The following is a 115,343-nucleotide window of genomic DNA, read 5'->3' as shown; positions in this document are numbered from 1 at the left end:
AAAATCTTTTTGAGTATCAAAAATTAGTATATATTTGCACTCGCAAAAGAGAAAAACAACTCTCTATTTGTATAAATATATTCCTCCTTAGCTCAGTTGGTTAGAGCATTTGACTGTTAATCAAAGGGTCCTTGGTTCGAGCCCAAGAGGGGGAGCAAAATGAAGCCTTAACTTACTAAAGTTGAGGCTTTTTTGTTTGCACAAGAAATACTGATTGTATTTGGATCAAGTCGGATCAAGTCCAAAAGTTGTGGGATTAAGTATTTAGGGATCAACACAAAAAGTTCTAGTTTCTGTAAACGAAAGCGATATTTTTGAATATATAATTAAAGATACTATACTGACCATTACAGACTAAGAAATAAAACGGAAAAAGTTTTGAAGCCATAAAAGTATCGTTTGAGCTATTTTTAGAAAGTTATTATACCTATTTTTAGATATTCATAACAAATAATGTGGTGTTTCAAAGTCGTTTTTTATCTATAATATTGTGTGTCCTAATCAGCGGATGCGCTAAAAGTCAAATTAAAATAAAGCCTGTTTCCCATAGTTTCGGAATCGATAATAAACGTAAAATTATTGTTTGGCATTGTTCTGATCGTGATTCTATTCCCGAAGATGTCTCTACTGTTTTGGTTTCCTTTGCTAATTCGTTAACATTTAAGGTTCCTGCGGATGCTACAAAGTATAAATCCACATATCAGCAAAAAGCGTACACCCTTTACATCACAAAGCTCCCTTTGATCCATATCAATACTACAGATACTATTGCAGATGAACCGAAAAAACCTACACAATTCATTTTCTATGAGAAACAAAAGGCAATTCAAAAAACAGCCGGAATAGAATTGCGAGGGAACATTTCGCAGAAATTTCCTAAAAAAACCTATGATATTGAATTCTGGAAAGATACCAGTGGTAAAGAAAATATCAATGTCAAGTTCAAAAAAATGAGAAATGACGATGATTGGATACTCGACGGATTATATAATGAACCTCTTAGACTACGATCTTATTTAGCTTCAAAATTATGGTTATCTATTCATAAACCTACGTATAGAAAGAATCCCAAAGCCAACAGTGGTATCGATGTATGTTATACAGAAGTGTTTTTTAATTCTGAATACAAAGGTATATTCACCTTAAGCGAACAAGTAGACGAGAAATTACTTCGACTTAAAGACCCTGATACCATAAGCAACAAGATTACCGGCGCATTGTATAAAGCCTCTGGTTATGAAGGTGCGACCATGTTTAAAAAACTTCCGGATTTTAACAATATTTTTCCACATTGGGGCGGTTATGAAATGGAATTCCCTGTAATCGAATATACATATTATTGGGATGAGCTATATGCATTTACAGATTTTGTACTAAGCGCCTCTGCTGAAGATTTTAAGAATACGATTGATCAAAAGATCAATATTAACAATACCATAGATTATTTTTTATTAATGAATCTGCTAAGAGCTACGGATAACTTAGGCAAGAATTTTTATATCGCCAAAGCAGATATTGACGCCCCCTTTTTTCTAGTCCCTTGGGATTTGGATGGAGTACTGGGAACTATCATTGATGGAAGACATATCGCCACCACAGATGACATACTCAGCAACGGATTATTTGACAGACTTATTAAAGAGAATCCAAACAATTATAAAGCTCATTTGTCAGCGCGGTGGCAAAGTTTAAGGGAAAATGAATTTAGTAACCAAAAGCTTCATGCTAAGATCGATACGTGGTTTACTTTATTCAAAGATCATAGGATCTACGAACGTGAGGAAAAAGTATGGCAACCTAAAATCTCAAAAGAGGAAGAGTTATCGTATCTAAAGGACTGGCTAAAAAAACGGCTACTATTTCTGGATGGTTATTTTAGAGAAATGAGATAAAGGGTTGTTCCTTCAACTAAAAAATTTTATGATCTTATAAATGAGAAGTTTAACACTTCAGCATCCATAAGAATTTGAAAAAAAATCTAAAGACAACGGATGTCTTAATGACAACCTTCTTTTCTAATTCACGCTTACTTTTTTTATTTTACGCAGTAGTTTTAAGAATATTTAAAACTCTCCTCCATAGAATATCTGAGAACACCTCAGTATCTTTTAGCCCTTCCATAATTGGAGCAAGCTTTGCGTAAGTAATATCGCCCAACGAGCCTTCAACGTTTTGATTATCTTCTTCGGTCAAAAAAGCCAAAGACCAATCATTAAATATACGCTTTGTCTTCACACCTTGCCATATTAATTCTACATCATAATGTCTATGATCTTCTAACAGTTTTCGATAAAGCTCAAGAATGTTAGGTTTAGGGCCTTCAATAATCTGAAAAAATGTATTGGCATAATAAACCAAAGCCCCTGTTATCGCGTTACCTGGATTATTTAATAAAGATTCTGACACTATATTCTCTACACTCGAAGTAGAAAGTCCTTCTGATGCTTTTGACTTATAACAAAGTTCAAAAATCATTGCTCCATTCTCAATAGACATCTTAAATTCTGAAGGTAACATCCCAAAATGTTCTCCAAAAACTTTGGAAAAGTAACTCCTGCTTGAAAAACCTACTTTATAACAAACTTCTGACACTGAAAACTCAGTGTTTTGGAGTAATTGTCTCGCTCTTTCTACTCTTAATCTCTGAATTAGATTACCAACAGACTCCCCATAGAGATAATTACAGCCTTTTTGTAATTTATGAGGACGTAAACCAGAAATATTTGTAAGTTCTTCTATATTTATTTTTCGATCAATGTTTTCTTTAATATAAACTCCTAAATCAATAATTTTTTTTAGATCTGATTTGGAAATAGTCTTAAGTTTAATTCGCTCATTATGCTTTTCGTGATTGATCAATTGAGATGCTAGCGTATTTAATATCGAACCCTCTGTTATGAGCTTGCCTATGGTATCAATTCGCTCATTTCCTATGAGTACCTCTGCAAACTGAGAAGTCTCTGGGTTTATCTCTCCAAAATATTTTCTTTTCTCATCCAGCCTAAAATTTTCTGCAAGTTCTTTTAAGGCACTTTCAAACCGTTTTGCTTTTCGATTCTCCAGCTTCTCGAATTTACTTACGTTTAACGATAAAATACTAATCTCCAAATCTGTATTACTGGGTAAAATAATTTCATGCCCTTCGAGTTCGCTTCCAGAAAGAATGACATTTTGATTTTTAGAAATTTTCTCTAATGTTGCTTCGTTTTTAAACTTATGAAAGTAATACCCTTTTACGCAATAAATAAAATAAATCGGATGATCGTCTTGTTCATTTCTTATGAACTTTAGTTCTTTGGCAAACCTAATATTGTAGGTCTTGGCTACCAGGCCAGGAAAAACCTGATACGTAGCTATATAGCCCTCACCGTGAACATTATCCAAAACTAACTTTCCAGAATTATCGTATTCACTAAAATCTGCATTAAACTGGTTGGCTATCTGACGCAATTGTTCTATATCATCGTTTCTTTCAATATGAAGCATGCCGAAATAATTTTTGAGCAATTTTATATTTTTACACAAATAAAGTTGATAAAATAGAAATTAAAACTAACAAAATTGGTCTGTTTAGCTACTATCATAATTTTAGGTAACTATCTAGACCGATTAGAATTAAGTTTCCAATAGATATAGATTATCAAAAGAAAAGCTATTATCACAGCATATTCTCTAGAACATAATATATACATCTTGTGTTCTATCGATACATATTTTATGCTATTTTATTAGGTTTAGCACAACAATTTTAGTCTTTAAACCCAGTAATTTGATACGTATAATCTGCCCTTAAGAACCTAATACTCCTTAGGCTATCAGTCATATAGCTTTTACGTTCGGCGTTAAGGAATAATCCAGTTCTATTCTCATATTTTGTGTTTTTAATAAAACTGTATGTCGATCCATGGTGTACCATATTGCCAACTAACTTATTAGTTTTCTGATCAAAATAATACCACCATGTATTTGCCGGTGATCCGTCAATATTACTGTAGGAAGCTGTTACAACGTTCACAGGGTTTCCGTCTATGATATCCTTTCCTATATAAGAAAGTGTAGTATCATCATCTAATAATTTAAAAGGCTGCCAGATTACGTAGTTAGCAGCAATCATTGATCTGTGTAACGTTTCCTGGAGCTTACTATCCTTCTGGAGTATATCATTAAAATAAACAGAAGTTCTACCATTTTCTAGTATTACTTTTTTACGAATGGTATCTTCTACCCATTCGATTGTTGCTAAAAACTTAGGCTTAAATCTGTTTTTATGTGTTTGAGTGATTTTCTTTTCAATAGTACCCAGACTATCGTATAAAATGGTAGTTTTTATATAAGTAAGCTCTTTAGCATTTTTCCACTTCTCTATTCCTCCGTGAGCTTCTAAGGATTTCAGAACAATTTCAGTAGCTTTATGTTGGTCTTTACAGGAGATAGTGCATACAGTAACAAGACACCCCATCACTAACACTTGCAGGTATTTACTACTTCGAGTATTCATAAGAACATTACATTGTTTGTCGAAAATTATATACTACGATTGAAGTAGGTTCATGACACCTTGTTCTTAAATTTTCTAATTCCCCATTCGACCTTATAGGTTCTATAGAGCAAATCGTAAATCACCATTTCGTGTAACCGGTTTTTTGATCGAAACAATCGATTCATCAACATATGGATATAACTACCCATCATATCGTTTAATTCGGCTTTGCTAACAGCTAATACTAAATCTTTAATTAGCGTTCTGCTATTACTACTTTTCTCTTGTAACACATCGATGATCGGAGCATAATCAGCATCCATTTCTCTATTAAAATTTAAAAAATTCTTAATCTTATCATGTTCATTCCTGAATTTTTTATCCATTTGTTTCTTGAGGTTTTTATTCATTCCGAACTCAACACCAAAACTTGTTTTTAATCGTTCCATCAATGCCAGTTTTTGATCCGCATCATAACCAAAATCTTTAAGTTTTTGATCTATTGCTCTAGCTCCAAATAACCATCTTAATTCTTCTCCCTCATCTCCGTCGATCAGGTCTAAAAAATCAACGATCATTTTGCTGTCTAAAAAGAAAAGTTCCTCTGCCAGATCCATGGTTTTTGTTCCGTAGCGTTCTATCTCTCTTTGGTAGGTGTCCAGTTGTATTTTCCAAATCAAATCTTCATCAGAAAACTCCTTGAGCGATGTGTACAACGAATTTATGATCCCCGCTACGTTCTCAGGGTTTTGATAATGAAATCTAACTCTAATATGGTGTTTTGGATCGTTATACCGGATAAAAAACCACTTATCAATGATTTTGTTTTCCAACAAATAGAGTGTAACAGGTTTTATAATATTTGTCAGAATCAAGTCTGAAGTTTTGGGACCGGTGTATATTTTATAATACAACCACTCACTACCTACGATAAAAGATCTTTGTGCCTTGCCCATTAACTCTGTATATTTTTTAATTTCTTTTCGTTGTAAAACGACACAATAATTTGGTTTGTAAATGCTTTTACCCCTTCTTTTACAACACTTTCTTCAGCGTGTAAAAATTCTTTTAATTTGAACTTACTTCTCTTCTTAACTGTATTCAATAACATCTTCATAGATGTGTTATTTTTGGTATTGATCAACAATTCATTATCTCCATCGACCAAAAGCATAAACTTTGGAAAATTTTTACGTTCTGCAAATTCCTTTAATTCGTTTGTAAAAATATTTTCATCGTTCAAATTCTTTAATAAAGGTTCAATCTCTGATGAAGAAATATTCCAAATAGCATTAGAAAATATGATATCCTTATACGTTACTCTAGGTAAAAAATCATATTCTTCGGTAAACGGCCCCCAATCAAAACCAACACCTCCTCGTAGGTTTTGCGTTTGCATATTGGCTAAAAATTGATAAATAGGTAATGCATTGCTAGAGAAATTATGAGCATTGGTTAGATGTGGGATTACTTCCTTATTTAGTTTTTTAGATCGTAACTTTATACCACCTCGAGAAGTAGCTGAAATCATTAGATCGTCTAACAAAAGTTGGTTTTCATCGTTCAATATAGATTTTGCCAAATAAGGAATTTCATGTTTTCTGAAAGCAGGTCTCATCAAAATATTTCCTACTCTGGATTCTGGAAGATGTACAATTTCTGCAAGAATCTTATCTGGATTTATTTTTGTCTCTACATCAATTATTTCTTTGGTATATACATTTAATGCTTCATCTCCATGACAAAAACGACCTAAAAGATTTGCTGCACTTGATCCTCCGCAACTAGACATTACTATTTTTTCAGAGTTATTTATCTGTACCAACTCAATCATAGAAGAGATCGTGTCTGGTAAGTCTTCCCAGTTCTCTTCTAATCCTTGAAAATCTTTGTCCTCAAGAATCATGGTTTGCCGCTTATTTTTTATAGATTCAATCAGTTTCTTGTGAAGAAGCGCATGTATTGGAGACCACTTTATATCTCTTACACTTACTTTTTCTTGTTGAAACGGCAAAACAAGATCATCTACAATTTGATTTACGTCTCCCGAATCCTTATCCTGTAAAAAACCGATCCCTAATTCTACATCCAGCGCTTTTGATAATGATACTTCTCTAGTTTCATATCGCTCGTAGAAAGCATTTTTAAATCGAGAAATAAATGTTTCTTTTGGTGGTAATGTCAATTTATTAAGAACTGTAAGTCCTTTTTTTATTTTCCTTAAAGTATCATACGAGACCGTATTGGTTTCTAACGACAACTTCATATCGGTCTGAAACATATACTTTAATTCAAAACCGGTCCCTAGTTTTTTTAATGATTCACTCAACGTTATATACTGACTGGCAGCATTTCCTATTTTCTTATCGATATTATGAAGTACTTGCTTTACATCTTCAAGCTCTGAGATTATTTGCTCGGTTCCAGCTAGTTTTTTCAGGACAGGAATTATCTGATCTAAAAATTCTGGTCCAGAAACGGAAGGTTCTAATTCGCTAATCAACAATTGACTTTCTACTAATTGATCGATAAACCCACTTGCCTCTTCATTGGTAATTTCATCATCTACCAGTGTTGTGACTAAATCACTAAGAAGTGATCCTGTTCTTGCTTTTGATAATATTTTCTGCAAATATTCTGAGTTCTCAACAGCGACAATATGGTGTACTCTTCTACTTTCTACGTAGGTATACTCTACATATCGAAGTTGCTTTCCTGCTCTATATATACTGGTATTAGGATGAAATAAAAGCTGATTTCTTATCTTTTTATCTTTAACGAGATCCTGGGACAACGCTACGAGGTAGTTCATATCTAATCGTGTATGACGATCATTTGTTGATTTGTTCGAAAGCTCAATAGTTGTAGTATCCGAAAAGTGTCCTACTGCAGTTCCTGCAAAAATACCAAATGGCGTGCATCGTGATGACATCCTGCTAATATATTTTAATACAGAATACATCATCCGGTCAGAAGCTGCTTTTTCTTTAATATCACCTCTTAACCATTTTTCAAATTCCTGATACAAAGAAGGTGATGCCAGAAATATAGCTTCTTTGATGATTTTATCATCACAAATTTGCTTTAGCTTATCTTCATTTATTGTGCTACTTCTGGTTAATTCTTTATAAAACGAAAATGAAAATAATGGACTGCGTAAAACGTATTTTGGAAAATTTTTATAACTCATGGGTTTTTCACTATTGAAAAGATTAGCTAATCATTAAACATTCAGTCCATTTGTTTTCTGAAGGCATTAAATAGAAAATAATTGACAATCCTATTCCGGCAATACCTTCTAATAAATTAGTTTCATTTTTCCATTGTTCCAAATCGCCTTTCCATTGTTTATAACCCGCATATCCGTCTTGATGTATATCCATTTTTAGTGCTTCATTCATCCAAAAATCTGCTGCTTCTTTAAATATAACTTCCTTTGTTTCTTTGTATATATAATCGAAAATAGTAATAACCCCAAACATCCCGTGGCACAATCCCGTATCGTGTAATTTTGCTTCTTCGGCATTTTTTCGTTTTGCAGCATGTTTTAAGGAATGTATTGCCAAATCGCAATATTCCTGATTATTCAGAGCTTTACCAACCTTCCAAAGAGAGATCCCTATTCCTAAATCTCCATAACACCAAGCTAATCGACTGCCAGTATATGCTTCCATTTCTGGATATACCCAACTTGGAAATAGTGAACTTTGATTTTCATCCGGATATTTACAATGAATAATAAACGTTGTTGCCCCGATTAGTATATCAATTACAGATTCCTGGAAATCCTCATATCGATACAATCTACTCAAAAAATTAATGACACTCGCCATTCCGTGTGATAAACTGAGGTTAGTGCCGTGTAGTCCATCTTTTTTATGTAACTCGTATTTCCAAAAAACACCTCTTTGATCTCTTATGGAACTGTTTTCTAATGCTTTTACAAGATGTAAAAGATACTCCTTATATTGTTTTTTTAATGATGTAGAGGCTGTGTTTTCATATCGTTTAAAAAAATAATAACCATACCCCAATGCCCCGTGTAAATAATCGAAATATTCACGTTTGATATCTGATTCCATAGATTCAAAAAGAAACCCATCAAGTTCTGATAAAAGCTGATCTCCATCAACATCGATAAACTCTTCCTCATTTAGCAATTCTAGTACCCATCCAGCTCCGGCGATACCCGTACAAAAAGTCGGAAAAGAATACCCGTCATTCATGCGTTGTATGGTTTCCGAAATGGTATCGACTCCAATGTCTGCAATTACTTCATCTTCTAAAAAACGCGCATAATAAAACTGAAATAGCGAAATACCAGAAACCCCAGACAACACTCCGATATGTTCTGTTTTAATATAGTTTTCTTTTAAAACATTATGTATGTCCTTTAATTTATGCTTTAGTATTTCGATGTTATTCATTGAGGATTGGTTACTATTATCTAAATGGTGGTCTAATGTAGCACCTAATAGTAGAAATGAAAAATTATCTGCCATTATATTGACAAAATGAGGGAAAATTGGTTAAAACGAATCTCTTCTTTTTCATTCTATTATAGTTAATAGAATCATTTTTTCTAAAGCAAAAACGGGAAAATGAAAAAAGCTGTTCAAATTTGAACAGCTTTTATATTCTATCTTTTTTTTGAAGAAATTATTAATAACAATATGCGTGCCCCCCATTAGGTAAGTCTACACAAGTAAGACAAATTTCTGGATCCGATAATAATCTTGTATCTATTCCTCCTTTTACTTTGCCAAGATTTAGGTCGCTAATTGTTTGTTTTTTAAGCTCCAATTTTTTCAATGATTTTTTCATGATATGTGATTTAAATTTCGCTTACTCTATTTGAAGGTTTTCAGCTTCTCCTTATCAAAAAAGCCCCTAAACATTACGCTATCTTCGACATCAACACTGATAACTATGACAGAGAATAAAATTGTTTAGTAAAAAACGTTTTGGAATCCCCCCAAGAATTACCTCTTAAGGAAAGTAATGAATACTATTTTACTTAGCGTGGCATCCAATTCCTCCTTGCGCTACTGGAACAGAATTTCCACAAAAATTAACTGAAGCATTACCTCCGTAACAACCAATAATAGTGTCGCTTCCACCCTTTATTTTATTAAGGTTGAAATTACTAATCGTCTCTTTTTTAAGCTCTAAATTTTTCAATGATTTTTTCATAATACTAACAATATTAATAATTACCTACTCTATCGAAGGTTTTCGGTTTCCCCTCATCCAAATCAATTGGTAATGATATCTGGATTTTTCACTAAAGTAAAAAGGAGAATACGAGAACAAAAACAAAGCTCCCGCAGATTAGACAAAATAAGGAGTGAAAAAAGCCTTGTGCACTGACATGTTGATAATTCACTAGTGTCTTATCAGAAGCTGTCTTGTGTAGGTTCACAAACGATCTGAGAATTTCGATTATACAGGTCATCATAATGCTCTGTTGGTAAACAATCCCCGCCTTGAATTTGTCTCAATCCATTTGTATTAATTCTAGCAATAGTAAGCTTTTTCAGGCCAATAGTTTTCTTTGTTTGTTTTTTCATTTGTGTGATAATTTAATTGTATAATTACTCTTTTTTATTTTAAAAAAAGTATTGCGTTATATAATTGAAATATACTTTTTATAAGGGCTAAATCATAATACATAAACCGCATTTTGAACAAAATGCGGTAATCTATTTATTGATTTCAAACATCTTGAGATTGTTTGTTCAACTTTTCGATGTTTTTAATGTAATATGAAGGATTAAGCCCTGTTTTAGCTTTAAAATGTTTTGTAAAAGAATTATCACTTTTATATCCAATTTCAGAAGCAATCGATGTAATTGAAAATGATCTGAATTTTTTATCATTCTTTAATTTTTTTAATACATATTCAATTCTTAAATCATTAATATAGTCATGAAAACTTTTCCCTTTATACGTGTTTATAATTCTGGAAAGGTATGTGGCATTTGTTTTTACTTTTTTTGCAATCGATCTTAAATTACAGTCTAAACTTAAGAAATATTCTTGCTGTTCTATCTTATCCAAGCCTTTTAGAACTTTATGTATTTTTTCATCATCAATGACTATTTCTTTAACCGCATCTTTTACCGCTACATTGGTTGTCGTATCCTTCGATTCTAACTTGGATATTTTTGTGACTAAATCATTAAAAATTATTCTATTCGCTTTTTGTTTTCTTAGATGTACAATCAAAATGACGACCATTGCAACTAAAACCGACAGAAAAGCTGCCAAAATATACCCTTTATATTTTTGATACTTTTTTTGTTTACTTTCCAGTTTTTTAATTTTACTATCTAATTTTTGGGTATTCTGATCATATATTTTATAAATTGTTTCGTCTTTGTTTTTTTGAAACCGATCTTGTAGTTTTTGATGTTTTGAGAACCAATATATGGACGCATCTCCATCTCCAATTTCTTTATAGCTTTTTGCAAGCAGTATATGAGCATCTATCACTCTGTTCTTTCTGAGGTCATTTTCTTTTAATACATCTACTGTTTCCAGCAAATATTCGATGGCTTGCTCATACATTTTTTTTTCGTAAAAATAGCTGGCCAAAAAATAATTGACATTTATGGATTGATTCGACCTTTTACTGACACCCGACTTAGTTAAAATATCTTCGGCTTTGTATAAGAAGTTTAATGCCTGGTTGTAGTTTTTTCTTTGGTAGAAAACGGTTCCCTTTTTTATATACAGATCCGCAATTCCTATATGATAATCTAGCGATTTACTGATGTTTATTCCAATATCAGCATATTTCAAAACTGAGTCAAATTTTTCCAAGTCCAGATATACCTCACTAATAATCGTTAATACATTAACATGGTTTTTACCATATTTAAAGGATGTTTTATCAATAAAGGTTAGTAATTCATTACAGTCTTCCAACGCTTTATTTAGTTGGTTCATTCTTCTAAGTACAATTACTATATTGGATTTGGCAATAATCTCATTTTTAAGATCGCCTTTTTCTTGTGCCATTTCCAAAACATTATGGTAAGAATCTAACGCTTTTTGATTTTTCCAATCTTGCAGATATGCATTTCCCTGTCTTAAATAGGCTTTACACAAGATCATCTCATCACCGTTCTGCTTAGCAATTTCGATGGCTTCATTCAAATACGTAATACTTCGACCGAATTCTTCTTTTTTATAAAAGTGATATCCGATTTCAGAATATACTAGAGCAAGATTTTCGCTTGGATTTTGATGTTTTTTAAGAGCATTTTCATAGACAATGCTCTTGTCGGATTTAGAATTTTTGATTAGCTCGGTTAATTCTTCGACAGTCTTATTTTGCAGCGTATCTGATATTGTGATTGGACCTTGTTGCCCATAACTTTTTGCTGTTAAAAAAACAGACACGTATATGTAAAACAGTAAATGCTTGGATATACAACTGTTAACAAAAAAAATCATTCGGATCGATATTGTGTGATGATCCAAATGTAATGATTACTTTTCTAAAATGATTTTGGAAGATTTTGTGTAAAATTGTATTACTTAACATTTTAAAATTGCTAAAAAAAATCCCTGAGAACATTTTCTCAGGGAAAACCTAATAATTATTAGCGCTCTTCACATAAAGGTTTCGTGTCTAGCCCTACAATTCCAGTATTATCACAATGAATAACTGTTGTCCCTGCTCCACCTTTTACTTTAGTAAGATTTAGATTACTAATAGTTTGTTTTTTTAACTCTAAATTTCTCAATGATTTTTTCATGGTATCGTATTTTTAATGGATTATTGCAATAAAAAAATTAATGTAAAATTTGATAGCAATAGCCCCCTAAACAGTTTCCGCTACAGAGAGACAGGCAGTCATTTCCTAAGTAATCTATTCCTGCCTTAATCGATTGTTGTTGACTTTTGTTTAGCTTTGATACTCCTTCTAAATTTAAAATGTTATTAAGCATAATTGTATGTTTTATTTACCTACTCTATATATATAAGGTTTTCGGTTTCCCCTTATCAAAATCAATTGTCGACATTGCTTTGATGGTGACACTAAACTAGATCGAAAAAAAGAGGATAAAAAACAAAACAACCCTGTTTTGGATAAAACAGGGTCATAAAAAACCCCGCAAAATGTGCAGGATTTTTCATACGATTTTAGTCTGTATTCATCAATGCTCCATAATACAATAAAAATAATCTGGATCACCACTTGTAGGTATACTGGTACCTCCATTTATTTTACGCATACCATTTGTATTGATCCTAGCAATCGTTAGCTTTTTTAGACTGATGTTGTTTTTTTGTTTTTGCTTCATAAACAAGATAATTAAATTAATAGGCTGTTTCTTTTTTAAAGGTATTTTTTATTGAATGGTAATCACAATACAACTACCCTGTTTTGGACAAAAACGGGTTGTCTTTTTACACTTTTTTAGCAATGTTATTCTTTTGCTGAAGTTTCTTTATGTTTTTAATATAGTATGATGGGTTTAAACCTGTTTTAGCTTTAAACCGTTTGGCAAAAGCATCATCACTTTTATACCCCACTTCTGCAGCAATAGATTTTACAGAATAAGCTCTAAACTTTTTATCATTTTTTAATCGATGTAGTGTATATTCAATTCTTAAATCAGTGATGTATTCATTAAAATTCTTTGCTTTATGTTCGTGAATAATCTTGGTAAGATAGGTTGTATTGGTCTTTACCTTTTTAGCCATGAGCCCTAAACCACACTCTGGTTTCAAAAAATACTCCTCGCGTTCCAGCTTTTCCAAACCTTTCAGTACTTCGCCAACTATTTTATCATCAATTACAATTATTGAACTACTATTTTTTGCAGTTTCTTTACTTTTTTCTATCTCTAGAAGCTTTATTTTTTCGAGTAATTCTGAGAACACTAATTTATTGGACTGCTGTTTTTTATAATATCTAAATACTATAAGCAGTACTACCATAGTGATTGTTACTGAACCTATCAATAGATAATTTGAGATGTTTTCTTTACTTTTTAACTGTGCTATTTCTTCCTCGTACTTTTCTGTTTCTTTCTCATAAATTGTATCTACTGTTTTATCCTTTTCTTCCTGATAGTTCTTATTTAGTTTTACATATAAACTCTCCCAATAATGGCCTTGTTCGTAATCCTTCTTCTTAAAATAACAATTGGCCAATAGTAAGTGTGATTGGATTACAGGTAGCTTGCTTCTATCTTTTTCTTCTATAAAATCCATGGTATTGTATAAATAAGAAATTGCAGTATCGTATTGTTGTTGTTCATAATAACAAGCTGCCATATAGTAATTAACCTTTACTGTGGGAAAAAACTTGTTACCGATCTCATAATGTTCCAAAATATCTTTGGCTTTCTGTAAGTTATCAAATGCCTGATCAAACTCTTTTTTGTTATAGTAAACAATCCCTTTTTTAATATACAAATCCACCAAACCTTCTTTATAGTTAAGCGATTTACTCATTTCAATTCCTACATTGGCATAGTGTAGCACAGAGTCATATTCTTCCTTGTCTAAATACACTTCATTGATATTGGTGAGTATGGCTACATGACTTCTACCATTTTTGAATGAAGTTTTATCAATAGCTTGTAGCATTTCTTTAGAAATTTCTAAAGCTTTCTCTAGCCTATTCATTTTATGTAACACCAATATTCTTCCAGAATTTGCAATAATTATGTTTTCAAGATTTTCTTGCTGTTGGGCAATTTGTAATGCGTTATGGTAACTATCATAGGATTTTTGATGTTTTCCTTGCCTCAAAAAACTTGATCCTTTGATTAAAGAACCATCAAACAAAAATTCTTTGTTTTCTAATCTCTCCCCAATTTCAAAAAGTTTATTAGCATATTTGGTACTCCTTTTAAAATCTTCTTTTCGATAAAAGAAGCGACCCAATTGATAGTATCTTTTAGCCGTAGCACTATCAGTTTTATAAGAACTCTCTAATATTTCTTCATAAAGCACTATGCGCTTTGGATCAGAAGATGTAATTAAGCCTACTAATTCTTTGGGCGTCTTATTCTTTAAGCTATCTGGCACAATAAGTGCTGTTTCCTGGGCACTAATCTTAAAAGAGATTGAATATAAAATTAAAATAAAGAAAGATATTCGTCTATTTAAAAAAGTCATTACAATGATTAAGAGTGTGCTCCCAAATGTAACAATTCTTTTTAAGCTGTTTTTTTGGTTGAAAGTCTGAAATAAAAAGCTTATCTAAAATTAATAGTACAGCTTTGGGATTGTCCAAACCACTTTACTCGATTACGTGAAGCCAGTTTGTATATTCCATCACGAATCATTCTGGGCACAAATGCCAATAGCGCAGCCACTCGTTTCCATTTGGGAATTTTGGCTATAATTTTTAAGAAACCATCAGAATGAGTATGCACTCCATTTTTATCGATCAAAATGACAGTATCTAATTGCTTTATAGGGAATCCTTGTTTTTTTAGAAACTCCTGCCCTTTGGGAGATTGAAAAGGAACAAAATGAAAAAGATCTTTTGGAGCAAATTTCAGGAGCCAACCCACAACACCATTACATAAATTGCACTCTCCGTCGAATATGATGACGCTTTTGCTTAATGAAATTTCCATTTTATTAATTTTAAGTTTTTGTAATTTTATAGTCGTATGGATCCATCGATCATTTCAATAGTGCGGTGAGAATTATGATAAATTTTTGGATTATGTGTAGCAATAACCACGGCTTTGTTTCTGGATTCGGTAATCCCTTTTAACAGTTCAAAAACTAAGTCTGAGTTTTTTCGATCTAAATTTCCTGTTGGTTCATCTGCAATAATCAAAGAAGGATCATTAATTAATGCCCGAGCAATCGCTACCCGCTGTTGTTGTCCTCCTGAAAGTTGATATGATGGTCTTTTTGCAAAATCCTTCATGCTTACTTCTTCTAATAAAATCAATGCATCGTTTTTAATCTCTTCTTTACTCTTTTGGGACAATTTCATTGCAGGAAGCATCACATTTTGCAATACATTAAACTCTGGTAACAAATAATGAAATTGATACACAAATCCGATATGTTTATTTCTGAAATCTGTTCGGGATACAGATGTTAGATTTTTAATATTCTGATAATATATATGTAAGTTCCCCTCAAAATCAGTATCCAATGTTGATAGAATATATAATAATGTCGATTTTCCGCTGCCAGATTCTCCATATATAGAAACCAGTTCTCTTTCAAAAATTGACAAAGAAACATCTCTTAATACATGATGCTTTTTCGGTTCAAGAAAATATTTATTAATATGTTCTGCTTTCAAGATCATATACCTCTAATTATGGTTACGGGATCTACCATGCTAGCTTTTCTAGAAGGAAAATAACCAGCAAAAACTGTTGTAAAAATGCCAAATAAAAGTCCCAGAGTATAATAGGATCCCTTAAAATTGATAGGGTACGTATCCACAATAATAAAATCAGAAGTATCTAAAGGTGTTGTTGAAATCAGGTAGCTAATTATATATCCTAAAATTCCTCCAAAAACTGCTCCTAAAATTCCTATAATCAATGATTGTATAAGAAAAATGAAGATAATATCGTTACTACCATATCCGATAGTTTTTAATACTGCAATATCTTTTCTTTTTTGAACTACGGTAATATTTAGAATGTTATAAATTCCAAATCCTGCTACCAGCAGTAACGCAAATGAGACTGACCAAGTAAGAATATCGCGTACTTTATTCCCAATCACAATAGTCTTGTTATTGTCTTTCCAGTCTTCTGTTGTGATACCATTAATTTTTGTAGCCAGATCACTTTTAATACTAATATCATCTCTGTTTCTTAGCTTAATATGAATGCTAGTAATGCCGTCTCTTTGTCCTAGAAGATTTTGTATCGTATGACCAGAAACATAAGTTCTAACATTATCAATAGTTGTAATTCCAAAACTAAATATGCCCGATACCGTAAGCGTGGTGTTTTTTCCATTTGGAAGTATTATGATTAATGGATCTCCCACAGAAACTTGTAATCTTTTGGCTAAACTAACTCCTAAAAGAATTGTGTTTTTATATTTCAAACTCTCAAAACCTTCTCCTTTTATCAACCGTCTATCCAGATCCACCATACGGCGTTCCTGAGAAGGAAATACTCCATTGATACTCCCGGGAAATTGCTTGGCGTCACTACTCATAATTGCTGGTGAAATGATTTGATACGCAAAGTTTTGAATATTTTTATGAGTGGTCAAATACCGATTAATTTGTGCACTACTATCTATATAATTGGCAGCGCTAAGTGGAACATTAGCCGTTTGTTTTTTTGCTTTTGCACCAATGATTAGATCAGGACTTCCATTAAACACCGCATCATCCAGAAAATCATTAACGCCTGTCATAAAATTAATCATAACTATAAAGGTAGTTACGCCAAGCAGGACTCCGATGGTTGCTAAAAAACTTTGCTTTTTTCTGGCAGATAAGTATTGTATCGCAATAAATATGTTTGTTTTATTGAAAACTCGCTTAGACATATTTTATAGGTCGGGAAAGCAAGCGAGAGATTACAAGGTCAAGATAGTAGTATGAAATTTAACCTAGCTTAAAGTCTCCTATTTCTTCAAGTCATTTTCTTTTTTTACTGCTTTTTGCAATAGGATTAAAATCTATACATAGTTGTATCCAATATTCTAAATCTTCATCCAGATCAAATCCTTCTGGTGTTACAAAAACATATCCTCTCATGGGCCTACCGGTAAAATCCATTGGGTGACACCCTTTTCTTTTAATAGCCTCAGTGTAAGCTTCTTCTCCAATACGTGCCATCAAAAGATCAGTCTCCCTCTTTTTATCATAGTGGATACTACAACACATCTTATCTTCTACCATAAAACAAAGTCCTCCCATCATTTTTTTAGCATAAAAAAAAGCCTTTTTTTCCTTAAGAATCTGATGAATACGATCCGAAATAAATTCGCTATACGCCATAAATTATTGTTTTGCTTGTAATAAATAATCGGTAATAGGTTGCATTGTTTTCCAATAACTCATCAGTTTTGGAATTAAATTCACGCTGGTAATAAGATCAGTGGTTTCTTCTTCCACGAAATAAAATTGTTTATTAGCTATCAATGGTTCCCTTTCATAAGCTTCTTTCCATTCTTTTGGAATCCGCTTTAAAGCTCTCCTTTTAATCCCTCCAAATTTTTGAACATAATCGTTGTCATCTAACAATTTTCTCAATTCTGAGGAATTCTGAGGAATTCTGATAAATTTTAGTTCTTATACTATGTAATTGCTCCTTCGAAACACCAAAACATCCTCCCATAACACCTACCATCTCGGGAGAAAAACGTAAAAAGGTTTCTTGACGCTTGCTTCATATCGCTTTTTATTAGGATGAAACCATTCTTTATTATTATTCTTTGCTAATTCTTTAAAAAATTCGACAAAATCTTCGGTGAAATATTGCATAAGACAATTACTGATATTTAAATATAATCAAACTCTCAGTTAGAGCCTCTCGGTGGCAGACAGGCTCTAACTGAGAGCTAACAACATGCTAAGCCATAGAGTGAAAAGCAACTCTATTTCATTCGGTATCCAGAAATATAGCCATAAAACCATTTTCTCCAAGTGAAGCTTTGGACATAAGAACTTTACCCCCTGCTTTTTCTACGCGTGCCAATGGAATCGCTAAATCTTCACCTCCATTGAGATAAGCAAAGGTTCCTTCTTCACAAGGTTTATTACCATTTCCGTGGGTTACACAGCCTCCTACCCCACCTTCTTTATATGGAAAAAAGGCCATTTTAAACTCCATTTCCATAGGTTGTAGTTCTGTGTCCAAAAGTTTATTGTAAAACTTTACTGCGCTTTCAAAATTGGTACTTGGTATTTCAAACCAGCTAATTGCATTTGGCATAATGATATATATTGATTAAGAATATCTCAAAGGTATACGATAGAAATGATTCGAAAAAACATTACTTTTGAAAAAACATAGGTTTCTAAAATGAAAAAAAACGAAGAATTGTTCTTTTTGATCAAGTCATTAACCAAAAGCGAAAAGCGTTATTTTAAGCTCAGTACTAAAGGAAATGAAAATACAGAATACCTACTACTTTTTGATGCAATAGAAGCACAAAATGCATACGACGAGACCTTGATTAAAGAAACTTTCATGGACAAGGCTTTTGTGAATCAATTAACCACTATCAAAAATTATTTAAAACAAAGGATTTTACAATCTCTTAGAAATTATCACACTAAAATTTCCAGAAATGCTGAACTCATAGATATCATCCGAAATGTGGAGATCTTATTCCATAAAGGACAATATACAATTTGTATTAGTGAATTGAAACGCGCAGAAAAAAAAGCCAAAAACTTTCAAAATGACTTATTATTATTTCATGTTCAGGATTGGAGACGAAAAGTACATCAAGCCACATATCCTCAAGATTTCGGCACCTTAAGAACAATTATTCAAAAACAAAGGAACACCTTACAAGCTACGAATGAATATATTGACCTTTTATTAGCAAATACAGATCCAACTAAATTTTCAATTTCTCACAAAAAAGGAGTTTCCCTTCAAAACAAAACTTTGAAAACCCTTCACAAATATAGAAAAATGCTGATCTCTGAAGATCATGATAAAGCAAGACAATCTATTGAAGCATTAATTAAAGAATGGGAACTATATCCAGAATTATTGAAAGAATTTTTTCCTATGTATTTTTCGGTAAATAATAATCTTATTGGTTTTTTAGTTTTCAAAAAGCAATACAGAGAAGCATTTGTAAGGATCTTACTTATCAAACAAAAATCAAAAGCTATTTTAACTATTTCGGCTGCATTTATTAAGGAAAAGTTACGTCTTTATAATATTGAGCTTGAAATTCACAGAAGCCTCAAAAAACTCCATACTACTCACGAAGTTATCGATGAGATCCAAACTTTTATCGATACTCATAAAGTATTGGTGCCTGATAACTATTGGCTTTCATTCAGGTTTCAGTTTTCTACTATTTACTTTGCTAAAAAGAATTATAAAAAAGCACTACATTGGATAAATGATATCTTGAATTATCCGACAAAAAAAGACAGGAAAGATCTTGTTTTATACACACACTGGCTTAACCTGTTAGTGCATTATGAACTTGGTAATGATTTTATCTTACGCCATCAAATCAACGCTATGAAAAAATTGATTAAAAAGCATAAAAACATAGAATCCTATGAAAACAAACTATTAAAATTTTTATCTAAAACAGTTGCATTGAAAGAACTCGAACAAAAGACCTCTTTTAGAGACTTGCAAGACCAATTGTCAGAAGATCCTATTCCTGATGAAGTGTTGGGGTACGTTAATTTTATAGAATGGATCGAACGAAAATAAGAATACTCATTATTATATTTACTTATTTTTTGCGAGACATCCTGGTAAAAAAACGATCCCTATAAGTATTCCCTATTGATAGTTGTTTGTCTAATACTTCAATATAGTCATTTCCATATGCTTTAATTTTGTCCAAAGCGATAATATACGATTTATGAATACGCACAAACTGACATCCCGGTAATTGCTTTTCCAGATCGATTAATTTATGATATACTACTAGCTGGCTGTTTTTCAAATGAATCTTCACATAATTACTTAGACCTTCTATATATATAATGTCTGCATAATCTACCCTGATATTCTTTCTATCTGCTTTAAAATATTCAAAGGTTTTAGCAGGGGTTTCTGATTTTGTAGACGCCCCATTTTTTGCTTCTATCACTTTGTTTATGGCTTTTAAAAATCTTTCAAAAGAAAAAGGTTTTAACAAATAATCTATGGCATTGAGTTCAAATCCTTCTAGAGCAAACTCTCTATAGGCTGTCGTAATAATTGTAGCTGGAGGATGTGATAGAGTTTTTAAAAAACTTAACCCACTAATTTTTGGCATTTCGATATCTAAAAAAAGTATATCTATTGTATCTTCCCGAAGTATTTTTAATGCTTCCATGGCATTATCACATACTTCGAACACCTCAATATTAGGAGTATCAGCAATAAAACCTTTTACAATTTTTTGTGCTATAGGCTCGTCATCTACTATGAGACATTTAAGATTCATCTGACACTGATTTAATTAATAGACTAACGATAAATGTTTCATTAGTATCTTTGATTTGTAGCTCTTTGCGATTACCATATAATAAATCAAGTCTTCGGGATATATTCTGAAGTCCTAGTCCCCCATTATGATTTTTGTTGTCTTGCTTACAGCTAGAAATGCTATTCTCAATCTTGAAAAACAACGTGTTTTTTGATACTTTAATATAAATATTAATCCAACCTTTTTTGACTTCGTTTTTTAATCCATGTTTAAAAGCATTTTCGATAAAAGGCACTAAAATCAGCGGAGGTATTCGGATTTTCTCAACATCTCCTTCTACCTTAAAATGGATGGCTACACGTTTTTCATAACGCTCTTTTTCTAATGCTATGATATTTTCAATCAACGTGAGTTCTTTGCTTAGCGGTACTTTTTTGACATTGGATTCATACAGTGTATAACTTAGAATATCCGAAAGCTTTAGAATGAGTGAGGGTGTTTTTTCAGATTTTTCGAGCGCCAAACCATAAATACTATTTAGGGTATTAAACAAGAAATGAGGGTTTGTTTGAGATTTTAAAAATTTTAACTCTGCATTCATTTTCTCTTGTTTCAAAATCTCGGTTTCGTTACGTTGTTTAAACCAATCACTATACAATTTAAATCCTGTTGTAAAGGCAACTGGAGTAGCTATAAGCATAATACATTGTACCAGTCTAAAAAAATTCAATGGATCTAAAGGTTTACCATCTATCCATTGAGGAAAAAACAAGGGGTACCCCCAATACAACACAAAATATCGGTGTATGATTGCAGTAACCACCAAAACAGCGATAAGTAAAATGAAGTAAGATCCAAAATAGTTTCTATACAAAAACCTGGGTATTAATGTAAGCCAATTTATATATACAGCAATCATTCTGGTTGGCAAGTATAACAGTTCAAAGATCACCGCATCCTTAAAAGATTGACCGTGTCCCCATTCTGAAATAGCCAATAGCACCATAATGGCTAGCCAAAACAACAAGTGGTATGCAATGTCTTTTATATTCAAAACTTTTAACTCTAGATTATTTGTAAAATTAATAGGTAAGCTTACGTTTTCCATTATTTTATGCAAACCAAGACAAAACTTATGTGAAATTACAGTTCACTGTTCACATCATGATGATACTGGTTTGCAGAAAAGAATTTGTCATCCACATAAAAATATTACTATCATTTATTAATACTATTATTTTTAAAAAAACAATCAATAAAATTGCCCATAAATCATCAAAAAACAATAGTTAACTAAGATAAATACATCATGGATAGAAAACAATTTTTAAGAAAGAGTATAGTGACTACTGGAATTTGTACGTTTCTTCCGTATACTATATTGGCTAAAAAACAAGAGCAACCACAACTAGATAAGAAAGTAGTTCAAGAATTTGTAGTTGCGAGCCATAGCAAATTAAATAAAGTAAAAGAACTTTTAGAAGAATATCCAACTCTCATTAATGCAGCACATGATTGGAAATTGGGTGATTTTGAAACCGCATTAGGCGCTGCCAGTCACGTAGGCTATAAAGAATCAGCACAATACCTTATTGATCAGGGCGCGCAAGCTAATATATTTACAGCTGCTCTTTTTGGAAGAATAGACATTATAAAAGCTATGTTGGATTATTTTCCAAACACACTACACGCAAAAGGTCCTCATGGATTTACTCTTTTGCATCACGCAAAACGTGGTGAAGAAGATGCTAAAGAGGTAACAGAATATCTAATTTCACTTGGCGCAAAAGAGACAAAAATTAAATTATATTAAAACAAATGCAAACAGTAAAGGCTTGATTATACTAAACCAAAGTTTATAACTAATATAACAAGGCTCTTAAATTTTTAATTGTAACGATATTGTCTATTTTTGGTCTCTTATTGAAAAACTTATGATGAGATCGTTTTTACTTATACTATTTATAGCCACTACCATATGTTTTGGATGCAAAAAAGAAAATACATCTGTTGCTAAAGAAGAAACGCAACTGGTACAGCTGGATAGTTTATCAAAAGAACAAGCAGATCTGGAAGTATTAAGATTATCTCCACAAGCTTCTAAAGACTTGGAAAGCTTTGAAGATTTTCAAAACCTTAAGAATCTTATGTTCTCGATGCGTGAATACAATCCTTTTCATATCAAAAAATATGCTGATAGTGTAAATTTATTAGTACAACGTTTTGAAGAGAACTTATCTGTAGATTTAAAAGTTAACAACATAACGTCTAGAGTTTCTGTAATCGCTACAGAATCCGGGTTGTTATTACAACTCACTGAAAAAAAAAATCAAGACCCTCAGAAACTTATAGATGCTAATATCAGATTATTAACGGCGTTTAATAGTTTAGTGATTCAATTAAATGAATTGTCATTGGCAATACCCGAAGATATTGAAAGAGAATTGCTCAGAGAGCGAGATATTTTAAGGGATTCTATTATTGATCCGGAAGAAGACAATATTGAAATTAAAGAGTAATTCATATATGAAAAAAGTTACTGTTTTACTATGCTTCGTAATTACGACTATCTGTACTGCTCAGACCGGTGGTGCACCAATTACAACAGTAAAAAAACAAATTAATCAGGTTTTAGAACAATGGCATAAAGCTGCTGCCGACGCATCCTTTGAACCTTATTTTGGGCTCATGACAAAAGATGCTATCTTTATTGGGACTGATGCCACTGAAAATTGGAATTTACAAGACTTTAAAGCTTTTTCTAAACCATATTTTGATAAAGGTAAAGCTTGGAGTTTTAGTACACTTAAAAGAAACATCTTCACACAACCCAACACGAATTTAGCTTGGTTTGACGAGTTGCTGGACACACAAATGGGAATATGTAGAGGAAGCGGTGTATTAGAAAAGACTGAAGAAGGGTGGAAAGTAAAACATTATGTGTTATCTATTGCTATTCCTAATGAAAATGTAAAAGAAATCACTAAACTAAAAGAAACATTTGATATCGATTTAATGAAAAAACTAAAAAGTAAACAACATTAAAATAAGGTTTTTCTAAATTCTTCCATATCGGTAAAGCATTTGTCGGTTCCATTTGCTATTAATTGTTTTCTGTTCTTATCACCAATGCCCACAAAATCTAAGGATAAGCTCTGAGCCGTTCTAAGATCCCAGAGGCCGTCTCCCACAGAAATAATAGATTTGAAATTTGATCTTGCATAGTACTGTTTTGCTCTTTCTATGGCCTGCAGTACAAAGCCCTCTCGTGATTCATGGGTTTTTGAAGTTGCCAACAATAACGGATCATACCAAATACCACATTGTTCTAATTTTGCTATAGCTGGCTTTGGTAATGCTCCGGTAGCAAAACAAAACGGAATTGATTTTTCGCGGAAAAATTGGATTAAAGACTGAGCCCCACGAATCTCTTTTACGGGATCAAATGTGAGCATCTGTTCTACTAAAACATTCTCGAAATTTTCGATGAGATCATTAGAAAACCCTTTATCAAAATTACGTTCATAATTATATCGTAGCGCATAACTATCGGTATGGTGCTTGTAGTTGTTATAATCAGTGTCTATGTTCTCAATTCCAAGCTTCATAAGAGTCTGATTAACAACCATTAAATACATAGGTACACTGTCTGTTAATGTCCCATCTATATCAAAAATGTATAATATATCTTTTTCCAAGAATGCTTGAGTTTAAAGAGAGTATTTCAGGGATAAAATAAAGTTTCTTCCGGCTCCTGCGATACCAGAAGAGTATGGTCTGTAACGTTGATCTGTTATATTTTCGATAGTGAGGGTAGTTTCCAAATTTTTAGTAAATCGATACCTAGACCTTATATTAACAGTATACCATGAAGGTGAATAAGGATTCCCGTTTTCATCAAGTGCATACAAAAAATCATTGTTTTGCTGTGATGGTGACAAATCTTCAAAATCAAACTGTCCGTTATATATTGCAGAGAGATTAATCATCCACTTTTTATTAGTATAAGTTACATTGGTACTACCAAACTGAGGAGCTACATGTCTTGATGGAGAAACAGATCCATCATCTAGCTCTTCTTCTCCACCAGTAAATGTATATTGTGAAGAAAGGTTCCAGTTTTTAATAAAATCATAACTAATTCCAGCCTCGAAACCATAAATTTGAGCATTCGCTGCATTCTGAATAGCTTGTACATTACTCAATTCTCCTCCAAAAAGAACCTCTGTTTCACCATTCAATGTAAAATCTCTACGCACTAATGCGTTATCCAATTGGGTATAGTATGTAGCTAAATCAATCTTAAAATTTTCACCCACATTTGCGGTTACTCCAATCTCACCGTTATAGGCATATTCTGGTTCTAAATCAGGATTTGGCACTACTACAGAACCAGGCTCTGAATCGAAAATTTTACCTACATCATCGATATTCGGAGCTCTAAACGCTGTAGAAAAATTAAGTTTCCATTGTAGAATGTCATTGGGTAACCAACTAATTCCTGCTGTGCCCGTAAATGCTTCAGTATCTAAATTAGCTTCCGTAAAAGGAAAATCAAAAAAAGTATCATCAAACTCTGAGTATAATATAATTCTATTATATCGTATCCCTCCCTGAAATCTTAATTCTTCACTTAATTTACTTTTTATACTTGTATAAGCTGCTATTGATTGCCAAGTAGATCCATCTGGATATCTGGAGGGCGCGTCTGTGATATCATTACTAGAAACACGTACTTCAGAGCCATCAGAAGATACTTGATTTAGGATATATTCCAATCCATAATATATTGTTGTTTTTTTATCCAAATTTTTCTCGAAGTCAAGATTCGCAGAATATGCATCTACATCTTCTTTTGTTTTCGATAAGATATCTCCACCAAAATCACGGTCATTCCTACTTTCTTGGAAATTTTGGTAGGCTGCTGTAAATTTTACTTTATTATAAAGAAGATTTTTCCATTTGTTGGTCAACTGAATATTTGCCATTAACCATTTTTGAGGTCCGTAATACCATTTGGCAGATCTTAAATTTCCGCCTCTACGGCGAATCAAACGGTCATATCTGGGATAATCAGAAGTTTTAGTATACATAAAACCTGCGTTAACATCCCATCGCTCATTTGGAATAAAATGTATTTTTTGCAAAAAATTAAACTGATCATATCCGGTAAACACCTGATTTTCTGGATCATCATTTTCAATCACTGTATCTACACCATCTATCGTTTCCACAAATTCATTTCTCAAATAATCATCCGGGCCGTGGCTTCCCATTTTTAGATCATCAAAATCAGTAAAGCTTACACTAGTCAAAAACGCCCATTTTTCTAGTCCTACATTAAGATCAATATGACCTGTTTTTTCGTTACTTGCACTTGCATATCTTGCAATTGCATTTCCACTTAATTTGTTTTTACCGCTTATGGCAAATTTAGGTTGTGCTGTATAAAAATTCATTACACCTCCTATGGCATCACTTCCGTACACCACAGATCCGGGACCAAGGATTACTTCAGTTCTGTCGATAGTAAAAGGGTCGATAGATATTACATTTTGTACGTTTCCTCCTCTAAAAATTGCATTGTTCATTCGGACTCCATCTACAGTCAGTAACAATCTATTTGTAGAAAAACCTCGAATGATTGGGCTTCCTCCTCCTAATTGACTTTTTTGTATAAATACCTGACCACTACTTTGTAGAAGATCAGCAGAAGTTTGTGGTGTTGAAAAAGCAATCTCGTCAGAGGTGATACTTACAATTTTTTGAGTAACGTCTTTTTTATCTTGCTCCCATTTGGACACAGATATAATAACCTCTGACAATTGATTTTCATCAATTTCCAGATATACCTTGTTTCCTGAGGCAATAATCTGAGATTTAGTAAACATAGCTGTACTATGAGAAATGTGTTTAAAATAAAGGGTATCAGACTCTAAAAAAACAGAGATGTCAACCACTCCATCAAAATCAGTAAGAACTGAACGTGATTTTTTTTCGTTATGTATGGTAACACTTGGCACGGGTTGATTATTTGATCTACTGAAAACTGTTACGATTTGTGCAGCAGTATCAGTGGTAAAAAATAAAATGGATACAACAATTATAAATAAGCGCATTACCTAGTTAAAAATTTCGTTCAAAATCGAAAATGACTTCGGTTTTTTAAAACCGTGCAAATGTAGCTCAAAATATGCTAATAACATGTTAAGTATATCATTTCTTAGTGTTCTGGACATTTTGATATTCATACTATCCTCAAATGTTGTGCCTAAAAATTCTTTGAAGACTGAAACATTAGACCCTTCTACACAGTACCTATGAGAAACGTCATTCTGAAAACAACCATCCTGCATATTAAAAACCGATGAAGAGATATCGGATACATCTGGATAGAAACCTAAATACTGTGTAAGTTTAATTAAAAATGAAATATGGAAATTACTAATAGCTTGATGTGAATCTAACCATAAAAATGTAGTTTCTAAATAATGAAAAAGCTCTTCATTTGTTTCTTCTTCTTGGATGGTATTTTTTAATACCTCTGACAGGAAAAAAACTAATGAACTTTTTACAAAATCAGTATGTAAGGATTGATAAGGAATCAGAACTTTGGCTTCATTAATTCTTTCTAAAGTGCCTTTATTTTTATGATTTGCCTCAATTTCCAGTAACGTCAAAGGCTGGAATAAAGATGCTCTTATTTTTCCTCGTTTAGATTTTAACACCCCTTTTAACAAATAACTGCGTAATCCGCTAGTTTCTGTAAACAATGAAACTATCAGGTCACTTTCTCCATAACGCAAAGAGTGAATCACTATTGCAGAAGTACAAATAATCATTATCTTACAATCAATAACTTAGAAACAGTCGTTTCGGCTTGATCTTCTCCGGTTACGAGAATCAGGTACACTCCCGAAGCCACTTTGTGCCTTCCAAAAGCAGTTGTATCCCACTGAATACTTCCCCCTTCAGTAATCTCTTCATATACTAAGTTGCCTTCGATGTCTGTAATCTTAACATTGGCTCTGCTTGTTAGTCCTTTTATAGTAACCCTACCATTAAATCCAGGTCTCACTGGATTAGGAAACGCCACAACATTATCTAGATTACTTTCAGGTCCGGTTGCGGTTCCTTTAAACTCCAGTATTCCTTTACTCGTAGCAAAATAAACAGAACCTGTAGCATCATCGACAGAAACATCCCTGATATTGTTTATGGGTAATGGCGAATTATCAGTGGTAAAATGCTCCAACGTTTCCTGTCCATCTGGAGAGAAATAAAACACTCCTGATGATTGAGTAGCTACCCATTTGTTATTAGAACCATCAACCTCTATATCGTTGATTACCTGTTCAAAAAGAAGTTCCTGAGGAACACCCTCATCATCGAGAATAATTATCTGGCTTGTTTGAGGATTGTTTTGTTGAAATACCCCCGAAGTGTTAAACAAGACTCTAATGCCCCTAAACGTACCTATCCAAAGTTGATTATTCCTATCTATTTCTAACGCCGTAATATAATCATTAGGAAGATTAGCCTCTGTTTCTCCAACTAGCTGAATTAAATTTCCTGTATTGGAATTATACCCAAGTATACCCTGATTAAAACTTCCTAAGAATAAATTTCCATTACTATCAATGACGGTATCGGAAAACCCAAGATTCCCTAAAGGAGTGGATATCAGACTACTAAAATTCACATCAAAAGTTTGAGTTGATCCGGGAGTAAATCGCTTTAGCCCATTGTCAACTCTAGCATTACTTATCCATAAATTTCCCTGATTATCAAACACTGAGCCGTTAAGAAACACAATTCGATCACCTTCAACAAACGTTTCAAAACCGCTATTAAAATTATCATATAAGTTTGTTACTGTATTATCATTAACCTCTAATAAACCATCTTTTAAACTGCTTATAAAAACCTGACTTTCATTATCGGGATTTACAGTAATATGAGATAATGAAGTTGCCCCTAATACCTCATCTTTAGAAATATTGAACCATCCATCCTGAGTCAATTTGCTAATTCCTCGTTGTCTAAGTGGGAATGGGTTGAAGTTTACATCATACTCACCAAAAACTACCCATAAATTATTGTTAAGCGCCTCTACTCTAAATGCAAAATTATTCAAAGGTCCTTCTGGAGATATTGTTGTTTTTGTATTGGTGTTCCCTAAATCAACCTCTAACAAACCTCTACTCTCTGTTCCTAAATATGCACGACTGTCAAATATAGAAGCTGCGTGAAGTACAAATGGATCTTCTGCACTGCTTAATACTGAATTTACCTCCTGAAACGTTGCATCAAAAATAGAGACTCTGTCTAAAGTAACAACGGTTAAACCCTCTGAGCTCACAGAAGCATCTATTATATTAGAAGGTGACGTGATGACTGTAGATAACACTGTACCATCCAATCTTCGGATCAAATTATTATTTTCCCACACTAATATTTGATCATTAAAACGTGTAATTCCATTAAATCCGCCTGTTACAACAGTACTCCATTGGTTGAAATCAACCAAATTCGGATTATCGACCTCTGCACGTAAAATACCGTTACCTGTAGTAGTTGCATAAATAAAATTGCCAGAGACGATAGTTCCAGTGATATTTACCTGTGATCCAGCGGGACCAACAAAAAAAGTATCTCCAAATTCTACTCTTTCTAAATTAAACTCTACAATTCCAAATCCAGTCGAAACGTATAAGATATCTTCATTCTCAAAAAAATGATTTATTCTTTTTTGAGCAGGGGAAATAGTTGGCTTTTCTTCAATATCAATAAATGTTCTCACCTCATCATCTATTATCAACTCTAATAATCCATTTTCATAGCCAATAACTGTGATATCATATATTGAGCTGTGATAAATGGTAGATATAGTTTCTCCTGCTAATCCATTAACTGTTGAAAAAGGTTCTGAAGTTCTTGTGTCTATATCGTAAATAAAAACTGCATTTTCAGAAGCAGTATAGACTTTATTTTCGATTGCATAGGTATCGCTAATCTTAAAATAGGAATAATGCCCTCTCCATTGATTACTAAAATCCTGTGAAAATAGAGATAGTGGAAAAAAAAGAAGTAATAATAATCTGAAGTTTTGCATAATTCTTTGAGTGGTATTAAGGCTGCTTTGATAACATGCTAAAATACTAATTATTGCTTTTAAACAACGAAAAAAGCCGTTCTAATATAGTCAGAACGGCTTTTCTAATAAAGACTTTTTATTCTACACGACTCCTTGTGCTAGCATAGCATCAGCAACTTTTACGAAGCCGGCAATGTTAGCTCCTTTAACATAATCAACATACCCGTCGTCATCCGTTCCATATTCAACACATTTTTCATGGATATCATTCATAATTTGCTTCAACTTCTCATCAACTTCTTTTCTAGTCCACTTAAAACGTAAAGAGTTTTGGGTCATCTCTAATCCTGAAGTAGCTACACCTCCAGCATTTGATGCTTTCCCAGGGGCAAAGAGTATCTTGGCTTTGTGAAAAGCTGCTACTGCATCCGAATCACAAGGCATATTTGCTCCCTCACTAACACAGATACAACCGTTATCAATCAACGTATTAGCATCATCGCCATTTAATTCATTCTGTGTCGCGCAAGGCAGTGCGATGTCACATTTTTCACTCCAAGGTGTTTTTCCTTTATGAAACTTTGCAGCGCTGTATTTATCTACATACTCACTAATACGGCCTCTTTTCTCATTTTTAAGTTCCATAACAAATTTGAGTTTGTCCATATCGATTCCATCTTCGTCATAGATATATCCAGAAGAATCTGACAAGGTAACCACTTTAGCGCCTAATTGAATTGCTTTCTCAGTAGCATATTGCGCTACATTTCCCGATCCCGAAACTAAGACTGTTTTGCCTTCAAAAGAATCCTCTTTGGTCTTTAGCATATTTTCTGCAAAATACACGGTACCATAACCTGTTGCTTCTGGACGAATCTCGGATCCACCCCAGCTCAATCCTTTTCCTGTTAGAACCCCTGTAAATTCATTACGCATTTTTCGATACATACCAAATAAGAAACCTATTTCACGAGCACCTACTCCGATATCCCCAGCCGGAACGTCTGTATTAGGCCCAATATGTCTAAAAAGCTCACCCATAAAGTTATGGCAAAAACGCATAATTTCATCATCAGATTTTCCTTTTGGATCAAAATCAGATCCTCCTTTACCACCTCCCATCGGAAGCGTAGTCAGACTATTTTTGAAGACTTGCTCAAAAGCAAGAAACTTCAGGATACTTATATTTACTGATGGGTGAAAACGCAATCCTCCTTTGTAAGGGCCAATTGCAGAGTTCATCTGGATTCTATATCCTCTATTTACGTGTATTTCTCCTTTATCATCTACCCAAGGCACACGAAACATGATGGCCCTCTCTGGTTCCACCATTCGCAACAAAATGTTTTTTCCATTATATATTTCTTGCGTGGCTATGTAAGGAATTACAGTTTCTGCAACTTCCTGTACAGCCTGTAAGAACTCTGGCTCGTGGGCGTTACGAGCTCTTACTTCTTCCATAAATGCATCTATCTTTGCTTGCATATGTTAATAGGATTAAAAGATTCTTATCTAAAGGTAAATTTACCTTGTCAAATATATGATATTATCAAAAAAAACTGTCTATTTTTTTGAATTTAATAACGCTTATCCTATCGCCTGTTCTAAATCCTTTATCAAGTCATCAATATCCTCAATACCAACACTTAATCTAATCAAGGAATCAACTACCCCAATTCTCTCACGCTCTTCCTTGGGGATCGATGCATGTGTCATACTTGCCGGGTGGCCAGCTAAACTTTCAACACCTCCTAATGACTCTGCCAAAGTGAAGACTTTCAGGTTTTCCACTATTTTAATTGCTTCTTCAAAATTATTCCCTTTGGTTACAAAAGATATCATACCTCCAAACCCATCCATTTGCTCTTTGGCAATAGTATGATTAGGATGATCCCCAAACCCTGGCCAATAAACCTTTTCAATCTTTGGATGATTTTTCAAGTATTTGGCGATTGCCTCACCATTTTCGCAATGTCGTTGCATACGAACATGCAACGTTTTAATACCTCTTAACGCCAAAAAACTATCCTGAGGACCGCAAACCGCTCCACTAGCATTCTGAATAAAATACAATCGTTGCGCAACGATATCATCATTTACAATTAAAGCTCCCATAACTAGATCGCTATGCCCACCTATATATTTTGTAGCACTATGCATCACAATATCTGCTCCCAGATCTAATGGTCTTTGCAAATATGGAGTTGCAAAAGTGTTATCAACAGCTAATAAGAGATTATGCTTTTTCGATACCTTTGCTATCGACTTGATATCAATAATATTCATCATTGGGTTTGTTGGAGTTTCTACCCAAATTAATTTAGTTTTTTTATTAATATATGATTCAACTTTATTAACTTTTTCCATACTAATAAAATGAAACTTGATACCAAAGCCTTCAAATATTTTAGTGAATAATCGATATGTCCCGCCGTATAAATCACTTGTAGAAATAACTTCATCACCTGGTTTTAGTAACTTAATTACTGCATCAATAGCAGCCAGCCCAGACCCAAAAGCTAATCCATATTTCCCATTTTCTATACTAACAAAAGCATTTTCCAATGCTTCCCTTGTTGGGTTATGTGTCCTGCTATATTCAAATCCTTTATGTCCTCCTGGTGTGGTTTGTGCATAAGTAGAGGTCTGATATATAGGTGTCATTACTGCTCCATAAGCAGGGTCGGGTTTCTGTCCCCCATGTATTGTCTTTGTATTAAACTTCACTATCTTCAACTTTTACAATAATTCTTGATTTTTTGACGTTCTTTTAACCAAATTTCAAAGTTTCAAAGTTGAAAAAAATCAACTTAATTGTATTGTTAAAAAACTGAACAAATGTATGGTTTAATTATTTCTAATCATATAACAATGAATACCTTTAGTAGATGATTAACACAAAACCTAACACCCGACAGAATTTTATTTTTTTGCTATTACTATTGGGATGTTTTTATGGCTGTCAGAAAAAAGAACCTTTAATCTTTCAGAAACGTATTATAGCTATCGATGATCTTTTTGATTGCCAAAATGTAGATTGTGCTATCACAGAAATTTTTCTCATCGAATGTATAGGTGAAAATGACATTTCAAAAAACATCAACAGAGAAATCGAAAAAGCTGCTTGTGCAACTCTGACTATAGAGGATTATACCACCTTGAATACGATAGAAGAAGCTATTAAAAGTTTTAACAAATCATATCAAGAAATAAAAGAGCAATTTCCTGATGAAATCATTCCTTATGAGGCGAGCATACGCTGTGATATCAATTTCATAAATGACGATATACTATCTGTGTTAGTAGATTCTTATATTTTTACTGGAGGTGCTCATGGAAGTGGTAATTCGAACTTCGTGAACATAGCGTTAAAAACAGGTATGATTATAAATCCAGAAAATCTTATGAAAGATTTTAACGATTTTTCAAGTTTTGTAGAAAAATCATTTAAGGCAAAGTATTCCATCCCCGAAAATGAATCTATTAATAGTACTGGATTCTTTTTTGAAAATAATACTTTTAGTCTTCCTTCCAATATTGGATTTACTGACACACATGTTGTACTGATATACAATCAGTACGAAATCAGCTCTTATGCCGAGGGCCCCATTGAATTAAAATTCAAAAAACAGGAGGTTTCAGAATATTTTACGGTAAATATATTATAGTGATTTTCTAAGTGCTAAAATGTAACCCAGATGAATCCCTTCGTGAAAATTATTGAAGTTGATCGCGTCCTTTATCGATTTTAAAGTAAAACCGGTACTTGTAGGATATTCTTGATACTTCTTAAAAATTTTTGCTTCTATATCTTTTTCAGTTTTATCGACAGAACTAAAAAGAAGCTCTTTGATATTTTCTACTTCTTCATTACTTGTCAATCCTTCGGCTTTTGTTCCCTTACGATACGTATTGACCATATCGTCATCTATCATCATGGATAACCCGCTTAATTTATAAACAAGCAGCTGTTGTGTGACAATCACATGAGCAATATTCCAAATCAAATTGTTACTAAATCCTTCAGGAACTTTATTGAGGTCTTCCAATGAATAATTATCCAAAATTTGGGCGAGTAGTTTTCTGTTTGTTCTAGTAATTTCCAATTGATCTTTCATATCTTGGTTGGTAATGTTCTTAATTTTTAGCCAAAAATATGAGTTTTCATTGTGAAATGAATTTTCTTTGTGTGGAATTTGACATTTTAAATACGCATACGTGAAAAAAATATACTATCTATCTACCTGCGATACTTGTAAAAGAATTTTGAATGAACTAGAACCATCTTCAGATTTTGTTTTGCAAGACATTAAAAATGAAGCAATAACGTTGGGGCAAATTGAGGAAATGAAATCATTGGCAGGTAGTTATGAATCCCTTTTCAGTAAAAGAGCAAGGCTTTATAAAGAACGAGATTTAAAAAATAAAGCTTTAACAGAAAACGATTATAAGAATTTAATACTAGAGCATTATACCTTCTTGAAACGTCCGGTATTTCTATACGACAATCAGATATTCATCGGGAATAGCAAAAAAGTAATAGCAGCTGCAAACACAGCTATTAATGGATAAAAGAAAAGTAGCATTATTAGCAGCTTTTGGTGCCAGTTTGATTTACGCAATCAATCATACACTGGCAAAAGGAGTAATGCCTACTTATATCAAACCTTTTGGTTTTATTCTTCTTAGGGTTATTGGAGCAGCAGTTCTTTTTTGGCTTGCCTCTATGTGGGCTCCTAAGCAAAAAATTGATCGTAGTGACTGGCTAAGGATATTTGGGTGTGCCATTTTTGGAATGGTGATAAATATGTTAATGTTCTTTAAAGGACTTCAATTATCGACTCCTATAAATAGTTCGGTCATGATTACCATATCTCCAATATTGGTATTTGTTTTATCCGCCATTTTTTTGAGTGAGAAGATCACTATTTTGAGAACGCTTGGTATTATACTTGGTTTTTCTGGTGCATTGGGGCTTATTCTTTTTGGATCAGAGGTAAGACAAGATGCGCCCAATATTCCTGCAGGAAACATTCTATTTATTATCAATGCTGCTTCTTACGCCATTTATCTGGTATTGGTAAAACCGCTAACAGCAAAATATCATTCTTTTACTTTAATGAAATGGTTTTTTCTAATCGGCGTTATTATTAATTTTCCTATTACAATTTCAGAATTTAGTGAAGTGCAATGGACAACACTTCCTTATGATGTCATATGGAAAATGGTATTTGTTGTTGTGGGAACCACTTTCTTTACCTATCTATTGAATATATTTGCATTAAAAACCTTAAAGGCTTCTACAATTGGAGCATTTATTTATCTCCAACCACTATTAGCGATTAGTTTTGCTATGATCATGGGGGTTGACTCATTAAATCTGGTCAAAATTATATCTGCTATATTGGTGTTTTTAGGCGTTTATCTAGTGACTAAAAAACCAAAGAAACTAACCTAAATCCTTAGGCACTTTAGAAAATTTTCTAGTATCTTTACTCGTAAGAATCTTAAAATCTTCAGGGCGCTCTACTTTATCCATAAATTGAAGCATTACTTCTGGAAGTGGTATTAATTTTCGAGTTTTTAAATCTAACCAAGCTCCCATCATTTCGCAACGAGCAAAATTCCTCCCGTTATGATCATAAAAATTATGTACAAATTCAAAAAACTTTCCATCTTCGCTCATTCCGGCTAATTCTAATGAAACTTTTACAGGCCTACCATAAAAGACTTCTTTAAAATAATAGATGTGTTCATAAAAAACTACAGGTCCAATATTGAATTTACCTAATAGTCGCTGGTCGAAACCTAACTCAGACAAGAAAGTCATTCTCGTATGCGCTGCATATTCGATATAGGCTTTGTTTGCTAAATGACGATTGGCATCAATATCATTCCATCTAATCTCAAATTCTTTTAAATACATATCTATTGATTTTATGCATCAAAAATACAAAAACACTTGTTATACCTGCTCAACAAACTTCTGTTTAAAACCATACCTCTCATCTAATTTATAAAAAGATTTTCTACCATAAAATCCTACTTTAAGCTATTAAAAGTATATGATCAAGAAGGTACAAGAAGAAGTGTTCATAGAATAGTCTATTTAATAACAGTGAAAACCCCCGATGGATTCATAGTCAACAGATAGAAACTTCTGGATGGATTATTATAACTGTTACATATCAAAAAATAAGACCACGCACACTTTGAAAACCTCTATGGTCTTCTTATTTTAGAACAAAAATTAACTTATGTATATTAAAAGAAATATTAGTTGGGGAATTATTCTTCGATATGCCTGGAAAAACCTGATCTTCTTTACTTTATATACTTCTATTATTTTTTCATTGTATCACTTTTTAGAATTCAAATTTATAGATATTCCTTTTCAGCCACTATCTGTTATTGGTATAGCTGTTGCATTTTATATTGGATTTAAAAACAGCCAGAGTTATGATCGTTTTTGGGAAGGAAGAAAAATTTGGGGTGGTATTGTCAACTACAGTAGAACCTGGGCAAATCAAATCTTAAGCCTAGTTGACGATGATCACGAAACTAAAAAGATATTGATTCACAGACATATCGCCTGGATCAATGCACTTCGTATCCAATTAAGGCAACCTACTTCCTTTTCTATTCGGGAAAACTCATCTGTAGAACGTCTGTTTACTAAACATGGGGAACGTAATCCAGCATGTGATGCTGCCAAAGCTTTTGTCTCAGATACAGAGTATACTGACTTACTTAAACGAAAAAACCCAGCTACTCATTTAGTTAAAAATCAAGGGTTGGCCATTAAAGAGTTGCTGAAAACTGAAAAAATTACAGAATTCGACAAGCAATTGTTGCACACAGTTTTAGAAGAGTTATACAACCTTCAGGGAAAATGTGAACGCATAAAAAACACTCCTTTCCCCAGGCAGTATGCTTATTTCAGCACTGTTTTTACTTGGATATTTGTACTACTACTCCCCTTTGGTTTATTGAGTGTTTTTGAAAGTGAGTTAAGTGATATGTCTCAGCATCTGCGTCCTTGGTTTATTATTGTGATGATTCCTTTATCGGTATTAATCTCGTGGATATTTACCACTATGGAAAAGATCGGAAGCAATAGCGAAGATCCTTTTGAGGGCAGAATAAACGATGTTCCAATGACTGCATTATGTAGAACTATTGAAATAGACCTGAGAGATATGTTAGATGAAAAAGATCTTCCTGAAAAAGTAAAACCCAAAGATAATATACTGTATTAATGCCCATTGTTGAATCCAAATATACACCGCCTTTTTTTTTTAGAAATGGTCACTTTTCCACCATATACCCTAATTTACTTCGAAAAGTAAAAGGTATTCATCAAACAAGAGAAAGAGTAGAGCTACAAGATGGTGATTTCATAGATATAGATTGGAGCTATCCTTTGAAAAACAGACCGTTACGAAGCGTTGCAATATTAATTCACGGATTGGAAGGAAATGCGCAACGGCAATATATTATGGGACTTGCCAAGCATTTGAACAACAATCATTGGGATGTTGCCGCGGTTAATCTTAGAAATTGTAGTGGAGAAGTAAATCGGTTGTACAGATCATACAATGCTGGAGTCAGTGATGATCTAAGCACTATTATTGCTCATGTAACCGAAAAAGGTTATGACACTATCTCTATCTGCGGATTTAGTCTTGGAGGAAATATCACGTTAAAATATTTAGGCGAAAGAACAACACCAAAGCAAGTTAAGTCTGCTGTGGCAGTATCCGTTCCTTGCGACCTTTATGACTCTTTATCCGAAATCAACAAGCCTAAAAATTTTATTTATCAGCAACGTTTTATTAAAAGTTTAAAAGAAAAACTACAGCAAAGACATAAGATTTTTCCTAATGAGATAAGCAAATCAGACATCAATATGTGCAAATCTCTTATAGATATTGACGACTTGTATACAAGCAAAGCACATGGATATATTGATGCTATTGATTATTACACTAGGTGCAGTAGCAAGCAATTCTTAAAAGGTATTCAAGTACCAACGCTTATTATTAATGCTAAGAACGATACATTTCTTGGAAATTCTTGTTATCCAATTAAAGAAGCTCAAGAAAATACTAATTTATACTTAGAAACTCCTGAATTTGGTGGCCACGTTGGGTTTTATCTTTTTGGTGAAGCTTATTACAACGAACAGAAAACCGTAGCATTTATACAGAAATGGTAAGATCATGCAATGTGTTAACCGTACTTTGTAGTACTCTACCTACATACATCCGTCTTTGAAACAAATGTTAACTCAATGTTAAGGTTTTGTACAGTGATTTTTAACCTCTTCATCGAAAATCTTTTTTTAATTAGGAATATTTTAAGAGTTTTGGTCGTTTCCTTAACGAATCGTCAAGGAAATTAAATTACCACTAACTCAAACTCAATAAAAATGAAAAAAAGTTACAAAAACCTTATTAGGAAAAGGTTTGAAAAACTACCCATGCTAGTTTTTTCTACTATGCTACTTCTTTCGGCCGGAGTATTTGCTCAAAGTGCAGCACAAAAGTCAAAAATAATTCAGAATAGTAATCTTTATAAACTTAATCAACTACAAGAACAAAGTGCTAAAAAAGCAGTTATTCAGAAAAAAGAAGCTATACAAGCAGCTCAAAAAAATGGATGGCCTATTAAAACCACACTCAAAGATGGGACTTTTTCAGAGCTACAAAAACTTTCAGTAGATGGAAAGCCAATTTATTATACTACTTTTAATGTAGATGCTGCACGATCAACCAGGACAAATCATCTTAATTCAGGAGGGTCATTAGGGCTTAATCTAGATGGCCAAAACATGACGGCTCACGTTTGGGATGGTGGTCACGCCAGAGCATCTCACCAAGAATATGATGGCGCTGGAGGTACTAATCGTGTAACTATTCAGGATGTGTCATCAGAAGGTGGAGTACAACTTAATTTTCACGCAGGTCATGTAACTGGAACAATTATGGCCTCTGGTGTACAAGCGGATGCAAAGGGGATGGCTTCTCAGGCTAAAGTAAATGGATATATGTGGAATAATGATGTAGCCGAGGCAACAGCTGCCGCTGCAAATGGTATGCTGGTATCTAACCACTCTTATGGATTCCGAAGTGACTTGGTTCCTGATCAATATTTTGGAGCTTATATAGACGAATCTGAAGCTTGGGATGAAGTAATGTTCAATGCACCTTATTATCTAATGGTAGTTGCCGCAGGTAATGACGGTAACCAAAACAACTACAATGGTCAACCACTGGGTGGAAACTCATCATATGATAAGTTAACCGGGCACTCTACTTCAAAAAACAATATGGTGGTTGCGAATGCACAAGATGCAAGTATAAATGCAGATGGATCATTAAGCAGTGTAACAATCAATAGTTCTAGTAGTGAAGGACCAACTGATGATTTTAGAATCAAGCCGGATATTACCGGAAACGGGACTGGTGTCTATTCAACATATGCTAGCAGTGATACTGCCTATAATAGTATTACAGGAACGTCAATGGCCTCTCCAAATGTTACCGGATCTTTATTATTATTACAACAGCATTATGATAATCTAAATGGAAGTTTTATGAGAGCAGCTACTTTAAAAGGAGTTGCACTTCATACTGCTGATGATGCAGGACCTTCTGGACCTGATGCGGTATATGGATGGGGGTTAATGAATGCGAAAGCTGCTGCAGAGGTTATTTCTGCTAACGGAAATGAAACGAAAATTGAGGAACTTACTTTGAATAGTGGTCAAACGTACTCAATTACTGTAGATTCTGACGGAGTGAACCCTTTGTTAGCTTCTATTTCTTGGACAGATCGTGCAGGTACAGCTACTACAGCCACCAACTCTTCGACTGCTATTTTAGTAAATGATTTAGACATTAGAGTTACACAAAATTCTACAACTTATACTCCTTATAGATTAACCAGTATTACTACCAACGGAACAGGAGATAATACAGTCGATCCCTACGAGAGAATTGATATAGCAAATGCTTCTGGTTCTTACACAATTACAGTAACCAATAAAGGTTCTTTAGTTGGCGGAAGTCAGAATTTTTCTCTTATTGTAACTGGATTAACAGGCACACCTGTTGTTTGTAATGCTACAGTCCCTGCAGGAGTAGGGTCAACTAACATAGGCTCTGATACAGCGACCATCAACTGGACTGCAATTCCTGGAGCATCTTTTGATGTAAGATATCGCCAAACTGGTACTTCAACGTGGACCACACAAACAGCTAGCGGAACTTCTGCCACAATTCCTGGTTTAGCTGCCACTACATCATACGAAGTACAAGTAAGAAGTAACTGTTCTGATGGTTCAACTTCTTCTTATAGTGCATCTACTACTTTTACTACTACCGAAATTCAACTAAACTATTGCGCATCAAATGGGAATAGTATAGCAGATGAATATATTGGGAATGTACAACTAGGAACAATTAACAATGCTTCTGGCGCAGGAAGTGGTGGTTATACCGATTTTACCTCTGTTTCCACGTCAATTTCAAAAGGAGAAACCTATACCATTACTGTAACACCAACCTGGACAGGAACGGTTTATAGCGAAGGGTACAGTGTATGGATTGACTACAACCAAAATGGTAGTTTTACCGACGCAGGAGAACAAGTGTGGACTCAAGCAGCTACACAAACCACACCTGTTAGTGGAGCCTTTACAGTACCTGCAAGTGCAACCAATGGAAACACAAGAATGCGTGTTTCTATGAAATATAACGGTGTACCAACTTCTTGTGAATCATTCCAGTATGGAGAGGTAGAAGATTATTCGGTGACTATTGGAGCTTCTACTGGTGATACACAAACACCAACAGCACCCACAGGATTAGCTGCTTCTGATGTCAAAGAAACTACGGTCACTTTATCTTGGAATCCAGCCACAGATAATGTAGGTGTAACAGCATATGATGTATATCAAGGTAGCTCTATTCTTGGTGAAGTAACAACAACTACGGCAAACGTTACCGGACTAACAGCAAGCACAGCTTATCAATTTAGCGTAAAAGCAAAAGATGCTGCTGGAAATGAATCAGCATTTAGTAATACAGTGAATGTTACTACTGCAGCAGCACCTGACACGCAAGCGCCAACAGTACCAACAGGATTAACAGCATCAAATGTTGCAGAAACTACAGTAACTTTATCCTGGAATCCAGCTACAGATAATGTAGGTGTAACGGCATACGATGTATACCAGGGCAGCACTAATCTTGGAGAAGTTACAGATACAACTACAAACGTAACTGGATTAACCGCTGATACAGCATATCAGTTTAGCATAAAAGCAAAAGATGCTGCCGGAAATGAATCAGCATTTAGTAATATAATAACGGTAACTACATCGGGAGGATCTACCGGAAGTGGTTGTACATCAGGTATTTCTTCTTTCCCTTATGATGAGGGATTTGAAAATACGCTTGGATCATGGACACAGTCTAACACTGATGATATTAACTGGTCAGTTGATGCTAGTGGAACACCTTCTAGCGGCACAGGACCGTCTTCTGCAGCACAAGGCTCTTACTACATTTTTGTGGAAGCTTCTGGTAACGGAACAGGGTATCCTAACAAACAAGCAATCTTAAACTCACCTTGTTTTGATTTATCCAGTCTTTCTGAAGCTAGTATATCTTTTAGCTACCATATGTATGGTGCAACAGATATGGGAAGTATTGCCTTGGATGCCAGTACCGATAACGGGGTTACATGGACAAATCTTTGGAGTGAATCAGGAAACAAAGGAAACTCTTGGTTAACAGCCAGTATTGATCTCGCTGCATATGCAGGAGGAAGTGTTCAACTTAGGCTAAATAGAATTACCGGATCTACGTGGCAAGCTGATATTGCAATTGATAACCTATCATTATCCAATACCTCTGGTGGCGGCGGATCAACTGATATTTGCGAAGGAGTATCAGAATGGTCAAGTTCTCAATCATACCAACCTGGAGATCGAGTTACGTACCAAGGAAATTTATTTGAAAGAACTACTACAGGGTGGACTAATCTAGGAGCTTGTGGAACTACCGTATCATTTACGACAATTTCTGAAGATCCTCTAGGACCACCAACAGCATTATTATCTGTATACCCTAATCCGTTAAAAGGAGCAATTCTTAATGTACGTGCAGGAAATTCAGGAACCGAACAATACTCTATATACAATATGTTAGGGCAAACTGTTCTTAAAGGAACTTTCTCTAACACTATCAATGTTCAGAGTCTAGAAGCTGGAGTGTATATGCTAAAAATAAATAATCAGACTGCTCGCTTTATAAAAGAATAAAATTATAGATAGATAACCTTAATTTTATAAAAGCCCTGAAGCAAGTTGTTTCAGGGCTTTTTGTTTACTGACACCCTCTGAAATAAATTGACATAAGTCGACCGTTATCAAAACCCAATCCAAAGTTTATTCATCAAATAAGAATTAAAAAGCAATTTATTCTAGATATTTGTCATCAACATAGCATATTTGAGTATTAAGCCTAAAACACCTAATTTTACACAAATAAAAAATCATTAGGAAATAACATTCACCAAGTAAAAGTAATCTGTTACAAATCACCACCAGGTTTCTGGACAGCTCAAACCATTTAAAATATTGAAAAGCTTTTTTTATAAAATATTTTCTAAACAAAACCAAAAAACTCAAGAAGAAACTCAGGAAGATCTTATGAAAAAATTTCTTGTAGTAGGTCTCGGTAATATTGGACCTAAATATCATAACACTCGTCATAATATTGGCTTTAAGATTCTAGATTCACTGGCAAAAGAAGAAAGTCTAACTTTTGAAACCGCAAAACTTGGTGATCTAACAACTTATAAGCATAAAGGACGTACGATTCTTTTGTTAAAACCAAATACCTTTATGAATCTTAGTGGAAAGGCAGTTAAATATTGGTTGACTAAAGAAAAGGTTCCTGTGGAAAACCTATTAATCATTACAGATGACATTAATCTTTCCTTCGGAACTATTCGGCTAAAGGCAAAAGGTAGCGCAGGAGGTCATAATGGACTGAAAGATATAGAAGCCCAACTAAACACCTCTAAATACTGCAGGTTCCGGTTTGGTGTTGGAGCAGAATTTAATAAAGGAAGACAGGTTGATTATGTTTTGGGAGAATGGGGAACCGAAGAAGAAATTGCTATGCCCGAACGTTTAGACAAAGCAGTTGCTTTAATAAAATCCTTTGCAACGGCTGGACTAGCAAATACTATGAATGCCTTTAACGGAAAATAAATAGTACATCTCACAACATTTGTTTAATTTTATAGCTCATAATTACTACTTGACAACCACTGTAGCAAATGTTATGCAAACTTGGATTACAAAGCATGATTTTACTAAAATTAATCTTTTTGGAACAAAAAACCACTTCAGAATTGACATTAATTTCTTCGCCTCTTATCATATTTCACCAAGCACTAAAAACCAATAAAAACCTAGGATGAAACGCTATACAGATGCCAAGACATATGACAACCAAACACCATCAGTAGTAACTATTGGAACTTTTGATGGAGTACATATTGGGCACAAAAAAATAATTGAACGGTTAGTAGAGGCTGCTAAACGAAATAACCTTGAATCTGTTATTCTTACCTTTTTTCCTCATCCGAGAATGGTGTTACAAAAAGATACAAACATCAAATTGATCAACACCATCGACGAACGAATTCAGATTCTAGAAAAAACAGGGTTAGACAGCTTGGTAATCCATCCATTTACTAAAGAGTTTTCCAGACTTTCTGCAAAAGAATATGTAGAAGAAATGTTGATTAAAAAACTAAGCGTACGTCACGTTATTATCGGGTATGACCATCGTTTCGGAAGAAATCGAAATTCTAATATTACGGATCTTGCTTCTTTTGGAATTAAAAATGATTTTACCGTTGAAGAAATTTCCAAACAGGATATTGATGACGTAGCTGTAAGTTCTACTAAAATTCGAGAAGCTCTACTTGATGGAAATATTGCTAAAGCCAATAAGTATTTGGGATATAATTTTATGCTTACTGGTAAGATCATCAAAGGAAAAGAACTTGGCCGCAAACTAGAATACCCTACTGCCAATCTTCATATAGAAGAAGAATATAAGCTCATCCCAAAAAAAGGTGTATATATTGTAAAGTCTCAGATCAACAATAAAACATATTTTGGAATGATGAATATTGGTTTTAATCCTACTGTAGATGGAAAACATCAAACTATTGAAACTCATTTTTTTGATGCTTCCTTTAACTTATATGAAAAAAAGATTCAGATAGAAATGCTAAAACGAATTAGAGATGAGAAAAAATTTGACTCTATTGAAGCGTTAAAAACTGCGATGCAGGATGATGAAGACTTTTCCAGAGATTTTATAAACTCTATGGTATGATTAATCGTTGGCTATTTACACAAATAGATAACAGTGCTTTAATAATATTTAGAGTTTTTTTTGGATTTCTGATTGCCGCAGAATCTTTTGGAGCTATTCTTACCGGATGGGTAAAACGAACGCTCGTAGAACCCCAATTCACATTTAACTTTATAGGATTAGATTTTTTACAGCCTCTTTCTGGCAACGGTATGTATTACTACTTTGCATTGATGGGGATACTTGGTGTTTTTATAATGATTGGTTTTAAGTACCGATGGAGCATGATTGGATATACATTTCTTTGGGCAGGAGTCTATTATATGCAAAAGTCATCCTATAATAATCACTATTATCTATTATTACTACTGTGTATTCTGATGAGCACACTTCCTGCTAGCGGTTATTTTTCTATGGATGTGAGACGAAATCCGTCATTAAAAAAAATAGCAATGCCCCAATGGTGTGTATTACTCATTATAATACAGCTCTGGATTGTATACACATACGCTTCAGTCGCAAAATTATATCCGGACTGGTTAGATTATACAGTGGCAAAAAACCTAATGCTTTCCCGGGCTAATTATCCGATTATTGGAACGCTCCTACAACAACATTGGACACACGTTAGTATTACCTATTTTGGAATTTTATTTGACCTTCTTATCATTCCTTTGTTATTATGGAGAAAAACTCGTCTTTCTGCATTTATCATTAGTATCTTTTTTCACTTATTTAATTCAATTGTATTTCAGATAGGGATATTTCCATACCTATCCTTAGCCTTTAGTGTATTTTTCTTTTCTAAAGAATGGATCCATAGCATTTTTATGTTTAAAAAAGAGTTCTACACTGCGAACGAGGTGATCGTTCCAACATACAAAAAACTTTTAATTCCAGCATTAGTCATTTGGTTTATCATCCAACTTGCTTTACCTGTTCGCCATTGGTTCATCCCTGGAGACGTATTATGGACAGAAGAAGGACACAAATTAAGCTGGAGAATGATGCTTCGGGGCCGATCGGGTTATACTAATTTCTATGTTGAATTTAAGGATGATAAATCCCGTAAAGTGAAAATTGACAAAAATCAATATCTAACCATAAAACAACGCCGTCTGGTAAATACTAAACCCGACGCCATATGGCAATTTGCTCAATTCCTTAAAAAAGAATACCTGAAAGAAGGACAAGATATAGCTGTTTATGCTAACAGTAAGGTTTCTGTAAATGGCAAAAAGCTAAAAGTATTAATTGATCCAGATATTGATTTGACAAGTGTAGAATGGAATTATTTTACTACCAATCCTTGGGTTATTAAATATAATAAAGAATAAACATATCTAAACTACCAAGATGTATAGAACTGTATCCATATGCGTATAATTTCTCTTGCCTTTTTTTATGTTTTCATAATAGTTTTTTCATTTTCTGTTAAATCTCAGGAAAAGAAGGATCAGTATTCCTTTTTTGGTCAAACGCCTAACACCGTAGACCAACACTTTTATAGAGACCTAAAGGCCTCAAAAAACCTTCTAAAGAGAATAAAAATAATAGATACTATTGCAACAATTCATCTTCAGGCAGGTAATACGGATTCTATTATATATTATGGAAACCTATTACAACAAGAAATTGGTAACAGAAACAACAAACTTTTAGCGTATGATTTCTATCTTTCTAGATCCTACGATATTCTGGGTAAAGGTAAATTAGAGAAAGGGCTTTTTGATGACGCTATGAAGCATCGTCTCCAAGGTATCGCTATTTCGCCTGTTTCCAAAATGAGCAAAATGTACTACACGCATCAAATAGGATTAGGTGTAGTATACCTTTATCAAAAAGAATATGACACCGCTTTATCAATATTTCAAACCTGTTTAGAAAATGCAGTAGATACTGAAGTATTAATTTTGGCAAAAAAACACCTGGCAGATACCTATTTTTTTAAAAAAGACGTTTCAAAAGCAAAATCTAAGTATCTAGAAGTTTTAGAGAACCTGCGTCTTTATGAAAATAATAAAATCAGATTAGAAACTCAACTAAAACTTGGAAGGATAGATATGTTCGAAAATAACCTTAGCCATGCCCTAGAATATTTTCGATCTGTAAAGGAAATTTCCTTACAAAATAAATTTTACGACCTCTATATCAATGCTGTCATACAGATGGGTATTGTATACTATAATCAAGAACGTATACAAGATGCAGAAATAATATTATCATCTGCCTATGTAAATACAGTACAATGGAATAAACTAGAACTACAAAGAGATGTTATCATGGTTCTTAGAAATCTAAAAGTGGCAGAAAAAGATTATGAAAACGCTTATAACTTAATGACCCAATACCTCGGTGTTTCTAATAAAATCCTGACAAATCAGAACAAGGAGATCGTAAAGGAAATGGAAGTAAAATACCAAACTCTTCAAAAAGAAAAGGAAATATTAGCGCTTAAAGAAGAACAGCTATTAAAAGAAAGTGAAATTGAAAGACAACGCACGATCAAAAAAGCATTTCTCATAGGTTTTCTTGTGGTATTACTTCCGATAATAGCACTGTTGTTGGTATACTTCCAGAAATTAAAAACACAAGTTGAACTCAATAAATCTCAAAAAGAAGTAAACTCTCAAAAAGTGCATGGATTGATGAAAGATCAGGAGCTTAACCTAGTGAAAGCAACAATGGACGGACAAAATAACGAACGTATGCGCCTTGCCAGAGAATTACACGATAGCATTGGAGGAAATCTTGCAAGTATAAAACTACAACTTTCTAATGCGAATTATACTGAAAATCCACAAACAAAAATCATGAAACAGGTTGATGAAACGTATCAACAGGTGCGTAATATATCACATAATCTAGCCTCTAAAAAATTTCAAAATAATGGTATTTCTACATTGGTGAAAGAATACGTAAATAATATACAGCAAGGCAGTGATCAAATGATTTCTTTTAATCCCTATCCCGAGGGAACACTCAACGAAATAGAAAACCCTTTAAAAGAAGAATTATTCAAAATTATTCAGGAGCTCCTAACAAATACCTTAAAACACGCAAAAGCCGACCAAATTGATATTTACCTTAATGGACACGAAACCTCCTTACAACTTCTTTTTGAGGATAACGGAATTGGCTTTGACACAGCTAATGTAGCAGATGGTATTGGTTTTAAGAATATCAAAAATCGATTAAACCCTTTATCAGGAAATATGATTATTGATTCTGCATCTAACAGAGGAACCGTTGTAAATATTGAAATTCCGATAGCTGATTCAATATAAAAAATGGTAAGAAAGGTATTTCTGTTGTCATTATTTTTTTACTATTTCATTTTTGTTAAAAATTACTCTTTCCATAGTATTACAGAATGAAGGATTTATTAAATTTGCTCCTTTAATGCGAAAAAGATCACGGTTCTTTGACAAGCTCAAGAACAACTTATATTCTTTCGCCCAAAACAAAAATCATGTTACTTGTACAACAAATCATAGCAAACAAAGAGGAGTATATCAAGGCATTCGCTAAAAGAAATTTTGATGCTGCTCCTATACTGGAAAAAGTAATTCATCTGGACGAAGAAAGACGTGCTACGCAGGCAAAACTTGACAACACCCTTGCCGACTCCAATAAATTATCGAAAGAAATTGGAATGCTATTTAAAAATGGCGAAGCCCAAAAAGCTACTATTTTAAAAGAAAAAACAAGTCAACTGAAAGAGAGCTCTAAAAGTTTATCTATAAGATTAACAGAAATACAGGAAGAGCTTACAGAGCTTCTTTACACGATTCCCAACGTTCCCCACACTTCTGTTCCTGACGGACAAACTGATGAAGATAATGAAGAAATATTTAGAGAAGGAAATATACCGGTTCTAGTAGATGGAGCTATACCACATTGGGAATTGGCAAAAAAATACGACATCATTGATTTTGAACTTGGTGTTAAGATTTCAGGAGCCGGATTCCCAGTCTATAAAGGGAAAGGAGCAAAACTTCAGCGTGCTTTGATCAGTTACTTTCTGGATAAAAATACAGAAGCTGGATATAAAGAGTATCAAGTTCCGTATCTGGTTAATGAGGCTTCGGGTTATGGCACAGGACAATTGCCCGATAAAGAAGGACAAATGTACCACGTTACCACAGATGATTTATATCTGATTCCTACTGCAGAAGTACCAGTAACTAATATGTTTAGAGATGATTTAGTCAATGAAAATGATCTCCCAATCTGTTGTACTGGATACACTCCTTGTTTCAGGAGGGAAGCTGGATCTTATGGAGCACATGTGCGTGGATTAAATCGTCTGCACCAATTTGATAAAGTAGAAATTGTACGGATAGAAAAACCAGAAAATTCATACGAGGCCCTCGACGGAATGGTAGCTCATATAAAAGAAATTCTAAAAGAATTAAAGTTGCCATATCGTATCCTTCGTCTGTGTGGAGGTGATATTGGATTTACATCTGCGCTCACATATGATTTTGAAGTGTTTTCTACCGCACAGGATCGCTGGTTAGAAATAAGCTCTGTCTCTAATTTTGAATCTTATCAGGCAAATCGCCTTAAATTGAGATACAAAGATGCTAACGGAAAAAACCAACTGGCGCACACGCTTAATGGAAGTTCCCTTGCACTGCCGAGAGTGTTAGCAGGTATTTTGGAAAACTACCAAACTTCAGAAGGAATAAAAATACCGGATGTTCTAGTTCCATACTGTGGCTTTGATATGATAAAGTAGGGTTTTAGAGTTTTAAAATAATCGAATTTACGAAAGGCAAGTTATATAACTATGGATCACCAGGCTTTTGCGTTTCCTATAGGTTTGTGAAATAGAGTATTATACCCATTTTTTTCCTAAAATCACCATCTCGAATATAACGAGACTAACGTACTACGTTACTATTTGCTATATTTACAAAAAACTTGTGCAATGCGCTTTATATTTCTTTATATAGCTTTTCTTTTTGCTATACCAATGTTTGGACAATCCGAGCAATTGGCAAAGAATTATATGCAACAAGGTCAGTACGAAAAAGCACTTTCTGTATATCAAAAATTATATAGTAAAAACTCAAGCCGTATCAACTACCTTTTGGGACTTGTCGAATCTTATCAGCAACTAGAACAGTTTGAAAAAGCCGAAGAAATTTTAAACAAACACATAGAAAAAAGCCCCAACAACTTACAGATTTTAGTAGAACTGGGACACCACTTTGAGGTTCAGGGTGATGTTATTAAAGCAAATATATACTATGATAAAGCCGTTAAAAATTTTAATCATAATAATGTAAATGCCGCATATACACTGGCGCAAACATTTGAAAAGTATAATCTGTTGGATCAAGCAGCCACGATTTATAAAAAAGGAATGGATTCAAATCCTGGGACTAATTTTAATGTGCAACTTGCCAAGATATACGGTGAGCAAGGTAAATTAGAAGAAATGTTTGGTAGTTATCTTTCGTTACTTCAACTACAACCTAACTATAAAAATATTGTACAAAGAAACTTCAATCAATATATTACTGACGATCCATTAAATGAAGCAAACATAATTTTCAGAAAATTATTGATAAAAAAACTTCAACAAAATCCTGATATTATCTTCAATGAGATGTTAAGTTGGCTTTTTGTGCAGGAAAAAGATTTTAAAAAAGCCTTCGTTCAGGAAAAGGCAATTTATAAGCGTAAAGATGAAGGATTACAAAGCATTCTGGATCTTGCACGTATTGCTATTGGTGCTAAAGACATGAAATCTGCTACCTATATTCTAGATTATATTCTAGAAACACCTGCAGGAAATGACATGAAACTTAAAGCTCATAAAATAATCCTAAAGGCAAAAACGGATTTGGCAGATAAAAAAGAATTTAAGTCCATCAATTCGCAATACGAAGTGATCTTCGAAACATATGGAAAATCCAGAGAAACCATTGGTCTTCAAATTGACTATGCACATTTTCTGGCTTTCAATCAAGATAGGAAACAAGAGGCTATTGAATTTCTTAAACAATTATTGGATAGAGAAAAACTGTCTAGATTTCAATCTTCTCGTGTTAAAATGAAAATTGCAGATATTCTTGTATTAGATCAAAAATTTAATCAGGCTCTTATCTATTATACCCAAGTACAAAATGCCTTAAAAAATAATTTCTTAGCTCAGGACGCCAGATTTAAAGTAGCCAAAACCAGTTATTATAAAGGAGATTTTGCTTGGGCACAGACACAATTAGATGTACTAAAATCATCCACTTCTCAATTAATTGCTAATGACGCAATGGAACTAAGCCTTATCATTAGTGATAACTCTTTAGAAGACTCAACACAGACCGCATTAAAGATTTTTGCCAAAGGTGATCTATTGGCGTTCCAGAATAAGAATCAAGAAGCGATAGCTACTTACGAAAAGATTTTAGTTAATCACAAAGGAGGAAAAATTGAAGATGAAACCTTTCTTCGACAGGCTAAACTATTTGAAAAGGAAAAAGAATTTGAAAAAGCGAAAGTAAATTATCTGAAGATCATCGAGTTTTATCCTAACGACATTCTTGTAGATGATGCTTATTATTGGCTCGCAGAATTATATGTAAATGTGCTAGGAGAACCAGAAAAGGCCAAAGAATTATATGAAAAACTGATTTTTAATCACGCAGATAGTATTTATTTTGTAAATGCTAGAAAAAAATATCGAACCCTGCGGGGGGATGCTATCAATTAGCCTTTATTAAGGTGCTTGCCCTAGTTTACTTTATAATACAATAGTTTACTGCCACTCCGATTAGATGATAGGTTGATTACCGTTATAATTTTGTTTCTTTGCATTTTACAACAATCAACAACTGACGATTCATGTACATTTACAATGTTACCATAAATATTGAAGAAACCAAACACCAGGAATGGTTGTCTTGGATGAAAAATAAGCACATACCTGATATGTTAGCTACCGGAAAATTCAGTAAGGCACTTATGAGCAAGGTACTAGTTGAAGAAGAAATGGGTGGAATCACCTATTCTGTACAGTATACAACGGATAGTAAGACTACGCTAGAACGTTATTATGATGAGGATGCAGAACGTCTTCGATCAGAAACAACTAAGTTTGCCGGGCATTTTGTTGCTTTCAGAACCGAATTAGAAGTTATTAACGAGCAATAATGAAACAATACAGACCAACATCATTGTATGTGATAAAGATTTTTGGTCTTGTGGTTGGAGCTGCATTTTGTATTTTCATCATTAGTTTATTTATAGACATTATTACTTTTTTTGTAGAAAGTTCATTTTTTGAAAAAGTAACATTTATCATCTTGATGACTCTATTTATCATAGCGGCATTTCTTATTATACGTTCTAACAATCCAATGATCAGTTTTGATAACGATTACATATATATAGGTCGACAAAAAGTAAGATATAATCAAGTAAAAAAATTCTTTCCTGCTAAAGGGGGTTCTGAACCTTATATAATAACCAAAGACGGTCATAAAATTGACCTTGAAACTTCCTGGTTTCGAAAAAAGGACCGTATTGAAATAGAAAGGACTATTTTAGAAAAGGTTCAATCACACGCAAAACAAGCCTAGCATGTCATCTAAATTTAGAAAAAACAAAAACCAATCATCAAAAAATAACAGTTGGCGGGAAAAAACGGCTGTTCGAGCAAAAAAACATTTAGGTCAACATTTTCTTAAGGATGAAAATATTGCAAAAAAAATTGGTGATACCCTAACCTTACAGAACTACACAAATGTTATTGAAATAGGTCCTGGTATGGGCGTACTTACGAAATATATTCTGCAAAAAGATGTAAATCTTATTGCTATGGATTTGGACACTGAATCCATCGAATATTTAAACACAAGTTTTCCGCTAGAACATCCACAAATTAGAGAGAGTAAAGGTACATTTAAAGTAGTAGAGGCAGATTTTCTTAAACATAATCTCAATATGTTATTTGATAATGAACCTTTTGCAATTACGGGAAATTTCCCATACAACATTTCATCCCAGATTGTCTTTAAAACACTGGAGAATCGTCAAAGAATACCAGAATTTACTGGAATGTTTCAGAAAGAAGTTGCTCAGCGTATTTGCGAAAGACCCGGAAGTAAAGTTTATGGTATTCTCTCTGTACTAACTCAAGCATTCTATGATGCGGAATATTTATTCTCGGTTCCACCATCTGTTTTTAATCCACCACCCAAAGTAGATAGCGGGGTATTAAGGTTAACCCGAAAACCTATAAAATCACTTCCTTGCAATGAGAAGTTTTTTTACAAAGTAGTTAAAACCTCCTTTGGACAACGAAGAAAAACCCTGAAGAATAGCTTAAAAACTTTCCAGTTGAGTAATGAAATTAAAGAAATGGACATCTTAGCCTATAGACCTGAACAATTAAGTGTAGATCAGTTTATAGAATTAACAGTACTTATCGAAAAATCGGTAAGTTAATTTCATTTAACACCAATCTAAACCACAATTGAATTCTTTGGTTATCTTTGTGAGCGTTTGTAAAGAAATCCAAAAACACCTATTTCATGTCATTCGAGATTTCCAATGAGCTTATCGAACAAGTTAAAATCCTCATTCAAGATGAAGAGGACACCCACTTGCAAGAACTACTTAATGAAATCCACTTTGCCGATACCGCTGAGATCATTGGAGAATTAAATCTATATCAAGCAACATATCTAATTAAGCTACTCGATAGCGAAAAGTCTTCTGAAGCCCTTATGGAGTTAGAAGAGGATTTTAGAGAGCGCATTTTGGACAACTTATCTGTAAAGGAAATTGCAGAAGAGCTAGAAGAAATGGATACCGATGATGCAGCTGATATTATTGCAGAATTACCCGAGGGTCGTGCAGAAGAAGTAATTGCAGAAATAGAAAACGAAAAGCACGCAGAAGACATAAAAGAACTGCTACTATATGCTGAGAATACTGCGGGTGGATTGATGGCAAAAGAACTGGTAAAGGTGAAGGAAACCTGGACAGTCGCTGGATGTGTTCGCGAAATGCGTCAACAAGCTGAAAAAGTAACCAGAGTACACTCTATTTATGTAGTAGATAAAGAAGGGAGGCTCAAAGGAAGATTGTCTCTTAAAGACTTACTTACTGCTTCTGCCAAAGCTTACATCAGTGAAGTATATATTCCTAAAGTAGACTATGTAAATGTAGAAACTGAAGGTGAAGAAGTCGCTAGGGTTATGCAAAAATACGACCTGGAAGCCATTCCTGTAGTAGATAATGAAACAGTACTGGTGGGTCGCATTACCATTGATGATATGGTAGATTTTATAAAAGATGAAGCCGAAAAAGATTATCAAATGGCTGCAGGTATATCCCAGGATGTCGAAGCAGATGATAATGTGTGGCAACTTACAAGAGCGCGCTTACCCTGGTTAATATTAGGTTTGTTTGGAGGATTAGGAAGTGTTTTTATCATGCAAGATTTTGAAGATGTTATGACAAATCCAAGAATACGAGATTTATTTTTCTACACACCACTTATTGCAGCAATGGCTGGTAATGTTGGGGTTCAATCTTCTGCGATTATTGTACAAGGTTTAGCAAATGATAATGTGAAAGGAAGCTTATTGAATCGGTTATTGAAAGAAGTAGGGTTAAGCTTGATCAACGGAGTTGCACTGGCACTTTTGGTTATCGTCTTCGGACTAATCATGAATTATGAGATTTCATTTAGTCTTACAATAGCCGTAGCTTTAATGAGCGTTATTATTGTAGCAGCATTAATTGGTACGTTTGTCCCAATAATTCTTGATAAAAGAGGTATCGACCCAGCAATCGCAACAGGTCCTTTTATAACAACAAGCAACGACATTTTTGGAATTTTTCTTTTCTTTTATATTGCGAAAGTAATTCTAGGATTTTAACAAAAACGCTGATATAATAGTTCTAGCAAGTATACACTTGCGGACAAGCAATAAATTTACTGCAGTAGAGCGGACCGGTTACGGCACCACTACAAGAACAGCCACATAGAGATAAATCAATGCCAGCTCGACCTTTGATCATACTTTGATGCTCTCTAGAAAGCATTTTAACACCACTGATGTTTAAAAGATTTGATTTCATGAAATACACGTTTTTAAGTTAGTTTAATAAATTTATAACATCTCTTTATGCTTTAAAATGTTTTTAACGTTTTTATAAAATCATTTGGAGTATATTATCAAAATAAAATTAGCACACGCCTATAATGAACTCTCGGATATTTAAAGCAAGAATTATAGTTAGTGCATCCGCAATTGATGATATGAATCACGTCAATAATGTGATGTATTTACAATGGATCCAGGATATAGCAAGAAAACACTGGGAAACTAAAACGGATCAAAAAACAAGAAACACCTACGTCTGGGTGGTGTTGAATCATTATATAGAATACCATAATCCAGCTTTTGAGAATGATGAATTAACTATTCAAACCTGGATTGATCATCACCACGGAGCAAAAAGCGAACGACATACTAAAATCATAGAAACTTCTTCTCAAAAAGTGATTGTTACAGCCAAAACCATGTGGTGTTTGCTACATAAAGAAACGTTAAGGCCTACTAGAATTAATCAAGAAATAAGTACCTTGTTTTTACCAAATTAAGTTAAAAAATGAAGGCGATTAATATTCAGGATAAACTTTCACAATTTGATAAACAATGGCATCCTCATCGAATCGCCAAGGTTGATGATAACCAGATATACTTGGCAAAAGTATGCGGTGATTTTATATGGCATAAACACGAACACGAAGATGAGCTTTTTCAGGTAGTCAAAGGTACGCTTTATATGAAATTCAAAGATAAAACCGTAAAGGTAGAACCTGGTGAAATTATTGTAGTTCCGAAGGGAGTGGAACATTGTCCTTCTACAAAAAATAATGAAGAAGTGCACCTCCTTTTATTTGAAAAAGCAAATACGAAGCATACTGGAGAAGTTACTTCAGAAAGAACTGTATCAAATTATATAGACCTATGAGTTTAGATAGAAGATCATTTATTCGTAACATTGGGCTTGTGGCAGGTTACAGTCTTCTACCTTCTTCTTATTTATTTTCAAACACATCAAATAAGAAATTAGGAATCTGCTTGGTGGCGTTAGGCAATTATAGCACTACCGTGTTAGCACCAGCGTTACAATTAACAAAACATTGTCGATTATCAGGAATAGTGACAGGAACACCTTCTAAAATACCTTTTTGGCAAAAAAAATATGGTATCCCTGACAAAAATGTATACGATTACGAAACGATGGATCGTATTGCAGATAATTCTGACATTGATGTCTTATACATTGTATTGCCCACAGGTTTACACGCTAAATATGCTATCAAAGCAGCAAATACAGGAAAACATGTGTGGTGTGAAAAACCCATGGCAAAAACAGAAAAAGAATGTCTATCGATTATAGAAGCTTGTGATAAAAATAAAGTAAAACTTTCTATAGGTTATCGAATGCAGCACGAACCAAACACCCGACAACTTATAAAATGGAACACGACTAAACCTTACGGAAAAATAGAGTCCGTTTATGCTGAGATTGGTTATAATGTAGGAGATCCACAAAAAAGCTGGAGACTAGATCGTGAACTAGGTGGAGGTACTATGTATGATTTAGGCGTATATTCATTAAATGCTGCGAGATATTCAACTGGTGAAGAACCAATATCGGTGGTAGCAGAACAAATGACTACAAGACCTAAAATATTTACCGAAACCGATGAAACAACACATTTTACATTAGAATTTCCTTCAGGAGCAGTCGCTCACGGAAAAACTAGTTTAGGACAGGACATGCACAAACTACGTGTCAATTGTAATCATGGATGGTATCAGTTACAACCTTTTTCTATGTACGCAGGTGTCAAAGGAAAAACCAGTGACGGAAAACTACTTAACACTTATATAGAAAATCAACAGGCAAAACAAATGGACGATGATGCACTGTCCATACTAAATAACACCAATGTACTTGTTCCTGGTAAAGAAGGAATGAAGGATATCAGAATTGTAGAAGCTATCTATAAATCCGCAAAAGAAAAACGTAAAATCAGTTTGATTTAACTTTTATGGGTTACGGCATTCAATAGCTAGATTAAATCTTACATTAATTGGAACTTACAGTTCGTTCTTGCAAGATCGTATATCTTCATAGAAGATACGATAATCTGTAGTAGTAACTACTTGTCCTTTTGTACTAAGTCTCACTGTCCCGTTTTTAGTTATTTCTGTGTAAGGCACCTTCTTCTTTGCGTATCCTTTATAAACAAATTCAAAATAACTATCTGCTTTCATTTTACTTGGGTTGATAAGAAAATCATACAATCCATCTTTATCCGTATATGCTTTCATGCACGTATTCTCATCTACTACTAACTTTACCGCTACATACTCCATTACCTTTTTTCTTTTGCCAAGAACTTTACCGGTTAATAATTCATCTTCGGTGATGGCTTCGATGTCTTCACTTTCATTTAACGTCTCCCCTTTTTGTTGAGACTTACAAGAAATAAGTAGGGTAATAAAAAATAGTGATAGTAAAATTGATCTCATGGTACTTTAATTTTGGGTTTTTTACTCGTTATCGTAAGTAATTATATTGTCTTCCTAATTCTTGTTCAATTTACAAAATAAAACTACTTGTTTCACATAACAACTAGAGTGTTTTTTTATAATTAAATAAGGTTGTCAAAATTTATGTCAAATTCAAAAAAACTTCTATACACTATTGATCTTTTTAACTAGCGTGCATATGAAATTTCTTTTCTAAAAAAACAGGTATAAATACTATGTTTTTACTGGTATTAATTTTATAGTTTTAAAGTACGAAAAATAGTTTCAAAATTCCAAATCATGGCTACAGCAGACGGTACCAGTAACACTACAACTAAAACAAAAAAGCAAATTTCCCCTAAACCAGAAATTGTTCCTGGGATTTCTAAAGAGATCATCGATGAACTGAGCACCGAGATAAACAATATATTATCGTTTGCCGTTTATAATGGTATTATTATCAATACTGAAGTAAATAGCCTTATTCAGAAAAGCTCTGTAGATGACTTGATTAATGCGCATAACTTATTGTGTAAAAATATTGCCCCCGCGACTCCTAAGTCAATTCATTATACAAAACAACTGAATCAACAGGGAAAAGGCAAAACGCTATTTGGAAAACTTCCATTGGTAAGAAATTTAGTTATACTCGCTCTATTTTTCCTGGTAACGTTTATCGTCTCTAGTTTATCACCTGAGGTAAATAACCAATCGCTTGATAAGGGAATATTAAATAACAATGGGATTCCATTACTGCTAAATCTAAGTTTCTTATCATCTGTTTCGGGTTTAGGAGTACTATTCTATTTACTAAAAAATGTAAGTAGCTCAGCAAAAAACAGCACTTTAGTGCCAGAAGACACTATCTATTATATTACTATGATTATACTCGGTGTTATTGCCGGTCTTATATCTTCAGAAATTATTTCTTTTTACAAAACTGATCCAGACGATATTAATCTATTTAATAAAAGTGTATTAGCACTGATCGGTGGTTTTTCGTCTGATGCAATTTTTAGCATTTTACAAGGTATTATTACGAGAATTAAAGCAATTTTTATTCCTGCAAACACAACATCGTGAGATCAATAGGTATGCTTATTCATATACTATCCATATACGACTAAAATCATTCATTATGGATAGATAGGTTTATCATATCAACTCTTTTTTTTTAAAAAAGTTAAAAACGGCTTTATACAATATAAATATCGAGTCATCCTTACTCCGATTGAAATTATTTGTCTTTTATTAATTACTTTTGAAGTATTAATAGAACATTGTAATGAAAATACTCCATATAGATGCTAATCATCCATTACTATTAGAACAACTGAATGACCTTGGGTTCGAAAACGAAGAAGATTATATTTCTACTAAATCTGCGGTGGAAACAAAAATAAAAGAATTTGAAGGTATTATCCTCCGAAGTCGTTTTAGGATCGACAAAGACTTTTTAGATAACGCTGCAAACCTAAAATTTATAGGTCGTGTTGGCGCAGGTTTAGAAAATATTGATATCGAGTATGCCAAAAAAAAAGGAATTAAACTTTTCTCTGCACCAGAAGGAAATCGTAATGCTGTGGGAGAACATGCACTAGGCATGATATTATCATTATTCAACAAATTAAATAGTGCAGATCACCAAGTAAGGAACGGTCAATGGAATCGCGAAAAAAACAGAGGGATAGAGCTTGATCTAAAAACAGTAGGCATCATTGGTTATGGAAATATGGGAAGAGCATTTGCCCGTAAACTTAGAGGTTTTGATGTAGAGGTTATTTGTTATGACATCAAAGAAGATATAGAAAATAGTGATGCCACACAGGTAACATTAGCAGAACTTTTTGATAAAACAGATGTTTTGAGTTTACACACACCGTGGACGCCGCTCACTGATAAAATGATTGATCAGAAATTTATAACTAATTTCAAGAAACCTTTCTGGCTTATTAATACAGCAAGAGGTAAAAACGTTGTAACAAGGGATTTGGTAGCAGCGCTACAATCTGGAAAGGTCTTAGGTGCCGGACTTGATGTTTTGGAATATGAAAAATCTTCTTTTGAAAATTTGTTTACGGAAGAAAGCGACATGCCACAACCGCTTCAGGAACTCTTAAAAATGAACAATGTGATCTTAAGTCCTCATATTGCAGGGTGGACAATAGAGTCAAAAGAAAAACTGGCACAAACTATTGTCGATAAAATAAAAGCAGCATTTTGCTAAGAGAAGTTTTTACATCCCTGGTTTCTAAATATTCTGAAGATAAAGAATATATTGATTCCCTATGGAATGAAATCTTTAAAAATCATACTAAGAAAAACCGATATTATCATAATACATTACATCTGGAAAACTTATACCGGCAATTACTTTCTGTAAAAAAAGAAATTATAGACTGGGATATACTGCTATTTGCATTATACTACCACGACTATATTTACAATGTATTAAAACAGGATAATGAAGAACGAAGCGCTCAAAAAGCTAGTAAGGTATTACATTCTTTATCCATAGATTCAGAGAGAATTGAACTGTGTAAAGGAATAATTTTAGCTACTCAGGGACATCAAGTCTCAGAGGATATGGATACCAATTGTTTTACCGATGCGGATCTTTCAATCTTAGGAAGCAGTTGGGAAGTATATGAGATTTATTTTAAAAATGTAAGAAAAGAATATAAATACTATCCAGATTTCATGTATCACAAAGGTAGAGTCAAGGTGTTAAAACACTTTATTGACATGCCTCGTATCTTCAAAACAAATTATTTCTATGCGAAGTTTGAAAACCAAGCTAAAAAAAATCTGCAACAAGAAATTAATTTAATTTCTTACTAAATCATGTGATAATACCTAAACAAAATAGTCCCTATGGTTTTATTACATTTATATCATGAAGAAAACCATACTCATCTTCGGAACTTTAGTGTTAGCATTACTTCTGCTTTTTCAGCTTAGTAAATACAGTCTTATTTCTGGTAACACTTCTATTGAATTTATTATTGCTGGCATCGCTGTAGTCTTTTTTGTGATTGGTGTTATTATTAATAAAAAAGTACTCTATCGAAGCAAAGTAGTTTCTAAAGAAATTGATCACGAGAAAATAAAAGCACTCGGCTTAAGCAAGCGTGAACAAGAGGTGTTATCTGAAATAGCATCCGGATTATCCAATAAAGAGATTGCAGAAAAGCTTTTTGTATCAGAAAGCACCATAAAAACTCATGTTTCCAATGTCTTGCTTAAGCTAAATGCTAAACGTAGAACGCAGGCAATACAGATTGCAAAAGAGCTCCGAATCATACCCTTTTAGATGATTTTACCTTAAAAGTATACTACAAATTATTCACAGGAAATGATTGAGTATTTTTGCAAGAGTTTACTAAATTCATACTTTAGTATGAGTCCTTTTTTAGCTTTCTAACCTACTTTTGACCTCAACCAATAAATAATTCAAAAATGAAAAACACAGTTCTACGATACGGAATATATGGAGCAATTACTATATGCATATTATTTATGCTAAGCCTTACTTTTGGTAAAAACCTTTCTTATTCTTTACAAGAAGTTATTGGCTATGCAAGTATGGTCATCTCATTACTTTTTATATTCTTTGGAATAAAACATTATAGAGATAAAGAAAATAATGGAGCGGTATCTTTTGGAAAAGCACTTATCATAGGTATACTGATTTCCCTGTTTGCTGCACTGGCATTTGGAATCATAGATGTTATCTATATAAAATATATCAATCCTGATTTCACTGAAGAATACTATAACCATATGGTAGAACAGATGAGCAACTCTCTCCCGGAGGCCACGTTTCATGTGAAACTCCAAGAATTAGAAACGCAAAAGAAACTATTTTCAAGTCCTTTGATGAATTTTTTATTAATGTCTGCTACCGTATTGGTCATCGGATTTATAATTTCATTAATTTCAGGACTTGTTCTGCAAAAAAAAACAGCAACCAATAATTAAGAATCAATATCTATGCAATATCAAGTAAGTACACCTGATGAATATCTGGAAGCCATACCAGAAGAGCGTAAAGAGCCTATGAGAAATCTTCGTAAAGTGATTTTAGATAACTTACCTAAAGGATTCTCTGAAGAAATCAATTACGGAATGATAGGGTATGTAGTTCCGCACGAGATATATCCTAACGGATACCATTGTGACCCTAAACTTCCGTTGCCATTTATGAATATTGCCTCTCAAAAAAACTTTATAGCAGTCTATCATTCAGGGATTTATGCTGATAAAGATTTAATGGATTGGTTTGTATGTGAATATCCAAAATACGTGAAGACTAAGTTGGATATGGGTAAAAGTTGTATACGTTTTAAAAAAGTAGATCAAATTCCGCTCAAACTCATCGGAGAATTAGCTACAAAATTATCCGTTTCTCAGTGGATCGAAATGTATGAAACCAATATTCAAAAGAAATAATCAGTATTATGTATAAAGAGAGTCATAACAATTAAAAATCAATAAAAGAGAACAGATGAAAAGAGTAACAGGTTTAGGAGGATTTTTCTTCAAGACAAAAGATCCGAAAACAACAAAAGAATGGTATGGTAAACATTTAGGCTTACCGGTGGATGACTATGGGTGTACTTTCTGGTGGAAAGACAAAGAAGGTAATGATTGTTCGACGCAATGGAGCCCTTTTAAAGATGATACAACTTATTTCTCTCCTAGTACAAAAGAATTTATGATGAATTTCAGGGTGGAAAATCTTACAGCGCTATTAAAAACACTCAAACAAGAAGGAGTCACTATTGTTGGTGAAATCGAAGAGTATGAATATGGAAAATTTGGGTGGATTTTAGATCCAGATGGCAACAAAATAGAACTTTGGGAACCGATAGATCAGGCATTTTTATAGAGAAATCGGGCTGGTGAATGACATTTACTTGTTTTGCCTACTGCCATACCATAAGCTATGAAGTTTTCAAAATATTCCGGTAAGATTAAAACACGTGATATAGAGTTGTCAGTATTTGCGTTTATTGGGTTATATAATTAAAATAATATGTACTTTAGAATATATATATGAAGTATCCAATTATCTAAACTTCATAATACCATAAGAAATACTGGTACAAAAAAACCTGTTATGCACATAGGACTAACAGGTTCATTCATCGCGACTTAGGGCTGCGATTCATTAACAACAAAAATCATATAACAAAAATACTTTTTTGTTAAAACAAAAATACTTTTTTTGCTAAATACATACAGTTAGAGATCAATTCGATTGTAGGTTTAACTGATTTCTGTAGACGATTTAAACGCTTTTTCATAATAGGGCAATGTGTGAGGGTTAAAATTTAATTATTATTTTAAAAGAGCACAATTAAGTGTACTGCTTTATAGGGACTGCTAATATGCAAAATATTTTGCAAATCAACGTTCAAAGACCATTAAAATAGATGAAAAACACAAAATTTTAACATTTAATAACATAAATCTAGTAAAAACGGATTAAAGTAAAGCTTTAAGTACTCAAAAAAATAACGAATATGTAGTTTTTTTCTTACAATAATTTACTTTTTTAAGCTATATATTCAATAACGTTTTTGTTTCTTATTTATTATCCGTAACCATTTAATTCAAAAACGTACAGATCTATGTAGTATTTGAAGAGTTAGTAAACAATCAATCCAAAATCATTTCTGGTATATTTCCTTCGATTATTAGGTTTCCTTCCGTTGCATTTTGAATCTCCTGAACGCTTACACCCGGAGCTCTTTCCAACAACTTAAATCCATCTTTGGTAACTTCCAGCACTGCCATATTTGTCACGACTTTCTTAACACAATTTACACCTGTTAGTGGTAAAGAACATGTTTTAAGTAATTTAGACGCTCCAGCCCTATTGGTATGCATCATAGCCACAATAATATTCTCGGCACTAGCGACAAGATCCATTGCACCTCCCATTCCTTTGACCATTTTACCCGGAATTTTCCAATTTGCAATATCCCCATTCTCTGCTACTTCCATAGCACCTAGTATAGTTAAATCCACGTGCTGACCCCTAATCATACTGAAACTGATTGCAGAATCAAAGAAAGACGCTCCTGGCAGCGTTGTTATCGTCTGCTTACCTGCATTAATAATATCCGCATCCTCATCTCCTTCAAATGGAAATGGTCCCATACCCAATACCCCATTTTCACTCTGGAACTCTACTTCTATTCCTTCTGGTATATAATTAGCAACCAGTGTTGGAATTCCAATTCCTAGATTGACAAAATATCCATCCTGAAGCTCTTTGGCTATACGTTTTGCTATTCCATTTTTATCAAGCATAATTATCTTCTTCTGATTTTATACGAATTAAAAGAATTCGTTACTTTACCTTTTAGAACCTATATAAAAAATGCGATCTCCATTGCAATCTTTCCAATGGCTTGATACAATTATTTTCAGCCTAAAGTGACTACAGCGCTCATCATGTGATATACTATATCAACTTTCATCTGTAAATCACCTCCATATTAATTATAGGAGTATAAATATTGTTTTTTACCTTTGTATTTTAACTTCACTAATTATTTAATTGGGTTGTGGAGTCATTCGTAAATAGGGTTTAATCTCTTTATGTCCTTTTGGGAATAATTCTGGTATATCTTTATCACTTACCGAAGGAACAATTACACAATCTTCTCCTTGATTCCAGTTAGCAGGTGTTGCCACTTTATGATAAGCAGTAAGCTGCAGTGAATCTATTACCCTCAATATTTCATCAAAATTACGACCTGTAGAAGCAGGGTAGGTAATGGTAAGTTTTATTGTTTTATCTGGTGCAATTACAAATACCGAACGTACTGTTAATTGACTATCTGCATTCGGATGGATCATATCATATAACTCTGATACTTTTCTATCTTCATCTGCTATAATTGGAAAATTAACCGTCGTATTTTGGGTTTCATTGATGTCCTTAATCCATCCCTGATGCGAATCTAATCCGTCTACACTCAATGCAGCAACTTTCACATTTCGTTTCTTAAACTCATCTGTATACCTTGCCACAGTTCCTAGCTCTGTTGTACATACTGGTGTATAGTCTGCCGGATGTGAAAACAAAATACCCCAACTGTCTCCTAACCAATTATGAAAATCAATTGCTCCTTCTGTTGTTTGAGCAGTAAAGTTTGGTGCGCTGTCCCCTAATCGTAATGCTGCCATGATGCTTATATTTTAAAATTTACTTCAATTATCTATTCTTTCTTCTTTCTAACTGTACGTTGCTCAATTCTCTTCTCGTATTTCTCTCCTTGAAAAATTCTTTGAACAAAAATTCCAGGAATATGAATATGATCTGGATCCAAAGTCCCTGCTGGCACTAACTCTTCTACCTCTGCTACCGTAATTTTTGCAGCACCACACATAGACGGATTAAAGTTTCTTGCCGTGCCTTTAAAAATAAGATTTCCTGCTTCATCTCCTTTCCATGCTTTTACGAATGCAAAATCTGCTTTAAATGCTTTTTCGAGTATATACATTTTTCCATCAAATGCTCTTGTTTCTTTTCCTTCTGCAACCTCGGTCCCAAAACCGGCTGGTGTGAAAAAAGCAGGAAAACCTCCTTGTGCAGCTCTACACCTTTCTGCTAACGTGCCTTGAGGAATAAGTTCTACTTCCAATTCTCCACTAAGCATCTGCCGTTCAAATTCATCATTTTCTCCCACATAAGAAGAAACCATTTTTTTGATTTGTTTTTGTTGAAGTAAAAGCCCTAAACCAAAGTCATCAACACCCGCATTATTAGAAATACAAGTTAACCCTTTGATGTTTTTCTTCACCAGTTCTGCAATAGAATTTTCTGGTATTCCACAAAGACCAAAGCCTCCAAGCATAAAAGTCATGTTGTCTTTTACCCCTTTTGTAGCTTCAATAACTCCAGCCACCGTTTTACGAATCATACTGTTCTATTTTTAACAGATTAAAAGTACTAAAAAAATAATACTAAATCGTTTGAACGCTTATAGTTTTGGAAATTTTTAGGATATCTATTTTTAATATTAAAAACCGAATTCATCGTCTACATTACTTCTATTTTCTTGGCTTTCGCAATTTAATTCAATTGTAAGGTTTTCAGGCTTTATAAAATCTGATTTGGAGATTTTTAAATGTGGATCGCTATAGCATTTTTTCATGTACAATGCCCAAATCGGAAGTGCCATCGTCGCACCTGATCCATAAGTAATGGATTCAAACCGTATCGATCTATTATCACCACCAACCCAGACTCCAGTACACAAATTAGGTACCATCCCCATAAACCACCCATCGCTCTGATTTTGTGTAGTCCCCGTTTTTCCAGCTATTGGATTTGTAAATTCATAAGGATAACCGGTAGTAACGTTTTTAAATACATATTGACTAGATGCCTTTGTTCTTAATCTTTTACCAGATCCGTTCTGTGTAACGCCTTCCATCAAATTAAGTGTTACATAAGCAGATTCCTTGTTAATTACGTCCTTTCTTTCTGGAAAATTATCAAACAATACTGTTCCATGTTTATCCTCAATATAAGAGATGATGAAAGGTTTTATGTATACTCCCTCATTAGTAAAAGCACTGTATGCACCTACCATTTCAAATAACTTAAGGTTTTCTGTTCCTAAGGATATGGAAGCCACCGTATCTATGTTAGATTCTATACCTAGTTTTTTAGCTAAATTAATGATGGGTTCGGGTCCTATTCTGTCCATTAATCGAGCAGAAACAGTATTTACAGATCCTGCCAATGCATCCTTAAGGGTTAAAGACCCTACATAGTTTCCGTCTGTATTGGTAGGAGTCCAATCCTCACCGGATACCCCATGCTTTCCAACGGGTATCGTCACTTTTGCCCTAGGTATTGTATAACAAGGAGAATATTTTAATTGATCAATAGCGGCAGCATACACAAATGGTTTAAATGTAGACCCAACCTGTCGAGTTCCCTGATTCACGTGATCGTACTTAAAATATTTATGGTTAATACCACCAACCCAGGCTTTTATTTCTCCTGTTTGAGGGACCATAGACATCAATCCTGTGTGTAAAAACTTTTTATAATATAAAATAGAATCTCTTGGTGTCATCAGTGTATCTAATACACCGTTCCAAGAAAACACTTTCATTCTTGTTTCCTTATCAAAAGAAGCTAGAATTTCTTTTTCGTTTTTACCTTGATGAAGCATTTTTTTTCTTCTGGATGACGTTTTAATGGCACGACTTATAATCTTATTTACTTGATGACTGGAAATTCCTTTAAATGGTGAAGTTTTATTATTAGTTTCTTGTTTGTTAAATTCTTTTTGGAGATTTTTTAGGTGTTCTTCAACTGCTTCTTCTGCATATTTTTGCATACGAGAATCAACCGTTACGTGAATTTTAAGTCCATCTCGATACATATCATGAAACATTGCTTCGCCTTCAGCATTTTTTCCCTTAGGGTTTTCCAAGATCCAATCTTCAGTCCATTTTTTTACTTGTTTCCTAAAATAGGTGGCACTACCCTCAGAATAACCTTCTGGTTTATAATCTAATAACAACGGTGTTTTTTGCAAACTATCTCTTTCGTGGACAGTTATATATCCATACTTTGCCATTTGACTTAATACTGTATTTCTTCTGTTTAAAGATTTTTTAAATCTGGTTTTAGGATTATAAATAGTAGCGCTTTTCAGCATTCCTATCAGAACAGCTGCTTCCTCTATATTAAGATCAATAGGTTTTTTATTAAAATAAATTCTTGATGCAGATCCAATGCCGATAGCCTGCCTAGCAAAATCGTACTTATTTAAGTACATAACTATGATTTCATTCTTAGTGTATTGCCTTTCGAGACGGGCGGCAATCACCCATTCTCTAATTTTCTGTGTATACTTATCCCAATTTTTCGACCTAATGCCTATAAAAAGTAATCTTGCCAATTGTTGCGTGATGGTACTTGCTCCTCCTCTTCTGCCAAGAGAGCTGAAAGCTCTAAGCGTTCCTCTCGCGTCTATTCCTGAATGTTCATAAAACCGAATATCTTCTGTCGCGATTAATGCGTGTACAAGGTGTGGTGGCAAATCGTCATATGTAATTGGAGTCCTGTTTTCATTTGGTTTAAAAATAGTCCCTAGTTGAACTCCATCTGAAGATATTATCTGAGCTGCCAAATCATTCTTGGGATTTTCTAAATCCTCGAACGTGGGCATTTTACCCAAAGCTCCCCGACTAGCCAAAAGAAATAAAAAAATTACAAACAGTATGGGTGTTATAAAAACAATCCAAAAAAATTTAACATTTTTCCGAAAGTTCAGACGGACAGGTTGATTATCTCTTTTCTTGTTGAAAACCGATTTCTCCATTCTGTTTTAATGGATTATTTACTAAAGACCAAATTCATCTTCTATAGGATCTTCTACTTTGATTTTTTTTCTAAACTCTTCACAATCTACTTCTATTGTTAGGTTTTCAGGTGTTTTGAAAGCATCTTTTGATATGTTAAGAGCTTTATCTGCATAACATTTTCTCATATATAAACCCCATATTGGTAATGCCATTGTTGCACCTTGTCCATACTTAGTAGAATTAAAGTGGGTTGCTCGGTCATCACCTCCTACCCATACACCTGTGCAAAGATTGGGAACTATCCCCATAAACCAACCATCACTTTGATTTTGTGTAGTTCCGGTTTTACCAGCTATTGGGTTCGTAAACTCATATGGATATCCTGTCACTACATTTTTATAATCATATCTATTAGATGGGCCTGATCTAAGACGTGCTCCAGAGCCAGACTGGGTAACTCCTTCCAATAGGTTTAATGTCACGTAAGCTGCCTCTTTACTAATTACATCACGTGTTTCTGGTTCAAATTGATATAAAGTGGCTCCATTTTTGTCTTCAATGCTAGTAACCATAACAGGTTTGTTATAAATACCTTCGTTTGCAAAAGTACTGTACGCTCCAACCATTTCAGATAATTTCAGGTCTACAGACCCTAGAGCTATCGAAGCAACTTCAATGATTTCTGATTCAACACCTGCTTTTTTTGCCAACCGTACGATTGGTTTAGGTCCAATGCGATCCATTAACCGAGCAGAAACTGTATTTACAGACTTGGCAAGTGCCTCTTTAAGACTCAAATAGCCAGTATACTTGGCATCACTATTCTTTGGAGTCCAATCCTCCATGACACCATGAGAACCCGCAGGAATCGTTATCTGCGACATTGGTAGTGTGTCACAAGGAGATAATTTAAGCTGATCAATGGCAGTTGCATAAACAAAAGGTTTAAAAGTAGAACCTACTTGTCTTGCTCCTTGATAGACATGGTCATACTGAAAATGTTTGATATCAACACCTCCAACCCATGCTTTTACCTGACCTGTTTGTGGCTCCATAGACATCATTCCTGATCTTAGAAATCCTTTGTAATATAAAATAGAATCTCTAGGAGTCATTATGGTGTCTATGTATCCTTTCCAAGAAAATACTTTCATTTCTGTCTTAATGTCAAAAGATTTTAGAATTTCTTCTTCACTTTTATTCTGAGACAACATTTCTTTTCTTCTGGCAGAATTTCTAATAGCTCTATTTATGATGCCTTCAACTTCTTTTTTAGTTAAATCTCTAAACGGTGAGGTTTTATTCTTTTGTTCCTGCTTGTCGAATTCTTTCTGCAAATTAGTCATATGTTCTTGTACGGCTTCTTCTGCATACTTTTGCATTCTGGAATCAATCGTTACATTAATTCTTAATCCATCTCTATAAATATTGTAGTACAAGTTATTCCCGTCTTCATCTTTTCCTTTCGGGTTTTTTTCTACCCAATTACTCATCCAACTTCTAACATATTCTCTGAAATAAGTAGCAATCCCATCAGAATGCCCTTCTGGCGCATAATCCAATTCTAAAGGCAATTGCTGTAGACTATCTTTCTCCTGTACAGTAATAAATTCGTATTTTTCCATCTGAGACAACACTACATCTCTTCTATTTTTTACCAATTCAGGTCTTCTTAAAGGATTAAAAAGCGAAGAATTTTTTAACATCCCTACTAATACTGCCGCTTCTTCTTTTTTAAGGTCTTTAGGTGTTTTATTAAAATAAATACGAGAAGCCGAGCTAATACCTATTGCCTGGTTCAGGAAATCATACTTGTTTAAGTACATCGCCATGATCTCGTCTTTGGTATATTGTCTTTCCAGACGAGCAGCAATTACCCACTCTTTAATCTTTTGGGTATAACGTTGCCAACCTCTGGATCTTTTTCCTGTAAAAAGAAGCTTTGCTAATTGTTGTGTTATTGTACTGGCTCCACCTTTTTTGCCTAAAAAAGCAAAAGCCCTAATGGTTCCTCTGGCATCTATTCCAGAATGTTCATAATACCTAACATCTTCTGTTGCCACTAGTGCATTTACTAAGTTCGAGGATAAATCCTCAAAGTTAACAGGAGTTCTGTTTTCTTTAAAAAATGTACCTATTTGTTTCCCATCAGAAGAAATAATCTGAGTTGCTAAGTCGTTTTGAGGGTTTTCTAGTTCATCAAACCCAGGCATTTCTCCAAAAGTCCCCCAACTCGCTAACAAAAACAATAGTATCACCAAAAGTACTCCTATCGCAAAAGTGATCCAAAACCATTTGATATATTTGATCACATTTAGCTGAGAGGTTGTTGACTTTTTTCTAGTTAATTTTTGTGTTGCTTTAGCCATGTTATTGAGGGTTTTCTGCAAGTTCTATTCTAAAACCTATATCGGTGATTCCTTCTAAAGAGTGTATGCCGAGTGTCTCTCCATTCTTTCTCATTGCATGTTCAAATACTACTTTGTACGTTCCATTTTCTGAAAAAACTACATTCTCTCTATACCAAAGTTTACTTTCTTTTATATCCGTAAAACCGATACCTAACCATTCTCCATTTGGTTTTGCCATATTATACTCCAATGTATCTGTAATTATCTTGCCATTAGGAAACTCCATCTCACTAATCAAAAACAAATTACTAAACTTATAGTCATTTGTATTTCTTATATTAATAAAGAGATTATACCTTTCTAAAGAATCAAGTTCTGGCAAAACAAAACTAATTTTTTCATCTTTTTCCCAAGAATCCGATACCGTTTTATATTCGTCAAAAACACGGGCATTATCGCAAGAAGCAAGCCCAATTATTATAAAAAGTAATGTAAAAAACTTAGGATTTATCATTATTCCTGCGCTGCTGCGGTTTACGTTTTTTATTGCGTTGATTCTTCTGTTTACTAGTTGAGTTTCTCCCTCCAACGTTGCCTTCTTTTGAATTTTGTGGGGTAGGTTTTTGCTTTTCTGTAGATACTTTCTTTTTATTTCTATTTCTATTCTTATTTCTTCTTCTCTTACTTCTTTTGGGTTGGTCAAATCGAGTTAAACTATCCTGTCCTACAACGTTTTCAAAATCAACTTTAGTATCTTCGATAAGCTCTATTGCAAATTCTTCAAGACCCGCAACCTTTTCTTTCTTTTTGTTTGCTTCAATAATCTCATTGGCGTGATCTGCAGAAATCTTATGCCAATTCATCCACTCTCCTTCATATGCATACCATAAGTACCCTTTGAAAATATCGATTTTCTGACATACAGCTATTCCTTTTTCAGTTTGAAGCTTAATTTCGGTTTTTGGAAATTCTTTTAAAGCATCGATATAAGCATCTAACTCATAGTTAAGACAGCACTTAAGCTTGCCACACTGCCCTGCCAGTTTCTGAGGATTTAATGATAACTGTTGATACCTGGCAGCACTTGTATTTACTGACCTGAAATCTGTAAGCCAAGTAGAGCAACATAACTCTCGACCACAAGAACCTATGCCTCCTAAACGAGCAGCTTCCTGGCGAAAACCTATCTGGCGCATTTCTATTCTGGTACTAAATTCCTGAGCAAATTCTTTAATTAATTGTCTAAAATCTACACGTTCTTCTGCGGTATAATAGAAAGTACATTTAGATCCATCTCCCTGAAATTCTATATCAGAGATTTTCATCTGCAGCTTTAATCGAATCGCAATTTCCCTTGATCTGACTTGTATAGCTTGTTCTCTATCCCTGGCTTTTTGCCAAATATCAATATCTTTCTGAGATGCTTTTCTGTATATTTTTTTGACATCTTCGCTATCTATGTCTACCTTTTTCTTTTTCATTTGAATACGCACCAACTCACCAGTGAGTGACACAATACCAACATCGTGACCAGGAGAAGCTTCAGTTGCTACGACATCTCCAATACTTAAAGACAGGTTTTCTGCATTCTTGAAAAAGCTCTTACGCCCGTTTTTAAAACGAACTTCTACACAATGAAAAGGAGCCACACCACTAGGAAGTGACATGTTCGATAACCAATCAAAAACAGTCAATTTATTACAACCATCTGAACCACAGGTACCATTATTTTTACATCCTTTTGGTTGTCCGTCTTTCCCTGAGGAACAACTACTACACCCCATATTCTCTTGCTATATTGTAATTTGTCTGTGATAAAACACAGCAAATATGATTCTTACTTGGATCCAATACTTTCGCATTCGATATCTTAATCGATAAAGATACTATGATTTCTTTTAAAACCATAGCATCTAAATCATTTTAGCATTACTGCTTGTATTTTAGAACTTCAGAACGACCTTTCTTGAAAATCTTATTGCTATTGCCCTTCCCTTTCCTTAATGCTTTTTGTTCTTCGTACGGAAGACTGTTAATTTCTTTACATGCTAGAGAACAACAATTATCCATGGCAACAGCACAGGCTTCACATTGTATAAACAACAAATGACACGCCTCATTTTCACAATTAACATGCATGTCACAAGGACTTCCACACTGGTGACAATTAGAAATTACATCATCAGAGATTCTTTCTGATCTTCGATGATCAAAAACGAAGTTTTTTCCTAAATATTTATTCTCCAAGCCTTTTTCTTCAACTTGTCTGGCATATTCTATGATTCCACCTTCCAACTGAAATACATTCTTAAAGCCTTTATGCTTATAGTAGGCACTCGCTTTTTCACACCGAATCCCACCAGTACAATACATTACGAGTTTTTTATCTTCTTTATGATCTTTTAAATCCTCTTCAATAATATCCAAAGAATCTCTAAATGTATCTACATCTGGAGTTATCGCTCCTTGGAAATGACCAATCTCACTCTCGTAGTGATTACGCATATCTACTAATACAGTATCCGGGTCTTCAATTAATTGATTAAACTTTGAAGCATCTACGTGTACTCCCTTATTCGTTACATCAAAAGTTTCATCATTTAAACCATCTGCAACAATTTTTTTTCGAATTTTAACTTTCAGTTTCAGAAATGATTTTACGTCTTGTTCTCTAGCAATATTTAATCGCACATTTTCTAGGAAAGAAATACTGTCTAAGTGCTTTTTGAATGCTTCAAAATTTGGTGCAGGAACAGACAATTGCGCATTGATTCCTTCCTTGGCCACATAAATTCTGCCAAGAACGTCAAGTTCATCCCAATGAATGAAAAGATGATTTCTGAAAATTTCGGTGTTCCCTATATGTGCATATTTATAAAAAGAGAGTGTAAGACGATCTGTGCCTGCCTCATCGATAAGAGCCGCTCTCTCTTTTGCACTTAATTTATTGTACAGTTGCATGCTATACTAATTTTAAGTTAAAAGAAATTATTTTCTGCAAAAGTACAAATCGTTATTTAATATACAAGAATAGTATAGAGTTGAATAAAAAAATGCCTTGAAATTTGTCGCAGATGCTATAAGAATTAATTAATTTTTTGAAAAATGTGGGTAACAAAACAAATCATTAGGTAACCACACAATTATTAAACATAAATAGAATCATGATTAAAAAAATTGAAAACTTAAACAACGTAAAACAGATCCAAAAAACGGAACAAAAAAATAGTACAGGAGGTAAATTACCACCAGGAGGAATGACAGCTGTCTGGTGCGCTTGTTCTGATGGCAGTTCTTGGTTTGTAGGATCAGCAAACGAAAACAATCACGCTGCAATACAGAGTCTGGGAGATCAGTGTACCGCAGATGGCGGAAATGCTTGGGCAGAGGGATTTTAGAAATTAAAGAAGCTAGCTAAATAACAAAAAAATGCCTTGAAAACCACTTCAAGGCATTTTTTGGGCTAATTCGTTATTTAATTAATTTACTTAATCTAAACGACTAAAAATCAAATAACGAAGCTAACCACCTTCTACAATGCAATTACTGATAGCAGTAATTATGCATCCAGCAAGACTGTGTCTTACGACTCTTTTAAGAAACTTCATCTTCATCCTCCTTCCTCACAGTTTGTTCTAGTTTTTGCTTTTTATGAAGATGCACAAAAAGAAAAAAGGTTGCGTTGCTATATTTTAAAAGGAGCAAATTCTTGTTTTTGAAGACCCATAGTCATTGTTAATAAATTAGTTGCATAAGTGTAATTTTTGAAATGGGTATGCAAAAAACTTGTAGTATTTTAGCGAAAATCAAATACAAAAGAAAGTAAGCGCATGAGTACTGAAAAAGAAAAAGATGCAAAATTAAAAGCGTTAAAACTAACTTTAGACAAACTAGATAAATCCTACGGAAAAGGTACCGTGATGAGAATGGGTGATTCTGCGGTTCAAGAGGTAGAGGTGATTTCTACAGGATCACTAGGATTAGATCTAGCTCTTGGTGTAGGAGGATATCCAAGAGGTAGAGTGGTCGAGATTTTCGGTCCTGAATCTTCGGGTAAAACCACACTTACAATTCATGCGATTGCACAAGCACAAAAAGCTGGTGGAATTGCTGCTTTTATAGATGCAGAGCATGCATTTGATCGGTTTTATGCGGAAAAGTTAGGTGTTGATATAGATAATCTTATTATTTCTCAACCTGATAATGGAGAACAAGCATTGGAGATTGCCGATAACTTAATCCGATCAGGAGCAATTGATATTATTGTTATTGACTCTGTAGCTGCGTTAACACCCAAAAGCGAAATCGAAGGTGAAATGGGAGATTCTAAAATGGGACTGCACGCCAGATTGATGTCTCAGGCTCTTAGAAAACTAACTAGTTCCATCAGCAAAACAAACTGTACAGTCATATTTATCAATCAGCTTCGTGAAAAAATCGGGGTAATGTTTGGTAATCCAGAAACTACTACCGGTGGTAATGCACTTAAGTTTTATGCTTCTGTACGATTAGATATTCGTAGATCCACACAAATTAAGGATAGTAACAGTGCAGTACAAGGAAATAAAACCCGTGTAAAAGTTGTTAAGAATAAAGTTGCCCCACCATTTAGGACAGCAGAATTTGATATTATGTATGGTATGGGAATATCTAAAACGGGGGAGATAATAGATATTGGTGTCGATTATGAAATTGTTAAAAAAAGTGGTTCTTGGTTTAGTTATCAAGATACAAAATTAGGTCAAGGGCGAGATGCTGTAAAAGCCTTGCTCAATGATAATCCTGAACTAATGGAAGAACTAGAGGAAAAGATAAAAGAAGCTATAAATATTGTGAATGAATAACATTTTCACTCCATAAAACTACTAAAATCCCGAGTCTTCGGGATTTTTTATACCTTTTATCCTACATTTACAGATAAATACGTATCAAATTATAGGTGTAAAATATCCTAAAATTTATTTGATTTGAACGCAACCATACGCCATTAATTACATCTATATGATACAATTTGGTATGTAGAACCCCAAACTTATTAATATGAAAAAGATAACAATAATTGCGTTGATTATTTTGTCAAATTGTTTGACAAGTTGTTTAAATGATGATGATACCGGTATTAATTTTTCCTATGAATTAGTGCCTATTGAACAGGTAGATATTCCAGATCAGTTTATACGAGGAGAAACGTATGAAATTACTGTCTCCTATTTTAGACCTTCTGATTGTCATTCTTTTAGTGGATTTGATTACGACAGACTTTCTAACGAACGAACCGTTTCTGTAGTCAATGTGGTAGTTAATGATCGTCAATGTGAAGATCTTGAAGAAACAGATTTAATTGATGCTTCGCTTAACTTTTTAGTTGGCTTTGAAGATTCTTATATTTTTAGATTTTGGCAAGGAAGAAATGATCAGGGTGAAAATGAATTTTTGATTAGAGAAGTTCCAGTTATAGATTAATATTTCGAATTTATTGTGTTAACGAAAACAAAAACTGTTCGTGAGTTTAGACCAGCTCATAAAAAACTGTAAAAAACAAGATGCTAAGGCACAGGAACAACTGTATAGGCTATATGGTAGTAAACTATTTTCTATCTGCTTAAAGTATTCTAATAATTATGCAAGTGCTGAAGACACCTTGCAAGATGCGTTTATTACAATTTTTAATAAAATAGAACAGTACAAAAACAAAGGTTCTTTTGAAGGGTGGATGAAACGAGTTACTATCAATACTGCCCTGCAAAAGTATCGTAAACAAAAGGTTTTTGAAATTATTGGTGAAGAACAAATCGAAGATATAGAAGTCGAAGTAGACGAAGATAATGTCTCTCTGGATTATCTCCTAGACATTATCCAGCAATTACCAGATCGGTATCGATTAGTTTTTAACCTTTATGTCCTTGACGGTTACTCTCATAAAGAAATTGCCGAAATGTTACATATTTCTGTTGGTACTTCTAAATCTAATTTAGCAAGAGCCAGAAAAATTTTAAAAGAAAAAATAGAAACCAAACAAGAACACCACGTTCAGTCAATTGAAGGATGAATATGAGTGATAAAAAAAATATTGATAGATTGTTTCAGGAGAAGTTCAAAAATTTTGAAGTAGCTCCTGACGATGCTGTCTGGAAAAAGATCCAAGCACAAAAAAATAAAGATCGCAAACGAGTACTACTTATCCCTTTTTGGTATCGTATTGCAGGGGTTGCTGCATTGATTGCAATCACGATCACTGTAGGCTCTGTTCTATTAAAAGACACTACTATACCAGATCCTGCTGTCGTTACCGAAGACCGAAAGAATAAAGACCTAATACCTAACAAGAACCATGTAATTGCAAAAGATGAATTGGTAGATGTCCAAAAAAATCAAGAATCTCGTGACAATGATGGTACTTCCAAAAATTCTAATAGTGATAATGAAGCCATCACTCAAAATTCGCTACAAACAACCGATAGAAAAGATACTTCTTTTGATATACGAACAGCTACCGAAAATTCAATTTCGAAGAAAAAAGATGCTACTTTAATTACCAAAAACACCTCAGATAAAAAAGAACTGCCGAACGCTTCAAAAACAGAAAAAAATGTACGTATAACAACTTCTAGCAATCAAAAGAAGAACAAAATCTTATCTGAACAACAGACCAATATTACAAGTGCAGTCACTGATTTGAAAAACACAAGTGCTTTCAATAAAGATAGACAAAAAGCTTCTGATGGTATTTTTTCGGATGAAAATACTAAAAATGAAATCGTTGGAAATAACACTTCCTCAAACAAAGAATTAGAAAATCTTACTGAAAAAAAGAATTCTTATGTTCGCCCCAGTAATAAACAAGATGAAATAAAAGAGTCTGTAGCAGATAATACAAAAGCTACCAACTTGAATGATGAAAAGGTTTCTAATCAAAATACCAATCAAAGTAAGGATAATGATAAAAAATCGATTTTTGATGCTATAAAAGATAAAGAGCAAAAAGAAACTGTTGTAGCAGAAACTAACAACGGGAAAAAATGGAATATATCACCAAATGTTGCACCAGTATATTATGATTCTTTCGGAGGTTCTTCCATAGATCCTCAGTTTTCTGATAATAACAAGCAAGGCGAAGTGAACCTTAGTTATGGTGTTCAGGTAGCATACGCCATTAGTAAACGATTTATTGTACGATCAGGAGTTCATAAAGTTGACGTTGGTTACAATACAGAAGATGTAGGGTTTGGTATTTCTTCTATAACCAGAGGAGATAATAGTCTTACCAATGAACAAAGTATTGTTGTATCAGATTATCAAGGTGGGCCTGCCAGCTTTGCTCCTGCACCAGTAGATGTTAATGATGAAATTTTGGTAAAATCTCAAAACCCCGGATTACTTAATCATAGTATTGGGTATATAGAAGTACCACTAGAGCTTAAATATTCACTTACGGATTCTAAAATAGGGATTCATATGATTGGAGGAGTCAGTACGCTTTTCCTTGAAGATGAAGAGGTGTCGATCATTGCTGGTAGTTTTCAAAACGAAAATGTAGAAAGAGAGGATACGGTTAATGACATAAGCTTCAGCGGAAATATTGGTATAGGTTTTGATTATAAATTATCTGATCAATTTCAAATTAATATGGAGCCTATCTTTAAGTACCAGTTCAATGGATTTAAGGAAAGCGCCCAAGATTTTAAGCCCTATTATTTTGGAATATATACCGGGATAAGTTTTAAGTTTTGATTTAATGAAAAAGAAAAGTAACTACGTGTGTTTTAGGTTATTTTAGTTGGTTAGGTTGAATTATTGCTCTAGGGAAGCAATGATGACAAAGCTGTTTCTGGGGAGGAACAGCTTTTGTTTTTAACGATATGGTTTTATACTATAAATGATTAGATTGAAGCTTATCTAAAATAATTTTATATATACTTGTTTTTAGTTCTTTTTTATGCTCTTGGGTTAGCCCTTTAGTTGAGATTTCTTTATGAATAAATGCTCTCATCCGTCCCGGAGTTCCGCTAAAAAATGTGTATGAAAATCGTTTCTTATTATCAAGAAATGTTAATGGGAGTATCGGGATCTGATGATCGATAGCCAATCTAAAAGCACCATCTTTAAATTCATCGAGTAGTACCGACTCATCTTCTGGGACACCTCCTTCCGGAAAAATACAAATACTTATTCCATCTTGTAGCCTGGCCTGCGCTCTATCAAAAACTTCTTTTCTACTTTTTTGGCTGTTTCTATCCACAAGAATACAAGTTCGTTTATAAAAGAACCCAAATATCGGAATCTTTGCCAGTTCTTTTTTACCAACAAAAACAAAAGGATTTTTAACACAATAAAGCATCAACATAATATCAGTCATAGAAGTATGATTAGCCACAAACATGTAACTCTTATGTCTGTCTATTTCAGCTTCTTTTTTTATTCTTGGGATAAAGCCTGTACCATACAAGACAATTTTAGCCCAAAACCTTGCAACCATAAAAAACTGGGAGTACCACTGTTCTCTGGAAGTAAAAATCAACAAAACAGGAAACATGATGATAATGGGTATTCCCATCATCGCATAAAACCAAATACGCCAAAGAAGAATCAATATGTATCTAAAGATAAACATAGGTGCAAAAATACGCAATTGCTTTGAGCTATCTGAACAAAAAAATTACCTTTGCCACAAACTATAAAAATATTATGGCAAGAATTCTAACAGGGGTTCAAAGTACCGGAACACCTCATTTAGGGAATTTATTAGGAGCGATAATTCCTGCGATTCAGATGGCAAATCAACCGGAGAATGATTCTTTTTTATTTATTGCAGACATGCATTCTTTAACGCAAATTAAAAATGCAGAAATATTGAGAGAGAACACCTACTCTACTGCTGCGACCTGGCTGGCTTTTGGTTTAGATATAGAAAAAACGGTTTTTTACAGACAAAGCGATGTGCCACAAGTGACCGAATTGGCGTGGTATCTCAATTGTTTCTTTCCATATAAGAGACTCACATTGGCACATTCATTTAAGGATAAGGCAGATCGATTAGAAGATATCAATGCAGGGTTATTTACCTATCCAATGTTGATGGCTGCGGACATCTTGCTATATGATGCCGAAATTGTGCCTGTCGGAAAAGATCAGGAACAGCATATAGAGTTTACAAGAGATGTTGCCGAAAGAGTACATAATAAGGTGGGAGAAGTATTTGTGTTGCCAAAAGCACAATTTCGTTCTGACACTATGCACGTACCAGGTACTGATGGAGCTAAAATGAGTAAATCCAAGGGCAATATAATTAATCTGTTTTTACCAGATAAAAAACTGCGCAAAACAATTATGGGTATCCAGACAGATAGCACCCCTCTAGAAGAACCCAAAAATCCTGATACTTGTAATGTGTTTGCCTTATACCAATTGGTCGCAACTGAAAATGACATAGCAGCGATGCGAGCAAATTATCAAAGAGGCAACTATGGGTATGGCCATGCAAAACAAGCTTTATATCAACTCTTGATAGATAAGTTCTCAGAAGAACGTACACGCTATTCCTACTACATGGAAAATCTGGAAGAAGTGGACAAAGCTTTAGCTATTGGTGCTAAAAAGGCTTCAGAAGTAGCTGCAAAGGTGCTTTCTAGAGTACGAGGAAAAATTGGATACTAGTTCGAATTTTCAAACAATAAACAAAGCCAGTTTTACTAGTAAAACTGGCTTTGTTTGTTGTTATATTTATCAAGGATTAAAATCCACGTTCTACTACTACCATTAAATTATGGGTTTTATTTTCTTTGTTAAAAAGAACCGGATATTTTCCGGGTGTGATGATATTTCCTTTCAATCCCATTTTTTTAGCAACTTCCTTATCCAGAATGATCTTGTTTTTTAGATAAAATACATTTGGTTGCGGATTAGGCTCTCCTAACGCTATTTCAGTACTGAGTTTCGGTTGAGTGTAAAATTGTACCCCTAATATATTTTCGTTCATTGAAAATGGTACACCTTCAGCCTTTTCGTCCATTTTCAATCCATAAATATCTTTAAAAGACCTAAATTCTCTCGGATCAATCTTTTCATTTATGATCCAAGGATCCATAAAGTCTATACCACAGGGAATAATTTGACAAGGATCCCAAACAACCGGAGGAAGATTTATTTCAACAAAAGGATTAGGCAAACATTCTACAATGACACAGACATCACCTAAGGAAGACTCACACGATTGTATTCCTGTGATAGGATTCGTGACACTTTTTGCATTCAACTGTAGCGTAAATCTACAAAACTCTCCAGATGCTTTTCCTTGAAGAAGCACACGATCTTGTTCCCCGGTTGTGTCAGGAAAAATTACTTCTTCTGCAACATCTTCTTTTTGACAAGCTACTAATGAAAATAAAATAGCTCCAATAATTACTAAAAATTGTTTTTTCATGATTACATGGTTTTAAGTTAAAAAATAAAAAAGAACATCATGACCATTATCAACTATTGGCAGTTGTGGTCTTATGAGGTCCTTCGATTATTAGTGTAGATTAAACCGAAGAGGTAAACATTGTAACCCTAAAGTAAACAATTATTTTCCAATATTATCATTGAATAGAATCTCCTTTATAAACATTCATTTCTAATAATGTATACCTGTTACTTACTATGAATGGATCTGATTTTGTCTTATTTTTCAGATGTTTATCAAAGAATTCGAGTAGCAATTCATTTGTTATTTTTAAACCCAATTTAGCATCTATAGCGCCGGTACCTGCTAACGATTTTATCGGAATCATAAGAGGAATATCCATAAAATTAGGATGACCAGACTTTAGTAGTTTACTTTCGTAGAAGTAATCATTACTCTTATTTATATAGACATGAGAATTAATATCCTGATGATCCGCTGGCCAATCTGAAGAAATATGAAGAAATGGTTTTTGATAGATCGTATCCATCATTTCTCCCCACTGAATACCGTCAATATTTGCCGCAGCCTTTATTCTATTATCTTTTATCATTGCCTGACCTGCAGCTCCTCCTCCTCGCGAATGACCAAAAACTCCAATTTTATTCAAATCCATTCTGTCTTTAAAAAATCCTTTATCATTCCAGTTTTCTAATGTATCCATAACAGCAATTAAATCATTAGACCATCTCTTTATTATTTTGGTCGCAAAATAACCTTTAGATGACTCCCTAATTATTCTATGACGTTCATCGAAAGAAATATCTTTTGTAAAAGCATTTTTTATCGGTGCAATATGTTTCATAGATGATGCATCTTCTCTTGAAAGATATTCGTAATCGAAGAATTTCATCTCTCCATCTGGAAAAGTAGCTCCCAAACTCTCATAGGTATGTGTTACATTTATAATAATATACCCGTGACTTGTGATTTCTGTCAATAAAGAATAATAACCAGTAGACATAGAACCATAGCCTGGAGAAAAAATCAAGACAGGAAATGTTTTCTTTCCAATTGGTGCATCCCGATAAACATCTGTTTCAATACGATCTAAATAATTTATTGTGAAAGGAGGTAAAACCCCCATACTATATTTTTTGACAAACCCTATCCGATTCGCCTCATCAATATATTTTTCTTTTTTTATATCAAAAACATCTTTTGTAGGATACCATACCTTAACCATCAGCTCTCTTTTATCCAAAGAATCTTTAGTTATCAACTCCTCTCGATCTGTTTGTATATGCATCCATTTACTTCCAACATCATACTTGCCTGTGGATTCCGGTAACGAAAAAACAGCTAATATAAAAGGTAAAGACCACATTGGAATAAGTGTAAGAATTACTATTGCGTATCCAAAAATCCCTATAAATGAAGGTTTTGAATTGACTTCAATATTAATTCTATATATTCTCCAAATAACAATTATTATTAGTAAATAGGCAGGTAACATCTGCCATCTCCACCCATCAATACTTAGATGTAAAAAAGTAAGTATTAATATGAAAGATAACATATACTTTTTTTGTGTTTTTCTTAATAGTAGCCTTTTTACAAAGGGTAAAATCGTAATAACGATTAGTAAAGTAATTTCTAGTATTCTCATTTCTTAAAAATGTTTAGAACATAAGATTCCTAATTATCATTAACTACTGAATTTTAATCGATAGACTACCCTTTTAACCTTCTTTTTTACTCATATTAACATAAATAAAAATTTGTCTTGAATTCTCATAAAATAAAATTTTAAACTATTTTTTTAGTTCAAACTAAAAAAATAGTTTACATTAGCAATCTCAAACTAACACTTTAGTTTGAATTTTTAAAAATTCGTCTATGAAACAATTGACCAAAGCCGAAGAAGATATTATGAAAATCCTATGGGATTTAGAAGAAGGAGGTGTTCTGGAAATTCTCGAACAATTGCCAGCACCAAAACCGGCATATAATACTATATCTACTATTGTTAGAATATTAGAGGATAAAGGTTTTGTTCATTATCGAAAAGAAGGTCGAATTCATATATATATCCCTTTGGTTAAAAAATCAGCATATAGTAACCAAAGTATTAACAAACTGATCGATGGTTATTTTCAGGGGTCTTTTAAGAGTATGGTTTCTTTTTTTATGAAAAAGAATGATATCAGCATCACTGAGATGGAAACAGCCATGCGTGAACTTAATAAAGAAGAAGAATAATATGATACATTTTGTACTACAAATACTGGCGATACAATTACTGTTTTTGGTAATGTATGATCTATTCCTTAAAAAGGAAACCTTTTTCAACTGGAATCGTGCCTACCTCATCATTACTCCTATTCTAAGTTGTATTCTTCCTTTTGTGAAAATTAAATTTCTTCAGGAATATATACCACAGCAATATATAATTCAGCTACCATCGGTTTTCATAGGTAATCAAAATATTCGAGAAGTTTCTCTTTATGAAGTAGTTATAGGAAATTCTGCTTCTATTTCTGAATATCTCACTTTTTCCAAAATATTAATGTACTTATGGTGTCTGGGAGCGATCATTAGTTTTTCTATATTTTGTTATAAGTGCTATAGAATACTAATTCTTAAGAAAACCGGAAATTCCTCAAAATTAGAAAGCATCCATCTTGTTGCTATACCAAACAGCACGATTGCTTTCTCTTTTTTTAATTCAATTTTTATTGGTGAATCTCTTTCTGAAGTTAAAAAAACCAACATTTTACTACATGAAAAAGTGCATATCAAAGAATATCATTCTTTGGATCTCATTTTCTTTGAAATACTGCGCGTTTTATTTTGGTTTAATCCCTTGGTATATATATACCAAAGTAGAATGACGATGCTTCAGGAATATATCGCAGATGCAAAAGCTATAGTAGAGACTACTAAAAAAGAATACTATCAAGACCTATTATCACAGGTTTTTCAAACCGAAAAAATTTCATTTATTAATACATTTTTTAATCATTCATTAATCAAAAATCGACTTATTATGTTACAAAAATCAAAATCAAAAAAAATCTTTCAATTAAAGTATTTATTACTACTGCCCGTGATTTCTGTCATGTTAGTTTATACTTCATGTACGGAAGATGCTAATGCGCAATTAGCAAACGACTCAAATGGCGTTTCTAAATCCGAAAGTACCATCTTAAACAATATAGCTGAACTAAAAGAATCCATTGCTGCAAAAGGAGAAATGACTGAAGAAGAAAGAAAAGCATTAAAAGGGTTGTTGTTATTAACTACAGAAAATGGTTTTTCTGAACCTTTCTTCCAGGATGTTGTAGCTGATGCAGAAATTCCTTTTGGAGTTATAGAGAAGATCCCTGTCTATCCTGGTTGCGAAAACCTATCACAAACTGAAGCGAAAAAATGCTTTTCTAAAAACGTTTCACAGTTAGTTGGTAATGAATTTAACACTGAAGTTGGAAAAGCATCTGGTCTTACCGGACGTCAGAAAATTTACGTTAAATTCAAAATTGATAATCAAGGTAATGTTGTAGATGTCGCAGCAAGAGGACCAATCCCTCAATTTGAAGTTGAAGCTAAACGTGTTATTAACAAATTACCTAAAATGACACCAGGAGTACAAGATGGGGTTAATGTTAATGTAATGTATTCTTTACCTATAGTTTTTGAAATAAACGAGTAGTTTCATATAACTTACTATCATTGTTAAGTAAAAACATGACTGTTTAAAACATTATTTTAAACAGTCATGTTCATTTGCCAACAATTGGATCCGGATTAACGCTCAAAGCCTTTCTCTACTGAAAGTATCGCATTAAAAGTTTTGTTTTCTTCATTAATAATAACTGGATAAGTACCCGCTTTAATTACATTACCATGAAGTCCAAGCGCTTTGGAAGTTTCTGCATCCAGCACAAGGTTTTCTTCCAGATAAAAAGTATTATCTCTCAAGAAACCTTCATCTTGATAAAATTGTAATCCTGCAACACCTTCGTTCAGCGCAAATGGAAATACATTTTCTCTTGGATCAATTTTAATATCCAATTTATCCCTAAAAGAAATAAATTCTCGGGGATCAATTTTTTCATAAATAATCCACGGATCCAATATTTCGATCCAACACGGAACCAATTGACAAGGATCAAAAATTAAATCAGGTATGCATATTTTATATACATCACATATGCCAGGAAATTGTGAATAGCAGTTTCCTGCTATCTTCAATCCTCTTCTTACAAAATAATAGCACCTACCCCAGCGGGCCTTTCCATCGGCTTCCAGCAACGTATTGCTATCTATGGTAACAGAATCATCTACCGCGGTATTCGCTACTGTTTCTTTCTCACACGCACAAAAAATGCATAGTGTCATTGTTACAACTAAAAAAAATACTTTTTTCATAATATTTAGGTTTTAAGATTAAAAAATCCCCATTACAATTGGCCGTTGGCTTTCCAATCGCTTAGGGGATATATGATATAACTGCTTTCCGTTTTTAATTACTTTAAAAAGCTGCTTTTTCTAATAAAATTTTAAATTGGGAAATCCGACACTAAAGTACTATTCATGTAAATCCTAGTCACGGGGTTTACACCTGTTTTGAACGAGTTATTTAACTAATTTAGTTGTAAGAAAAGAAGTAACTTATGTGATTAAAGCTCCTCGTTGTTCCATCACTGGAAGATCCCGAAAAGCCTTTTCGTTAATGGTATTTTTTCTAAAAAGAAATTTTTTATCAAAAAGCTTTCCATCAGCAAAGAATGTTACGGCAAATTCATTATTCATTGAAAACAATTCTTCCTGAATCATTTCGATCTTAGCGGATGATTTGGCATTCAGAGTTCCTATACCGTGTCTCAGTAAAGATGTTTTTCTTTGGGTATCATATCCTTTGGTAACTACCATGACCATTTCTATGGATATTTCCTGGTCATTAATGATATAAGAATTCCAATCATATCCACCAAACTCCTCATTCCATTCTTTTAGAACAGCAATATAGACATTCTTAACAACCGGTATTTCTATATCCTTTTTCAACTATAATGTTGCCTTAAATTGTTCTAAAAAACGTACATCATTTTCACTTAACATACGGATATCAGAGATTCCGTATAATAATAGGGCTATACGGTCAATTCCCATACCGAAAGCGAATCCGCTGTACTCCTCTGGATCGATATTACAATTTTTTAAGACATTAGGGTCTACCATTCCACAACCCATAATCTCCAACCAACCTGTTCCTTTTGTCATTTTATAATCGGTTTCTGTTTCTAATCCCCAATATACATCTACCTCCGCACTTGGCTCAGTAAATGGGAAATAGGATGGTCGCAATCTGATTTTAGATTTGCCAAACATTTCTGTAGTAAAATATTGTAATGTTTGTTTAAGGTCAGCAAATGAAACGTCTTTATCAATATACAAACCTTCTACCTGATGAAAGAAACAATGTGATCTTGCAGAAATAGCCTCATTACGATAGACTCGCCCAGGAGAAATTGTTCTTACTGGCGGCTTATGCTCTTCCATATATCGTACCTGCACAGAAGAAGTGTGTGTGCGTAACAAAATATCAGGATTCGTTTGTACAAAAAATGTGTCCTGCATATCACGTGCCGGATGGTATTCTGGTAAATTCAATGCAGTAAAGTTATGCCAGTCGTCCTCTATTTCTGGACCTTCACTTACGTTAAAACCAATCCGTGAAAATATATCTATGATTTGATTCTTCACCAAAGAAATTGGATGCCTGGATCCCAATACAATCGGCTCTGCCGGACGTGTTAAATCTCCATAAGGTCCTTTTTCTTCCTCTTTGGACTCTAATTCATCTTTTAAGGATTCAACTTTATCTTTTACCTTATTCTGAAGGTTGTTAATGATCTGACCAAATTCTTTTTTTTGATCATTTGCAATGTTTTTAAACTCTTCAAAATAATCTTTGACGATACCTTTTCGCCCTAAAAATTTTATTCTGAATGCTTCAACTTCTTCTTTGGACTTCGCCTTGAATTCTTCAACCTCAGCTATATACTCTTTAATCTTATCGATCATGATCTTTTTCTTATGTAAAAGGCAAATTTAAATAGAAAATACAACAATTAAAGGTCAAACTGTAATAGAAGTTTCTTTTTTCAACTCAAAAATTTTTCTTTTTGGTTAGGTTGTCTGTGAATCCCCATTTTCTTCTAGTTTATCTTTATAAACAAACTGCATCAAAAAGAAAACCGATACCCCCCCAAATAGATGCCATAACCAATGTGTACCCATATACAAAAAATCAGTTTCCCAAAAGGTGTCTGCACTCCTAAAACTTACCGCTATCACAAAGAAAACAAAGGCCAAAATAATCATTTCTTTATGCTGACCATTTGTTTTTATAAGATAGAGGATAATTGGAAGTAACACCGTAATTGCTGTAATCACGTACCCTAAGGAAATTCTAACTACAGAAGGAATTGGAAGCATTCTTACTGCAATAGAAGCGCTAAAAACTATAGTAAACACCAAGATCCTTTTCCACCAAATCCCGTATAATTTTAAAATGAAATAAAATACTGCCGACATACACAAGACCATAATAGGCACCCAATCCATAAATAACCACACCTGATGACTTCTAGTACCGTGAAATAATGTTCCACCGATAAAGCCAATGGTTAATATTGGTAGACTAAAGGTAAGAAACAAATGTTGTCTCGGATTTTTGTAGATGCGTATCACAAAGTATACGATGATAAATAGAAATACAAGATTACTGATCGTATTAAATGGCTCTACTGGAAACCTACCCATAATTGTCTCCTGATAAATCGGTCCACTATCATTAGGTACCTTAAGATCATTAAAACTATTTGTGAGCATTTCTTTTTATAATAACATTAGAAAAATGACTTAAGCTTAAAAAGTAGTTCTTCTTAAATCAACTTTAAAAAACAATACAATAAAACTTTCAAGTTCAGAAAGGTATCTCATTTTGGTGTTCCTTAGGAATACAAATTATGAAGTGCGTTAAAGCTCGTTAAAAAACTTGACAAAAACATATAAATTAGTTATTTTTAGTAATCTATAAAAAGATAAGTACAACTTAAGTTGTATTACCAATTTTCCCTAAATAACATTTCATAACCGATATATGCAAACAACTGGTAAATGACTAAGAGTTAGTCATTATTTTATTGTTTAATTTAAAAAAATGCCGATATGAAAAAGCTGTTTTTTGGAATCTTGATCATTGATATGAAGGGATTAAAAGAATTAATTAGTAATCTTCCTTCGGCTTGCTGGTATGCGATGCGTAGATAATTACATGATTAATGAACTTCTGATAAGAAACATTTAAAAGCGATCTATTCAAAAACCCTTAAGAAGTTTAGGATGTTGCTTACATCAAATAGAAAGACGCTCTGGTAGAGCGTCTTTTTTAATAAGTTGCTATGAATACTGATTAAATCTTGACGAAGACATCTCTGTACTCCGTAGTTTGACCATCAAAAGTATCTGAATACTCTATAGAAAAAGTATTTCCAGAAAAGTTTATCTCTTCTTCAGAAGTATCCCCATCTACAGTAAAGCTGTAGACGTTGTCGCCTGAATTTATCCAGGTTCCTGTATCTACACCATCTGGAGCCAATTCGCAATTTCCATCTCCATTCTCTTCATAAAATTCTGACCTTAAACTTCCATCTTCACTAAATATTACAACTCCCTCTAAGTCACAAGGGTCTGATGTAATCAGTTCTCCGTTTTCAAATTCTTGAGATAATTTCCAAGACCCTATTATTGGATCTTGATTTCCATCATCATCATTGCTACAGGAAATTGCTAAAATAGAAAATGAAACGGTCAATAATAAAATAAGTTTTTTCATAAAAGTGATTTTGTTACATTATATAACCAAAGATGAACCTACTCTTAAAAGGTTGCGTATCTTTTAAAAAATATATTCACTTGAAACAAAATATCCCACAATTGCTTCTTTCATCAGAATCGATTGCTCTCCTGCTTTAAGGTTAGGCAGCTGCTCTTTAACAGTATAATGAGGCCATCCTTCTTTATCAAAATAATCAAACTCATAGTAACCATAAGGTTCTAACAGTCTGCAGATTGCAATATGCATTAAATCTAATTTCTCATCTTTTTTAAATTTACGATGTACCTGTCCTAATTCCTGCACTCCAATTAAATAAATTATTGCATCCAGATCCAGCACTTCACCATCTGCAAACTGATTGGACAGTTTGGTTACTAATTCTTCCCATCTTTCCTTTAACTTCTCATCTCTGGTCATTAGATTTTTTTTGCAAAAATACGATTTCATATGATTGAACGCCTAGTTTGAAGAAGCTTTGATATTATATTTTTAAAACAAAAATTCATTATCACAAAAGTTGAAGATCTCGCTTCCCCCAATTAACTTCTTTCCATCGTTATACATCTATGTTTTAATAGTAGTATCTGTTCTAATATGGGGTGCAAGATTTTGATTTAAAACATTATATTAGTCAAAAGAAAATAATTGGATGAATTACTTAGACATCATTTTGGGGATATTATTACTATGGGGGCTCATCAGAGGTTTTAGTAAAGGTTTATTTGTTTCGCTTGCGTCTTTAGTAGCCTTAGTTGCCGGGATCTATATTGCTGTACATTTCTCTCATCTTGCAGGAGGATATTTAGAAAAATACGTAAATTGGGGAGATGGTGCTATGAAACTTACTGCGTTCGCAATTACATTTATAGTTGTAGTTGTCCTGATATCACTTGCAGGTAAATTATTAACTAAAATTGCAGATTTCGCTTCGTTGGGTGTTCTAAATAAACTTCTAGGAGCTGCTTTTGGGGTGTTAAAGTTTGCATTTATAGCTAGTGTTGTTATTATTTTTGTAGATGCTGGTAATAGGAGTTTAGGAATTATAAAACAAGAAACCCTAAAGTCTTCAATTCTATATTTGCCTGTAAAAAAACTTGCACCAATGGTATTACCTAATGTTTTGAAAAGCGAACCTGATGAAGGTGAAAACAACAATGTTTAGCAACTTTTACCAAGGCACTTTCATTTTTCAAGTGGACATAGATTGTTTTTTACTATCCTCTTTTACATATAACAAACACTTGGTGAAATTTTTAAAAATATCGGATTATGGAATAAACTCCGGAATGATATCAATTCATTCCATCATATATCTTGGTTGTTACAATAAACTAACGAAAAGCACTCGGATATTTCTATTTTTTAAATCCAAAAACATTTCTTCCATAGTATACATTCCTGTCTGACGCATATACAGCACGACCTAATCTTATTATGAAAAGGGAAGCAATTTCTAGTATTTGAGTAGCCAATTGCTGGAAATCACTAGTAGTACAAACAACGGTTCTTTCACATGTTTGACATAAAGTAACCAGAAAAGCCGATACTAAATAGTATCGGCATATTTTAATATAATTTTAGAAAATCTATTTGTCAAAAAATTGAACACTTCCATCACTAACATCATACATAGCGCCCATAATAATAATTTCCTGATTGTCTTCCATTTCCTTCAATACGTCACTTTGTTCACGAATATTATTGATTGTCATCAGTACATTTTTAACCGCTACTTCATCTACAAAATCTAAATTTTTAGAATTTCTTAGGGAACTATCAGTTGGCTTACTAACTGCCGCTACGGCTGGTTTTATTTTACTTAACAATGAGGTAAGGTTTCCTAATTTAGCATCGTCACAGGCTCCTTTCACCGCACCACAACTTGTATGCCCCAGAACTAATATCAATTTTGTTCCTGCCAGTTTGCTAGCAAACTCCATACTACCAAGGATGTCTTTATTTACAAAATTACCAGCTATTCTTATGCTAAATATATCTCCTAACCCTTGATCAAATATCAGCTCCGCAGATACTCTAGAATCAATACAACTTAGTATCGTTGCAAACGGAAACTGCCCATCTCTTGTTTCATTCACTTGTTCCAAAAGGTTTCTATTCGCCTTCAAATTATTCTGAAATCTTCCATTACCTTCCTTTAAAAACTGTACTGCTTTCAAAGGAGTCATGGTCGCTTGCGTTTCTTTTGTATGTGCTTTCATAATTTTCTCTACTTTATTTATTAATGCTGTTTTTAGGTCTTAACTTAAAAAATTGAATGTAGTCATCAGGATTGTCTACTACTCCACGGTCAGATACTAAATGGATATCAATATTTCTGTTCTTAGCTTTTTCCGAAAAATCCTGTAATATTTCTATGATATCATTATCTAAATACCTTGTCTTGGTAACATCCAGTGTGAGATCAGAATATTCTGGTAATTGATCCAGTTCTTTTAAGATAGCACCTTTATTAAAAAATGTAACTTCTTCTGCTAAAGTCATTTTAATTTTATCCTTTCCGTTACTCTTTCCTTCAATATGTAAAAAGTGAGAGTTTTGGTAACTTTTAAATAAAATAATTACTATTCCTACTGCTAAACCTAACCCGATTCCTATTAATAAATCTGTAAACACAATACCTAAAACAGTTATTATAAATGGAACGAACTGTTTCCAACCCGCTACCCACATAGCCTTAAACGTTGATGGTTTTGCCAGTTTGTATCCGACAATAAAAAGAATTGCCGCTAATACAGAAAGTGGAATCATATTCAAAAAGGTTGGAATTAAAATAACCGAAGTTAAAAGAAAAAACCCATGAATAATAGCAGACATTTTACTTTTACCACCTGATTGTATATTAGCAGAACTACGCACAATAACTTGAGTTATTGGCAATCCACCGATTAATCCAGAGATCATATTACCTGTTCCTTGTGCAAGTAATTCTCTATTGGTAGGTGTTACTCTTTTTTCTGGATCTAATTTATCTGTTGCTTCTACGCATAATAATGTCTCCAAACTCGCCACTAACGCTATTGTAAAACCTGTAATCCATATATCAATATTAGTAATTACGGCAAAATTAGGGAAAGCAAACTGCCCTAAAAAACTATCAATACTATCTGGTACCGGTACTGAAACCAAGTGTTCAGCCGTGATACCGATGGCACCATCTTTTGTAAACACATAGAAAAGTATCCCTACTACTACTGCTACCAGTGGTCCCTGAACTAATTGAAAAAATTTTCCCTTTTCAGATAAAACGTTACTCCATAAAACTAAAATACCTAAACCTAAGAGCGCCACAATAGCAGCGCCTACATTAAAACTTCCACTCAAAAGTGCGTTCAGCGTTTTTAATAATTCAGTAAAAGTATTTTCTCCATCAATTTGAAGAAACGCAAAATCTCCTTCAGGGTTTGCATCAATACCAAAGAAATATGGTATTTGTTTAAGAATAATAATGATTCCGATTCCGGTAAGCATGCCTTTAATCACCGAAGAGGGAAAATAATATCCAATAATTCCAAGTCTAAGTATTCCAAAAATCAATTGAATTAATCCTCCTAAAACAACAGCAACCAAGAAGTTTTCATACCCTCCTAAAGAAGAAATAGCTGCAAGAACAATGGCTGCTAATCCAGCTGCTGGTCCACTGACTCCTATCTGCGAACCACTTAAAGCTCCAACAACAATCCCTCCAATGATTCCTGCTATAACACCAGAGAAAAGAGGAGCTCCACTTGCCAATGCAATTCCCAAACATAGGGGTAGTGCCACAAAAAACACTACAATACTTGCGGGAAGGTCTTTTTTTAAATTTTTAAAAATACTCATAATTTAATGATTAAGTTGTTGCCAAAAATCAGGCAATTAGGTTTTTACAGTGATTAAAAAATCAAAATGTCCTCTTCATATTTTGGAACAGTAGAGGATAAGAAGAATATGTACTAAGAATTACGAGTATTCCGGAGGAGGTGTAATATACTCAAGAAACACGGATAAGTGTCCATAATTTAACGCTGGATAATCATTTAAAGTAAGTATAGCAACATTTGCGCTTTTATCATCTGTATATTGAGAAATCTTATCTTTTTCTTTTAAGTCTTCTTTTTCAGAAGTATCCTTTTCGTTGGATTCTGATTTTTCTTCTGTGTCCTCTATGATATGTGCTATTGAATCTTTATCACCACTATAAAAATTAAATAATTCGACAGCATAATTTCCCAAATAGAAAAGAAAACCGACAAAAATCAAGGATTTAGCTATTTTTATTTTTATAGTTGGCATACATTTTTTTATGGATTGTAAAAGTAATAGTAATACTTTCAAAAATCTGTTAAATCAATCGTAAAATTCCTATATATAAATATACTGAAAAGAGATTTTTTTACCAGCAGTATATTTCAAAAAATGTTGAGAGAATTTAACTTTTTAGTATTTGTTTAAACGGTTTCAATAGATTAATTTTAATTGTCTTGGAGAATTCTACATCTAATAGAATCAAAATAATTGATGCATTACGAGGTTTTGCATTGGCTGGAGTGTGTTTGGTCCATATGAACGAACAATATATTGCATCTCCACCATCCGAAAATCTAATGGAGGTTACTAATAGTATTTTTGATCAAGTACTTGGTGGGGTTATTGGTTTCTTTATAGTTGGTAAGTTCTTTGCTTTATTTTCAATCCTTTTTGGTCTAAGTTTCTTTATACAAATGAACGGTGCATCTAAAAGAAATGAAAACTTCGATTTACAATTTCTTTGGAGAGCATTCTTACTATTCATTATTGGATATGTTCATCAATTGTTTTATAAGGGAGATATTCTAACTATATATGCCCTATTAGCTCCTTTTCTTATTCCTTTTTATCGTTTGCCAAACAAGTGGATATTGTTAGTCTCTGGTCTGTTCTTAATTAGTGTTCCCAGATTCATTTCCTATGGAATTCTGGGTACTGAAAGTGCTTTTGGACTAGCACCCATAACAGAGGCTAATACCGTAACAAATTTAAACTATATAGCTACATTAAAAGGAGGAAGTATTACAGAGGTGTTCGCGATAAACGGAAGTCAGGGAATGTTACAAAAAATGGACTTTCAGATAGGATTGTTTGCACGATTCTATCTTACATTTGGGTATTTCCTTATTGGTTTATGGCTTGGAAAAATTGGCCTATTTCAAAAGATAAAAGAAAAAAAACTACTGGTAAAAAAATGGTTGAAATGGGGACTCATCCTATTTGTGATTACGCTTTTAATAACTATAGCTATCTTTTTGATTTCATCGCAACCAGTCAACTTTGAAAACTGGTTACACGTTTTTGGTATCAATGCTTATGATTGGTCTAATATTGCACTAACATCAATCATTCTTTGCGGTTTTATTCTAATGTATCAAAAAAAAAGAGGATATCAATTCTTTTCTTTTTTTGAATCATATGGCAGAATGGCATTGACGAACTATATGTTACAATCCATTATCGGTACTTTTCTACTTTTTGGATGGGGATTAGGGCTTTTAGGAAAGTTGCAGACGATGTATCTCGTACTTATCGCTTTATTAGTTATTACATTACAGGCTATAGTAAGTAAGCTATGGTTAAAAAGGTATAGGTATGGTCCGTTGGAATGGTTATGGCGAAGCGCTACCAAAGGTAAAATTCAGGCTTTTAAAAAGTGATTTTTACAACTCCTTAAGATCTGTTGCCGGGATCCATCCTATTTTTCCATCAGCTAATTTGATTTTTTTCCAATTGTTTACCGTTTCAGTTACTTTAACCTTGGTTCCCTCATGAAGTTCAAATACCTCTTCACTTCGTAAATTAGGTTCGCTTTTTACCGTAGTTTCTTGGGCAAAAATGATAGCGTATTGATTGTTTTTTATAAAATTATATTGCTTAAAAGCAAAGAATACTGCGAATAAGCCAATGAACAAAGAAATCCAAGAACCTAGAAAAAACAACCGCTTCTTAGAGGATATTCTGGCAGAATAATACAGTATAAACAACATCACAAAAAGCATTACAAAAAGTATCGAAATCCACGCCCACATATCGAAATTAAACATGCTCGTAAAACCATTGATTGTTCTTGAAATTACACCTTCAGGGATTACATCGATTGCATCAATAGTAGCGTTATTAGCAAAAGCAAGGTTGTTTTTAATATCCTCATCATTAGGTGCTAACTCCAAGGCTTTCTCGTAATAATAGATACTGGACCCAACATTACTTAACTTATAATGAGAATTACCTAAATTATAATATAACGCTGCCGATTCCTGACCTTTATCTAAAATCGATTTATATAAATCAATAGCTTTCTGATACTCTTCTTGATTATAAAGCGTATTGGCTTGATCAAAAACCTGATCATCCTGAGCTATGCTCACCATACTGATTAGAAAAACAACAACTTTTACTAAATTCTTCACTACTTCAATTTTTATAATTGTTTATCAATAGCTGCTATTACCCTCGAAGCTTTATCATAATCCTGTTGCATTGCGGTAGTAGAAGACGGAGTATATCTTGCAAATTCGCAACTTTCTAGCAATGCAATAAATTCTATCGAGGTTGTATCCTGCACTTCTCGTTCTTTTAGTAAACGCTGGATACGATCTTTACTCATATCACTGGTCTGAATATGTAATTTTGCTTTGAGATAATTATGCAATGCACGCTCCATTGCTATATAGAATTCCTTTTGGTTCCCCAGATTCTTTTTTGCTTCTGACAAGTATTTTCTCGCTAACTTATCAGCTTTACGAACTCTGTTGCCACTAACATCACTTAATCGTTCTTCTCTTTTTTTGCCAAAGAACAAGAATAATGGAATAGCCAATAAAGGAGCTGTTAATGCTACCCAATATCCTGTAGACTTAAAAAAGTATGTTTTTTCTATGGGTTGCAGGTTTGCATCAAGCTTTAAAAACCTAAATTGACTTCCTGTTTGCGTTACTATTTGTTTGGTAGTTCCAGAGGATTCAGAATTGGTAACAATACTACCACTATCTGGTCCATTCTTTACATTAATCACAATTTCATCTGAAGTAATCGTCTTATAAGTTTCAGTCTTTAGATCAAAATATGAAAATGAAATTGGCGGAATCGGATAGGTGCCTTTAAACTGAGGTACTAGCGTATATGAATCCGAAATATTTCCTGTCATACCAGTAAGATTCGTTCTTACTTTTTCATTATGCTCAGGCTCATATTGTTCCAAACCGTTGGGGACACTCAATGTTGGCAGATCAAAAAGTTTTAGATTTCCGTTTCCAGAAACCAATACCTTAGTCTCTAGTGACTCTGTAGCATCTAATGACGTTTTATTAGGAGTGACTTTAAAATCAAAAGACCCGACGGCTCCCGAAAAATTATCAGGTTTACCTTGCTGAGGTAAAGGCTTCACCTTAATAGTTCTCGTACCCGCAGCTACTGTCTTATTTACCGTGGAGTATAATCTGCCTCCAAAAATATCACGCCGATTGGTTGGAACATCTACTGCAATAGAAAGTGTTAAGGGTTCGATTTCTAATGTACCTGTTTTCTGCGGATATAAGACTGTCTTACCGCAAACTACAAAGTTGTATGGCTCGCCTTTATACTCTCCTCGTTCCACCTTTAATTGTCCTATTTTGATCGACTGACTCCAAAAATCACTATATTTTGGGTTGTCAATTTCTCTCAGATTACTAATCTGTATTCTAGGACTTACGTAAAGTTTATATACAACAGTGATTGCTTCATTGAGATAAGGACCTGTTTTGGAAACCTCTGCTATCAAATGAAGATTTTCACTTGCCACATAGTCTGCATTATTTCCATCCTTTGGTTTATCTACTGCCGCTGTAACCTCTACTTTTACAGGCAAGGTCTTGTATGTTTGACCATCTATCTCTATAGTTGCCTGTCCAATGGTAAAAGTTCCTCTTTTGGTAGGAGAAAGAAAATAACTAAACGTTTTAGCATAAGATCGTTTACCGTTGATCCAGGAATTGCTTATAGACTGATTCGGTCCTCCAACCACAGTAAATCCGTTGAAACTAGGTTGTGTAAAGTTGTCACCGTCTTGATTCATCTCAAAATCGACCCGTAACCGCTCGTTTACACCTAGCTTTTTCTTGCTTACCTTAGCTTCAAACTTAACTTGGCCAATACTAAGCTGGGTTATTGCTAAAAATAGTGTAAGAAAAATTAATTTTATTTTCATCTGCTACCAATCTTTTTCGGTTTTTGTTTTCGCTCCCTGAGCTTTTTTGGCATTTATTTTATCCTGTACCTTCTTCTCTTCATTATTCATCGCTTCTAACAAGCTTTTAACTTGCTGAGGAGATAACTGCCCCTGAACTTGTTGTGGTTGCTTTTTCTGTTCTTCAGGTTTTCCATCACCTTCTTTTTTGTCTTTCTTTTTCTCCTCTCCTTCATCCTTTGGATCTGCTTCTTCATCTTTCTTATCTTCACCTTTTTCATCTTTTTTCTCCTCTCCTTCATCTCCTTTTTTATCCTTATCGTCTTCGCCTTCCTTTTTATCTTCCTTATCTTCGCCTTCCTTTTTATCTTTATTCTCCTTGTCTTTGTTTTCGTCTTTGTTCTTGTCCTTGTTGTCTTTATCACCCCCTTTATCTTCGTTTTTTTGTTTTTCCAATAGCTGTTTTGCTAAAGCCAGATTATAACGGGTTTCGTCATCTTTAGGATTATTCCGTAATGCATTCTTATAAGCTTCTACGGCCTCTTTATATTTTTTTTGTTCCATATAGGTATTACCTTGATTATGGAAGGCTTTATGCTTTTCTGTTTTGGATGTTGCTGTCTTTACAGCTTCTGTATAACGCTGGTTTGCCTCATCATACTTTTCTGTATTGTAATAAGCATTGGCTAAATTATATTTTGCAGTAGCATCCACTGGGTTTGTGGAAATTGCTTTTCTATACTCACCTTCTGCCTTTGGGAAATTACCATCTTTTACTAATACTTCATTCCCGGTTGCTACATATTGGTTTGCTTCTGCGATAATTTCAGTCCTATTTCCCTCTTCTTGAGAAAATACAATCCCAAATTGGAAACACAACAGTACAATTAGTAAATTCTTCATAACGTCTTTATTTTTCTGCTTAAAGAACATTTCGATAAGCTTAATATAACAGGCTCGGTTAGATATTATTCTAATGCTAGCTACCTATTGCTCATTGAATAAATTTAATTTTTTAACCCAAGAAGTTTTTCTTTCTAACAAGAAAATATCTAAAAACAACAATAGCAAACCAGCTCCCAAGAACCATTGAAATTGATCTTTGAAATCTGCAAATTGTTTGGCTTCAAATTCTTTTTTGTCCATTCCCTGCAGTAACTCAGTAACATTTTCTACTACAACGTTTGTACTAGTACCATCAATGTATGTGCCATTTGCCTGATTTGCGATTTCCTGCAAAATTGTCGTATTTAATTTAGTGATAACGGTTTCACCCTGACTATTTTTCTTATAGCTCTGTACAATTCCGTTACGTTTTATAGGTATTGGACCTCCTTTTGTCGTTCCGACACCAATGGTAAATATTCTTATCCCTTCTTCGGAAGCCGCTTCTGCCATGGACTCAATATTCCCTTCGTGATCTTCTCCGTCACTAATAATAAATAATACTCTGTTCGTTTGCTCTTCATCGTCATAGTAGGTTTTGGCTAATTCTATGGCTTCATTTATGGCCGTTCCCTGAGAAGAAAGCATATCGGTATTCATGGATTGCAAAAACATCTTTGCAGAACCATAATCTGTTGTGATTGGTAACTGCGGAAATGCACTAGCTGCATAGGCAATAATTCCTACACGATCGCTGGCTAGATTATTGATAATCTGAGTTACCAATTGTTTAGATTTTTCAAGCCTGTTAGGTGCAATATCTTCGGCTAGCATACTTTTCGAAACATCTATGGCAAATACAACATCTACACCTTCTCTTTTTACAGTCTCTAGTTTAGTACCAACTTTTGGATTTACAAGAGCGATAATAAAACACGCTAAAGCTAAACTTATCACGATAACTTTCAATATCGATTTAAATATAGACTGGTTGGGACTCAATTTTTTCAGTAGATCCTTATCTGCAAATTTTTTCTGAGTCGTTTTTTTCCAAATTAAAACACCCAAAAACATCAGTATTAGTATCGGTATCACCAACAATAACCAGAAAAATATTTTTTCTTCTAATAAGTACATTTTTATAATTCTAAGTTTATACCAATTTAAAATACACTACGACAGTCTAACTGCATCAACTGTTTACTTCTTTAATTTCAACGCAAACGCGTTTATTTTTTCTTTTACATCTGGAGCTATTTCTTTGTCTGTGACTTTTGTGTGAATATCTCCTAGATAATTCATTCCCAGATACTCGGCGCTTCTGGAAAAAGGAAGCGTAAACTCTTTTACTCTATCATCATCATTACTACAACTAAGCATAGCCATGTTTTTTCCTCTAAGCATGCGACCAAAATCCTTCTCTTTGTATAAATAATCAGAAATTCTATCCAAAAAAACTTTCATAATTCCGCTCATAGTATACCAATACACGGGTGTTGCTAAAACCAATGTCTGATAATTATGAACTATATTTTTAAAAATCACTTCAAAATCATCTTTGTTTTTGAACTCATAATCGAAGTAATTTATCTCTCTTTGATGAAGATCGATAACATCAAAACTCGTCATATTTCTTAGATAAGAAACAACAATGTTTGTATCTCCGTCGCTTCTCGAACTTCCTTGAATTATAATCCCTTTTTTCAATCCTGCTTTTGTTTTTTAAAAACACTAGTAATAATGATACCGACTCCTACACCAACCGCCACTCCTGATAAAAACCCTACTCCATCAAAGTTAAAAGCATACTTTACCAGAAATCCGACTATAATTAATAATACTCCTATAATTATGTTTCTTTTCAAACCCTCATTTTTTATTAAACAAAACTTCTAAATATGGTGAATCTCAATACAAACTCTACCAATAATAATAATCCTGCTAACAACACCAATGGCCTAAATTTTTCTTCATAATTATAGAATTTAAATTCTTCTACATCCGTTTTTTCCAGTTTATCTATTTCTTCATAAATCTGTTCTAACTTTTTGTTGTTAGTCGCTCTAAAGTATTTTCCTTTGGTAACTTTGGCAATTTCTTTTAATAATTCTTCGTCAATCTCTACTCTAACATTCCCGTACTGAAACGTTCCGTTGGGTCTTATGGCAACTGGAGATAATGCCATTCCATTTGTGCCAATACCTATGGTGTAAGTTTTAATACCATATTCCACAGCTAATTCTGACGCAATTTTTGGGTCTATAAAACCTGCATTATTAGAACCATCAGTAAGTAAAATAATTACTTTGCTTTTAGCCTTACTATCTTTTAATCTATTAACAGAAGTAGCAAGTCCCATCCCGATGGCAGTTCCATTTTCTAATAAATTATCATACACCGTTTCTTTTAAAGCGCTAAGCACAATAGCTTTATCACTAGTTATTGGTGTTTTGGTAAAACTCTCTCCTGCATACATTACTAATCCGATTCTATCATTTGGCCGTCCTTGAATAAACTCTGCCGCTACTTCTTTTAAGGCTTCTAGTCGATTTGGTCGTAAATCTCTGGCTAACATACTGGCAGATACATCAATTGCCATGACGATATCAATTCCACGGGTCGTTTTGGTTTTGGTAGATACATCAACTGTTCTTGGTCGTGCCATTGCAGTAATGATTAATGCTAGTGCGACTAACCTTACTAAAAACAAAATTGGTCTTAGTTTGGCTAACCAGCTACCAGACACCTTAAACCCTTTAATACTAGATATCCGCAGTGCTGCCTGCTGTTTATTTCGTTTCCATATATACCAAGCTATTGCTAATGGTAAGATTAAAAACAACCAAAAAAACTGAGGATTCTCAAATGTGAAATTTTCAAACATAGTTATTTGGCATTTTTAAGTTCAACAGAGTTAATAATGCGCTGTGCAACGTCCTTTGCGTATCGATCTTCCTGATTGTAAACGACCATAATTTGCTGAAACCCGCCATTTTCTGCAAAATTAAGCATCAAATAGTCACTTTTCTGTTCTTTTTTACTCACTGGATTTGTTACCTCCAAGCTTCCGAATACTTTGACTCCTTTTGCGCCACCCAATGTTTCATACTCTTCATCCTTTACGGTTATATTTTTAGCTCCTTCCGATTCAAAATTACCTACAACGCCTTCAACTATTTTACTAAGATCTACTTCGGTCTTTTGATTATATTGTATGGTGGAGACTGTTATATAGAAATTTCCCATCAAACTTCCATAAACAAAAGTTTCATTTCCTTTAAGCGTTTGTTTTTGTTCTTCTGTTAACTGAAAGTTGTTTCTGATCAGAACCTTGGGGGTAGAAACGGTTACTGGCGGAGAACCATACATACTTCGAATCCATTCTGTCTCTGCCAATTCTTTGGTTGGATGTCCCAAAAGTGAATCTTTGACAACATCATACCCTTTTACTACAATAAATACTGTTAATGTTATGACTATTAGTGTAATCCCTGCAAGACTTCCGAAAATTATTTTTCTTCGAAATTTCTTCTCTGCTGCCGTTTTTCTGTATTCCTCGTCTGCCAGTAATTCTTCTTCTGTTGGTTCGGGAATGGCATTTTTGGTCTCATTAATGACCCGTTCAATAACATTTCTATCCGCTTTGGCGGTACCAATATCAGGTTTCGATTTAGCAAACTTAGCCATATCTGCAGTTTTGAGTACAGATTTAAGCTCCTTGATTGTATGCTTATCCAGATTTAGTGCTCCGGTTTTTATTTCTTCATCCAGACGTTCAATAAGCTCGTCGGTTGTACTTTCCATAGCGTGGTCATATACTTCCTCATCAATATATTTACGAGCGGTATCACTCAGTTGCGAATAATATTCTTTATGTGAATCCTGTTCTAATAAATGCGAGGCATCGATTCTCTGTAATGCCAAGATTGCTCTTTCGTAAGGTGGTAATTTATCTTCTTTAGCCGCCTTTCTCTTTTTTCTTCTTAATAACAAAAAAATAATCAAACCTACAACAAGCAGCGAAATTAAGATCCACCATATATATTTTTCCCAGTTAACAAATGATGCGTCTACAGCCACTAAAGGTTTTATTTCAAACATCTTCTGCTTCGTAGTGTCTACAAGCACATCACGAACCGCTACTTCTAAAGAATCCGTAAAAAACACCTGATCACCAATCACTACTTTTTGTCTTGGAATAGTGTAATATCCAGAATCAAATTGTGTTAGTGCATACTCTTTAATTAGGTTGAATCGACTCCCATTTTTAGTAGTATCTGTCTTATATGATTCTATAACCTCAAGTGGCGCAAAAGTTTGTCCTTCTGGAAAAACAACAATTTTTGTAGAATCTGCTTCTACCAGCATTTTATATCTGATCTCTTCACCGATCTGAATCGTTGTTGAATCTATATTTGCAGTAACCTGAGCAACCCCAGAATAGGAAAGAAAAAGGGTTACTATAAAAACCAATCTTTTTATCCTTTTCCAAAAAGAAATATCACTTTTTATATTTATATCTAGTAATTTGTAGTTCTTCATTCTTAATTATCGCCTATCCTCTTCGTTTAAAATAACCTAACAATTTTTTTACATAACTCTCATCCACACGACTGCTTAATGATCCTGCACCACTTCTGGTAAAACTATCTCTAAAATATGCAACTCTTTCCTGATAGTATTTGGCATAATTCATTCTCGTTTTTTTGGAGCTTGTATTTACCAATAACAATTCTCCTGTCTCTTCATCTTCCATCTGAACCATTCCTAAATTTGGAATTTCCTCTTCCCGCTGATCGTACACTCTAATTCCGGTAACGTCGTGTTTTCCGCCAACAATTTTAAGTGTCTGCTGATACCCATCCGTTATAAAATCAGAGAGCATAAATACTATTGCCTTTTTCTTCATGACATTGGATAAAAATTTCAATGCCTCAGTAATATTCGTTTTTTTACTCTTAGGCTCGTGCTCTAAAAGTTCTCTAATGATTCTTAGGACGTGAGATCTTCCTTTTTTTGGCGGAATAAATAACTCGATTTTATCTGTAAATAAAATCAATCCAATTTTATCGTTATTCTGCGTAGCAGAAAATGCCAATGTCGCAGCAATTTCAGTGATAATTTCTTTCTTGAATTGTTGCTTGGTTCCGAACAATTGCGATCCAGAAACATCGACCATCAACATCATCGTTAATTCCCTTTCCTCTTCAAAAACTTTGATGTAAGGTTCATTATAACGGGCGGTTACATTCCAGTCTATGTTTCGAACATCATCGCCAAATTGATATTGGCGCACCTCACTAAAAGTCATACCCCGTCCTTTGAAAGTAGAATGATATTCTCCTCCAAAGATATGATCGCTCAAGCGCCTTGTCTTGATCTCAATTTTCCGAACTTTTTTTAGTAACTCTTTAGTATCCATGTACTCGCCTTTTGGCTCGTTAGTATTCAGTAATTAGTGCGAAGTATGAAGTACAAAGATTTAGTGCTTGGTGCTTATTTCCCAGGACTTTGTACTAATGCATAGCATCTATGGCACTTCAATCTCGTTTACAATCTTATTAATAATTTCTTCTGAAGTTACATTTTCTGCCTCTGCTTCATAGGTAATACCAATACGATGACGCAATACATCGTGTACCACTGCGCGAACATCTTCTGGAATCACATACCCTCTTCTTTTTATAAACGCAAAACATTTAGCTGCGGTAGCAAGATTAATACTTCCTCTTGGAGAAGCTCCAAAACTAATTAACGGTTTTAAATCTTCGAGACCGTATTTTTCTGGAAAACGAGTTGCGAATATAATATCAAGAATGTATTTTTCGATCTTTTCGTCCATATATACTTCTCTTACCGCTTTTTGGGCAGTCAGTATTTGATCAACGGAAACAACAGGATTTACTTTTTCAAAGGAGCCTTTCAGGTTTGCTCGAACAATTAATTGCTCTTCTTCTAATTTAGGATAATCGATTACAGTTTTTAACATAAAACGATCGACCTGCGCTTCTGGCAATGGATACGTTCCTTCTTGCTCTACAGGATTTTGAGTTGCCATAACTAGAAATGGTTTATCCAAAATAAAGGTTTCGTCTCCGATAGTAACTTGTTTTTCCTGCATGGCTTCTAACAAAGCACTCTGTACCTTTGCCGGTGCACGGTTGATCTCATCTGCCAGCACAAAATTGGCAAAAATAGGTCCCTTTTTAATCGAAAAATCGTTCTCTTTCATATTAAAAATTAGTGTCCCTACAACATCTGCAGGTAACAAATCAGGTGTAAACTGAATACGACTAAAACTTCCGTGTACAGCTTTGGCTAATGTATTTATTGCTAATGTTTTTGCCAATCCAGGAACCCCTTCTAACAAAATATGTCCTTGGCCGAGTAATCCAATTAGCAATCGTTCTACCATATGTTTTTGGCCTACGATTACTTTGTTCATCTCTAAAGTAAGTAAATCTACAAATGCAGATTCTTTCTGTATTTTTTCATTGATTGAAGCAATATCAATAGAACTATTTTCTTCCATCTATTCTTTTTTTTAAAGTCGTGAATTTAACATTCATGTTCCAGCAATGCAAATTGTTAAAATATTTTTCTTTTTGTTGTTAATTATAGGTTAAATGTGTCTTCTAAAAATACGCATACGCCCAAATTTTACAGTATATTTAGATCTTTTTACTGATAAAAACGGACGTGACTATTTTCATCGGCTTTTGCGATGATACTTATAAAAGACGAAAGCTTTTTTGGAGTGTTGCGAAAAACTCAATCTAAATGGTCAAATTATCATTATTTTCTTATGTTATCGCTGGTGTGTTCCATTTATCAGCTTATGTAGCATTCAAGAGGTAGCATATGTATCCATGTTTGTATAGGGAACGATAGGTCTGGCATTTATAATAAGAATCTTTAAAAGAAAAAACTACTTGACGTTATGAAAACAGCATTAATTACCGGAGCTACCAGTGGTATCGGAAAATCTACAGCAATTCAATTTTCTAAACAGCGTATAAACTTGATACTTTGTGGTAGAAGACAAGAGCGTTTAAATCAACTACAACAGGAATTAGGTAAAAAAGTAATGGTGCATACTCTTTGCTTTGATGTACGCGACAAAGAAAGTGTTTTAAAAAATATTGAAACACTTCCAGAAGAATTTAGTACCATTGATATATTGGTCAATAACGCAGGAAATGCTCACGGTCTTGATCCTATTCAAACTGGAAATTTAGATGACTGGGATGCGATGTTGGATATAAATGTAAAAGGATTATTATATGTTTCTAAAGCAATAATCCCAAAAATGATTTCTCAAAAATCCGGTCATATTATTAACATAGGTTCTATCGCAGGTAAGGAGGTGTATCCAAACGGAAATGTTTATTGTGCCAGCAAACATGCGGTAGATGCTATCAACAAGGGAATGCAAATAGATCTTAATCAGTATGGTATTCGGGTTGGAGCAATACATCCAGGATTGGTAGAGACAGAGTTCAGTAATGTTCGGTTTAAAGGTGATGATCAAAGGGCAGACACTGTTTATCAAGGATTTGAGCCATTACGACCAAAAGATATCGCGGATATCATCTCATTTGTAGTTACAAGACCTTATCACGTTAATATCGCAGATCTTGTAGTTTTTCCAACTGCTCAAGCCAATAGTACAATCGTGAATAAAAGTTCATAATTTCTTTATTATCATCACATTGCCGACCCAATAAAAATAACTAAGTTTAACTTGGGAAAAAAATGTTGACTGCTATTCGAGAAAGGAATGATTAATAAACGCCTACTTATCAAAAATCTGCTTGCCCATAATGACGAAAATAGTTTTTATGACAAGAAACGAAAGCTCAATATTGGCGAAAAAGAAGGGAAAGCTAAATTTCTAAAACACATTTGTGCATTATCTAATTCGAATCCAAAAAATAATTCTTATATAGTTATCGGGGTTGAAGATGAAGACAACGAAATTATAGGTGTTGATTTTTTTGATGATAGTAAGATTCAGAACCTAGTGAATGCCTATCTTTCTAATCCTCCTATTGTAGCGTATGAAAATATCCCTTTCCCCCATTTACCAAGCGACAAAGTAGTTGGTTTGGTTTCTATACGGTCTCAAGAGGGAAAACTATGTTCTCTTCGTAAAAACATCTGGAAATATTATGGGGGTTCTGTGTTTTTTAGAGATGGCAGCATTAGTATGCCCAAAGTATTTGATATTAAGATTAAAGATGTAAATTCTGAAATTGTAGAATCGATAGAAAGTCATGCTCAAAACAATATTGAGCTGACTTTAGACGGTGTTTTTGACTTCATGAACTCCAGGAAAGATTACAACCCCACGTATAAAGTTTTTAAAGAGTATTTTGTAGTATGTTGGTCTGCAAAAGAAAAAAGTGTAAATGACGAGATCTATTATTCCAGAGTGGATATTGCATTGATCAATGAACAGGTAAAGCTATTTTATTCTCAATTCGACGAAGTTAGCATTTCAATTACTGATGAAGAATTCAAAATTGTAGAATATGTTCGACTTGGTTTACAGGATACGTATAATTACTATCCATTGGAGGAAGTTACTATTAAGTTTAAAAATAATGTAAGTTATGACATAGAAAATAAACTCCTCTTTAAACCACCTCAATTTGATCGGAAAACATTATATCATTTATACAATAACAATAATGCATTGATCGAAAAATTAAAGAAGAAAATGCCACTCTCTACAAATGAACAGAAGGATTTATTTAACCTACCTGTAACGTACCTTTTATGTTATTTTAATGATTTTAGCGAGGCAAAAGACAAATTAGAAGAAGCAAAGCCTTATCTAAAAAATTATGCAAATGATAAAGTATATTCTTTATATAAAGAAAGTGTTCGAATACTTAGAAAAATAAGATATAGCTAACACTCAACTTAAAAATTTTTATTGACCAACTATAAAATGTAGTATGAATCGAACTCTTGTTATTGGAGATATACACGGAGCCCTCAAGGGATTGAAACAATTAATTGAAAAGGCAAAAATTACGACAAAAGACACACTAATTTTTTTAGGTGATTATGTGGATGGATGGAGCGATAGTGCTTCGTTAGTTTCTTTTCTTATAAAATTACAAAAAAACCATAATTGTGTTTTCATTCGAGGTAATCACGATGAACTTTGCTATACCTGGTTAACGAAACAAAAATATAATCCAGAATGGATAAAACATGGAGGTCAGGCAACTATTGATTCTTATAAAAAATTATCCAGAAGAGATACTGAAGCTCATTTTCTATTTTATGAGAATCTTATCAATTACTATATCGATGATTATAATCGCCTGTTTTTGCACGCAGGTTTTACAAATCTCCACGGGCCACAACGCGAGTATTTTAGTGAATTATTTTATTGGGATAGAACCCTATGGGAAACCGCCTTATCCATAGATCCAAGCCTAAAAAAAACAGCGCTTACCTATCCTAAAAGACTTTTGTTATTTGATGAAATATACATTGGTCATACACCAGTAACCAGAATTCATAAAACAACACCTGTCAATGCAACCTGCGTTTGGAACATAGATACAGGAGCTGCTTTTAAGGGACCGCTAACCGCTATGGATATTGATACCAAAGAGTTTTGGCAAAGTGATCCGGTTTATATGTTATATCCAGATGAGAATGGAAGAAATTAACAGGTAAGAACTAATACCAGCATAACTGTAAAATCACTCTTAAGAGTGATTTTTTTATGCGTTATGTTTACTTATCTCTAACGCATCATACTAATTGATAAATCATAAAACTTAACAAAATGAAAACCTCAAAAATTTTACTGCTTTTTCTTAGTATTATCAGCATTGCCTGTAATACGGATGATGAAATCTTACAGGATGATTTTTCTGACATTTCTCTAACATTTGAATTAAAAACTTCTGAAGATCAGATGGGTAAATTTGCAGAAAACACCATGGTTATATTTGATGGAAAAGTGTGGTCTATTGGTGGCGACAATTCTTATACCACAGATCATACATACGGAAACGACGTTTGGTCCAGTAACAATGGAACAAACTGGCAGTCTGTAACCAATAATGTTTTCGAAGCAAGATACAAACATACATTGACTACTTTTAATAACGAAATGTGGTTAATTGGTGGTGAAAACAACACAGATGATCTTTTATCTGATATATGGCGATCGGAAGATGGCATGAATTGGGTAAATGTAACTATGACTGCACCTTTTGGTGGTATGTCTGCTCACACTACCACAGTATATAATAACAAAATGTATGTTATAGGTCCTTCATCCTCAAGGATCAATATGGTTGTATGGTCTACAGTGGATGGCATCAATTGGATAGAGGAAAATTCAAACGCTTTTCCCGTAAGAGGTAATCACGAAACTGTTACTTTTGATGGAGTCTTATATGTGATTGGAGGCAGGAATGAAACCAATCGATTTAATGAAATTTGGTCGAGTACTGATGGTATTAGCTGGTCCTTAGTAGTTACATCAACTCCTATTTTTTCGGCTAGGGATTTATATACCGCGACTGTTTTTAATAACAAAGTATGGATTATCAATGGTAAGTCTGACACATCCAGAGTTATCAAAGACATTTGGTATTCATCCGATATGATCAGTTGGTCTAGATATGAAGGAGGTATTCCTTTTCAAAGTTCACATTCTCATACAAACTTAGTATATCGGGATCAAATTTGGTTTTTTGGAGGTTATGTAACATCCGGTACCTCAGGTGCAATTTGGACTATCGATGAAGATTAATTAAAATAAATACCTAAAATATGAAAAGACTATATATAATTATCACAATTTTGATTGTAAGCAGCGTAACTGCTCAAAACAATTGTAGCCAATTTTATCCTTCTAAAGTAGGAACTAAAATCACTATGAGCCATTATAACCAAAAGAATAAACTTATCTCAGAAACAAATTATGAAGTTCTGAGTATAAATTCTTCTGGATCAGAATCCAGCATTACTATGAATATGTCTGTTAGCGATTCGAAAAAGAAAAAAACAATAACAGAAGCAACTTTTACAGTTACTTGTGATGGGGGTACTACTTCTTTAGATCCGGAGTCTATAATTTCTCCTCAATTATTCGATCAATACAAGAATATGGAATATAGTATCGAAGGAAAAGGCATTGATATTCCGAATGCGCTATCTGTTGGACAACAATTACAAGATGGGCAAGTGACTATGTCTGTGGATGCCGGAGTAATGAGTATAGATATGACCATAGATCTCAAAAACCGAAAGGTAACATCTAAAGAAACGATTACTACTTCTGCAGGATCATTTAATTGTTACGTGATCACCTACACAAATACAACCAGCATGAGCATGGGGATGAAACAAACTTTTTATGTAAAACAATGGATTGCTAAAGGTGTAGGTCTGGTGCAGCAAGAAACTACAAAAACAAACGGAAAATTAATGAGTAAATCGATCTTAACTCAACTTCAATAAGTAGATAAAAGATTGATTGAGGCTTTCTAAAAAGTTATTTTTGGTCATTTTGAGCGGGGTTGGGAACTATTAAATATGAATTCAGTACATTCTCGACTTTGCTCAATATGACTAGAATTAAAGTTTTATTCCTTTTCAGGTCTTTTAATTGCTATCACACAGACACAACTTCATCATCATCCAAAAGTTCTTCTTGGCGCAATCTTAATAGAATCTGTGCAACAGCTACCGTATCTTTTTCACAGTAGATGACAATACGATCGATATCATTTTCTTCATAATATACTTGTCTTACCTGACTGCCATCTATATCATCTTTTGGAGAAGGAATTCCTAAAATATTAGTAAGCAATTTTAAAGAAGTATAATGCTTATAGTCACCAAATTTCCATAAATCTAAGGTGTCTAAATGTGGAACTTCCCAAGGTTTTTTACCAAACAGGTTTAGCTTAAACGGTAAGCTTATATTATGAATAATCATTCTCCTAGCGATATAAGGAAAATCAAATTCTTTACCGTTATGGGCACATAACAAATGATGTGGACCGTTAAAATGGGTTTCTAATAAATTCTTAAAATCTTGGAGCAATTGCTTTTCCTCTCCATAGAAAGAAGTGGTTCTGAAAGACCTTGTTTCTCCTTTGAAAGTAAAAAACCCAACCGATATGCATACGATTTTACCGAATTCTGCCCAGATACCAGCTCGGTCATAAAAATCTTCTGGGGCGAATTCTTCTTTACGTTGGTACTTTGTTTTATCCGCCCACAAATATTTCATTTCGTCTGTGAGCTTATCAAAATTCTCCTCTTCTGGTACTGTTTCGATATCCAGAAATAGAATATGTTCTAAATTAATTTTATGAAGCATTCTCTAACATTTTATAAGCTTCTTCAATATATATGAAGAAATCTTTACTAAACGAACCTTGAGGTTGTCCTCTATGATGACCTAAACGAACAATAATTACATCATCCTCTGGAATCGTTATTACATATTGTCCTAAAATACCTCTCATTACAAAAATCTCTTTATCTAAATGATCCGATAACCAAAAACCATATCCATACATATCATCATTTTCAAACCGTTTTTTGGTAGCTAATTTTGTAAATTCTTTAGGTAATATTTGCTTTCCGAAAAAATTTCCTTCGTTTTTGAATAATACGCCAAAACGAGCAAAATCTCTTGCATTACTGGCGATACAACAATATGCCTTCTCCATACCATTATCCTCACTATCTACTTGCCATAATGCGTCTTGCTCCATACCCATTGGTTTCCAAAAACTTTCGCTTAAATAAGTTGATAGTGTTTTTCCTGTTGCTTTCTCTATGACCATCCCTAATAACTGAGTGTTACCGCTTAAGTATGTAAATTCCTTTCCAGGTTCCTCTACAAAGTCTAATCCTGTCATTACTTCTCTAAGATCTGGATCATAATACGCTCTTGCTGTTATTGAAAAAGGGCTTGTGTAATGTTCTGTCCAATTCAATCCGGACGCCATCGATGATAAGTCTCCAACCGTTACTTTGGCAGCCAATCCATCAGAGAATGTGGGTAAAAAGTCTCCAATCGGTTGATCCATATCTTTGATATATCCATCCATAATAGCTTTTCCTAACAAGGCTGTCGTAATACTTTTGGCCATAGAAAAAGAATTAGTTTTAGACTCGGTTCCGTAGTCTTCTGCATACTTTTCGTACCAGATTTGGTCGTTTTTAATAATCATAAATGCCACGGTTCCCATAGCTTCATTGGTTGTATTCAATCTTTCTGTAGGAGTTGCAGTATTATAATCGGCGTCAAATTGCCAAGGAACCGTTGTAGTTCCTTTTTCTACGGTATGGTTGTCAAAGTAGGTGTAATCATCTATATAAGCTGTGGTATGCCCGGTCATATAGACTACCCGCACTCCTTTTAGAATATAATCATAATCAAAAATGTACAGTAATACAACACAAGACACCAAAAGGATAAGGATGCCTTTTAAAAAACGTTTAAGGAATTTCATACCAAACTTGTCTATATTTTAATGAAGGGTATCGGGATACTAAATTACTAAAAAAGCTAGTATTAACACAGTCGCTACTATAATTTTAAAGAATCAGACCACTTACAGTTAAAGTAAATGCATGTTTTACAATCACTATATCATCTTATACAGCAAAACAGCACTTTGTACAGCACTCTATTACTTAAATGCTTCATATAGCTAGCTTTACGTAACACTATCTTAAAACTTGACTATGAAATTTTCAAAAGTAACTGCATCTTGTGATGTTAACCAAAGATCATGTCATATCGGTATTTTAAATCCCGAAGACATCAACATTTTTCAGTCCTATTCTGCTCTGGACACTTTATATGAAATAGCACCCCTATGGAATAGAAGAATATGGAATTCTTATTTCCATAAAGTACATCAAAGCGTTATCCTCTTTAAATCAGATCAGGTAAAAATGGTTAATGACATTTATAATTTTTTACTAAAAGAAGGTAATGCTGCTAAAGCCCTTTTTATTTGTATTAAAAGCGGTAAAAAGACGGCATTTATTAACCATATGGAAAGGAGTTTACAAACCCAAATTCACTGTGTTGAAAACCACTATGAGCTGACTACCAAAATTGATGAACTCTTTGTAGATTATTTTTTAAAGCCCGTAGATATTTCAAATTTAAAAGAGGCTGTTTCTAAGACATTAAATAGATTAGGTAGATTAGTAACCAAACCTATAAACCATAGCCAAAAGGTAGTATTTCCGGTCTTAAACGGCTTTCGATTAGAATATATTTCCAATATATCATACCTTTTAGCAGATGGTAGTTATACTATTGTCATTTTTAACCAAGGTTCTAAACTAGTCGTTTCAAAAAACCTTAAACACTATGAACTTAGATTAGAACAACATGGATTTATTAGAATTCACCCTTCTGTTCTTATTAATTATGAAAAAATTAAAGAAGTTAACCGGTCAGATGGTGGTTATGTTATTATGGAAGACGGTAAAACATTACCTATTTCAAAAAACAAACGTAAGGAGTTTGAAGGTTTCATAAAGCAATACAATCTGTAAAAAAAATTATTTAGTACAAAAATTTATCAAATTCTAAGTTCAATTTGCAAGTGCAACGCGTTTATTTAAAATACTCCAGGCTAGCCGGTAGTATTTTAGGTTCAATATTTATATTCATCTTGCGCAAAACATTATGAACAATTGAGTTTCTCTCAAAGGTATTAAATTTAGAGTCTTTTACAAGTGGGATTTACCCAAATGTAAATAGCGGATCAATTAGGTGTAAATAGGAAAACCATTAGCCGAGAACTTAAACCTAATATACCAACAAGAGATCAAACCTCTTATATCTATATAGCTGAACACGCTCAGCGTAAAACATCACTTAGACACGCAACCAAAACTAAATCCACTGTCTTAACTAAAGGTTTAAGGAGGCATATAGTCAGTTTGATGAAATATCAGAAATGGAGTCCCGAATTCATTGCCAAGTGTCTTTCCAAATAAGGCGAAATATGCAATTGCCATGAAACCAGATACAAGTGGATATGGGAAGCAAAGCATAGTCTTCATAAAAAGCACAAAGAATATAAAACCCTCCACAAACATCTACACCATATAAGTTAGAAGACAGAAGTGAAGTAATTTAAAAGATAACAAAGACGCTATCTTAAAAAGAGTCCTATAAAGTAACGACCAGAAATAGTTGCTGAGCGCAAACGTATAGGTGATATAAAGGTACATTTAATGAGGGGTGTCGATCATAAATCAGCAAGCACTATTAGTAATGACTGGTAGAGCAACACGATCACTATGATAGAAATACTAAATGGCAAAGACGCAGAAAACGTATATAAAAAACGCTTCTCAAACTTTAGGAACTCGTAGGTAAAAACTATCACTTTTAATAGCAAAAAGGCATTCGCTTACTACCATAAACTAGCCAATAATATAAGTATTAAGACATATTTCACTAGACCTTATACATCGCGTGAAAAAGGTATAGCCAAAAATAGAACAGGTGTAATAAGAAGATTCTTTCCTAAGAAAACTGATATAAATCAAATAACAATAGAGAGAGTTAAAGAAGTAGAATTATTACTAAAATTACAGACCTGTTAGAAAATTTAACTACAACAACCCTACTGAAGTTCTAATAGATAAGTGTGTTGCACTTATGGGTTAAATACAGCCATCAATTCATTCGCTTTACCTATCAATTGAAACCCCTTCACATACGAATTAGCTATGGTTTAGAAGTTACATTAGTTATTAATTTACCCAATATTAACAAACTAAATTTTATAAAAATGAAAAATTTGAAATTATTATTTATTGCAGTGGCAACGTTTACTGTAATGACAAGTTGTGAAAAAGAAGACTTTAGCAATCTTGAAAATGAAGAACTTTTAACCTCTGAAGAGCTTCTTATTGAAGAATCTGAAGAAGATGACAATGATGTATTGGCAAAAGCATCGCGAAAAGTTACACTTACTTTTAAAAGATGTCTTTCTGCATGTCCTCAAAAACAAGTAGTTAAAAGCGGTGGTGGAGTTCAAGGCACATTAAAATCTAGTGTAGACAATAAAACAAGCTATATTAAGATTAAAAACCCTATTTCAGGGAAGAAAGTAAAACTTGTGATTTTTGAAAATAGAAATTTTACAGGAAAAAGACAAACTTTCTTTAAAAGAAATAGCACACGAGCTACAACCTTTTCAGTAAATGCAAGTTTATATGATAAAATTAGTTCTTATAAAATGTTTATTATTAATGATTAAGGATCTTTAGTTTTAATTGTTTAAAAAATTATTGCTTAAAAGCTAAAATCAACTAGAAAAACTGTAATTAATTAAACCAAACCGCTATTGACTTGAAATCCTTAGCGGTTTAATTTGTCACTAAATCATTTTTCTTTTTAATAGTCGTGATCATTTCCTCATCTTTTAGACAGACTCTGTGTTAAATTAATCTCGATTTTTTGTTGAACAATTATTTTAAGCAAGTATTTTTATTTCTCGTTGATCGCTTTTTCAAAGCTTCTAAGGCAACTCTTGTCTTAAGTTTTGAAATAAACTTTCTTCTTGTCATATCAGTAAATTTAATTTTGCTTTTTTGAACTTAAATTACTGTCTGGAAAATCTAGTGGAATGATCATAATAACTATTGGGCAGAGGCTTTATGAATTATATCGTCTGTCATTATTCTATCCTCCACAGTATCATTAAAACCTAAGTAAATATAACATTATGAAAAAACTAAGCGCAGTTTTAGTACAAAGCTTACTTTGTCTTACACAAGTCTGGGCAAAGCTCGAGGTATTTTCCAATGCACCAAATGGTTGGGAAAAATCTAAGATATATTCTGTAAAAGTCAAAGAAGGTAACGGAACGTTTAAAAATTCTTATACGCACGGATACGCAAAAACATCAGGAAACTTAAATAGAGACTGGTGTGAAATAAGAAATGATAAATACTGGACAAATTTGAACTTTGACTCCAGTGATTCAAAAGCAATTTTAGAAGTAACCTTAAAAACAAAGTTATGAGCAGAGACATATCTATCCCAAATAAAAATCAAGGAATCCTTGAAAGCTTTAATTTTTATATACAGAAACAAGTATTAAGTAAAATCCTTTTGTTTGCCTTAGTGCTAGCCACAGGGGTTATTTATGCTCAGAACCCAACGGTTCAAAATGGAGTAGCCACCTATCATAGCAATAAAAATATTGGTAAAAAATTCAAGGTTCCAGATAGTTGGGACAAAATCCTAATTAAAGAAAACGTTACCATTACAGGTAGTTTTTACATGCCGACTCGTAAGCACCCTATTGAAATTGCTGGTAAAAGTAGAAAAACATCCATCATCCAAGGTGATGGTTCTAGGCCAACAGATGACGGTATAAAAGGACGTTCTTATTCCGCCATACGATGTGATAAATCGCCAGATGTGTATATACACGACCTAAAGATTACAAAACCAATGAAATTCCATATTAGTGCTGGTTTTGGTAATGTAACGGTCGAGCGTTGCGACATTATAGCTGGATCTCTCACGCACACCACGGATGGTATCCACGGTGGTCGTGGGAAAACAGTAGTGAAAGATTGCTATATAAATTGTTATGATGATGCATTATACACAATAGAGTGTAAGCTAATAGAAAATACAACAATTGTACATAATAAAAACGGCGGTCCGTTTATGACTAGCTGGGGAGCAGAGGTGCCTAATAATCACACCTGTGTTATTCGTAACTGTACGGTTATCGCTAACTCTGATGATGGGTATAATCACGGTGTATTTTCCTGGTCACAAAAACATGATGATTTTCCCCAAACAATTCATGTAAAAATTGAAGGTTCATTTGATTATATCATCAATCCAGGGAAACAAGCTGCTACTATGTATACTATAGGTCGTCCTAGAGATAAAACAGGGTTGAAAAATGCTACCATGAAAATAGATGGTAGATGCCTAAGAACCAATAGTATTGATATACGAGAAAATCCAGGAAGTAATAAAGTACAGTTTGTAAACTGTGACGATGGCGACAATAACGGTGGAGACTGCACAATCAATGTGAAATCAAGCTCAACACCCGCTACATGTGATAATGGTGGTACAGTAACCTTAAACATATCAGATTTTGGTAGTCGTACATACATCAAGTATAAAATTGGAAATGGTGATTACTCAGCTAATCAAGGTACAAGCGAAAACTACACGATCAACAATGTGTCTCCTGGTACATATACCATTTATGCAGCATGGGGTAATGGTGATTGTCCTGATACTGAAGTAGGGTCTGTTACCGTAGGAGAAGATTGCAATAATAATGGAGGAGACTGTACAATCAATGTTAATTCATCTACAACACCTGCTACTTGCGATACTGGTGGTACAGTAACCTTAAACGTATCAGATTTTGGTAGTCGTACAAAGATCAAGTATAAAATTGGAAATGGTGATTACTCAGCTAATCAAGGTACAAGCGAAAACTACACGATCAACAATGTATCTCTTGGTACATATACCATTTATGCAGCATGGGGTAATGGTGATTGTCCTGATACTGAAGTAGGGTCTGTTACCGTAGGAG

Annotated in this window: 112 protein-coding genes, 1 tRNA gene and 1 pseudogene; 52 read left to right on the top strand and 62 right to left on the bottom strand. The window is 33.7% G+C overall.

The features are described from left to right. Positions 1-81: 81 nt before the first annotated feature. Together ACWGOQ_RS00575 and ACWGOQ_RS00570 are read left to right on the top strand one after the other, a co-directional pair. Positions 82-155: transfer RNA gene (locus ACWGOQ_RS00575), tRNA-Asn, on the top strand. Positions 156-488: 333 nt separating this feature from the next. After that, the gene (locus ACWGOQ_RS00570) at positions 489-1,892 is read left to right on the top strand and encodes a CotH kinase family protein (RefSeq protein WP_452056600.1); all 1,404 of its coding nucleotides are present in this window, start codon (positions 489-491) and stop codon (positions 1,890-1,892) included. A 148-nt stretch (positions 1,893-2,040) separates the two neighbouring features. Here ACWGOQ_RS00570 and ACWGOQ_RS00565 read toward each other — a convergent pair whose 3' ends face one another. From ACWGOQ_RS00565 to ACWGOQ_RS00470, 19 genes are all read right to left on the bottom strand, one after another. Beyond that, positions 2,041-3,486: a BLUF domain-containing protein gene (locus ACWGOQ_RS00565; RefSeq protein ID WP_452056599.1), complete on the bottom strand. Its 1,446-nt coding sequence runs from the start codon at positions 3,484-3,486 to the stop codon at positions 2,041-2,043. Between the two features lie 262 nt (positions 3,487-3,748). Beyond that, a complete protein-coding gene (locus tag ACWGOQ_RS00560) occupies positions 3,749-4,498 on the bottom strand; it encodes a hypothetical protein (RefSeq protein ID WP_452056598.1) in 750 nt (249 codons plus the stop codon). A 50-nt stretch (positions 4,499-4,548) separates the two neighbouring features. Then, entirely contained in the window at positions 4,549-5,436 is an 888-nt protein-coding gene (locus ACWGOQ_RS00555) for a thiopeptide-type bacteriocin biosynthesis protein (RefSeq protein WP_452056597.1), read from the bottom strand. After that, positions 5,436-7,670, bottom strand: coding sequence for a lantibiotic dehydratase family protein (locus ACWGOQ_RS00550; protein ID WP_452056596.1), 2,235 nt, complete (start codon positions 7,668-7,670; stop codon positions 5,436-5,438). The genes ACWGOQ_RS00555 and ACWGOQ_RS00550 overlap by 1 nt, the downstream gene beginning before the upstream one ends. Before the next feature lie 22 nt (positions 7,671-7,692). Then, entirely contained in the window at positions 7,693-8,982 is a 1,290-nt protein-coding gene (locus ACWGOQ_RS00545) for a lanthionine synthetase C family protein (RefSeq protein ID WP_452056595.1), read from the bottom strand. A gap of 160 nt (positions 8,983-9,142) precedes the next feature. Further along, positions 9,143-9,304: a hypothetical protein gene (locus tag ACWGOQ_RS00540; protein WP_452056594.1), complete on the bottom strand. Its 162-nt coding sequence runs from the start codon at positions 9,302-9,304 to the stop codon at positions 9,143-9,145. A 189-nt stretch (positions 9,305-9,493) separates the two neighbouring features. Continuing rightward, complete coding sequence (locus ACWGOQ_RS00535) at positions 9,494-9,673, bottom strand: hypothetical protein (protein WP_452056593.1); 180 nt, start codon at positions 9,671-9,673, stop codon at positions 9,494-9,496. A 203-nt stretch (positions 9,674-9,876) separates the two neighbouring features. Continuing rightward, the gene (locus ACWGOQ_RS00530; protein ID WP_452056592.1) at positions 9,877-10,050 is read right to left on the bottom strand and encodes a hypothetical protein; all 174 of its coding nucleotides are present in this window, start codon (positions 10,048-10,050) and stop codon (positions 9,877-9,879) included. Between the two features lie 145 nt (positions 10,051-10,195). Beyond that, positions 10,196-11,887 carry a helix-turn-helix domain-containing protein gene (locus ACWGOQ_RS00525; RefSeq protein ID WP_452056591.1) on the bottom strand — a complete coding sequence of 564 codons (1,692 nt, stop codon included), beginning with the start codon at positions 11,885-11,887 and terminating at the stop codon, positions 10,196-10,198. Between the two features lie 203 nt (positions 11,888-12,090). Next, complete coding sequence (locus tag ACWGOQ_RS00520; protein WP_452056590.1) at positions 12,091-12,246, bottom strand: hypothetical protein; 156 nt, start codon at positions 12,244-12,246, stop codon at positions 12,091-12,093. A gap of 403 nt (positions 12,247-12,649) precedes the next feature. After that, positions 12,650-12,796, bottom strand: a complete 147-nt coding sequence (locus ACWGOQ_RS00515) for a hypothetical protein (RefSeq protein WP_452056589.1) — start codon at positions 12,794-12,796, stop codon at positions 12,650-12,652. Positions 12,797-12,902: 106 nt separating this feature from the next. Continuing rightward, a complete protein-coding gene (locus ACWGOQ_RS00510; protein WP_452056588.1) occupies positions 12,903-14,534 on the bottom strand; it encodes a helix-turn-helix domain-containing protein in 1,632 nt (543 codons plus the stop codon). Positions 14,535-14,704: 170 nt separating this feature from the next. Further along, entirely contained in the window at positions 14,705-15,091 is a 387-nt protein-coding gene (locus ACWGOQ_RS00505; RefSeq protein WP_452056587.1) for a thiol-disulfide oxidoreductase DCC family protein, read from the bottom strand. Between the two features lie 26 nt (positions 15,092-15,117). Further along, on the bottom strand, positions 15,118-15,786 hold the full coding sequence (locus tag ACWGOQ_RS00500; RefSeq protein WP_452056586.1) for an ABC transporter ATP-binding protein: 669 nt from the start codon (positions 15,784-15,786) through the stop codon (positions 15,118-15,120). Continuing rightward, positions 15,783-16,997: an ABC transporter permease gene (locus tag ACWGOQ_RS00495; protein ID WP_452056585.1), complete on the bottom strand. Its 1,215-nt coding sequence runs from the start codon at positions 16,995-16,997 to the stop codon at positions 15,783-15,785. Before ACWGOQ_RS00495 ends, ACWGOQ_RS00500 begins: the two co-directional genes overlap by 4 nt. A 91-nt stretch (positions 16,998-17,088) precedes the next feature. Continuing rightward, the gene (locus ACWGOQ_RS00490; RefSeq protein WP_452056584.1) at positions 17,089-17,451 is read right to left on the bottom strand and encodes a TfoX/Sxy family protein; all 363 of its coding nucleotides are present in this window, start codon (positions 17,449-17,451) and stop codon (positions 17,089-17,091) included. A gap of 3 nt (positions 17,452-17,454) precedes the next feature. Further along, on the bottom strand, positions 17,455-17,727 hold the full coding sequence (locus ACWGOQ_RS00485) for a DUF2461 family protein (RefSeq protein WP_452057198.1): 273 nt from the start codon (positions 17,725-17,727) through the stop codon (positions 17,455-17,457). Between the two features lie 69 nt (positions 17,728-17,796). Further along, positions 17,797-17,937 (bottom strand): DUF2461 family protein, encoded by a 141-nt coding sequence (locus ACWGOQ_RS00475; RefSeq protein WP_452056583.1) that lies wholly within the window; start codon positions 17,935-17,937, stop codon positions 17,797-17,799. 118 nt (positions 17,938-18,055) lie between these two features. Beyond that, complete coding sequence (locus ACWGOQ_RS00470; protein ID WP_452056582.1) at positions 18,056-18,388, bottom strand: VOC family protein; 333 nt, start codon at positions 18,386-18,388, stop codon at positions 18,056-18,058. A 90-nt stretch (positions 18,389-18,478) separates the two neighbouring features. On the opposite strand from ACWGOQ_RS00470, the gene ACWGOQ_RS00465 reads away from it, so the two are divergent. After that, positions 18,479-19,867, top strand: coding sequence for a hypothetical protein (locus tag ACWGOQ_RS00465; RefSeq protein WP_452056581.1), 1,389 nt, complete (start codon positions 18,479-18,481; stop codon positions 19,865-19,867). A gap of 22 nt (positions 19,868-19,889) precedes the next feature. On the opposite strand, the gene ACWGOQ_RS00460 is transcribed toward ACWGOQ_RS00465, so the two are convergent. Together ACWGOQ_RS00460 and ACWGOQ_RS00455 are read right to left on the bottom strand one after the other, a co-directional pair. Further along, positions 19,890-20,591, bottom strand: coding sequence for a LytR/AlgR family response regulator transcription factor (locus ACWGOQ_RS00460; RefSeq protein ID WP_452056580.1), 702 nt, complete (start codon positions 20,589-20,591; stop codon positions 19,890-19,892). Continuing rightward, positions 20,581-21,681 (bottom strand): sensor histidine kinase, encoded by a 1,101-nt coding sequence (locus ACWGOQ_RS00455; RefSeq protein ID WP_452056579.1) that lies wholly within the window; start codon positions 21,679-21,681, stop codon positions 20,581-20,583. The genes ACWGOQ_RS00460 and ACWGOQ_RS00455 overlap by 11 nt, the downstream gene beginning before the upstream one ends. Before the next feature lie 201 nt (positions 21,682-21,882). On the opposite strand from ACWGOQ_RS00455, the gene ACWGOQ_RS00450 reads away from it, so the two are divergent. The 3 genes from ACWGOQ_RS00450 to ACWGOQ_RS00440 all read left to right on the top strand — a co-directional run bounded on the left by ACWGOQ_RS00450 (position 21,883) and on the right by ACWGOQ_RS00440 (position 23,618). Next, positions 21,883-22,386 carry an ankyrin repeat domain-containing protein gene (locus tag ACWGOQ_RS00450; protein WP_452056578.1) on the top strand — a complete coding sequence of 168 codons (504 nt, stop codon included), beginning with the start codon at positions 21,883-21,885 and terminating at the stop codon, positions 22,384-22,386. 121 nt (positions 22,387-22,507) lie between these two features. Beyond that, entirely contained in the window at positions 22,508-23,092 is a 585-nt protein-coding gene (locus tag ACWGOQ_RS00445) for a hypothetical protein (RefSeq protein ID WP_452056577.1), read from the top strand. A gap of 7 nt (positions 23,093-23,099) precedes the next feature. Beyond that, the gene (locus ACWGOQ_RS00440; protein ID WP_452056576.1) at positions 23,100-23,618 is read left to right on the top strand and encodes a nuclear transport factor 2 family protein; all 519 of its coding nucleotides are present in this window, start codon (positions 23,100-23,102) and stop codon (positions 23,616-23,618) included. Here ACWGOQ_RS00440 and ACWGOQ_RS00435 read toward each other — a convergent pair. From ACWGOQ_RS00435 to ACWGOQ_RS00410, 6 genes are all read right to left on the bottom strand, one after another. Further along, entirely contained in the window at positions 23,615-24,271 is a 657-nt protein-coding gene (locus ACWGOQ_RS00435) for an HAD family hydrolase (RefSeq protein ID WP_452056575.1), read from the bottom strand. The genes ACWGOQ_RS00440 and ACWGOQ_RS00435 overlap by 4 nt on opposite strands. Positions 24,272-24,283: 12 nt before the next feature. Next, on the bottom strand, positions 24,284-26,692 hold the full coding sequence (locus tag ACWGOQ_RS00430) for a TonB-dependent receptor plug domain-containing protein (RefSeq protein ID WP_452056574.1): 2,409 nt from the start codon (positions 26,690-26,692) through the stop codon (positions 24,284-24,286). 3 nt (positions 26,693-26,695) lie between these two features. Beyond that, the gene (gene recO / locus ACWGOQ_RS00425; protein ID WP_452056573.1) at positions 26,696-27,415 is read right to left on the bottom strand and encodes a DNA repair protein RecO; all 720 of its coding nucleotides are present in this window, start codon (positions 27,413-27,415) and stop codon (positions 26,696-26,698) included. Next, on the bottom strand, positions 27,415-29,688 hold the full coding sequence (gene porZ, locus ACWGOQ_RS00420) for a type IX secretion system anionic LPS delivery protein PorZ (RefSeq protein ID WP_452056572.1): 2,274 nt from the start codon (positions 29,686-29,688) through the stop codon (positions 27,415-27,417). Before porZ ends, recO begins: the two co-directional genes overlap by 1 nt. Positions 29,689-29,811: 123 nt before the next feature. Next, positions 29,812-31,155: an NADP-specific glutamate dehydrogenase gene (gene gdhA, locus ACWGOQ_RS00415; protein WP_452056571.1), complete on the bottom strand. Its 1,344-nt coding sequence runs from the start codon at positions 31,153-31,155 to the stop codon at positions 29,812-29,814. A gap of 102 nt (positions 31,156-31,257) precedes the next feature. Next, positions 31,258-32,397, bottom strand: coding sequence for a cystathionine gamma-synthase (locus ACWGOQ_RS00410; RefSeq protein ID WP_452056570.1), 1,140 nt, complete (start codon positions 32,395-32,397; stop codon positions 31,258-31,260). Between the two features lie 161 nt (positions 32,398-32,558). On the opposite strand from ACWGOQ_RS00410, the gene ACWGOQ_RS00405 reads away from it, so the two are divergent. Further along, a complete protein-coding gene (locus ACWGOQ_RS00405) occupies positions 32,559-33,338 on the top strand; it encodes a PdaC/RsiV family protein (RefSeq protein WP_452056569.1) in 780 nt (259 codons plus the stop codon). On the opposite strand, the gene ACWGOQ_RS00400 is transcribed toward ACWGOQ_RS00405, so the two are convergent. After that, positions 33,333-33,788, bottom strand: a complete 456-nt coding sequence (locus ACWGOQ_RS00400; protein WP_452056568.1) for a DinB family protein — start codon at positions 33,786-33,788, stop codon at positions 33,333-33,335. The two genes, ACWGOQ_RS00405 and ACWGOQ_RS00400, sit on opposite strands and share 6 nt — an antisense overlap. A gap of 100 nt (positions 33,789-33,888) precedes the next feature. On the opposite strand from ACWGOQ_RS00400, the gene ACWGOQ_RS00395 reads away from it, so the two are divergent. Beyond that, positions 33,889-34,242, top strand: coding sequence for an arsenate reductase family protein (locus ACWGOQ_RS00395; protein WP_452056567.1), 354 nt, complete (start codon positions 33,889-33,891; stop codon positions 34,240-34,242). Then, on the top strand, positions 34,235-35,128 hold the full coding sequence (locus ACWGOQ_RS00390) for a DMT family transporter (protein ID WP_452056566.1): 894 nt from the start codon (positions 34,235-34,237) through the stop codon (positions 35,126-35,128). Before ACWGOQ_RS00395 ends, ACWGOQ_RS00390 begins: the two co-directional genes overlap by 8 nt. Here the strand turns inward: ACWGOQ_RS00390 and ACWGOQ_RS00385 are convergent. Continuing rightward, on the bottom strand, positions 35,120-35,596 hold the full coding sequence (locus ACWGOQ_RS00385) for an acyl-CoA thioesterase (RefSeq protein WP_452056565.1): 477 nt from the start codon (positions 35,594-35,596) through the stop codon (positions 35,120-35,122). The genes ACWGOQ_RS00390 and ACWGOQ_RS00385 overlap by 9 nt on opposite strands. A 331-nt stretch (positions 35,597-35,927) precedes the next feature. On the opposite strand from ACWGOQ_RS00385, the gene ACWGOQ_RS00380 reads away from it, so the two are divergent. The 16 genes from ACWGOQ_RS00380 to ACWGOQ_RS00305 all read left to right on the top strand — a co-directional run bounded on the left by ACWGOQ_RS00380 (position 35,928) and on the right by ACWGOQ_RS00305 (position 56,167). Further along, positions 35,928-36,929 carry a bestrophin family protein gene (locus ACWGOQ_RS00380; RefSeq protein ID WP_452056564.1) on the top strand — a complete coding sequence of 334 codons (1,002 nt, stop codon included), beginning with the start codon at positions 35,928-35,930 and terminating at the stop codon, positions 36,927-36,929. After that, positions 36,929-37,888, top strand: coding sequence for a YheT family hydrolase (locus tag ACWGOQ_RS00375; RefSeq protein WP_452056563.1), 960 nt, complete (start codon positions 36,929-36,931; stop codon positions 37,886-37,888). Before ACWGOQ_RS00380 ends, ACWGOQ_RS00375 begins: the two co-directional genes overlap by 1 nt. Before the next feature lie 213 nt (positions 37,889-38,101). Beyond that, entirely contained in the window at positions 38,102-42,001 is a 3,900-nt protein-coding gene (locus ACWGOQ_RS00370) for a fibronectin type III domain-containing protein (protein WP_452056562.1), read from the top strand. 390 nt (positions 42,002-42,391) lie between these two features. After that, a complete protein-coding gene (pth, locus tag ACWGOQ_RS00365) occupies positions 42,392-42,958 on the top strand; it encodes an aminoacyl-tRNA hydrolase (protein ID WP_452056561.1) in 567 nt (188 codons plus the stop codon). 208 nt (positions 42,959-43,166) lie between these two features. Beyond that, entirely contained in the window at positions 43,167-44,099 is a 933-nt protein-coding gene (locus ACWGOQ_RS00360; protein WP_452056560.1) for a bifunctional riboflavin kinase/FAD synthetase, read from the top strand. Then, positions 44,096-45,415, top strand: a complete 1,320-nt coding sequence (locus ACWGOQ_RS00355; RefSeq protein WP_452056559.1) for an HTTM domain-containing protein — start codon at positions 44,096-44,098, stop codon at positions 45,413-45,415. Before ACWGOQ_RS00360 ends, ACWGOQ_RS00355 begins: the two co-directional genes overlap by 4 nt. A gap of 39 nt (positions 45,416-45,454) precedes the next feature. Further along, a complete protein-coding gene (locus tag ACWGOQ_RS00350) occupies positions 45,455-47,365 on the top strand; it encodes an ATP-binding protein (protein WP_452056558.1) in 1,911 nt (636 codons plus the stop codon). Positions 47,366-47,550: 185 nt separating this feature from the next. Further along, positions 47,551-48,822 carry a serine--tRNA ligase gene (gene serS, locus ACWGOQ_RS00345; protein WP_452056557.1) on the top strand — a complete coding sequence of 424 codons (1,272 nt, stop codon included), beginning with the start codon at positions 47,551-47,553 and terminating at the stop codon, positions 48,820-48,822. A gap of 192 nt (positions 48,823-49,014) precedes the next feature. Continuing rightward, positions 49,015-50,802 (top strand): tetratricopeptide repeat protein, encoded by a 1,788-nt coding sequence (locus ACWGOQ_RS00340; RefSeq protein ID WP_452056556.1) that lies wholly within the window; start codon positions 49,015-49,017, stop codon positions 50,800-50,802. A gap of 131 nt (positions 50,803-50,933) precedes the next feature. After that, positions 50,934-51,242, top strand: a complete 309-nt coding sequence (locus tag ACWGOQ_RS00335; RefSeq protein WP_452056555.1) for a DUF4286 family protein — start codon at positions 50,934-50,936, stop codon at positions 51,240-51,242. Further along, on the top strand, positions 51,242-51,670 hold the full coding sequence (locus ACWGOQ_RS00330) for a hypothetical protein (protein WP_452056554.1): 429 nt from the start codon (positions 51,242-51,244) through the stop codon (positions 51,668-51,670). Before ACWGOQ_RS00335 ends, ACWGOQ_RS00330 begins: the two co-directional genes overlap by 1 nt. 1 nt (position 51,671) lies before the next feature. Then, entirely contained in the window at positions 51,672-52,538 is an 867-nt protein-coding gene (gene rsmA / locus ACWGOQ_RS00325) for a 16S rRNA (adenine(1518)-N(6)/adenine(1519)-N(6))-dimethyltransferase RsmA (RefSeq protein ID WP_452056553.1), read from the top strand. Positions 52,539-52,624: 86 nt separating this feature from the next. Continuing rightward, on the top strand, positions 52,625-53,980 hold the full coding sequence (gene mgtE, locus ACWGOQ_RS00320; RefSeq protein ID WP_452056552.1) for a magnesium transporter: 1,356 nt from the start codon (positions 52,625-52,627) through the stop codon (positions 53,978-53,980). Positions 53,981-54,306: 326 nt separating this feature from the next. Next, a complete protein-coding gene (locus tag ACWGOQ_RS00315; protein WP_452056551.1) occupies positions 54,307-54,708 on the top strand; it encodes an acyl-CoA thioesterase in 402 nt (133 codons plus the stop codon). A gap of 8 nt (positions 54,709-54,716) precedes the next feature. Then, positions 54,717-55,082, top strand: coding sequence for a cupin domain-containing protein (locus ACWGOQ_RS00310; protein WP_452056550.1), 366 nt, complete (start codon positions 54,717-54,719; stop codon positions 55,080-55,082). Continuing rightward, the gene (locus ACWGOQ_RS00305) at positions 55,079-56,167 is read left to right on the top strand and encodes a Gfo/Idh/MocA family protein (RefSeq protein ID WP_452056549.1); all 1,089 of its coding nucleotides are present in this window, start codon (positions 55,079-55,081) and stop codon (positions 56,165-56,167) included. The genes ACWGOQ_RS00310 and ACWGOQ_RS00305 overlap by 4 nt, the downstream gene beginning before the upstream one ends. A 54-nt stretch (positions 56,168-56,221) precedes the next feature. On the opposite strand, the gene ACWGOQ_RS00300 is transcribed toward ACWGOQ_RS00305, so the two are convergent. Next, entirely contained in the window at positions 56,222-56,656 is a 435-nt protein-coding gene (locus tag ACWGOQ_RS00300; RefSeq protein WP_452056548.1) for a hypothetical protein, read from the bottom strand. A 300-nt stretch (positions 56,657-56,956) separates the two neighbouring features. Here ACWGOQ_RS00300 and ACWGOQ_RS00295 point away from each other — a divergent pair, with 300 nt between their 5' ends. From ACWGOQ_RS00295 to ACWGOQ_RS00265, 7 genes are all read left to right on the top strand, one after another. Then, positions 56,957-57,739, top strand: a complete 783-nt coding sequence (locus ACWGOQ_RS00295) for a hypothetical protein (protein WP_452056547.1) — start codon at positions 56,957-56,959, stop codon at positions 57,737-57,739. Between the two features lie 202 nt (positions 57,740-57,941). Then, positions 57,942-58,883 carry a 2-hydroxyacid dehydrogenase gene (locus tag ACWGOQ_RS00290; protein WP_452056546.1) on the top strand — a complete coding sequence of 314 codons (942 nt, stop codon included), beginning with the start codon at positions 57,942-57,944 and terminating at the stop codon, positions 58,881-58,883. Then, complete coding sequence (locus ACWGOQ_RS00285; RefSeq protein ID WP_452056545.1) at positions 58,877-59,497, top strand: HD domain-containing protein; 621 nt, start codon at positions 58,877-58,879, stop codon at positions 59,495-59,497. The genes ACWGOQ_RS00290 and ACWGOQ_RS00285 overlap by 7 nt, the downstream gene beginning before the upstream one ends. 55 nt (positions 59,498-59,552) lie before the next feature. Continuing rightward, positions 59,553-59,969: a response regulator transcription factor gene (locus ACWGOQ_RS00280; RefSeq protein ID WP_452056544.1), complete on the top strand. Its 417-nt coding sequence runs from the start codon at positions 59,553-59,555 to the stop codon at positions 59,967-59,969. 146 nt (positions 59,970-60,115) lie between these two features. Further along, a complete protein-coding gene (locus tag ACWGOQ_RS00275) occupies positions 60,116-60,637 on the top strand; it encodes a DUF4199 domain-containing protein (RefSeq protein WP_452056543.1) in 522 nt (173 codons plus the stop codon). A gap of 12 nt (positions 60,638-60,649) precedes the next feature. Further along, positions 60,650-61,108: a DUF1801 domain-containing protein gene (locus tag ACWGOQ_RS00270; RefSeq protein WP_452056542.1), complete on the top strand. Its 459-nt coding sequence runs from the start codon at positions 60,650-60,652 to the stop codon at positions 61,106-61,108. Between the two features lie 55 nt (positions 61,109-61,163). After that, positions 61,164-61,547 carry a VOC family protein gene (locus ACWGOQ_RS00265; protein ID WP_452056541.1) on the top strand — a complete coding sequence of 128 codons (384 nt, stop codon included), beginning with the start codon at positions 61,164-61,166 and terminating at the stop codon, positions 61,545-61,547. A 773-nt stretch (positions 61,548-62,320) separates the two neighbouring features. On the opposite strand, the gene ACWGOQ_RS00260 is transcribed toward ACWGOQ_RS00265, so the two are convergent. The 8 genes from ACWGOQ_RS00260 to trhO form a co-directional block, all read right to left on the bottom strand. Beyond that, on the bottom strand, positions 62,321-62,977 hold the full coding sequence (locus tag ACWGOQ_RS00260; protein ID WP_452056540.1) for a CoA transferase subunit B: 657 nt from the start codon (positions 62,975-62,977) through the stop codon (positions 62,321-62,323). 246 nt (positions 62,978-63,223) lie between these two features. Beyond that, on the bottom strand, positions 63,224-63,859 hold the full coding sequence (locus tag ACWGOQ_RS00255) for a peroxiredoxin (protein WP_452056539.1): 636 nt from the start codon (positions 63,857-63,859) through the stop codon (positions 63,224-63,226). Positions 63,860-63,891: 32 nt separating this feature from the next. Beyond that, positions 63,892-64,596: a CoA transferase subunit A gene (locus ACWGOQ_RS00250; RefSeq protein ID WP_452056538.1), complete on the bottom strand. Its 705-nt coding sequence runs from the start codon at positions 64,594-64,596 to the stop codon at positions 63,892-63,894. A 99-nt stretch (positions 64,597-64,695) separates the two neighbouring features. Continuing rightward, on the bottom strand, positions 64,696-67,020 hold the full coding sequence (locus ACWGOQ_RS00245; RefSeq protein ID WP_452056537.1) for a transglycosylase domain-containing protein: 2,325 nt from the start codon (positions 67,018-67,020) through the stop codon (positions 64,696-64,698). Between the two features lie 21 nt (positions 67,021-67,041). Next, positions 67,042-69,372: a penicillin-binding protein 1A gene (locus tag ACWGOQ_RS00240; RefSeq protein WP_452056536.1), complete on the bottom strand. Its 2,331-nt coding sequence runs from the start codon at positions 69,370-69,372 to the stop codon at positions 67,042-67,044. A 1-nt stretch (position 69,373) separates the two neighbouring features. Beyond that, on the bottom strand, positions 69,374-69,868 hold the full coding sequence (locus ACWGOQ_RS00235; protein WP_452056535.1) for a gliding motility lipoprotein GldH: 495 nt from the start codon (positions 69,866-69,868) through the stop codon (positions 69,374-69,376). Further along, positions 69,855-71,138 carry a PSP1 domain-containing protein gene (locus ACWGOQ_RS00230; RefSeq protein ID WP_452056534.1) on the bottom strand — a complete coding sequence of 428 codons (1,284 nt, stop codon included), beginning with the start codon at positions 71,136-71,138 and terminating at the stop codon, positions 69,855-69,857. Before ACWGOQ_RS00230 ends, ACWGOQ_RS00235 begins: the two co-directional genes overlap by 14 nt. Before the next feature lie 145 nt (positions 71,139-71,283). After that, on the bottom strand, positions 71,284-72,315 hold the full coding sequence (trhO, locus tag ACWGOQ_RS00225) for an oxygen-dependent tRNA uridine(34) hydroxylase TrhO (RefSeq protein WP_452056533.1): 1,032 nt from the start codon (positions 72,313-72,315) through the stop codon (positions 71,284-71,286). A gap of 203 nt (positions 72,316-72,518) precedes the next feature. On the opposite strand from trhO, the gene ACWGOQ_RS00220 reads away from it, so the two are divergent. The 5 genes from ACWGOQ_RS00220 to ACWGOQ_RS00200 all read left to right on the top strand — a co-directional run bounded on the left by ACWGOQ_RS00220 (position 72,519) and on the right by ACWGOQ_RS00200 (position 77,085). Continuing rightward, positions 72,519-72,752 (top strand): hypothetical protein, encoded by a 234-nt coding sequence (locus ACWGOQ_RS00220; protein WP_452056532.1) that lies wholly within the window; start codon positions 72,519-72,521, stop codon positions 72,750-72,752. A gap of 432 nt (positions 72,753-73,184) precedes the next feature. Further along, entirely contained in the window at positions 73,185-74,198 is a 1,014-nt protein-coding gene (gene recA / locus ACWGOQ_RS00215) for a recombinase RecA (RefSeq protein ID WP_452056531.1), read from the top strand. 196 nt (positions 74,199-74,394) lie between these two features. After that, positions 74,395-74,817, top strand: coding sequence for a hypothetical protein (locus tag ACWGOQ_RS00210; protein WP_452056530.1), 423 nt, complete (start codon positions 74,395-74,397; stop codon positions 74,815-74,817). Positions 74,818-74,857: 40 nt separating this feature from the next. Then, the gene (locus ACWGOQ_RS00205) at positions 74,858-75,403 is read left to right on the top strand and encodes an RNA polymerase sigma factor (protein WP_452056529.1); all 546 of its coding nucleotides are present in this window, start codon (positions 74,858-74,860) and stop codon (positions 75,401-75,403) included. 2 nt (positions 75,404-75,405) lie between these two features. After that, positions 75,406-77,085: a hypothetical protein gene (locus tag ACWGOQ_RS00200; protein WP_452056528.1), complete on the top strand. Its 1,680-nt coding sequence runs from the start codon at positions 75,406-75,408 to the stop codon at positions 77,083-77,085. Between the two features lie 139 nt (positions 77,086-77,224). Here the strand turns inward: ACWGOQ_RS00200 and ACWGOQ_RS00195 are convergent, their stop codons facing one another. Further along, positions 77,225-77,965: a lysophospholipid acyltransferase family protein gene (locus ACWGOQ_RS00195; RefSeq protein WP_452056527.1), complete on the bottom strand. Its 741-nt coding sequence runs from the start codon at positions 77,963-77,965 to the stop codon at positions 77,225-77,227. Between the two features lie 74 nt (positions 77,966-78,039). Here ACWGOQ_RS00195 and trpS point away from each other — a divergent pair, with 74 nt between their 5' ends. Continuing rightward, complete coding sequence (gene trpS / locus ACWGOQ_RS00190) at positions 78,040-79,008, top strand: tryptophan--tRNA ligase (protein WP_452056526.1); 969 nt, start codon at positions 78,040-78,042, stop codon at positions 79,006-79,008. Positions 79,009-79,084: 76 nt separating this feature from the next. On the opposite strand, the gene ACWGOQ_RS00185 is transcribed toward trpS, so the two are convergent. Together ACWGOQ_RS00185 and ACWGOQ_RS00180 are read right to left on the bottom strand one after the other, a co-directional pair. Further along, positions 79,085-79,774, bottom strand: coding sequence for a hypothetical protein (locus tag ACWGOQ_RS00185; RefSeq protein ID WP_452056525.1), 690 nt, complete (start codon positions 79,772-79,774; stop codon positions 79,085-79,087). A 157-nt stretch (positions 79,775-79,931) separates the two neighbouring features. Then, positions 79,932-81,404, bottom strand: a complete 1,473-nt coding sequence (locus tag ACWGOQ_RS00180; protein WP_452056524.1) for an alpha/beta hydrolase family protein — start codon at positions 81,402-81,404, stop codon at positions 79,932-79,934. Positions 81,405-81,634: 230 nt separating this feature from the next. Here ACWGOQ_RS00180 and ACWGOQ_RS00175 point away from each other — a divergent pair, with 230 nt between their 5' ends. Beyond that, positions 81,635-81,997, top strand: a complete 363-nt coding sequence (locus ACWGOQ_RS00175; protein ID WP_452056523.1) for a BlaI/MecI/CopY family transcriptional regulator — start codon at positions 81,635-81,637, stop codon at positions 81,995-81,997. Between the two features lies 1 nt (position 81,998). Further along, positions 81,999-83,447: a M56 family metallopeptidase gene (locus ACWGOQ_RS00170; protein ID WP_452056522.1), complete on the top strand. Its 1,449-nt coding sequence runs from the start codon at positions 81,999-82,001 to the stop codon at positions 83,445-83,447. 95 nt (positions 83,448-83,542) lie between these two features. Here ACWGOQ_RS00170 and ACWGOQ_RS00165 read toward each other — a convergent pair whose 3' ends face one another. The 6 genes from ACWGOQ_RS00165 to ACWGOQ_RS00140 form a co-directional block, all read right to left on the bottom strand. Next, a complete protein-coding gene (locus tag ACWGOQ_RS00165; RefSeq protein WP_452056521.1) occupies positions 83,543-84,166 on the bottom strand; it encodes a hypothetical protein in 624 nt (207 codons plus the stop codon). Between the two features lie 243 nt (positions 84,167-84,409). Beyond that, positions 84,410-84,805, bottom strand: a complete 396-nt coding sequence (locus ACWGOQ_RS00160; RefSeq protein ID WP_452056520.1) for a hypothetical protein — start codon at positions 84,803-84,805, stop codon at positions 84,410-84,412. Next, positions 84,806-85,825 (bottom strand): phenylalanine--tRNA ligase subunit alpha, encoded by a 1,020-nt coding sequence (gene pheS / locus ACWGOQ_RS00155; protein WP_452056519.1) that lies wholly within the window; start codon positions 85,823-85,825, stop codon positions 84,806-84,808. Positions 85,826-85,930: 105 nt separating this feature from the next. Beyond that, positions 85,931-86,635 (bottom strand): ceramidase domain-containing protein, encoded by a 705-nt coding sequence (locus ACWGOQ_RS00150; protein WP_452056518.1) that lies wholly within the window; start codon positions 86,633-86,635, stop codon positions 85,931-85,933. Positions 86,636-87,218: 583 nt separating this feature from the next. Further along, positions 87,219-87,641: a lipocalin-like domain-containing protein gene (locus tag ACWGOQ_RS00145; protein WP_452056517.1), complete on the bottom strand. Its 423-nt coding sequence runs from the start codon at positions 87,639-87,641 to the stop codon at positions 87,219-87,221. 63 nt (positions 87,642-87,704) lie between these two features. After that, entirely contained in the window at positions 87,705-88,061 is a 357-nt protein-coding gene (locus ACWGOQ_RS00140) for a hypothetical protein (protein ID WP_452056516.1), read from the bottom strand. 232 nt (positions 88,062-88,293) lie between these two features. On the opposite strand from ACWGOQ_RS00140, the gene ACWGOQ_RS00135 reads away from it, so the two are divergent. Next, positions 88,294-88,806 (top strand): CvpA family protein, encoded by a 513-nt coding sequence (locus tag ACWGOQ_RS00135; RefSeq protein ID WP_452056515.1) that lies wholly within the window; start codon positions 88,294-88,296, stop codon positions 88,804-88,806. Positions 88,807-89,230: 424 nt separating this feature from the next. Here the strand turns inward: ACWGOQ_RS00135 and ACWGOQ_RS00130 are convergent, their stop codons facing one another. The 3 genes from ACWGOQ_RS00130 to ACWGOQ_RS00120 all read right to left on the bottom strand — a co-directional run bounded on the left by ACWGOQ_RS00130 (position 89,231) and on the right by ACWGOQ_RS00120 (position 91,937). Then, a complete protein-coding gene (locus ACWGOQ_RS00130) occupies positions 89,231-89,863 on the bottom strand; it encodes a carbonic anhydrase family protein (protein WP_452056514.1) in 633 nt (210 codons plus the stop codon). A gap of 13 nt (positions 89,864-89,876) precedes the next feature. Then, positions 89,877-91,478, bottom strand: coding sequence for a SulP family inorganic anion transporter (locus ACWGOQ_RS00125; protein ID WP_452057197.1), 1,602 nt, complete (start codon positions 91,476-91,478; stop codon positions 89,877-89,879). A 126-nt stretch (positions 91,479-91,604) separates the two neighbouring features. Further along, positions 91,605-91,937, bottom strand: a complete 333-nt coding sequence (locus ACWGOQ_RS00120; RefSeq protein ID WP_452056513.1) for a hypothetical protein — start codon at positions 91,935-91,937, stop codon at positions 91,605-91,607. 188 nt (positions 91,938-92,125) lie between these two features. Between ACWGOQ_RS00120 and ACWGOQ_RS00115 the strand changes: the two genes are divergently transcribed. Further along, positions 92,126-93,331 (top strand): DUF418 domain-containing protein, encoded by a 1,206-nt coding sequence (locus tag ACWGOQ_RS00115; protein ID WP_452056512.1) that lies wholly within the window; start codon positions 92,126-92,128, stop codon positions 93,329-93,331. A 3-nt stretch (positions 93,332-93,334) separates the two neighbouring features. On the opposite strand, the gene ACWGOQ_RS00110 is transcribed toward ACWGOQ_RS00115, so the two are convergent. The 10 genes from ACWGOQ_RS00110 to ACWGOQ_RS00065 form a co-directional block, all read right to left on the bottom strand. Then, positions 93,335-94,084, bottom strand: coding sequence for a tetratricopeptide repeat protein (locus tag ACWGOQ_RS00110; protein WP_452056511.1), 750 nt, complete (start codon positions 94,082-94,084; stop codon positions 93,335-93,337). A gap of 11 nt (positions 94,085-94,095) precedes the next feature. Next, complete coding sequence (locus ACWGOQ_RS00105) at positions 94,096-95,862, bottom strand: BatD family protein (protein ID WP_452056510.1); 1,767 nt, start codon at positions 95,860-95,862, stop codon at positions 94,096-94,098. A 3-nt stretch (positions 95,863-95,865) separates the two neighbouring features. Beyond that, complete coding sequence (locus ACWGOQ_RS00100; RefSeq protein WP_452056509.1) at positions 95,866-96,744, bottom strand: tetratricopeptide repeat protein; 879 nt, start codon at positions 96,742-96,744, stop codon at positions 95,866-95,868. A gap of 84 nt (positions 96,745-96,828) precedes the next feature. Next, on the bottom strand, positions 96,829-97,863 hold the full coding sequence (locus ACWGOQ_RS00095) for a VWA domain-containing protein (protein WP_452056508.1): 1,035 nt from the start codon (positions 97,861-97,863) through the stop codon (positions 96,829-96,831). Between the two features lie 63 nt (positions 97,864-97,926). Next, entirely contained in the window at positions 97,927-98,433 is a 507-nt protein-coding gene (locus ACWGOQ_RS00090; protein WP_452056507.1) for a flavodoxin family protein, read from the bottom strand. After that, on the bottom strand, positions 98,430-98,591 hold the full coding sequence (locus ACWGOQ_RS00085; protein WP_452056506.1) for a hypothetical protein: 162 nt from the start codon (positions 98,589-98,591) through the stop codon (positions 98,430-98,432). The genes ACWGOQ_RS00090 and ACWGOQ_RS00085 overlap by 4 nt, the downstream gene beginning before the upstream one ends. 14 nt (positions 98,592-98,605) lie before the next feature. Further along, entirely contained in the window at positions 98,606-99,610 is a 1,005-nt protein-coding gene (locus ACWGOQ_RS00080; RefSeq protein ID WP_452056505.1) for a vWA domain-containing protein, read from the bottom strand. Between the two features lie 2 nt (positions 99,611-99,612). Beyond that, a complete protein-coding gene (locus ACWGOQ_RS00075) occupies positions 99,613-101,268 on the bottom strand; it encodes a DUF4381 domain-containing protein (protein WP_452056504.1) in 1,656 nt (551 codons plus the stop codon). A 13-nt stretch (positions 101,269-101,281) separates the two neighbouring features. After that, complete coding sequence (locus tag ACWGOQ_RS00070; protein ID WP_452056503.1) at positions 101,282-102,148, bottom strand: DUF58 domain-containing protein; 867 nt, start codon at positions 102,146-102,148, stop codon at positions 101,282-101,284. Between the two features lie 108 nt (positions 102,149-102,256). After that, complete coding sequence (locus tag ACWGOQ_RS00065) at positions 102,257-103,258, bottom strand: AAA family ATPase (RefSeq protein WP_452056502.1); 1,002 nt, start codon at positions 103,256-103,258, stop codon at positions 102,257-102,259. A 408-nt stretch (positions 103,259-103,666) separates the two neighbouring features. Between ACWGOQ_RS00065 and ACWGOQ_RS00060 the strand changes: the two genes are divergently transcribed. The 5 genes from ACWGOQ_RS00060 to ACWGOQ_RS00040 all read left to right on the top strand — a co-directional run bounded on the left by ACWGOQ_RS00060 (position 103,667) and on the right by ACWGOQ_RS00040 (position 108,225). Next, entirely contained in the window at positions 103,667-104,419 is a 753-nt protein-coding gene (locus ACWGOQ_RS00060) for an SDR family NAD(P)-dependent oxidoreductase (protein ID WP_452056501.1), read from the top strand. Between the two features lie 87 nt (positions 104,420-104,506). Next, positions 104,507-105,646 carry an ATP-binding protein gene (locus tag ACWGOQ_RS00055; RefSeq protein ID WP_452056500.1) on the top strand — a complete coding sequence of 380 codons (1,140 nt, stop codon included), beginning with the start codon at positions 104,507-104,509 and terminating at the stop codon, positions 105,644-105,646. A 43-nt stretch (positions 105,647-105,689) separates the two neighbouring features. Next, on the top strand, positions 105,690-106,418 hold the full coding sequence (locus tag ACWGOQ_RS00050; RefSeq protein WP_452056499.1) for a metallophosphoesterase family protein: 729 nt from the start codon (positions 105,690-105,692) through the stop codon (positions 106,416-106,418). Positions 106,419-106,537: 119 nt separating this feature from the next. Beyond that, on the top strand, positions 106,538-107,515 hold the full coding sequence (locus tag ACWGOQ_RS00045) for a Kelch repeat-containing protein (RefSeq protein ID WP_452056498.1): 978 nt from the start codon (positions 106,538-106,540) through the stop codon (positions 107,513-107,515). Positions 107,516-107,535: 20 nt separating this feature from the next. Then, complete coding sequence (locus ACWGOQ_RS00040) at positions 107,536-108,225, top strand: TapB family protein (protein ID WP_452056497.1); 690 nt, start codon at positions 107,536-107,538, stop codon at positions 108,223-108,225. Positions 108,226-108,379: 154 nt separating this feature from the next. On the opposite strand, the gene ACWGOQ_RS00035 is transcribed toward ACWGOQ_RS00040, so the two are convergent. Together ACWGOQ_RS00035 and ACWGOQ_RS00030 are read right to left on the bottom strand one after the other, a co-directional pair. After that, positions 108,380-109,093 (bottom strand): 3'-5' exonuclease, encoded by a 714-nt coding sequence (locus ACWGOQ_RS00035; protein WP_452056496.1) that lies wholly within the window; start codon positions 109,091-109,093, stop codon positions 108,380-108,382. Further along, a complete protein-coding gene (locus ACWGOQ_RS00030) occupies positions 109,083-110,237 on the bottom strand; it encodes a serine hydrolase domain-containing protein (RefSeq protein WP_452056495.1) in 1,155 nt (384 codons plus the stop codon). Before ACWGOQ_RS00030 ends, ACWGOQ_RS00035 begins: the two co-directional genes overlap by 11 nt. A 235-nt stretch (positions 110,238-110,472) precedes the next feature. On the opposite strand from ACWGOQ_RS00030, the gene ACWGOQ_RS00025 reads away from it, so the two are divergent. The 5 genes and pseudogenes from ACWGOQ_RS00025 to ACWGOQ_RS00005 all read left to right on the top strand — a co-directional run. Continuing rightward, on the top strand, positions 110,473-111,300 hold the full coding sequence (locus ACWGOQ_RS00025) for a LytR/AlgR family response regulator transcription factor (RefSeq protein WP_452056494.1): 828 nt from the start codon (positions 110,473-110,475) through the stop codon (positions 111,298-111,300). 165 nt (positions 111,301-111,465) lie between these two features. Further along, a pseudogene (locus ACWGOQ_RS00020) lies at positions 111,466-112,426 on the top strand (IS30 family transposase). Between the two features lie 124 nt (positions 112,427-112,550). Next, positions 112,551-113,021: a hypothetical protein gene (locus ACWGOQ_RS00015; protein WP_452056493.1), complete on the top strand. Its 471-nt coding sequence runs from the start codon at positions 112,551-112,553 to the stop codon at positions 113,019-113,021. A gap of 468 nt (positions 113,022-113,489) precedes the next feature. Further along, the gene (locus ACWGOQ_RS00010; protein ID WP_452056492.1) at positions 113,490-113,789 is read left to right on the top strand and encodes a hypothetical protein; all 300 of its coding nucleotides are present in this window, start codon (positions 113,490-113,492) and stop codon (positions 113,787-113,789) included. Then, positions 113,786-115,343: glycoside hydrolase family protein (locus tag ACWGOQ_RS00005; RefSeq protein ID WP_458202209.1), on the top strand; the 1,558-nt coding region annotated here is incomplete at its 3' end. The genes ACWGOQ_RS00010 and ACWGOQ_RS00005, both read left to right, overlap by 4 nt.

It is taken from the genome of Aquimarina ulvae, assembly GCF_053613295.3.
This window is presented reverse-complemented; position numbering and strand designations above follow the sequence as displayed.

Excerpts from the sequence above, each read along its gene's own strand:
- ACWGOQ_RS00340 (WP_452056556.1), top strand. The coding sequence starts at position 49,015 with ATGCGCTTTATATTTCTTTATATAGCTTTTCTTTTTGCTATACCAATG.
- ACWGOQ_RS00430 (WP_452056574.1), bottom strand. The coding sequence starts at position 26,692 with ATGCGCTTATTTATAATTGTTGTATCCATTTTATTTTTTACCACTGAT.
- ACWGOQ_RS00170 (WP_452056522.1), top strand. The coding sequence starts at position 81,999 with ATGATACATTTTGTACTACAAATACTGGCGATACAATTACTGTTTTTG.
- ACWGOQ_RS00505 (WP_452056587.1), bottom strand. The coding sequence starts at position 15,091 with ATGGAAATTTCATTAAGCAAAAGCGTCATCATATTCGACGGAGAGTGC.
- ACWGOQ_RS00520 (WP_452056590.1), bottom strand. The coding sequence starts at position 12,246 with ATGAAAAAATCATTGAGAAATTTAGAGTTAAAAAAACAAACTATTAGT.
- ACWGOQ_RS00050 (WP_452056499.1), top strand. The coding sequence starts at position 105,690 with ATGAATCGAACTCTTGTTATTGGAGATATACACGGAGCCCTCAAGGGA.
- ACWGOQ_RS00010 (WP_452056492.1), top strand. The coding sequence starts at position 113,490 with ATGAAAAAACTAAGCGCAGTTTTAGTACAAAGCTTACTTTGTCTTACA.
- ACWGOQ_RS00100 (WP_452056509.1), bottom strand. The coding sequence starts at position 96,744 with ATGAAGAATTTACTAATTGTACTGTTGTGTTTCCAATTTGGGATTGTA.
- ACWGOQ_RS00165 (WP_452056521.1), bottom strand. The coding sequence starts at position 84,166 with ATGAAAAAAGTATTTTTTTTAGTTGTAACAATGACACTATGCATTTTT.
- trpS (WP_452056526.1), top strand. The coding sequence starts at position 78,040 with ATGGCAAGAATTCTAACAGGGGTTCAAAGTACCGGAACACCTCATTTA.
- ACWGOQ_RS00380 (WP_452056564.1), top strand. The coding sequence starts at position 35,928 with ATGTATATTAAAAGAAATATTAGTTGGGGAATTATTCTTCGATATGCC.
- serS (WP_452056557.1), top strand. The coding sequence starts at position 47,551 with ATGTTACTTGTACAACAAATCATAGCAAACAAAGAGGAGTATATCAAG.
- ACWGOQ_RS00550 (WP_452056596.1), bottom strand. The coding sequence starts at position 7,670 with ATGAGTTATAAAAATTTTCCAAAATACGTTTTACGCAGTCCATTATTT.
- ACWGOQ_RS00335 (WP_452056555.1), top strand. The coding sequence starts at position 50,934 with ATGTACATTTACAATGTTACCATAAATATTGAAGAAACCAAACACCAG.
- ACWGOQ_RS00105 (WP_452056510.1), bottom strand. The coding sequence starts at position 95,862 with ATGAAAATAAAATTAATTTTTCTTACACTATTTTTAGCAATAACCCAG.
- ACWGOQ_RS00350 (WP_452056558.1), top strand. The coding sequence starts at position 45,455 with ATGCGTATAATTTCTCTTGCCTTTTTTTATGTTTTCATAATAGTTTTT.
- ACWGOQ_RS00310 (WP_452056550.1), top strand. The coding sequence starts at position 54,717 with ATGAAGGCGATTAATATTCAGGATAAACTTTCACAATTTGATAAACAA.
- ACWGOQ_RS00475 (WP_452056583.1), bottom strand. The coding sequence starts at position 17,937 with ATGCAATATTTCACCGAAGATTTTGTCGAATTTTTTAAAGAATTAGCA.
- ACWGOQ_RS00150 (WP_452056518.1), bottom strand. The coding sequence starts at position 86,635 with ATGCTCACAAATAGTTTTAATGATCTTAAGGTACCTAATGATAGTGGA.
- ACWGOQ_RS00535 (WP_452056593.1), bottom strand. The coding sequence starts at position 9,673 with ATGAAAAAATCATTGAAAAATTTAGAGCTTAAAAAAGAGACGATTAGT.
- ACWGOQ_RS00515 (WP_452056589.1), bottom strand. The coding sequence starts at position 12,796 with ATGAAGCAAAAACAAAAAAACAACATCAGTCTAAAAAAGCTAACGATT.
- ACWGOQ_RS00025 (WP_452056494.1), top strand. The coding sequence starts at position 110,473 with ATGAAATTTTCAAAAGTAACTGCATCTTGTGATGTTAACCAAAGATCA.
- ACWGOQ_RS00465 (WP_452056581.1), top strand. The coding sequence starts at position 18,479 with ATGAAAAAAAACGAAGAATTGTTCTTTTTGATCAAGTCATTAACCAAA.
- ACWGOQ_RS00530 (WP_452056592.1), bottom strand. The coding sequence starts at position 10,050 with ATGAAAAAACAAACAAAGAAAACTATTGGCCTGAAAAAGCTTACTATT.
- ACWGOQ_RS00390 (WP_452056566.1), top strand. The coding sequence starts at position 34,235 with ATGGATAAAAGAAAAGTAGCATTATTAGCAGCTTTTGGTGCCAGTTTG.
- ACWGOQ_RS00140 (WP_452056516.1), bottom strand. The coding sequence starts at position 88,061 with ATGACCAGAGATGAGAAGTTAAAGGAAAGATGGGAAGAATTAGTAACC.
- ACWGOQ_RS00015 (WP_452056493.1), top strand. The coding sequence starts at position 112,551 with ATGAAAAATTTGAAATTATTATTTATTGCAGTGGCAACGTTTACTGTA.
- ACWGOQ_RS00230 (WP_452056534.1), bottom strand. The coding sequence starts at position 71,138 with ATGGGGTGTAGTAGTTGTTCCTCAGGGAAAGACGGACAACCAAAAGGA.
- ACWGOQ_RS00305 (WP_452056549.1), top strand. The coding sequence starts at position 55,079 with ATGAGTTTAGATAGAAGATCATTTATTCGTAACATTGGGCTTGTGGCA.
- mgtE (WP_452056552.1), top strand. The coding sequence starts at position 52,625 with ATGTCATTCGAGATTTCCAATGAGCTTATCGAACAAGTTAAAATCCTC.
- ACWGOQ_RS00175 (WP_452056523.1), top strand. The coding sequence starts at position 81,635 with ATGAAACAATTGACCAAAGCCGAAGAAGATATTATGAAAATCCTATGG.
- ACWGOQ_RS00270 (WP_452056542.1), top strand. The coding sequence starts at position 60,650 with ATGCAATATCAAGTAAGTACACCTGATGAATATCTGGAAGCCATACCA.
- ACWGOQ_RS00500 (WP_452056586.1), bottom strand. The coding sequence starts at position 15,786 with ATGATCTTGAAAGCAGAACATATTAATAAATATTTTCTTGAACCGAAA.
- ACWGOQ_RS00445 (WP_452056577.1), top strand. The coding sequence starts at position 22,508 with ATGATGAGATCGTTTTTACTTATACTATTTATAGCCACTACCATATGT.
- ACWGOQ_RS00470 (WP_452056582.1), bottom strand. The coding sequence starts at position 18,388 with ATGCCAAATGCAATTAGCTGGTTTGAAATACCAAGTACCAATTTTGAA.
- pheS (WP_452056519.1), bottom strand. The coding sequence starts at position 85,825 with ATGATCGATAAGATTAAAGAGTATATAGCTGAGGTTGAAGAATTCAAG.
- ACWGOQ_RS00145 (WP_452056517.1), bottom strand. The coding sequence starts at position 87,641 with ATGAAAAAACTTATTTTATTATTGACCGTTTCATTTTCTATTTTAGCA.
- pth (WP_452056561.1), top strand. The coding sequence starts at position 42,392 with ATGAAAAAATTTCTTGTAGTAGGTCTCGGTAATATTGGACCTAAATAT.
- ACWGOQ_RS00235 (WP_452056535.1), bottom strand. The coding sequence starts at position 69,868 with ATGATAAATCCTAAGTTTTTTACATTACTTTTTATAATAATTGGGCTT.
- ACWGOQ_RS00030 (WP_452056495.1), bottom strand. The coding sequence starts at position 110,237 with ATGAAATTCCTTAAACGTTTTTTAAAAGGCATCCTTATCCTTTTGGTG.
- ACWGOQ_RS00200 (WP_452056528.1), top strand. The coding sequence starts at position 75,406 with ATGAGTGATAAAAAAAATATTGATAGATTGTTTCAGGAGAAGTTCAAA.
- ACWGOQ_RS00265 (WP_452056541.1), top strand. The coding sequence starts at position 61,164 with ATGAAAAGAGTAACAGGTTTAGGAGGATTTTTCTTCAAGACAAAAGAT.
- recO (WP_452056573.1), bottom strand. The coding sequence starts at position 27,415 with ATGATTATTTGTACTTCTGCAATAGTGATTCACTCTTTGCGTTATGGA.
- ACWGOQ_RS00300 (WP_452056548.1), bottom strand. The coding sequence starts at position 56,656 with ATGAGATCAATTTTACTATCACTATTTTTTATTACCCTACTTATTTCT.
- recA (WP_452056531.1), top strand. The coding sequence starts at position 73,185 with ATGAGTACTGAAAAAGAAAAAGATGCAAAATTAAAAGCGTTAAAACTA.
- ACWGOQ_RS00400 (WP_452056568.1), bottom strand. The coding sequence starts at position 33,788 with ATGAAAGATCAATTGGAAATTACTAGAACAAACAGAAAACTACTCGCC.
- ACWGOQ_RS00220 (WP_452056532.1), top strand. The coding sequence starts at position 72,519 with ATGATTAAAAAAATTGAAAACTTAAACAACGTAAAACAGATCCAAAAA.
- ACWGOQ_RS00450 (WP_452056578.1), top strand. The coding sequence starts at position 21,883 with ATGGATAGAAAACAATTTTTAAGAAAGAGTATAGTGACTACTGGAATT.
- ACWGOQ_RS00295 (WP_452056547.1), top strand. The coding sequence starts at position 56,957 with ATGGCTACAGCAGACGGTACCAGTAACACTACAACTAAAACAAAAAAG.
- ACWGOQ_RS00460 (WP_452056580.1), bottom strand. The coding sequence starts at position 20,591 with ATGAATCTTAAATGTCTCATAGTAGATGACGAGCCTATAGCACAAAAA.
- ACWGOQ_RS00210 (WP_452056530.1), top strand. The coding sequence starts at position 74,395 with ATGAAAAAGATAACAATAATTGCGTTGATTATTTTGTCAAATTGTTTG.
- ACWGOQ_RS00495 (WP_452056585.1), bottom strand. The coding sequence starts at position 16,997 with ATGTCTAAGCGAGTTTTCAATAAAACAAACATATTTATTGCGATACAA.
- ACWGOQ_RS00065 (WP_452056502.1), bottom strand. The coding sequence starts at position 103,258 with ATGGAAGAAAATAGTTCTATTGATATTGCTTCAATCAATGAAAAAATA.
- ACWGOQ_RS00045 (WP_452056498.1), top strand. The coding sequence starts at position 106,538 with ATGAAAACCTCAAAAATTTTACTGCTTTTTCTTAGTATTATCAGCATT.
- ACWGOQ_RS00180 (WP_452056524.1), bottom strand. The coding sequence starts at position 81,404 with ATGAGAATACTAGAAATTACTTTACTAATCGTTATTACGATTTTACCC.
- ACWGOQ_RS00130 (WP_452056514.1), bottom strand. The coding sequence starts at position 89,863 with ATGAAAGCACATACAAAAGAAACGCAAGCGACCATGACTCCTTTGAAA.
- ACWGOQ_RS00385 (WP_452056565.1), bottom strand. The coding sequence starts at position 35,596 with ATGTATTTAAAAGAATTTGAGATTAGATGGAATGATATTGATGCCAAT.
- ACWGOQ_RS00095 (WP_452056508.1), bottom strand. The coding sequence starts at position 97,863 with ATGTACTTATTAGAAGAAAAAATATTTTTCTGGTTATTGTTGGTGATA.
- rsmA (WP_452056553.1), top strand. The coding sequence starts at position 51,672 with ATGTCATCTAAATTTAGAAAAAACAAAAACCAATCATCAAAAAATAAC.
- ACWGOQ_RS00555 (WP_452056597.1), bottom strand. The coding sequence starts at position 5,436 with ATGGGCAAGGCACAAAGATCTTTTATCGTAGGTAGTGAGTGGTTGTAT.
- ACWGOQ_RS00545 (WP_452056595.1), bottom strand. The coding sequence starts at position 8,982 with ATGGCAGATAATTTTTCATTTCTACTATTAGGTGCTACATTAGACCAC.
- ACWGOQ_RS00315 (WP_452056551.1), top strand. The coding sequence starts at position 54,307 with ATGAACTCTCGGATATTTAAAGCAAGAATTATAGTTAGTGCATCCGCA.
- gdhA (WP_452056571.1), bottom strand. The coding sequence starts at position 31,155 with ATGCAAGCAAAGATAGATGCATTTATGGAAGAAGTAAGAGCTCGTAAC.
- porZ (WP_452056572.1), bottom strand. The coding sequence starts at position 29,688 with ATGCAAAACTTCAGATTATTATTACTTCTTTTTTTTCCACTATCTCTA.
- ACWGOQ_RS00355 (WP_452056559.1), top strand. The coding sequence starts at position 44,096 with ATGATTAATCGTTGGCTATTTACACAAATAGATAACAGTGCTTTAATA.
- ACWGOQ_RS00245 (WP_452056537.1), bottom strand. The coding sequence starts at position 67,020 with ATGGAGAAATCGGTTTTCAACAAGAAAAGAGATAATCAACCTGTCCGT.
- ACWGOQ_RS00280 (WP_452056544.1), top strand. The coding sequence starts at position 59,553 with ATGAAGAAAACCATACTCATCTTCGGAACTTTAGTGTTAGCATTACTT.
- ACWGOQ_RS00260 (WP_452056540.1), bottom strand. The coding sequence starts at position 62,977 with ATGCTTGATAAAAATGGAATAGCAAAACGTATAGCCAAAGAGCTTCAG.
- ACWGOQ_RS00440 (WP_452056576.1), top strand. The coding sequence starts at position 23,100 with ATGAAAAAAGTTACTGTTTTACTATGCTTCGTAATTACGACTATCTGT.
- ACWGOQ_RS00250 (WP_452056538.1), bottom strand. The coding sequence starts at position 64,596 with ATGATTCGTAAAACGGTGGCTGGAGTTATTGAAGCTACAAAAGGGGTA.
- ACWGOQ_RS00195 (WP_452056527.1), bottom strand. The coding sequence starts at position 77,965 with ATGTTTATCTTTAGATACATATTGATTCTTCTTTGGCGTATTTGGTTT.
- ACWGOQ_RS00055 (WP_452056500.1), top strand. The coding sequence starts at position 104,507 with ATGATTAATAAACGCCTACTTATCAAAAATCTGCTTGCCCATAATGAC.
- ACWGOQ_RS00040 (WP_452056497.1), top strand. The coding sequence starts at position 107,536 with ATGAAAAGACTATATATAATTATCACAATTTTGATTGTAAGCAGCGTA.
- ACWGOQ_RS00490 (WP_452056584.1), bottom strand. The coding sequence starts at position 17,451 with ATGGCGTATAGCGAATTTATTTCGGATCGTATTCATCAGATTCTTAAG.
- ACWGOQ_RS00290 (WP_452056546.1), top strand. The coding sequence starts at position 57,942 with ATGAAAATACTCCATATAGATGCTAATCATCCATTACTATTAGAACAA.
- trhO (WP_452056533.1), bottom strand. The coding sequence starts at position 72,315 with ATGCAACTGTACAATAAATTAAGTGCAAAAGAGAGAGCGGCTCTTATC.
- ACWGOQ_RS00060 (WP_452056501.1), top strand. The coding sequence starts at position 103,667 with ATGAAAACAGCATTAATTACCGGAGCTACCAGTGGTATCGGAAAATCT.
- ACWGOQ_RS00255 (WP_452056539.1), bottom strand. The coding sequence starts at position 63,859 with ATGGCAGCATTACGATTAGGGGACAGCGCACCAAACTTTACTGCTCAA.
- ACWGOQ_RS00455 (WP_452056579.1), bottom strand. The coding sequence starts at position 21,681 with ATGGAAAACGTAAGCTTACCTATTAATTTTACAAATAATCTAGAGTTA.
- ACWGOQ_RS00080 (WP_452056505.1), bottom strand. The coding sequence starts at position 99,610 with ATGTTTGAAAATTTCACATTTGAGAATCCTCAGTTTTTTTGGTTGTTT.
- ACWGOQ_RS00120 (WP_452056513.1), bottom strand. The coding sequence starts at position 91,937 with ATGCCAACTATAAAAATAAAAATAGCTAAATCCTTGATTTTTGTCGGT.
- ACWGOQ_RS00275 (WP_452056543.1), top strand. The coding sequence starts at position 60,116 with ATGAAAAACACAGTTCTACGATACGGAATATATGGAGCAATTACTATA.
- ACWGOQ_RS00185 (WP_452056525.1), bottom strand. The coding sequence starts at position 79,774 with ATGAAAAAACAATTTTTAGTAATTATTGGAGCTATTTTATTTTCATTA.
- ACWGOQ_RS00240 (WP_452056536.1), bottom strand. The coding sequence starts at position 69,372 with ATGGCTAAAGCAACACAAAAATTAACTAGAAAAAAGTCAACAACCTCT.
- ACWGOQ_RS00070 (WP_452056503.1), bottom strand. The coding sequence starts at position 102,148 with ATGGATACTAAAGAGTTACTAAAAAAAGTTCGGAAAATTGAGATCAAG.
- ACWGOQ_RS00035 (WP_452056496.1), bottom strand. The coding sequence starts at position 109,093 with ATGCTTCATAAAATTAATTTAGAACATATTCTATTTCTGGATATCGAA.
- ACWGOQ_RS00370 (WP_452056562.1), top strand. The coding sequence starts at position 38,102 with ATGAAAAAAAGTTACAAAAACCTTATTAGGAAAAGGTTTGAAAAACTA.
- ACWGOQ_RS00330 (WP_452056554.1), top strand. The coding sequence starts at position 51,242 with ATGAAACAATACAGACCAACATCATTGTATGTGATAAAGATTTTTGGT.
- ACWGOQ_RS00405 (WP_452056569.1), top strand. The coding sequence starts at position 32,559 with ATGATTAACACAAAACCTAACACCCGACAGAATTTTATTTTTTTGCTA.
- ACWGOQ_RS00360 (WP_452056560.1), top strand. The coding sequence starts at position 43,167 with ATGAAACGCTATACAGATGCCAAGACATATGACAACCAAACACCATCA.
- ACWGOQ_RS00540 (WP_452056594.1), bottom strand. The coding sequence starts at position 9,304 with ATGAAAAAATCATTGAAAAAATTGGAGCTTAAAAAACAAACAATTAGC.
- ACWGOQ_RS00375 (WP_452056563.1), top strand. The coding sequence starts at position 36,929 with ATGCCCATTGTTGAATCCAAATATACACCGCCTTTTTTTTTTAGAAAT.
- ACWGOQ_RS00565 (WP_452056599.1), bottom strand. The coding sequence starts at position 3,486 with ATGCTTCATATTGAAAGAAACGATGATATAGAACAATTGCGTCAGATA.
- ACWGOQ_RS00075 (WP_452056504.1), bottom strand. The coding sequence starts at position 101,268 with ATGAAGAACTACAAATTACTAGATATAAATATAAAAAGTGATATTTCT.
- ACWGOQ_RS00135 (WP_452056515.1), top strand. The coding sequence starts at position 88,294 with ATGAATTACTTAGACATCATTTTGGGGATATTATTACTATGGGGGCTC.
- ACWGOQ_RS00560 (WP_452056598.1), bottom strand. The coding sequence starts at position 4,498 with ATGAATACTCGAAGTAGTAAATACCTGCAAGTGTTAGTGATGGGGTGT.